This is a genomic window from Tenacibaculum aiptasiae, assembly GCF_008806755.1.
Taxonomy (GTDB): Bacteria; Bacteroidota; Bacteroidia; order Flavobacteriales; family Flavobacteriaceae; genus Polaribacter; species Polaribacter aiptasiae.
The window spans coordinates 530-115,872 of sequence record NZ_WAAU01000008.1; the positions used below are offsets into that span (position 1 = coordinate 530).

Annotated in this window: 102 protein-coding genes and 1 other RNA gene (1 of these 103 cut by a window edge); 44 read left to right on the forward strand and 59 right to left on the reverse strand. The window is 29.6% G+C overall.

Features of this window, described 5'->3' with window-relative positions; genetic code table 11:
* The 3 genes from F7018_RS02830 to F7018_RS02840 form a co-directional block, all read left to right on the forward strand.
* The coding region (locus F7018_RS02830) for a gliding motility-associated C-terminal domain-containing protein (protein WP_175578625.1) at nucleotides 1-1,189 on the forward strand (1,189 nt) is incomplete at its 5' end.
* 13 nt (nucleotides 1,190-1,202) lie between these two features.
* The gene (locus tag F7018_RS02835; protein ID WP_150899273.1) at nucleotides 1,203-2,135 is read left to right on the forward strand and encodes a PorP/SprF family type IX secretion system membrane protein; all 933 of its coding nucleotides are present in this window, start codon (nucleotides 1,203-1,205) and stop codon (nucleotides 2,133-2,135) included.
* A gap of 11 nt (nucleotides 2,136-2,146) precedes the next feature.
* A complete protein-coding gene (locus tag F7018_RS02840) occupies nucleotides 2,147-4,030 on the forward strand; it encodes an OmpA family protein (RefSeq protein WP_150898482.1) in 1,884 nt (627 codons plus the stop codon).
* 103 nt (nucleotides 4,031-4,133) lie between these two features.
* On the opposite strand, the gene F7018_RS02845 is transcribed toward F7018_RS02840, so the two are convergent.
* The 3 genes from F7018_RS02845 to miaE form a co-directional block, all read right to left on the reverse strand.
* Entirely contained in the window at nucleotides 4,134-4,628 is a 495-nt protein-coding gene (locus F7018_RS02845) for a CAP domain-containing protein (protein WP_150898483.1), read from the reverse strand.
* A 92-nt stretch (nucleotides 4,629-4,720) separates the two neighbouring features.
* The gene (locus F7018_RS02850) at nucleotides 4,721-5,158 is read right to left on the reverse strand and encodes a DUF4268 domain-containing protein (RefSeq protein WP_150898484.1); all 438 of its coding nucleotides are present in this window, start codon (nucleotides 5,156-5,158) and stop codon (nucleotides 4,721-4,723) included.
* A gap of 2 nt (nucleotides 5,159-5,160) precedes the next feature.
* Nucleotides 5,161-5,742 (reverse strand): tRNA-(ms[2]io[6]A)-hydroxylase, encoded by a 582-nt coding sequence (gene miaE / locus F7018_RS02855; RefSeq protein ID WP_150898485.1) that lies wholly within the window; start codon nucleotides 5,740-5,742, stop codon nucleotides 5,161-5,163.
* Nucleotides 5,743-5,913: 171 nt separating this feature from the next.
* Here miaE and F7018_RS02860 point away from each other — a divergent pair, with 171 nt between their 5' ends.
* From F7018_RS02860 to F7018_RS02880, 6 genes are all read left to right on the forward strand, one after another.
* On the forward strand, nucleotides 5,914-11,409 hold the full coding sequence (locus tag F7018_RS02860) for an alpha-2-macroglobulin family protein (RefSeq protein WP_150898486.1): 5,496 nt from the start codon (nucleotides 5,914-5,916) through the stop codon (nucleotides 11,407-11,409).
* A gap of 29 nt (nucleotides 11,410-11,438) precedes the next feature.
* Nucleotides 11,439-11,606 (forward strand): hypothetical protein, encoded by a 168-nt coding sequence (locus tag F7018_RS18280; protein ID WP_175578626.1) that lies wholly within the window; start codon nucleotides 11,439-11,441, stop codon nucleotides 11,604-11,606.
* 18 nt (nucleotides 11,607-11,624) lie between these two features.
* The gene (locus F7018_RS02865; protein WP_150898487.1) at nucleotides 11,625-12,236 is read left to right on the forward strand and encodes a hypothetical protein; all 612 of its coding nucleotides are present in this window, start codon (nucleotides 11,625-11,627) and stop codon (nucleotides 12,234-12,236) included.
* A gap of 75 nt (nucleotides 12,237-12,311) precedes the next feature.
* Nucleotides 12,312-13,001: a hypothetical protein gene (locus tag F7018_RS02870; RefSeq protein WP_150898488.1), complete on the forward strand. Its 690-nt coding sequence runs from the start codon at nucleotides 12,312-12,314 to the stop codon at nucleotides 12,999-13,001.
* Nucleotides 13,002-13,115: 114 nt separating this feature from the next.
* Nucleotides 13,116-13,913 carry a hypothetical protein gene (locus F7018_RS02875; protein ID WP_150898489.1) on the forward strand — a complete coding sequence of 266 codons (798 nt, stop codon included), beginning with the start codon at nucleotides 13,116-13,118 and terminating at the stop codon, nucleotides 13,911-13,913.
* Nucleotides 13,914-14,021: 108 nt separating this feature from the next.
* Entirely contained in the window at nucleotides 14,022-15,335 is a 1,314-nt protein-coding gene (locus tag F7018_RS02880; RefSeq protein ID WP_150898490.1) for a DEAD/DEAH box helicase, read from the forward strand.
* 76 nt (nucleotides 15,336-15,411) lie between these two features.
* On the opposite strand, the gene F7018_RS02885 is transcribed toward F7018_RS02880, so the two are convergent.
* Together F7018_RS02885 and F7018_RS02890 are read right to left on the reverse strand one after the other, a co-directional pair.
* A complete protein-coding gene (locus F7018_RS02885) occupies nucleotides 15,412-19,242 on the reverse strand; it encodes a M48 family metallopeptidase (RefSeq protein ID WP_150898491.1) in 3,831 nt (1,276 codons plus the stop codon).
* Nucleotides 19,243-19,371: 129 nt separating this feature from the next.
* Nucleotides 19,372-20,325 (reverse strand): tRNA dihydrouridine synthase, encoded by a 954-nt coding sequence (locus F7018_RS02890; protein ID WP_150898492.1) that lies wholly within the window; start codon nucleotides 20,323-20,325, stop codon nucleotides 19,372-19,374.
* Nucleotides 20,326-20,494: 169 nt separating this feature from the next.
* Here F7018_RS02890 and pbpC point away from each other — a divergent pair, with 169 nt between their 5' ends.
* Nucleotides 20,495-22,759 carry a penicillin-binding protein 1C gene (pbpC, locus tag F7018_RS02895; RefSeq protein WP_317132374.1) on the forward strand — a complete coding sequence of 755 codons (2,265 nt, stop codon included), beginning with the start codon at nucleotides 20,495-20,497 and terminating at the stop codon, nucleotides 22,757-22,759.
* Here pbpC and F7018_RS02900 read toward each other — a convergent pair.
* Nucleotides 22,743-24,971: a SulP family inorganic anion transporter gene (locus F7018_RS02900; protein ID WP_150898494.1), complete on the reverse strand. Its 2,229-nt coding sequence runs from the start codon at nucleotides 24,969-24,971 to the stop codon at nucleotides 22,743-22,745. The two genes, pbpC and F7018_RS02900, sit on opposite strands and share 17 nt — an antisense overlap.
* Entirely contained in the window at nucleotides 24,972-25,799 is an 828-nt protein-coding gene (locus tag F7018_RS02905; RefSeq protein ID WP_246175030.1) for a universal stress protein, read from the reverse strand. It lies immediately after the preceding gene.
* Nucleotides 25,800-25,879: 80 nt separating this feature from the next.
* Between F7018_RS02905 and F7018_RS02910 the strand changes: the two genes are divergently transcribed.
* Complete coding sequence (locus F7018_RS02910; protein ID WP_150898496.1) at nucleotides 25,880-27,697, forward strand: cation:proton antiporter; 1,818 nt, start codon at nucleotides 25,880-25,882, stop codon at nucleotides 27,695-27,697.
* Here the strand turns inward: F7018_RS02910 and dnaX are convergent.
* Nucleotides 27,686-29,386 carry a DNA polymerase III subunit gamma/tau gene (gene dnaX / locus F7018_RS02915; protein ID WP_150898497.1) on the reverse strand — a complete coding sequence of 567 codons (1,701 nt, stop codon included), beginning with the start codon at nucleotides 29,384-29,386 and terminating at the stop codon, nucleotides 27,686-27,688. The genes F7018_RS02910 and dnaX overlap by 12 nt on opposite strands.
* Before the next feature lie 143 nt (nucleotides 29,387-29,529).
* Between dnaX and msrA the strand changes: the two genes are divergently transcribed.
* Nucleotides 29,530-30,186 (forward strand): peptide-methionine (S)-S-oxide reductase MsrA, encoded by a 657-nt coding sequence (msrA, locus tag F7018_RS02920; protein WP_150898498.1) that lies wholly within the window; start codon nucleotides 29,530-29,532, stop codon nucleotides 30,184-30,186.
* Between the two features lie 138 nt (nucleotides 30,187-30,324).
* Here msrA and F7018_RS02925 read toward each other — a convergent pair whose 3' ends face one another.
* The 8 genes from F7018_RS02925 to F7018_RS02960 all read right to left on the reverse strand — a co-directional run bounded on the left by F7018_RS02925 (nucleotide 30,325) and on the right by F7018_RS02960 (nucleotide 37,587).
* Nucleotides 30,325-30,882: a type 1 periplasmic binding fold superfamily protein gene (locus F7018_RS02925; RefSeq protein ID WP_150898499.1), complete on the reverse strand. Its 558-nt coding sequence runs from the start codon at nucleotides 30,880-30,882 to the stop codon at nucleotides 30,325-30,327.
* An 11-nt stretch (nucleotides 30,883-30,893) separates the two neighbouring features.
* Nucleotides 30,894-33,305, reverse strand: coding sequence for a TonB-dependent receptor (locus tag F7018_RS02930; RefSeq protein ID WP_150898500.1), 2,412 nt, complete (start codon nucleotides 33,303-33,305; stop codon nucleotides 30,894-30,896).
* Between the two features lie 33 nt (nucleotides 33,306-33,338).
* Entirely contained in the window at nucleotides 33,339-33,623 is a 285-nt protein-coding gene (locus F7018_RS02935) for a hypothetical protein (protein ID WP_150898501.1), read from the reverse strand.
* Nucleotides 33,624-33,759: 136 nt separating this feature from the next.
* A complete protein-coding gene (locus F7018_RS02940) occupies nucleotides 33,760-34,536 on the reverse strand; it encodes a TerC family protein (RefSeq protein WP_150898502.1) in 777 nt (258 codons plus the stop codon).
* 3 nt (nucleotides 34,537-34,539) lie between these two features.
* Nucleotides 34,540-34,995 (reverse strand): hypothetical protein, encoded by a 456-nt coding sequence (locus tag F7018_RS02945; RefSeq protein ID WP_235275225.1) that lies wholly within the window; start codon nucleotides 34,993-34,995, stop codon nucleotides 34,540-34,542.
* 2 nt (nucleotides 34,996-34,997) lie between these two features.
* Complete coding sequence (locus F7018_RS02950) at nucleotides 34,998-35,570, reverse strand: adenylate kinase (protein ID WP_150898503.1); 573 nt, start codon at nucleotides 35,568-35,570, stop codon at nucleotides 34,998-35,000.
* Between the two features lie 4 nt (nucleotides 35,571-35,574).
* A complete protein-coding gene (gene purB / locus F7018_RS02955; protein ID WP_150898504.1) occupies nucleotides 35,575-36,918 on the reverse strand; it encodes an adenylosuccinate lyase in 1,344 nt (447 codons plus the stop codon).
* A 72-nt stretch (nucleotides 36,919-36,990) separates the two neighbouring features.
* Entirely contained in the window at nucleotides 36,991-37,587 is a 597-nt protein-coding gene (locus F7018_RS02960; RefSeq protein ID WP_150898505.1) for a Crp/Fnr family transcriptional regulator, read from the reverse strand.
* Nucleotides 37,588-37,656: 69 nt separating this feature from the next.
* Between F7018_RS02960 and F7018_RS02965 the strand changes: the two genes are divergently transcribed.
* Nucleotides 37,657-38,067, forward strand: a complete 411-nt coding sequence (locus F7018_RS02965; RefSeq protein ID WP_150898506.1) for a group III truncated hemoglobin — start codon at nucleotides 37,657-37,659, stop codon at nucleotides 38,065-38,067.
* Here F7018_RS02965 and F7018_RS02970 read toward each other — a convergent pair.
* On the reverse strand, nucleotides 38,039-38,383 hold the full coding sequence (locus F7018_RS02970) for a hypothetical protein (RefSeq protein ID WP_150898507.1): 345 nt from the start codon (nucleotides 38,381-38,383) through the stop codon (nucleotides 38,039-38,041). The two genes, F7018_RS02965 and F7018_RS02970, sit on opposite strands and share 29 nt — an antisense overlap.
* A 130-nt stretch (nucleotides 38,384-38,513) precedes the next feature.
* On the opposite strand from F7018_RS02970, the gene F7018_RS02975 reads away from it, so the two are divergent.
* Nucleotides 38,514-40,532 (forward strand): VWA domain-containing protein, encoded by a 2,019-nt coding sequence (locus tag F7018_RS02975; protein WP_246175031.1) that lies wholly within the window; start codon nucleotides 38,514-38,516, stop codon nucleotides 40,530-40,532.
* A 65-nt stretch (nucleotides 40,533-40,597) separates the two neighbouring features.
* Nucleotides 40,598-40,987 (forward strand): acyl-CoA thioesterase, encoded by a 390-nt coding sequence (locus tag F7018_RS02980; protein ID WP_150898508.1) that lies wholly within the window; start codon nucleotides 40,598-40,600, stop codon nucleotides 40,985-40,987.
* A gap of 16 nt (nucleotides 40,988-41,003) precedes the next feature.
* Here F7018_RS02980 and F7018_RS02985 read toward each other — a convergent pair whose 3' ends face one another.
* Nucleotides 41,004-41,702 carry a LytR/AlgR family response regulator transcription factor gene (locus F7018_RS02985; protein WP_150898509.1) on the reverse strand — a complete coding sequence of 233 codons (699 nt, stop codon included), beginning with the start codon at nucleotides 41,700-41,702 and terminating at the stop codon, nucleotides 41,004-41,006.
* A gap of 3 nt (nucleotides 41,703-41,705) precedes the next feature.
* A complete protein-coding gene (locus tag F7018_RS02990) occupies nucleotides 41,706-43,406 on the reverse strand; it encodes a sensor histidine kinase (protein WP_150898510.1) in 1,701 nt (566 codons plus the stop codon).
* A 141-nt stretch (nucleotides 43,407-43,547) separates the two neighbouring features.
* On the opposite strand from F7018_RS02990, the gene F7018_RS02995 reads away from it, so the two are divergent.
* The 5 genes from F7018_RS02995 (at nucleotide 43,548) to F7018_RS03015 (ending at nucleotide 53,050) form a co-directional block, all read left to right on the forward strand.
* The gene (locus F7018_RS02995; RefSeq protein WP_150898511.1) at nucleotides 43,548-45,938 is read left to right on the forward strand and encodes a TonB-dependent receptor domain-containing protein; all 2,391 of its coding nucleotides are present in this window, start codon (nucleotides 43,548-43,550) and stop codon (nucleotides 45,936-45,938) included.
* A gap of 137 nt (nucleotides 45,939-46,075) precedes the next feature.
* Nucleotides 46,076-46,417, forward strand: a complete 342-nt coding sequence (locus F7018_RS03000; protein ID WP_150898512.1) for a hypothetical protein — start codon at nucleotides 46,076-46,078, stop codon at nucleotides 46,415-46,417.
* A 122-nt stretch (nucleotides 46,418-46,539) separates the two neighbouring features.
* Nucleotides 46,540-50,853 (forward strand): CusA/CzcA family heavy metal efflux RND transporter, encoded by a 4,314-nt coding sequence (locus F7018_RS03005; protein ID WP_150898513.1) that lies wholly within the window; start codon nucleotides 46,540-46,542, stop codon nucleotides 50,851-50,853.
* Nucleotides 50,854-50,904: 51 nt separating this feature from the next.
* Nucleotides 50,905-52,092, forward strand: a complete 1,188-nt coding sequence (locus F7018_RS03010) for an efflux RND transporter periplasmic adaptor subunit (RefSeq protein WP_150898514.1) — start codon at nucleotides 50,905-50,907, stop codon at nucleotides 52,090-52,092.
* Nucleotides 52,093-52,216: 124 nt separating this feature from the next.
* Nucleotides 52,217-53,050 (forward strand): prohibitin family protein, encoded by an 834-nt coding sequence (locus F7018_RS03015; RefSeq protein ID WP_150898515.1) that lies wholly within the window; start codon nucleotides 52,217-52,219, stop codon nucleotides 53,048-53,050.
* Between the two features lie 84 nt (nucleotides 53,051-53,134).
* On the opposite strand, the gene F7018_RS03020 is transcribed toward F7018_RS03015, so the two are convergent.
* Together F7018_RS03020 and F7018_RS03025 are read right to left on the reverse strand one after the other, a co-directional pair.
* Complete coding sequence (locus F7018_RS03020) at nucleotides 53,135-54,931, reverse strand: DEAD/DEAH box helicase (RefSeq protein WP_150898516.1); 1,797 nt, start codon at nucleotides 54,929-54,931, stop codon at nucleotides 53,135-53,137.
* A 118-nt stretch (nucleotides 54,932-55,049) separates the two neighbouring features.
* Nucleotides 55,050-56,405, reverse strand: a complete 1,356-nt coding sequence (locus F7018_RS03025) for a TlpA family protein disulfide reductase (RefSeq protein ID WP_150898517.1) — start codon at nucleotides 56,403-56,405, stop codon at nucleotides 55,050-55,052.
* Nucleotides 56,406-56,587: 182 nt separating this feature from the next.
* On the opposite strand from F7018_RS03025, the gene F7018_RS03030 reads away from it, so the two are divergent.
* A complete protein-coding gene (locus tag F7018_RS03030) occupies nucleotides 56,588-58,207 on the forward strand; it encodes an ABC-F family ATP-binding cassette domain-containing protein (protein ID WP_150898518.1) in 1,620 nt (539 codons plus the stop codon).
* A gap of 36 nt (nucleotides 58,208-58,243) precedes the next feature.
* On the opposite strand, the gene F7018_RS03035 is transcribed toward F7018_RS03030, so the two are convergent.
* The 4 genes from F7018_RS03035 to F7018_RS03050 all read right to left on the reverse strand — a co-directional run bounded on the left by F7018_RS03035 (nucleotide 58,244) and on the right by F7018_RS03050 (nucleotide 60,718).
* Nucleotides 58,244-58,522: an STAS domain-containing protein gene (locus F7018_RS03035; RefSeq protein WP_150898519.1), complete on the reverse strand. Its 279-nt coding sequence runs from the start codon at nucleotides 58,520-58,522 to the stop codon at nucleotides 58,244-58,246.
* Nucleotides 58,523-58,642: 120 nt separating this feature from the next.
* On the reverse strand, nucleotides 58,643-59,179 hold the full coding sequence (locus F7018_RS03040; protein ID WP_150898520.1) for an RsmD family RNA methyltransferase: 537 nt from the start codon (nucleotides 59,177-59,179) through the stop codon (nucleotides 58,643-58,645).
* Complete coding sequence (locus F7018_RS03045; protein ID WP_150898521.1) at nucleotides 59,179-60,000, reverse strand: DUF3822 family protein; 822 nt, start codon at nucleotides 59,998-60,000, stop codon at nucleotides 59,179-59,181. Before F7018_RS03045 ends, F7018_RS03040 begins: the two co-directional genes overlap by 1 nt.
* A complete protein-coding gene (locus F7018_RS03050) occupies nucleotides 59,984-60,718 on the reverse strand; it encodes a hypothetical protein (RefSeq protein WP_150898522.1) in 735 nt (244 codons plus the stop codon). The genes F7018_RS03045 and F7018_RS03050 overlap by 17 nt, the downstream gene beginning before the upstream one ends.
* Before the next feature lie 102 nt (nucleotides 60,719-60,820).
* Between F7018_RS03050 and F7018_RS03055 the strand changes: the two genes are divergently transcribed.
* Nucleotides 60,821-62,248 carry an ATP-dependent DNA helicase gene (locus tag F7018_RS03055; protein ID WP_150898523.1) on the forward strand — a complete coding sequence of 476 codons (1,428 nt, stop codon included), beginning with the start codon at nucleotides 60,821-60,823 and terminating at the stop codon, nucleotides 62,246-62,248.
* 78 nt (nucleotides 62,249-62,326) lie between these two features.
* A complete protein-coding gene (locus F7018_RS03060) occupies nucleotides 62,327-64,843 on the forward strand; it encodes a PIG-L family deacetylase (protein ID WP_150898524.1) in 2,517 nt (838 codons plus the stop codon).
* 71 nt (nucleotides 64,844-64,914) lie between these two features.
* Here F7018_RS03060 and F7018_RS03065 read toward each other — a convergent pair whose 3' ends face one another.
* The 9 genes from F7018_RS03065 to ruvX form a co-directional block, all read right to left on the reverse strand.
* A complete protein-coding gene (locus F7018_RS03065) occupies nucleotides 64,915-66,102 on the reverse strand; it encodes an alpha/beta hydrolase-fold protein (RefSeq protein WP_150898525.1) in 1,188 nt (395 codons plus the stop codon).
* Nucleotides 66,103-66,167: 65 nt separating this feature from the next.
* Nucleotides 66,168-67,010 (reverse strand): helix-turn-helix domain-containing protein, encoded by an 843-nt coding sequence (locus F7018_RS03070; RefSeq protein ID WP_150898526.1) that lies wholly within the window; start codon nucleotides 67,008-67,010, stop codon nucleotides 66,168-66,170.
* A gap of 48 nt (nucleotides 67,011-67,058) precedes the next feature.
* Nucleotides 67,059-67,481, reverse strand: a complete 423-nt coding sequence (locus tag F7018_RS03075) for a hypothetical protein (protein WP_150898527.1) — start codon at nucleotides 67,479-67,481, stop codon at nucleotides 67,059-67,061.
* Nucleotides 67,482-67,483: 2 nt separating this feature from the next.
* A complete protein-coding gene (locus tag F7018_RS03080; RefSeq protein ID WP_150898528.1) occupies nucleotides 67,484-68,209 on the reverse strand; it encodes a (S)-benzoin forming benzil reductase in 726 nt (241 codons plus the stop codon).
* Between the two features lie 93 nt (nucleotides 68,210-68,302).
* Entirely contained in the window at nucleotides 68,303-69,133 is an 831-nt protein-coding gene (locus tag F7018_RS03085; protein WP_150898529.1) for a M57 family metalloprotease, read from the reverse strand.
* 135 nt (nucleotides 69,134-69,268) lie between these two features.
* Nucleotides 69,269-70,048, reverse strand: a complete 780-nt coding sequence (gene mazG / locus F7018_RS03090) for a nucleoside triphosphate pyrophosphohydrolase (RefSeq protein ID WP_150898530.1) — start codon at nucleotides 70,046-70,048, stop codon at nucleotides 69,269-69,271.
* A gap of 3 nt (nucleotides 70,049-70,051) precedes the next feature.
* On the reverse strand, nucleotides 70,052-70,474 hold the full coding sequence (locus F7018_RS03095; protein ID WP_150898531.1) for a DUF5606 family protein: 423 nt from the start codon (nucleotides 70,472-70,474) through the stop codon (nucleotides 70,052-70,054).
* Between the two features lie 26 nt (nucleotides 70,475-70,500).
* A complete protein-coding gene (def, locus tag F7018_RS03100) occupies nucleotides 70,501-71,088 on the reverse strand; it encodes a peptide deformylase (protein WP_150898532.1) in 588 nt (195 codons plus the stop codon).
* A gap of 54 nt (nucleotides 71,089-71,142) precedes the next feature.
* Complete coding sequence (ruvX, locus tag F7018_RS03105) at nucleotides 71,143-71,553, reverse strand: Holliday junction resolvase RuvX (RefSeq protein WP_150898533.1); 411 nt, start codon at nucleotides 71,551-71,553, stop codon at nucleotides 71,143-71,145.
* Nucleotides 71,554-71,669: 116 nt separating this feature from the next.
* On the opposite strand from ruvX, the gene F7018_RS03110 reads away from it, so the two are divergent.
* On the forward strand, nucleotides 71,670-72,485 hold the full coding sequence (locus F7018_RS03110; protein ID WP_150898534.1) for a 2,3,4,5-tetrahydropyridine-2,6-dicarboxylate N-succinyltransferase: 816 nt from the start codon (nucleotides 71,670-71,672) through the stop codon (nucleotides 72,483-72,485).
* Nucleotides 72,486-72,557: 72 nt separating this feature from the next.
* Here F7018_RS03110 and F7018_RS03115 read toward each other — a convergent pair whose 3' ends face one another.
* Entirely contained in the window at nucleotides 72,558-73,301 is a 744-nt protein-coding gene (locus F7018_RS03115; protein ID WP_150898535.1) for a glycosyltransferase family 25 protein, read from the reverse strand.
* A complete protein-coding gene (locus tag F7018_RS03120) occupies nucleotides 73,298-74,101 on the reverse strand; it encodes an alpha-1,2-fucosyltransferase (protein ID WP_150898536.1) in 804 nt (267 codons plus the stop codon). The genes F7018_RS03115 and F7018_RS03120 overlap by 4 nt, the downstream gene beginning before the upstream one ends.
* Nucleotides 74,102-74,194: 93 nt before the next feature.
* On the opposite strand from F7018_RS03120, the gene F7018_RS03125 reads away from it, so the two are divergent.
* Together F7018_RS03125 and F7018_RS03130 are read left to right on the forward strand one after the other, a co-directional pair.
* Nucleotides 74,195-74,752: an L-threonylcarbamoyladenylate synthase gene (locus F7018_RS03125; protein WP_150898537.1), complete on the forward strand. Its 558-nt coding sequence runs from the start codon at nucleotides 74,195-74,197 to the stop codon at nucleotides 74,750-74,752.
* Between the two features lie 4 nt (nucleotides 74,753-74,756).
* A complete protein-coding gene (locus tag F7018_RS03130; protein ID WP_150898538.1) occupies nucleotides 74,757-76,181 on the forward strand; it encodes a CCA tRNA nucleotidyltransferase in 1,425 nt (474 codons plus the stop codon).
* Nucleotides 76,182-76,217: 36 nt separating this feature from the next.
* Here the strand turns inward: F7018_RS03130 and F7018_RS03135 are convergent, their stop codons facing one another.
* The 4 genes from F7018_RS03135 to F7018_RS03150 all read right to left on the reverse strand — a co-directional run bounded on the left by F7018_RS03135 (nucleotide 76,218) and on the right by F7018_RS03150 (nucleotide 81,347).
* Entirely contained in the window at nucleotides 76,218-78,047 is a 1,830-nt protein-coding gene (locus F7018_RS03135) for an ABC transporter ATP-binding protein (protein ID WP_150898539.1), read from the reverse strand.
* Nucleotides 78,047-79,756: a phospho-sugar mutase gene (locus F7018_RS03140; protein ID WP_150898540.1), complete on the reverse strand. Its 1,710-nt coding sequence runs from the start codon at nucleotides 79,754-79,756 to the stop codon at nucleotides 78,047-78,049. The genes F7018_RS03135 and F7018_RS03140 overlap by 1 nt, the downstream gene beginning before the upstream one ends.
* Before the next feature lie 31 nt (nucleotides 79,757-79,787).
* Nucleotides 79,788-80,744 (reverse strand): glycosyltransferase family 2 protein, encoded by a 957-nt coding sequence (locus tag F7018_RS03145; RefSeq protein WP_150898541.1) that lies wholly within the window; start codon nucleotides 80,742-80,744, stop codon nucleotides 79,788-79,790.
* A gap of 81 nt (nucleotides 80,745-80,825) precedes the next feature.
* Nucleotides 80,826-81,347: a DUF4199 domain-containing protein gene (locus tag F7018_RS03150; RefSeq protein WP_150898542.1), complete on the reverse strand. Its 522-nt coding sequence runs from the start codon at nucleotides 81,345-81,347 to the stop codon at nucleotides 80,826-80,828.
* 163 nt (nucleotides 81,348-81,510) lie between these two features.
* Between F7018_RS03150 and ffs the strand changes: the two genes are divergently transcribed.
* An RNA gene (gene ffs / locus F7018_RS03155) (signal recognition particle sRNA small type) lies at nucleotides 81,511-81,609 on the forward strand.
* 24 nt (nucleotides 81,610-81,633) lie between these two features.
* Here the strand turns inward: ffs and F7018_RS03160 are convergent.
* Complete coding sequence (locus F7018_RS03160; RefSeq protein ID WP_150898543.1) at nucleotides 81,634-82,545, reverse strand: tyrosine recombinase; 912 nt, start codon at nucleotides 82,543-82,545, stop codon at nucleotides 81,634-81,636.
* A 97-nt stretch (nucleotides 82,546-82,642) separates the two neighbouring features.
* Between F7018_RS03160 and F7018_RS03165 the strand changes: the two genes are divergently transcribed.
* From F7018_RS03165 to aroQ, 3 genes are all read left to right on the forward strand, one after another.
* Nucleotides 82,643-83,119: an outer membrane beta-barrel protein gene (locus F7018_RS03165; protein ID WP_150898544.1), complete on the forward strand. Its 477-nt coding sequence runs from the start codon at nucleotides 82,643-82,645 to the stop codon at nucleotides 83,117-83,119.
* A gap of 128 nt (nucleotides 83,120-83,247) precedes the next feature.
* Nucleotides 83,248-83,829 (forward strand): porin family protein, encoded by a 582-nt coding sequence (locus F7018_RS03170; protein ID WP_150898545.1) that lies wholly within the window; start codon nucleotides 83,248-83,250, stop codon nucleotides 83,827-83,829.
* 100 nt (nucleotides 83,830-83,929) lie between these two features.
* The gene (gene aroQ, locus F7018_RS03175; RefSeq protein ID WP_150898546.1) at nucleotides 83,930-84,346 is read left to right on the forward strand and encodes a type II 3-dehydroquinate dehydratase; all 417 of its coding nucleotides are present in this window, start codon (nucleotides 83,930-83,932) and stop codon (nucleotides 84,344-84,346) included.
* Here the strand turns inward: aroQ and F7018_RS03180 are convergent.
* Entirely contained in the window at nucleotides 84,323-85,507 is a 1,185-nt protein-coding gene (locus F7018_RS03180; RefSeq protein ID WP_150898547.1) for a lipoprotein N-acyltransferase Lnb domain-containing protein, read from the reverse strand. The two genes, aroQ and F7018_RS03180, sit on opposite strands and share 24 nt — an antisense overlap.
* Before the next feature lie 84 nt (nucleotides 85,508-85,591).
* Nucleotides 85,592-86,569: a YheT family hydrolase gene (locus tag F7018_RS03185; RefSeq protein ID WP_150898548.1), complete on the reverse strand. Its 978-nt coding sequence runs from the start codon at nucleotides 86,567-86,569 to the stop codon at nucleotides 85,592-85,594.
* 102 nt (nucleotides 86,570-86,671) lie between these two features.
* On the opposite strand from F7018_RS03185, the gene F7018_RS03190 reads away from it, so the two are divergent.
* Nucleotides 86,672-87,412: a CDP-alcohol phosphatidyltransferase family protein gene (locus tag F7018_RS03190; protein WP_175578627.1), complete on the forward strand. Its 741-nt coding sequence runs from the start codon at nucleotides 86,672-86,674 to the stop codon at nucleotides 87,410-87,412.
* Nucleotides 87,412-87,837, forward strand: a complete 426-nt coding sequence (locus tag F7018_RS03195; protein WP_150898549.1) for a GNAT family N-acetyltransferase — start codon at nucleotides 87,412-87,414, stop codon at nucleotides 87,835-87,837. Before F7018_RS03190 ends, F7018_RS03195 begins: the two co-directional genes overlap by 1 nt.
* A gap of 7 nt (nucleotides 87,838-87,844) precedes the next feature.
* On the opposite strand, the gene F7018_RS03200 is transcribed toward F7018_RS03195, so the two are convergent.
* From F7018_RS03200 to F7018_RS03230, 7 genes are all read right to left on the reverse strand, one after another.
* The gene (locus F7018_RS03200; RefSeq protein ID WP_150898550.1) at nucleotides 87,845-88,714 is read right to left on the reverse strand and encodes a YihY/virulence factor BrkB family protein; all 870 of its coding nucleotides are present in this window, start codon (nucleotides 88,712-88,714) and stop codon (nucleotides 87,845-87,847) included.
* On the reverse strand, nucleotides 88,714-89,601 hold the full coding sequence (locus tag F7018_RS03205) for a mechanosensitive ion channel family protein (protein WP_150898551.1): 888 nt from the start codon (nucleotides 89,599-89,601) through the stop codon (nucleotides 88,714-88,716). Before F7018_RS03205 ends, F7018_RS03200 begins: the two co-directional genes overlap by 1 nt.
* An 8-nt stretch (nucleotides 89,602-89,609) precedes the next feature.
* Entirely contained in the window at nucleotides 89,610-90,890 is a 1,281-nt protein-coding gene (locus F7018_RS03210) for an APC family permease (protein ID WP_150898552.1), read from the reverse strand.
* A 117-nt stretch (nucleotides 90,891-91,007) separates the two neighbouring features.
* Nucleotides 91,008-91,742, reverse strand: a complete 735-nt coding sequence (lptB, locus tag F7018_RS03215; RefSeq protein ID WP_150898553.1) for an LPS export ABC transporter ATP-binding protein — start codon at nucleotides 91,740-91,742, stop codon at nucleotides 91,008-91,010.
* Nucleotides 91,743-91,817: 75 nt separating this feature from the next.
* Entirely contained in the window at nucleotides 91,818-92,168 is a 351-nt protein-coding gene (locus tag F7018_RS03220) for a carboxymuconolactone decarboxylase family protein (RefSeq protein ID WP_150898554.1), read from the reverse strand.
* Entirely contained in the window at nucleotides 92,143-92,949 is an 807-nt protein-coding gene (gene tatC, locus F7018_RS03225; RefSeq protein ID WP_394350027.1) for a twin-arginine translocase subunit TatC, read from the reverse strand. Before tatC ends, F7018_RS03220 begins: the two co-directional genes overlap by 26 nt.
* 12 nt (nucleotides 92,950-92,961) lie before the next feature.
* A complete protein-coding gene (locus tag F7018_RS03230) occupies nucleotides 92,962-93,933 on the reverse strand; it encodes a KpsF/GutQ family sugar-phosphate isomerase (protein ID WP_150898556.1) in 972 nt (323 codons plus the stop codon).
* Nucleotides 93,934-94,077: 144 nt separating this feature from the next.
* Between F7018_RS03230 and F7018_RS03235 the strand changes: the two genes are divergently transcribed.
* The gene (locus F7018_RS03235; protein WP_150898557.1) at nucleotides 94,078-96,276 is read left to right on the forward strand and encodes an ATP-dependent DNA helicase RecQ; all 2,199 of its coding nucleotides are present in this window, start codon (nucleotides 94,078-94,080) and stop codon (nucleotides 96,274-96,276) included.
* A gap of 35 nt (nucleotides 96,277-96,311) precedes the next feature.
* Nucleotides 96,312-96,905, forward strand: a complete 594-nt coding sequence (locus F7018_RS03240) for a YdeI/OmpD-associated family protein (RefSeq protein ID WP_150898558.1) — start codon at nucleotides 96,312-96,314, stop codon at nucleotides 96,903-96,905.
* On the opposite strand, the gene F7018_RS03245 is transcribed toward F7018_RS03240, so the two are convergent.
* The 5 genes from F7018_RS03245 to F7018_RS03265 all read right to left on the reverse strand — a co-directional run bounded on the left by F7018_RS03245 (nucleotide 96,902) and on the right by F7018_RS03265 (nucleotide 101,876).
* Nucleotides 96,902-97,276, reverse strand: a complete 375-nt coding sequence (locus tag F7018_RS03245) for a DUF4258 domain-containing protein (RefSeq protein WP_150898559.1) — start codon at nucleotides 97,274-97,276, stop codon at nucleotides 96,902-96,904. The genes F7018_RS03240 and F7018_RS03245 overlap by 4 nt on opposite strands.
* Nucleotides 97,277-97,407: 131 nt before the next feature.
* Nucleotides 97,408-98,118 carry a DUF6733 family protein gene (locus F7018_RS03250; RefSeq protein WP_150898560.1) on the reverse strand — a complete coding sequence of 237 codons (711 nt, stop codon included), beginning with the start codon at nucleotides 98,116-98,118 and terminating at the stop codon, nucleotides 97,408-97,410.
* A gap of 4 nt (nucleotides 98,119-98,122) precedes the next feature.
* Nucleotides 98,123-98,896 carry an enoyl-CoA hydratase-related protein gene (locus F7018_RS03255; protein WP_150898561.1) on the reverse strand — a complete coding sequence of 258 codons (774 nt, stop codon included), beginning with the start codon at nucleotides 98,894-98,896 and terminating at the stop codon, nucleotides 98,123-98,125.
* A gap of 26 nt (nucleotides 98,897-98,922) precedes the next feature.
* Entirely contained in the window at nucleotides 98,923-100,236 is a 1,314-nt protein-coding gene (locus tag F7018_RS03260) for a ferredoxin reductase domain-containing protein (RefSeq protein WP_150898562.1), read from the reverse strand.
* 5 nt (nucleotides 100,237-100,241) lie between these two features.
* Nucleotides 100,242-101,876, reverse strand: a complete 1,635-nt coding sequence (locus tag F7018_RS03265) for an AMP-binding protein (protein WP_150898563.1) — start codon at nucleotides 101,874-101,876, stop codon at nucleotides 100,242-100,244.
* A gap of 156 nt (nucleotides 101,877-102,032) precedes the next feature.
* On the opposite strand from F7018_RS03265, the gene F7018_RS03270 reads away from it, so the two are divergent.
* Together F7018_RS03270 and F7018_RS03275 are read left to right on the forward strand one after the other, a co-directional pair.
* A complete protein-coding gene (locus F7018_RS03270; protein ID WP_150898564.1) occupies nucleotides 102,033-102,779 on the forward strand; it encodes a response regulator transcription factor in 747 nt (248 codons plus the stop codon).
* Nucleotides 102,742-104,247 (forward strand): sensor histidine kinase, encoded by a 1,506-nt coding sequence (locus F7018_RS03275; RefSeq protein ID WP_150898565.1) that lies wholly within the window; start codon nucleotides 102,742-102,744, stop codon nucleotides 104,245-104,247. Before F7018_RS03270 ends, F7018_RS03275 begins: the two co-directional genes overlap by 38 nt.
* Here the strand turns inward: F7018_RS03275 and F7018_RS03280 are convergent.
* From F7018_RS03280 to porX, 4 genes are read right to left on the reverse strand one after another with little or no spacing between them, the layout of a single operon-like run.
* On the reverse strand, nucleotides 104,242-105,438 hold the full coding sequence (locus F7018_RS03280; protein WP_150898566.1) for an alanine dehydrogenase: 1,197 nt from the start codon (nucleotides 105,436-105,438) through the stop codon (nucleotides 104,242-104,244). The genes F7018_RS03275 and F7018_RS03280 overlap by 6 nt on opposite strands.
* Nucleotides 105,439-105,451: 13 nt before the next feature.
* Nucleotides 105,452-105,856 carry a tRNA (adenosine(37)-N6)-threonylcarbamoyltransferase complex ATPase subunit type 1 TsaE gene (gene tsaE / locus F7018_RS03285; protein WP_150898567.1) on the reverse strand — a complete coding sequence of 135 codons (405 nt, stop codon included), beginning with the start codon at nucleotides 105,854-105,856 and terminating at the stop codon, nucleotides 105,452-105,454.
* 39 nt (nucleotides 105,857-105,895) lie between these two features.
* Complete coding sequence (locus F7018_RS03290) at nucleotides 105,896-106,459, reverse strand: DUF1287 domain-containing protein (protein ID WP_150898568.1); 564 nt, start codon at nucleotides 106,457-106,459, stop codon at nucleotides 105,896-105,898.
* A complete protein-coding gene (gene porX / locus F7018_RS03295) occupies nucleotides 106,459-108,006 on the reverse strand; it encodes a T9SS response regulator signal transducer PorX (RefSeq protein WP_150898569.1) in 1,548 nt (515 codons plus the stop codon). The genes F7018_RS03290 and porX overlap by 1 nt, the downstream gene beginning before the upstream one ends.
* A 149-nt stretch (nucleotides 108,007-108,155) precedes the next feature.
* Here porX and F7018_RS03300 point away from each other — a divergent pair, with 149 nt between their 5' ends.
* The 8 genes from F7018_RS03300 to F7018_RS03335 form a co-directional block, all read left to right on the forward strand.
* Nucleotides 108,156-109,388, forward strand: a complete 1,233-nt coding sequence (locus tag F7018_RS03300; protein ID WP_150898570.1) for an HD domain-containing protein — start codon at nucleotides 108,156-108,158, stop codon at nucleotides 109,386-109,388.
* Between the two features lie 60 nt (nucleotides 109,389-109,448).
* A complete protein-coding gene (gene lpxD / locus F7018_RS03305; protein ID WP_150898571.1) occupies nucleotides 109,449-110,489 on the forward strand; it encodes a UDP-3-O-(3-hydroxymyristoyl)glucosamine N-acyltransferase in 1,041 nt (346 codons plus the stop codon).
* A complete protein-coding gene (locus F7018_RS03310; RefSeq protein ID WP_150898572.1) occupies nucleotides 110,482-111,873 on the forward strand; it encodes a bifunctional UDP-3-O-[3-hydroxymyristoyl] N-acetylglucosamine deacetylase/3-hydroxyacyl-ACP dehydratase in 1,392 nt (463 codons plus the stop codon). Before lpxD ends, F7018_RS03310 begins: the two co-directional genes overlap by 8 nt.
* A 1-nt stretch (nucleotide 111,874) precedes the next feature.
* Nucleotides 111,875-112,660, forward strand: a complete 786-nt coding sequence (gene lpxA / locus F7018_RS03315; RefSeq protein ID WP_150898573.1) for an acyl-ACP--UDP-N-acetylglucosamine O-acyltransferase — start codon at nucleotides 111,875-111,877, stop codon at nucleotides 112,658-112,660.
* 66 nt (nucleotides 112,661-112,726) lie between these two features.
* Entirely contained in the window at nucleotides 112,727-113,293 is a 567-nt protein-coding gene (efp, locus tag F7018_RS03320; RefSeq protein ID WP_150898574.1) for an elongation factor P, read from the forward strand.
* Between the two features lie 33 nt (nucleotides 113,294-113,326).
* Nucleotides 113,327-114,247, forward strand: a complete 921-nt coding sequence (locus F7018_RS03325) for a UDP-3-O-(3-hydroxymyristoyl)glucosamine N-acyltransferase (protein WP_150898575.1) — start codon at nucleotides 113,327-113,329, stop codon at nucleotides 114,245-114,247.
* 73 nt (nucleotides 114,248-114,320) lie between these two features.
* Nucleotides 114,321-115,193 (forward strand): succinate--CoA ligase subunit alpha, encoded by an 873-nt coding sequence (gene sucD / locus F7018_RS03330; protein ID WP_150898576.1) that lies wholly within the window; start codon nucleotides 114,321-114,323, stop codon nucleotides 115,191-115,193.
* Between the two features lie 100 nt (nucleotides 115,194-115,293).
* Nucleotides 115,294-115,343, forward strand: partial view of a M16 family metallopeptidase gene (locus F7018_RS03335; protein WP_150898577.1) — the start only. It continues 2,923 nt past the right edge of the window; 50 of the gene's 2,973 nt are visible here — the first part of the coding sequence; the start codon lies at nucleotides 115,294-115,296; the stop codon falls past the right edge of the window.

The window sequence follows — 115,343 nt, forward strand, 5'->3', positions numbered from 1 at the left end:
GGTAACGGTAAATTACTCAGAAGCAATTACAGGACAGGATGATGAATGTACATCGATATACACAATAACAAGAACATGGACAGTAAGTGAGTGTGCAAATAATACCACAACACATACACAAACAATCGAAGTAGAGGATACCAAAGCACCAGAGTTTGTAGAAAGCTTACCAGCAGATACAACAGTAAGTTGTGATGCAATTCCAGAGGCAGTAATATTAACCGCGACCGATAATTGTGATTCAGAAGTAACAGTAAATTACTCAGAAACAACGACAGGACAAGGAGAAGGATGTCCTTCAGAGTATACAATAATTAGAGTTTGGGAATCTGAAGATTGTGCAGGAAATAAGGTGAGTCATACTCAAGAAATTAAAGTAGAAGATAATGAGGCACCAGAACTGGTTACAAACTTAACAGACATAAATGTGAGTTGTGATGAGATTCCAGAAGTACCAACATTAGAATTTGTAGATAATTGTTCAAGTAACGTCATACAAACAAATTTTGAAGAGGAAAATACTTTTGATGGAACAAACAATGATTATCAAATAATAAGAACTTGGACAGTTGCTGATGATTGTGGAAATACAGCAGAATTTGTTCAAAACATAAATGTAACAATAGAAACAGTAACAACAACAATAGCAGATTCAAAATGTATTGATGATGGTATTGTAGACTTAAACGATTATTTATCAAACATTAGTACAGATGGTGAATGGGAAGTAACAAGTGGAAATGTAACACTTACTACAGATAACACATTTGATCCTTCAAATATAGCTTTAGGAGATTATGTATTTACCTATACAGTTGCTAATGAAGGTTGTTTATCATCAATTAGTTTAACAATAAATATTAATGATGACTGTATTGTATTGCCATGTGGAGAAGAAGATGTTAAAATATCTAAAGCAGTAACACCAAATGGAGATACATGGAATGAATTTTTTACAGTAACAGGAGTTGAAGCCTGTGGGTTTATAACCAATGTTAAAATATTTAACCGTTGGGGAGCAAAAGTTTACGAGTCGAATAATTATGCAAATGATTGGAATGGAGTTTCAGATGGAACAACATTCGGATCAGCAGAAAGATTACCAGCAGGAACATATTACTATATAGTAGTATTAGAAAATAGTGGATTAAAACCATTTACAGGAGCAATTTATTTAGGAACCAAATAATGTATAAGCTATGATGCAAAATTACAGATTACATATAATTTTTATTTTGATACTTACAACAGTATTTAATGTTGAAAGCCAACAATTACCTCAGTTTACTCAGTATATGTACAATACAATATCGGTAAATCCAGCATACGCAGGAAGTAGACAAGTATTAAGTATAGTAGGACTACATAGAAGTCAATGGGCAGGTTTTGATAAGGGGCCAGAAACACAAACTTTGTCAATTCATACACCACTTAGAAATGACAGAATTGGAGTAGGGTTTTCATTTATAAATGATAAGTTGGGATATGAGAAATTTACATACTTATATGGTGATTTCTCATATACGATAAAAGTAAGTGATAAAACACAATTAGCCTTTGGATTAAAAGCAGGTTTTACTCAGTATAATTTAGATGATGAGTTAATAGCTGCAGAAGCAAGTGACCCTGGTATTAGTGGGGTTAGAAATAGATGGGAACCTAATCTCGGAGCAGGAGTGTATTTGCACACGAATAAATGGTATGTTGGATTTTCAGCACCAAGACTATTGAATATAGATCATAACGATTTAACAATTGGTGGAGTAGATTACGGAATTGTAGATAAAGTGAGTTATTATTTAACAGGAGGTTATGTATTTGATTTGAGTGATAGTGTGAAATTTAAACCAGCGACTTTAATCAAAGCAACAAATGGAGCACCATTATCATATGATGTAACTGCAAATTTTTTATTCAATGAAAAGTTTTGGTTGGGAGGATCTTATAGATTTAATGAGTTTACAGGAGCTTTAGGAGCTATTGTAGATTTTCAGGTATCTAAACAGTTTAGAGTAGGATACGCATATGAGTATCCTCTATCGGATATTAATCAATTTTCTAGCGGTACGCATGAAGTATTATTAATGTTCGAATTAATTAAGCCTGGTAGAGTAAAATCTCCAAGATATTTTTAAAAAGTATAGATATGAAGACAAAAATTACATTTTTAATATTGATTTTTTGCTTTTCTTACTCTTTTTCACAAAAAAGAGTAGCAGATAAGTTCTTTAAAAACTATGCATATATAAAGGCAGCAGAATTTTATAAAAAAGCAATTAAAAGAGGGGATAGTAGTTCTTATACATTAACAAAATTAGCAGATTGTTATTATAATAATTCAAATTCAAAAGAAGCAAATAAATGGTATGCCATTGCAGCCCAAAAAGATGAAGGCTTAACAAATGAGAACATTTATAAATATGCGCAATCATTAAGAAGTGTTGGAGAATATAAAAAAGCTGAAGAATGGCTAGAAAAACTACCAAGTAATAATTTTCAAATATTGAATGTAGATCACGAAAAGCTAAAAACACTAAATAATGATTCAATAAAGATTACAAATTTAGATATTAATACAAAAAACTCTGATTTTGCAGCCTATGTTCACAAGCATAAATTCATGTTTGCTTCGACCAAAAATGAGAAAGGAAAAATGTACGAATGGAATAATGAACCTTATTTAGATTTATATGAAGCAACTATTATAGATTATGGAAAATCTAAAACAATAGAAAATGTAATTCCTTTAACATCATCGAAAGTAAACACTGGATTTCATGAATCTAATATTGCTATTACCAATGATGGAAAAACCATGTATTTTACTAGAAATAATCTTAATAAAAGAGAAAAACTAGATTATGATAAAGAAGGAACATCACATCTAAAAATATTTAAAGCAAGTTTAATAAATGGAGAATGGACTAATATAGAAGAATTGCCATTTAATGATGAAGTATATTCCAATGGACATCCAGCCTTAAGTCCAGATAATAAAACTTTATATTTTGTATCAAATATGCCTGGAGGTTATGGTTTAACTGATATTTATAAAGTAGCAATTTTATCCAATAATACGTATGGAAAGCCCGTAAATATGGGAGATAAAATAAATACAAATGGAAGAGATATGTTTCCATTTGTATCATCAGATTACACATTTTATTTTTCATCAGATGGTTATGAAAATTTAGGGTTGTTAGATATTTATAAATCAGACCTATTAAAAAACAATTCGGCAGAAGTAAAAAACTTAGGTGCTCCATTTAATAGTGGGTATGATGATTTTGCTTTTTTTATGAATGAAGATAATAAAACAGGATACTTTTCATCAAATAGGCCTGGAGGAAAAGGAAAAGATGATATTTATAGTTTTGAATCATATAAATGTATGCAATTGGTTAGTGGAAAAGTGTATGATAGTAAAACAAACGAAATTTTAGCAAATGCTTTAGTAGAATTTATTGGAGAAGATGGAAAAGTGATTAAAAAAATAACAACAACAGAAGATGGAGCTTTTGAATTTGAAGCAGAATGTAAAAAGAAATACACACTTAGAGGAACAAAATTAGATTATAAAGACGATTTAAAGAATATAGAAACGACAAATATTCATCATCAAAATATCAAACAAGATTTATATCTAACTCCATTGATAATTGATAAAGAAATTGTGATAGCACCTATCTTTTTCGATTTTGATAAATGGAATATTAGACCAGATGCCGCTTTCGAATTAGAAAATATAGTTGATGTACTTAGAAATCATCCAGATATGATTATTAAAATAGAATCACATACAGATAGTAGAGGAGAAGATTATTATAACGAAATATTGTCTGATAAAAGAGCAAAATCAACAAGAGATTATATCATATCAAGAAACATTGCACCAGAAAGGATAGAGAGTGCCATAGGATATGGAGAAAAACAATTAGTTAATAAATGTAGTAATTATATTCCTTGTACAGAGAAAGAGCACCAAGAAAATAGAAGATCGAAGTTTATAATATTAAACGATTATAAATAGTGAGTGTCTCCCTATATTAGTAGCTATTTCCAAAAAGCCTTCACTTAACAAACGTTAAATGAAGGCTTTTACTTATTGTTAATAATTCAAATAAACAATAAAACTACTTCTTTATAAAAATATTAGTAAAGTACCACTTACCTTCAGAATCTTTCTCTGCAGAAATTTCAAAATGAGTAAAGTTACCTTCTATATTTTTTCTGTGACCTTCACTTTTAATCCATGCATTTACTACAGATTCAGCAGAAGAATAACCATAAGCAACATTTTCACCAACACCAGTAGCATTAGCATTTTGTGTTAAATATTGTTTACGTTGATAGAAAAAATCGTGTGAGATTTTATTCTGATCAATCATGTAGTTGGTATGATTATTTGCTTGATATTTAATTGCTTGGAGTTTGTTTAAAACAGGTAACCCGTTAGCAACTCGATGGTTATTGATGAGTACTAATACTTCAGATTCAATAGATTTCTCAGCGATAACAGTAGTTGACTCAGAAGGATTACCAGCCAATTCTATTTCGCTATTTGACGAACAAGATGTTAAAACCAGTGCAAACAACACTAGCAATAACCGTAGGGGTTGGTTATTCATAGGGGTATAGGGGTTATAAAAATGAGCTACAAATATAAGGTTAAATTAACTTAAAGTATTGGTAGTTAGTTAAAAAGGGGCATTTTCCTATGTTAAATAGCCTGTTTTATAAAGTCCTCATATTCATAAAAAAACAACTCAAATTGTTCCATAGTTTCTATATAAAATTCATAGCAATCACGCCAAGTATTTTTGTTGTGAATACTGAATTTTTTCTCAAAAGGAACATAAATTCTATGGATAATTTTACGATTATCTAACTCAAAGTTATCGTCGTATATAACTTCAGGTAAATATTCTGTTTCTAAGATTTTTCTTAAAGAAAGTAACTGATCATATAGTAATTCATTGGCAATACTTTCAGGATGTTCAAAATCTAAGCAAACAGACGCTTTTTTTCTATCAGCCTGAAATTTAAAAGCAAAACCTTTAATTTTAGTATTATACAAAAGCCATTTTCTAGGAAAAGATTTTCCAAAGCTAGTCCAAAATTCTTTACGTAAACGAGCAGATTCTTCTTTACTAAACATTCTTATCCATGTACTTTAGCAGCAGTTCCACGATTTCTCATCATTTCAGCTTCAAAAGCAATTAAATCGTTCCACTTCTTGTCAACTATTTCTCTATCCTGATATTTTCTAGCAAAGCCTAAAAAAGTAGTGTAGTGATTTGCTTCAGAAATCATTAAATCTCTATAGAATTTAGATAATTCTTCGTCTTCCATATTTTCAGAAAAAACTTTGAATCGTTCACAACTTCTAGCCTCAATAATTGCAGCAATTAATAAACGTTGAATTAAAGCTTCTGTACGATCTTTTGTTTTGGTAAAGAATTTTTGCAGTTGAATAGCATAATCATTCTTTTGCTCTCTCCCTAAAACCATTCCTCTTTTTACCATAAAATCATGTACCATTTTAAAATGCTCCATTTCTTCTATAGCAATAGCACTCATACTTTGTACAAGTTCAGTTTCTTCAGAATAGTTAATAATTATAGATACAGCATTAGACGCGGCTTTTTGCTCTAAAAAAGCGTGATCAGTTAATATCTGTTGTAAATTATCTTTAGCAATATCGGCCCAAGAAGTTTCCGTTTCAAATTTTAATCCTAACATGTTCTTATTTCAATATGGATGGCAAAATTAAGCATTATTAAATTCAAGAAAGAATTGTTCTCAAATTTCTTTTAAAAAAGCTAATTTTTAAGGTAATTTTTTGATCGTGATATTTCTAAAATATGTAACTTTGATATACTTCGAGAAATTAATAAGAAAAGCTATTTTGCTATGAGAAATACTATTAAAATATTAGCGCTAATTATCTTAACGTTAGCTCTTAATGCATGTAAAAAAACAGGAGACCAAGAAAGTGATATCAATGCTTATACAGAATACGTTTCTGTATTTCCAGAAAAGCTAGTTTCCATTACTCCAAAGTTCGATTTTTATTTAAAGAAAAAAATAGATGAAGCAACTGTAAATAACGATGTATTTACAATTAGCCCAAAAGTAAAAGGAGAAACAACTTTTAAAGATAATGTTATTTCATTCATCCCAAGTGAAAAATTACAAAGCAATCAAGAGTACAAATTAACATTACATTTATCAAAATTATATAATGATATTGATTCAGGTTTAAAAGACTTTACAATTAAAGTAAAAACCAAAGAACTACTTTTTAATGTCTCATTAAATTCACCAAAAGTATCCAATAAAGATAAGTATGTTGTTGAAGGAATTTTAACAGCTAGTGATGTAGTAGAAAGTTCAAAATTACCAGAACTAGTCAAAGCAAATTATAATGGAAGCGAAGTAAATGTAAAGTTTGAAACGTTTGAAGAGTTTGCTTCAAAAGTACATTTTAAAATAGACAGCTTACAACGTTTTGATGACGATAAGGTTTTAAAAGTTTTATGGAATGGAACAGCTATAAAATCTACATCAAAAGGAGAGAGAGATTTAATAATTACTGGAAAAAACAACTTTAAAGTTTTAAATGCAGAAGTAGTAAATGCAGATAAACAGCATATAGAAATTAGTTTCTCAGATCCAATTAAAAAAGGACAAGATTTAAGAGGTTTAATTCAATTTCAAAATACACAAAAGAGAAGATTTACTTATAAAATTAGTAATAACATAATAAACGTATATCCAAAAACAACTTTTAAAAATAAAGTAGATTTAACTGTTTTTAAAGGAATAAAGAATACAGAAGGATATGCTCTAAAAGAAAGCTTTAGTAAGACATTACATTTTGAGCAGCTAAAGCCATCAGTTTCATTTATAAAAAGCGGTTCAATTTTACCAAATTCAAGCAATTTAAAAGTCAATTTTAAAGCTGTTAACTTAAAAGCGGTTGATGCAACAGTTTATAAAATTTATAAAAATAATGTACTACAGTTTTTACAGTATAATAATTTAAATAACCAAGGGAATTTACGTTACGTAGGAAGACCAGAAGCAAAGTATACTATAAATTTAACCAATCAAGGAGTAGATTTAACAAAAGAAAATGCTTTTGCTATTGACTTATCAGAAATATTAACTGTTGAAGATGGAGCAATGTATAGAGTAGAATTTACATTTAATCAAGAATACTCAAATTATACATGTGATGGCGTAGTTAATAATAACACGATTGTTTTCGGAAAAAAGAAAATAGATACTAAGCAATACGATAACCAAAACTATTATAGTGATGGATATTATAATTATAACTGGAGAGATAGAGAAAATCCGTGTACCACTTCTTATTACTACGATAAAAAAATTAGTACAAATATTTTAGCAACTAATTTAGGAGTAATAGTAAAAAAAGGAAATAACAATAAAACGTTTGTAGCTGTAACTGATTTATTAACAGCAGAACCAGCTGCAGGATCAAAAGTTACCTTGTATAACTTACAGCAACAGCCAATAAAAACAGTAACTACCAATAAAGAAGGAATAGCAACTTTTGAAGATATTCATAACGCATTTTTTGCAGTAGCAACTAAAAGTAATAATACAACTTACATTAAATTGAATGAAGGAAATGCTTTGTCAATGAGTAAGTTCGATGTTTCAGGAACAAAACTTCAAAAAGGAATCAAAGGATATATTTATGGAGAAAGAGGAGTTTGGCGACCAGGAGATCATTTATACCTAACATTTGTGTTAAATGATAATGCAAATCCATTACCAGAAAAACATCCTATCAAATTTGAATTGATAAATCCACAAGGCAAAATAATAGAGAGAAAAGTTTTATATAAAAACAAGTATAATGTATATCCGTATGCGCCAAAAACAAGTCAAGAAGCAATTACAGGAAATTGGAAACTGAGAGTGACTATTGGTGGAGCAGTGTTTACAAAGACATTAAAGATAGAAACGATAAAACCAAATCGTTTAAAAATAAAATTAAAAACAGCATCGGAAGTAATAAAAGCTAATGAGGCAATTAATGGAGACGTAGAAGTAAAATGGCTACATGGAGCAATTGCAAGAAACTTAAAATTGGATATCAATGGAAAATTCAGACAAACCAAAACAACATTTTCAAAATTCAAGAATTATAATTTTGATGATGTTACAAGAAGGTTTGGAACAGAAGAATTTTCAGTATTAAAAGGGAAATTAAATAATGAAGGAGAAACTACATTTTCTGTAAAACCAAAATTAGACAATAAAGCACCAGGAATGTTAAAAGCAAGCTTTATAACAAAGGTTTACGAAAATGGAGGAGATTTTAGTACGGATGTGTTCACTAAAAAAGTATCACCATATACAAGTTATGTAGGATTATTAAATGCAGAAGAACAGCAATCAAAAAACTATTTGTTTACAGACGAAAAGTATACATTTAATGTAGCAACGGTTAATGAAAAAGGAGTAGGAATAGCAAATCGTTTGGATGTAAAAGTATATAAATTATCATGGAGATGGTGGTGGAGTACTTCGGATAATGGATTATCTAGTTATGATGGAACACGTTATCATGAGCCTTATAAAACAGTACAAGTTAAAACAGGAGCAAACGGAAAAGGATCATTTGACTTAAAAATAAGTGAAAATGATTGGGGACGTTATTTAATAAAAGTTACAGATAAAGAAAGCAGGCACGTAACATCAAATGTAGTGTATTTTGACTGGCCGTCTTGGTATGGAAAGAAAAAAGGAAGTCAAGATAAAACCAATGCAACAATGCTTGTTTTTACAACAGATAAAGAAACTTATAATGTAAAAGAAACAGCAACAGTAACATTTCCGTCATCAGAAGGAGGAAGAGCGTTAATTACAATAGAAAATGGAACAGAGGTATTAGATCATTTTTGGGTACCAACAAAAGCTAAACAAACAAAATTCTCTTTCCCAGTATTAGCAAGCTATACACCTAATGTTTTTGTGAATATATCCTTATTACAAAAACATAGTCAAACAGTAAATGATTTACCAATACGAATGTATGGATCAATACCAATGATGGTCAATGATCCAGCAACAAAATTGACGCCAGAAATACAGTTAGCAGATGAATTAAGACCAGAATCGGTTGCCAATATTAGAGTAAAAGAAAAAGATGGAAAACCAATGACATATACAATAGCATTGGTAGATGATGGATTATTAGACTTAACACGATTTAAAACACCAAATCCATGGAATACATTTTATGCAAGACAATCGTTAGGAGTTAGAACTTGGGATATTTTTGATGATGTAATAGGGGCTTACGGTGGAAAAGTAAATCAGATATTGAGTATTGGAGGAGATGAAGCAGAAGCAGGAAGTAAGAATAAGAAAGCCAATCGATTCAAACCAATGGTTACTTATTTAGGACCATTTAATTTAGAAAAGGGAGATATTCAAAAACATTCTATAAAAATACCAAAGTATGTAGGATCGGTAAGAGCAATGGTAGTAGCTACAAATGCAAAAGAAGAAGCATATGGAAGTGATGAAAAAACAGCATTTGTTCGTAAACCAGTTATGATTTTAGCATCATTGCCTAGAAAAATAACACCGCAAGAAACAGTAACCTTACCAGTAACAGTTTTTGCAATGAAACCAGAAATTAAAAATGTTAAGGTTACGGTTGCTCCTAACGAAGCTTATACTATAGAGGGAAGCAAAACAAAAACAGTTACATTTAGTCAGCCAGATGAAAAAATGGCTTACTTTACATTAAAAGTAAATGATTTTAAAGGAATAGGAAAAGTAAAGATAAATGCAAGTTCAGGAAGTGAAAAAGCATCTTATGAGGTAGAAATAGATGTGTTAAATCCAAATCCAGTAACTACAGAAGTAAAAGATTTAGTGGTAAAATCAAATGAAAATAAAGAAATTGATTTCACTACTTTTGGAACCAAAGGAACAAATTCAGCTACTGTTGAATTGTCTACTTTACCACCAATGAATTTTACAAAACGTTTAGGATATTTAATACGATATCCGCATGGTTGTGTAGAGCAAACAACATCAAGTGCTTTTCCACAATTGTATTTACCAGAGATATTTGAATTATCAAAAGAAAAACAACGAGAGATAGAACGAAATGTAAAAGCGACAATTCAACGATTATCAGACTTCCAAATAGCAAATGGAGGCTTGTCTTACTGGCAAGGAAATTCTAGAGCAGATAATTGGGGAACATCTTATGCAGGGCATTTTATGATAGAAGCAGCCAAAAAAGGATATGTATTACCAATAGGTTTTAAATCAAATTGGATTAGTTATCAAAAGCAGCAAGCACGCAATTGGAGAAATAATTCAAGCTATAGTAATAATGCGCTTTCGCAAGCGTATAGATTGTATACTTTGAGTTTAGCAAATAGTCCAGATTTAGCTTCAATGAATCGTTTAAGAGAAACAAGAAGTATTTCAAATGAAGCAAAAATGCGTTTAGCATCAGCATATGCATTGATTGGAAAAAAATCGATTGCAAAAGTTATTTTAGGAACTTTAACAGCAGAGAATTATTCTAGAAGATATTATTATAATTATGGTTCTGAAACTAGAAACAAAGCAATGGCATTAGAAACTTATACATTGTTAAATGATGAAGTGAAAGCAATAAAATTAGCTAAAGAGATTGCAGAAACCTTGTCTAGTGAGCAATGGATGAGTACGCAAACTACAGCATTTAGTTTATTAGCTATGAGTCAGTATGCGTTGAAAAATGGAGAGAATACGGGAATTCAAGCTAAATTTACTATCAATAGTAATTCAAAAAATATCAATATTCAAAAAGCATTATATGCTGAAGATATAGAAGAAATTAAAAAAGAGAATACATTTAAAATTTCGAATAAAAGTAAAGGAGTATTGTATGTACGATTATTGAACAAAGGAATTTTACCAGTAGGTGTAGAAAAAGTAGTTCAAAAGAATTTAGAAGCAACAATAAATTATAAAACAAAAGGAGGAGAGCGTATAGATCCTACAAGTATATCGCAAGGAACAAACTTTATAGCTGAAATTACGATAAGAAACTCAACTAACGATAAAGTAGAAAATGTAGCATTAACAGAATATATACCGTCAGGATGGGAAATTGTAAATACTAGATTTACCGATTTTGGTAACAATGCATTCTCTTCAAAAGTAGATTATACAGATATTAGAGATGCAAGTATAAGTAACTATTTTACTTTAAATAAGTACGAAACAAAAACGTTTAGAGTATTATTAAATGCATCGTATTTAGGAACCTATTATTTACCAGGAGTACAAGTAGAAGCTATGTATGATAATGATTATATAGCACGTACAAAAGGACAGTGGGTTAATGTAGTGAAATAAATAAATTATAGGAACTAAGTTAAAAATATATGAAGTTTTATAATTTTTCAAGTAAAGTCTTCCAATGGGACGTAATTTTAAATAGTAACCAATTTAGTGAAGTTGTTGGAGCTATTAATAAAGAACAATTTATTCCAACTCAAGAATTACCATTAAAGTTTGAGTTAATAGATTCTTATGAAGACTTGTCAGAATGAGATGGAGAGACTCCTTTTATGGATATAATACGATGGTCTAGTGATTTTACATTGGGAGGAAATTGTCCAGAAAAAGGAGGAGTTGGGGTTATTATTAGTGAAAAAGTAAAAAAGGTATTAGAAAAGTACCAATTACCGCAACATCGTTTTTATAATATTCATATACATTGTGCATATAATAAAGAAACTAGAAAAGACTATTATCTTTTTCACATGCTTTCAGAAAGAGGAGGGTATGATGATGATGAAATGAATTATAGTAAATGCACTTTTAAAGAGTTGACGCAAGATGAAGAAGGAAATAGAATTGTAGTAAAAGAATTTCCTGAAGGAACAATAAATACAAGAGAAGAATATGTAGAAGCTTATGTTGGGCAGAGCAATATAATTACTCTAGGTTCATATCCAGATCTTGAAAGACCTGGAAAAACAATAAGTAATGATTTAAGGTTTATAAATAGAGTGTTTAAGCATAATGTAGATGTTCTTTGGGGGGTATTTAATGTAATAAAAGTTTCAGAAGAAATAAAGGAAGAATTGGTAAATGAAAATATAAAAGGAGCTAGTTTTTTTGAATTACCAGAAAATATGATACGCCCATTTGAATATGAGCAGATGAAAAATAATTAGTTTTTTAGTAAAATATTTTTTCCTCTAGGGCTATAGAAAGAAATTTAGAAATTAAATTGAAAAGAAAAATTAATTATGAAAATAGAAAAAATAAATGAGCTCCCAGAGAATAAAGCTTTTACTAAGAATAAAATTCAATTGAAATTTTTTGATTCCGAAGAATTAAATAGAGGTCAAGAAATTGTTTATTACTCCCTTTATATAAACAATATAGATTATACAGAAGAAATTTTTCAACAGAAGAAAATTCCCTGTTTAATAAATGATAAAACACATTTTGAATCAGAATTGAATAATGAATTTGTTTTTATCCCTTATGATAATGGTATTTTATTGTCAATAAAGAGTTATAAACAGTATAAATTAAAAGTTTTTATAAAAGAGAAAGGTAAAATAACCTACGATTCATATAGAGGCAATTATTTTTACTCAAATAAGCATATTTTAATTAATAAGAGAAGTGTTGTAATAACAGATATAAATACTCTAAAGAGTAATAGAATAAGATTTGAATCGCATTTTAATATTGAATGGGGGATATTAATAAACAATGTTACAATTCGTATTATTCAAGTAAATAATTTAGAGGTTATAGATTATGATATAGAGAAGCAAAAAATAATAACAAAAACATCTTTACCTATTTTAAAAGAAGAATTTAAGCAATTATTTTTTAGAAAGCAGAAAGAAAATCTAACTTATTTAGAAGTTAGCCTTATGAAAAAAAATATATATTATTCAGAGTTAATTAAATTAATAAGTTAAAATTTTTAATGACTTACCTTGTTTAGAAATTAAAATTAATAGAAAATGATTTTTCATAGTTTTAAAGTTAACTTTTCCTATGGATGAATTATTGTAAATGTAGAATAAAAATATATGAAGTTTTATAATTTTTCAAGTGAAGTCTTCCAATGGGACGTAATTTTAAATAGTAACCAATTTAGTGAAGTTGCTGGAGCTATTAAAAAAGAACAATTTATTCCAACCCAAGAACTACCATTAGAGTTTGAGTTAATAGATTCTTATGAAGACTTGTCAGAATGGGACGGAGAAACTCCTTTTATGGATATAATACGATGGTCTAGTGATTTTACATTAGGGGGAAATTGTCCAGAAAAAGGAGGGGCAGGAGTTATTATTAGTGAAAAAGTAAAAAAGGTATTAGAAAAGTACCAATTACCGCCACATCGCTTTTATAATATTCATATGCATTGCGCATATAATAAAGAAACTAGGAAGGATTATTATCTTTTTCATATTGCTGGTGGTAAAGCAGGACGTGAAGATAGTGTTATGGACTATAATAAATGCACTTTTAAAGAGTTGACGGAAGATGAAGAGGGAAATAGAATTGTAATAAAAGAATTTCCTGAAGGAACAATAAATACCAGAGAAGAATATATAGAAGCTTGTTTAGGGCAGGGGAATATAATTACTCTAGGCTCATATCCAGACCTAGAAAGGCCGGGAAAAACAATAAGTAATGATTTAAGGTTTATAAATAGAGTGTTTAAGCATAATGTAGATGTTCTTTGGGGGGTATTTAATGTAATAAATATTTCAGAAGAAATAAAGGAAGAATTAGTAAAAGAAAATATAAAAGGAGCTAGTTTTTTTGAATTACCAGAAAATATGATACGCCCATTTGAATATGAGCAGATGAAAAATAGCTAGAAAAAATTAAAAAAATGATGTTTTTAATTTATAAAATACTTAATCCTTCCTAGTTAAAGACTACCTATCTTTGTCCTGAATAAAAATTTCATAGATATTTTAAGAATTATGGGGATTAGTATAAAAACACAAGAAGATATTTTAGCCAAATTGAATATCTATGAACTAAATGAAATGCAACAAAAAGCCATTTCAACAATTGATACCACTACTAATACAATAATACTATCTCCAACAGGAACGGGAAAAACATTGAGTTTTCTATTACCAACATTAAAATTAATAGATCCGAATAAAAGAGAAGTTCAGGTATTAATATTAGTACCTTCAAGAGAATTAGCTATTCAAATTGAACAGGTAATTAGAGAAATGGGCACAGGATTAAAAGTAAATGCCGTGTATGGAGGACGTTCAATGGCGAAAGATAAAACAGAACTAAAACATATACCTAGTATCTTAATTGGGACACCTGGGAGAATTGCAGATCATTTCACAAATAATCGTTTTTCTAAAGAGCATATAAAGACATTAATTTTAGATGAGTTTGATAAATCGTTAGAAGTAGGTTTTGAATATGAAATGAGAGGAATTATAAATCAATTAGCTAACATTAATAAAAGAATTTTAACTTCAGCAACCAAAGAGACTGAAATTCCAGACTTTGTACGTTTAAACAATCCAACAATATTAAATTACTTAACTGGAAAAGCACCTAAAAAGTTGACGCTAAAAACAGTGATATCTCCTTCAAAGAATAAGAATCAAACATTAGTAGAATTATTACAACATGTAGGAAATCAGCAAGGAATTATATTTTGTAATTTAAAAGATAGTATTCAGCAAGTCAGTGAATTTTTAACCAAGACTAAAATAGCACATAGTTGTTTTTCTGGAGGAATGGAACAAAGAGATCGTGAACGATCATTAATCAAGTTTAGAAACGGAACTAGTCAGGTATTATTGGCTACAGATTTAGCAGCTAGAGGAATTGATATTCCAGAAATGAAATATATAATTCATTATGAGTTACCACAACGAATAGAGGAATTTACACATCGAAATGGTAGAACTGCTAGAGTAAATGCAAAAGGGACAGCTTACATTTTAAAATGGCAAAAAGAAAATTTACCAGAGTTTATTAAAGATGCACCTAACGCAGATATTTCACATAAAGAAAAAATGAAATCTCGTTATTGGGAAACCCTATTTATTTCAGGAGGAAGAAAGGATAAAATTTCAAAAGGAGATATTGCAGGATTATTCTTTAAAAAAGGAGATTTAACTAAAGAACAAGTAGGCGTGATAGAATTAAAGCAAGATTGTGCTTTTATAGCAGTACCTGTAACCGAAGCAAAACGACTAGTTGAAAGCTTAAATAATAGACGTTTAAAGAATAAAAAAGTACGTATTAGTATTGTTTAAAAAGATTAGAGTAATAAAAAAGGAGTAACCTATTATTTAAGTTACTCCTTTTTTGTGAAATACTAATTGTGATGAACTATAATAAATATGGTTTCTCGTTAGCAAATAAAGCACCTTTATAAAATTGCTTCCATTTCTGAGGAATATCACCATCTAAAATAATATTAGCCATAATATAAGTCTGTGCTTTCCATCTAAGATCTAATTTAGAGATGTGCTTATCTACTTGAGTATACTTTTTTGATTTAATTAAAGAAACCAATTTGTTAATATATTTTTGATTTAGTTTAATAGGTTCAAAGAAAGATAAAAATTGTTGATAGTCTTTTTTGTTTTTTATACTAAGAGCTAGTGTAGACCATACATTGTTTAAATTTACTCCTTCTTTATCAGAAATATTCAAAGCTGAAGTTATCATTCGTTTGGTAGCTCCTTTAGAAGCACCAATTAAACGAAGAGCATAAGTTTTAGATTCTTCAAATTTTTGAGCTAATTCATAAGCTTTATTTATTTCACCTTTATGTAAGAGATAATAGACATAATCAGGATTAGTAGATTTTTCTTCTATATTACCTGTTTCTAAACTATTATAGTAATTAATTTCTTCATTGTCTATTATAGTAGTGTACTTTTTTTCTTTTAAAGTATTATTTAATACTCTTTTTATACGTTCAGCATTGTTTGCGATTAATTCTTGTAAACCTTTATTTTTAACAGCGTCAAATGCTTTGTATGCTTTTGTATATGCTCCTATTTCACTGTAACAATTTCCAGCAGCATAAGCTAACCAATTATGGTTTTCCCATTTTTCAAATCCTTTAATAAATTGTGAATTTTTCTCTGATTCATTTTCAATACATCTAGTAGCTAAATAAAAATAATCAGGATTGTTTGGAGAATCTAGTAATAATTGAGTGTTTTTCTCACAAATACTTTTATGAGATAAAGAATCACTTAAATCTTGCATGGCTCTTAAACTAATTAATTCAGTTGGATTTTTAATCAATCTAGATTTAGGAATATCGATACCATTTGGTACTTGATTTAAATAGTACATCCACATAACTAAATACTTACTATCTTCATGATCCCATTTACTATGAGTTTTAATAACATTATTTAGTTGAATGGAATCAGATACCATACTCATAATACTTTCAGGAGCAATGTCACTATAGGCATGTAATGCATGTCTTTTTTCACCGCTACTACTAGAAGATAGACTAATAGATGTAGGAGGTTCTTCTAAAATATAATCTACCTTAGTAGAGAACCACTTTTTAGCACCTAAAAAAGATCTTTCGTTTATTCCAGATGGAGTATAGTTATAACCATAAAAAATAGGATATTCCATAAAAACACCAGCATTTGCAATATTATAAATATGAGCTGAATGATCGTTAAATTCAAAATCGTCTTCTTCAATAATATCACCTTCAAGGGTAGTAGTTATGGTGTGATACTTTTCTCCATAATTTAATTGTAATTTTTTAGAGGTATTAGGAGGAATATAATAGGTATCATTATTTAGAGATACATTTACATTTGTTTGTAATCCATTATAGATATACAATGGTAATTTTTGAGAGTAATTACCATAAAACAATGCAGCAAAAACAATACTAGCAGAAATACCAAACTTTGCTATTGATGGAATTAAACCATCACCAACAATGAAACGATCCCACATACTTAGTTCTTGTTTTACTTTTCGTTCATTACCAGTAACTAAAGTATCATATTTTTCAGGGATAGAAAAAGAACTTGCTTTTATATCTAATTGTTGTTGCTTTAAATAGGCATTTTTAACACTCTCTTCAGTTTCTAATAAAAGTTCTAACGATTCATTTCTTAATTTTTGAAGTGCGTTTATAGCTACATTAGACCATCCGTCAATAACATTTACCCAATTATTTATATTTTCTTTATCAGGAGGAGTTAATTTGAACTCTTCAAATAATGAAGAGTAACTTTCTATATTCATATTTTTAAGAAGTTCAGTAGAAAGTTTAATCTCATTTCCATGTAAGTAAATTCTTCTTAAAACACCGTAGTATTCATTAGCTAATTTTAAAATATCTACTAGTTCAGATGTAGATACATTACCATCAGCCAAAGCTATAATTAAGGTGTGGTTAAAGCTATTTCTTATATCATCAATGCTAGAAATGCTATGCTCACTATAATGTACTAGTTTAGTTAATTCTTTTAAATAAATACCTACCTCTCCATTAATATGATTAGAAGCTTTAAAATGCAAGGTTCTACAACGTTTATCATGGGCTATTAATTCTTGTTGAATTTCATCAGCTTCTTTATTTAATGAATCTAAAAGATCAGGGATTTCATTTCTTTTAACTTCATTTCCTCTATGCCATATTCTTCTTTTTTCAATAGTAATAGCTTCATTTTGACTAATAATCAAAGCAGCAATTTCTTGTTGTATTTCTTGAAGGAGACTAATTTTACTACTAATACTTTTAGGGTAAAGTTTATCAAAATCGTCTTTTGTTGGTTTTGAAGGAACATCAGCTTCAAATAAAAGGTCAGAGGTTTTGAAATTTAAAAAAGGCTGTCTCTGAAAAAATGTAGAATGATATTTTGGATTTAAAAATAACCAATCAAAATAGGTGTCGTTTTGTTTTTTTATAGAATCATCATTACTTATTAATGTAGTCTCAACTTTACTTGTTTTAATAATTCGAGAGGTAAGTTCTTTTCTATAAAAAGAAGGCTTAGAAAATAAATCCCAAGAAACTCTATTATCTATAGGTTCGTATATGTAAGTTTTCTTAGCATTATTTTCTCTATCTATGTCTGCTGGGTGTGTTTCCCACATTTTTGGAGGATTATATTTAGCAGAAGTGAAAATTCGATGTTTTTCACGATTTTCTTGAGGAATTTCAGGAGATTTACCATAACTAGGATTGTCTAATACCTTAGCCATTTGTTGTATGTAATTTGTTTGTAAAACATACATGTCTTCAATAGCTTTTTTGTCTTGTAAATCGTCATTAATACAAGTTATCGTATTTGCATAAGCTTCATCAGCAATTTGTAGTTTATACAAGGCATGGATTAGAGCGTCACTTCCTGTTAATGAAACAGCAACCAAGTCAGCTTGAAATTCCATTTCTCTAGACAAAGCTCTTTCTGCAATAATAACCACACTAAAACAAACTTCAATCAAAGATCTAATAGCCCAAACTAAAATAGAAAGAATCCAACCTACCCAAGAAATTCGAATATCTATACTTGATAAACCAGCTAAAAAACTGTCAAATGCATCTCGTTTTGTTATGATTTTATGAGCTACACGTTGAGCAACATATACATATCTACCCAATAACATTGATTTTTGAGCAAAGTGTCCAAACTCATGAGCTAATACAGCTTTAAACTCTCCTAAACTCAAAACATTAACTAATCCAAGTCCTATTTCTAAATTCTTTTTTGATGGTATTAAAAGATTTAAAAAAGAAATATCATAAGAAACACTTGCGTTAACTCTATCAGTTAAAAATACTTTATGTGGTCTTGGAGCTCCAGCTTCATCAGCTAATTTATATAGGTAATCAAATAATAAAGGTTCATCTTCTTTATTAATGTATAATTGCATTGGATTTTTCTCTTTTTTATCTAAAAAGAAAAGGGATTTAATCATAAATAATGATAAAAAACCAAATCCAGCAGCGAGTAAATAATTCCAAAAATGACCATCAAAATTATTAGCATCAATAAATAAGTTATAAGCTAATTTTGCAAACCATATTGTTAATGAAAAGTACAGAACTATAAAAAGAAATAATCCCAGTATTGAGAACCATACATGCTTTTTAAAAGATTTTGTAGGTTGTGTTAAACCAGTCGGAACCTTAGCCGACATTCTAGTGTAGAAACTACTCATAGCATTTTAAAATTTTCTTATTCAAGTTCCCAAATATAATTAAAAGATTGATTATAAAAAGAATAATCACTCTAACTATAGAGTAAATAAAAAAATGCTAGTAATAGATTAGTAAATTAAATAAAAAAATTAGTTGTCTCTTTCCCCATTTAATATCTCCTTAACAGCAGCTTGGTATTTTTTTGGATTAGTAGCCTTCTTAATTTTTTTATAGGTCTTACGAGGATCGGAAAAAGACTTTGAAAAATATTCCCAAAAACCTAGCATTTTCATCTTAATAGGAGTGGGACCCGACAAAGCAGCATCGTATTGTTCATATATCTCGTTATGAAAAGCTTCAAAACGTTTCCATCTATCCTTAGGATATTCTGTAGTATTATCTTTTATCATTTGTGGTAAAAATGGATCAGCAATTAATCCGCGACCAATCATAAAATGCGTAATACTAGGAAAACGTTCTTTCATAGCGTTAAAACCTTCAACAGAAGTAATATCGCCATTATAATACAATTGATGTTTAGCTATATCTATACATTTTTGAAAAGCATCTAAGTCTACACCACCTTTGTACAATTGTTTTCCAATTCGAGCATGAATAGCTATACTTTTCAAAGGATATTTATCTAAAATAGGAAAAGAGTGCAAAATTTCTTCACTATTTTCATATCCCATTCTCATTTTCATTGAAACAATAATGTCTGTTTCGTTATGAGCTTTGTGTAAGACTTCATCTATTTTGGTAGGATTACATATTAATCCAGATCCCATACCAGATTTAGTAACCATTGGGTAAGGACAACCTAAGTTCCAATTCAATTCTTTATACCCTAAACTCTGAACATATTTAGCAACAAACAAAAATTCATCAGGGTCGTTGGTAATAACTTGAGGAATAACCGTTAAAGTTGTGTTATTTTCAGGTAATAAATCACGTTCGTAACTCGATTTTATTTTAAATTTCCCATTCAAACGAATATAAGGAGCATAATAGGTATCAATACCACCAAAATATTTGTGTTGGGCATTTCTAAAACGAAAATCGGTAAATCCTTGTAAAGGAGACGAAAGTAAGGTGAAACTCATTAGTATGTAATAAGCTGCAAATATAACTTTCTTAACTTTATATTTTAAGCATAAACTTTATACTTTTGAATTGAATAAATTGTAGATGAAAATTAGTTTCAATTTTTTTAAAAGGCATAAAATAAAGACAATCATTTTAAGTGTATTAATGGTTGTTTACTATTTCTGTTTGCCTAAAAAAGTATTCGAAACTCCTACATCAACAGTGGTTACAGCAAGTAATAATGAATTACTAGGTGCTGTAGTAGCAAAAGATGGTCAATGGAGATTTCCTGAATTAGATTCTGTACCCAAAAAGTTTGAACAGTGTGTCTTACAATTTGAAGATGCCTATTTTTATCAGCATTTTGGTTTTAATCCAGTTGCCATAGGAAAAGCTATGATAGACAATATCAAGGCTAAAAAAATTGTTAGAGGCGGAAGTACCATTACGCAGCAAGTAATTCGTTTAGCTCGTAAAAACCAACAACGCTCTTATCTTGAAAAGTTAAAAGAATTACTATTAGCAACTCGATTAGAGTTTAGCTATTCTAAAAAAGAAATTTTAAAACTATATGCATCTCATGCACCTTTTGGAGGTAATGTAGTAGGTTTAGAAATGGCATCATGGCGTTATTTTGGTTTACAACCTCACCAACTTTCATGGGCCGAAAGTGCAACGTTGGCAGTATTACCCAATGCACCTTCGTTAATTTATCCAGGAAAAAATCAACAGAGATTAAAGAAAAAAAGAAATCGTCTATTACAAAAGCTGTATAAGGAAGGTATTATTGATCAAATTACGTATGAGTTAGCAGTTGAAGAAGAGTTACCTCAAAAACCTTATGCTTTACCTACTATAGCTCCACACTTAGTACAGGAAATAGCCAAAAAAGAGGAAGGTAAATACATACAAAGTTCTATTGATATCCATATACAACGACAAGTAAATAATTTAGCAAAGCAACATTACGAACGTCAAAAACAAAATGAAGTATATAATTTAGCTGTATTGGTTTTGGATGTTGAAACAAGAAAAGTGATTAGCTATGTTGGGAATTCACCAACAGATAAAAAACATCAAAAAGATGTAAATAATATAATAGCTCCAAGAAGTACAGGAAGTACATTAAAGCCGTTATTATATGCGCATATGTTACAATCGGGGGATTTGTTGCCAACGCAGTTAGTTGCTGATATTCCTACTGAAATAGCAGGATATAGTCCCAATAATTTTAATTTATCTTTTGATGGAGCAGTACCTGCAAATGAAGCTTTAACAAGATCGTTAAATATTCCAGCAGTACGAATGTTACAGCGATATGGTTTAGAGAAGTTTACAGAGGATTTAAAAGATTACTGCATTGACGATATTAACAAATCTGCTGATTATTACGGATTGTCATTAATATTAGGAGGAGCAGAAGCTAGTTTATGGGATTTATGTAAAACATATGCTGGTTATGCAGGTATTGTAAATAATTACGAAACTTTAAAGCATAAATATTATCAAAATGAATATCCAAACCCAAGTTATACATATGCTACTGATGTTGATTTTGGAGCTGTTAAAGAAAGTTATTTAAGCATAGATGCTGGATCAACTTTTACTACTTTAAATACATTAACAGAAGTTAATAGGCCATTGACAGATCAAGCTTGGAAATATTTTGATTCTTCACAAAAAATAGGGTGGAAGACAGGAACTAGTTTTGGTAATAAAGATGCTTGGGCAATTGGAGTTACTCCAAAATATGTAGTAGGCGTATGGATGGGGAATTCAGATGGAGAGGGACGTCCAGATTTAACAGGAGTAGGAAGCGCGGCACCTTTAATGTTTGATGTTTTTGATATTTTACCAAAATCAGATTGGTTTTTAGAACCTTTTGAAGATTTAATTAAAGAAAAAGTCTGTAAACAAAGTGGCTATTTAGCATTGCCAATATGTAAATCGGTACTAAAACGAATTCCTAAAAGTGGAATAAATGCTAAGTCATGTCCATACCATAAGGAAATAACTGTAGATGCTTCAGAAAAATACAGAGTAAATTCATCATGTGAATCTATTAGTAACATGAAAAATATTGTTTGGTTCGAGCTGCCTCCTCTAATGGCGTATTATTATCAGCAAAAAAATGCTACTTATAGAGTATTACCAAATTTTAGAGGAGATTGTATACAACTTGAAAATAATACAATAGATTTTATTTTTCCTTCTAAAAACTATTCTAAGTTATCTTTAACAAAAGATGAAAAAGGTACTTTAAATCCAATTATTTTAAAACTAATGCATGCAAACGATAACGCTAATGTTTATTGGTATATTAATGATAAATACTTAGGAAAAACACAGCAGTATCATGAACAATCTATAAAGCCTAAAGAAGGAACTTATAAAATCACTGTTATTGATGATTCAGGAAACGAAAAAACTCGTTTTATACAGATTCAATAACAGCCATTTTTTTCTCAGTAATTACATTCTTTAAACGCATACCAAAGTCTGCTAAAGATTTAATTTCCTTAATACCAGCTAAACGCTCTCTACCAATAATTAATAAACCTTTATTGCTCGCCTCAATGTGATAGTATTTATTACTTTCAAAGAATAAAACTAATTCATCAGTAAAGAAAGACTTGATTTCTGACTCGTCTTTTCCAGATAAATAAAACCTTTTTGAAAAGTCAGGGTGGTTTTCAATATTAATATCTTTAAAACCAGCAAAGTGATATATATATTCAAAAATTCCTTCTCTATCTAAAGTAAATTCAGGTACTTCTTGACCCAAATTAATATGTAACATGGTAGCTTTTATAATTTGCTTAGCAAAAAGTTCTCCCTCATGAAATTCTACATCAAATAAGGTACATTTTTTATTAGATAAGATATTAGATACTTTATTTATTTGTCTAGTTTTAAAATAACCAAAATGAGGAATTCGCGTTACTGGTTCTTTAGGTAAAACCGCATAATTCCAACCTAATTCATTACCAATACTTTGTAGAGATTTTTGTCTTTTAGTTAAGCTATTAGGTTTTCTAGTTTCTTCTGTTTGAAGAGGAATATTTTTACGTAAAGCAAAAGGATGCTCACTACCGGTTTTATAACCATCAAGTCCAATTACTTCAAAATGTCCTCCTTTGCGTTTAAAAGATTCAGCATAATTATGAAGATTTTCCATTACAGAATGGTCAACAAAATCACATAATGTAAAGTCGATTATAGCATCTTCATTTTCTGGTATTTGATCTAGTTTAGCTTTTAATTTTGTATAGTTTAAAAAGCTTGAAAAATTTTCAACAGAAACATAGTATTTATCGTCTTCTTTAAACATTAAAACATTAGGTTTTAATAGATTTTTAAGGAAAAACATAAAGTTTTTGTTTATAAAAACGTGGATAACAAAAGTTATAAAAATTCCCGCTAAAATACCTGTAATTAAACTTGTTGTAATTGTAGTAATTAAAGTAGCTAAGAAAATAACTAATTGCTCTTTACCAATTTTAAATACTTTTTGAATGTTTTCAGGTGAAGCTAATTTATATCCAGTATATACTAAAATGGCTGCTAAGGCTGGAAGTGGTATTTTACGTAATTCGATAGCAAATAATAAAATGAAAACAACTAAAAATGCTGCATGAAAAAAGTTAGCAGAACGATTACTTCCTTTATTATTAACATTTACAGAACTTCGTGCAATTACCGTAACCACATTTAAACCTCCTAATAAACCACTAATAACTGTAGCTAAACCTAAGGCTCTAATGTCTTTATTTACATTAGAACGACGTTTTAAAGGATCAAGTTTATCAACAGCTTTAATACTTAATAAACTTTCAATACTAGCAATTAAAGTAATAGCTATTACAGCGTTGATGAAGTCGAACTGATAAATTTTACTAAAATCAGGAAAGGCAAAGTTAGATAATACATCATCAGGTAAATTAATCAATATACTTTTATCAATTGGATATGGAGCTGCAGAAAACATATCATAGTAATAGTATAAACCTACGCTTAAAACAACAATCCACATTGGTGCAGGGATTAATTGAAAGTATTTGTTTCTTATTTTACTATAAAAAACCATAATAAGTAAACTACCTATACCTACTAAACCAGCATAAAAAGTACTTGTATTGTCTGTATTCACGAAATCAATAACACCTTGAGGAACTTGTATTAATAGATCAACAATACTTCCTTTGGCATTTAAATTACCAAACATCACATGAATTTGTTTCGCAAAAATCCCAATACCAATGGCAGCTAACATTCCTTGAATTGCTGATGAAGGAAAAAAATCTCCTAAAGATCCAAGGCGTAAAAAACCTAAGATGATCATAATAATTCCAGAAACAACAATGGCGGCTAAGGTATATAAGAAACCTTGATGCATATCGCCAGCACCTAAAGTAGTAATAGCTGCTAAAATTACAACTACCAATCCGTTACCAGGTCCTGTAATAGTAACATTAGAACCTCCTAAAATGGCAACTACCGAGCCTCCAATAATTGCAGCAATAATTCCTGAAATAGGAGGAGCACCAGACGCTAAAGCTAATCCTAAACCTAAAGGCAGTGCAATTAATGAAACTACAAAACCTGAAAATATATTTTGAGGTAATTCTCCTAAAAATGTTTTAAATTGATTTTTCTTACTCATTTATTTAACGATTAAAACATCGGTTGGTAATTCAGCTAAAATATATTCTAAATCATGTGGGAAAATTCTATCGATAATTCCCATTTTTTTAGGAGCACTCATTACAAGTAAATCAGCTCTTTTTACTTTAGCATAGTGACCTATAGAATATCCTCTACGTCCGAAAATACTTTGCTTTTTTATAATAATATCTGTGGTGTCAATTTCATCAAGTACACATTGTACACGGAAATCTTCACGCTCCTTTAAACGTTCTTTTGCTAAAGTAGCTTTACGTAAAGAAGCATCGTCGTTAACTTTTACATTTAGTTCTGTTTGGCTAATTTCTTCAACAATAGTAACTCTTTTACAGTCTAGCTTTTTAGAAATGGCTAAGGCAGCTTTAATAGTTTCTTTTGTTTTATCATCTTCCAAACCACTTACAACAAGATGATTACAAGGAATTCTTTCAATAGATGGTTTTATTAAAAGTAATACAGAGCATTTAGCCTTACGTGTAAGTTCTCTAGCTATAGAACCTACATAATATTTATATAGTTTCTCTTTTTGTAAAGCACCTAATATTAATAAATCTATTTGCTCTTGTTTTGTCGTTTGAAGTATAACATCGACCGGTTTACCTTCTTGCCAGATCGTTTTGAAAGGTTGTTCTAGTGCTGAAACTTCATCTAAAAGTTGTTGTAATTGTTTTTCTTTTTCTTCAGATTTTTCTCCAACATGTACACCAATTACCTGAGCTCCAAGCATATTTCCCAATCGTAAAGCTTCAAATAAATTTGCTTTTAAATTAGGAGAGAAAGCAATACCAATTAAAATTTTTTTAATCAAAATATTGTTTATTTTTAAGTTTTCGAAGATAGAATTTTATTCTTATTCCGGGAAATAATATTTTTTACATAATAAAGACTATGGTAGAACTAGCAGGAATCATCATTTTAGGAATTTTAGCACAATGGGTAGCATGGAAATTTAAAATTCCAGCAATATTACCTTTAATTTTAATAGGACTATTAGTAGGTCCTGTTGCTGCTGAATTTTTTAGTTCTGATGGAAGTAAATGGATTGAACCTATATGGAATGGAAAAAAAGGATTATTTCCTGGCGATGGTCTATTTTATTTTGTGTCTTTAGCTATTAGTATTATTCTTTTTGAAGGAGGTTTAACATTAAAGCAAAGTGAAATATCTAATGTTGGTCCAGTTATAACAAAGCTGATTACTTTGGGTTCTGCAGTAACATTTATTGTTTCAGGTATTGTAGCACATCATATTTTTGGATTAGGATGGGAAATATCAATGTTGTTTTCAGCATTAATAATAGTTACAGGTCCAACAGTAATATCGCCAATATTAAGAAATGTACCTCTTAAAAAAGATGTAGCAGCTGTGCTAAAATGGGAAGGTATTTTAATTGACCCAATTGGAGCATTAATAGCAGTATTGGTTTTTGAATTTATTAGTGTTGGAGGTGGAAGTGGTTTTACAAAAACAGCTTTACTTGAGTTTGGTAAAATCTTATTATTTGGCTCAACTTTTGGTTTTACGTTTGCACATGCTTTAATATTTATAGTTAATAGGAAGTTGGTTCCACATTATTTATTAAACGTGGTATCATTATCTACCGTATTATTTGTATTTGTATTGTCTGATTTATTTGCTCATGAATCTGGTTTATTATCGGTAGTGGTAATGGGAATGGTAATAGCGAATAGTAAAATTCACAGTTTTGACGAATTATTATATTTCAAAGAATCACTTTCAGTATTATTAATTTCTATCCTATTTATTTTGTTGGCTGCAAACATGGATATGAGTCAGCTTCAACTTATTTTTAACTGGGAAGCACTATTGTTATTTGCCATTGTAGTTTTAGTAATACGTCCTTTAGGTGTATTTCTAAGTACACGAGGTTCAACTTTAAAACTCAATGAAAAATTATTTATAAGTTGGGTAGGTCCCAGAGGTATTGTAGCAGCTGGTATTGCTTCATTATTTGGAACTAAACTAATGAAACAAGGTGTAGTAGGTGCAGAATATATAACTCCTTTGGTATTTATGATTGTATTGGGTACAGTACTATTAAATGCAACTACAGCACGTTTGTTTGCTAAACTAGTAGGAGTATTCTTAAAACAATCTGAAGCGATAGTTATTATTGGAGCTTCTGAAGCAGCAAGAGTGATTGCTAAATATTTAAAAGATAATGATAGAAGGGTAATATTGTTAGATCAGAATAAAGATTATATTGAAAAAGCTCGTAATAATGAAATTGAAGCTTTTGATATTGATATTTATAACGATAGTATTGATGATAAGGTAGAACTAAGTGACGTTGGTTATCTGATTGCAATGACTGGTAGTGATGTGGTTAATAAATATGCAATAACACAATTATCTGAGTTGTATGGTGAGCATGGTGCCTATAGAGTAGCTAGTTCAAAAGAGGTTAAGGATAGTGAAATAGAAGAAGAAATGAATCTATTCACAGAAAATGATGATTACTTTAATCTGAATGAAAGCGCGAGAGATTATCCTACGATACATGAATTGATTGTAAAATCAGAAGAAGATTTTGTAACTAAACTTGAAAAAATTGAGGAAGAGATAAAATCAATACCATTATTTGTAAAAGTAGGAGATACCTTAGAAGTATTACCAACATTTAATACGGCAAATATTAAAGAAAATAACGCTATTGTTTATTTAGGTAAAAAATTAGAGATCTAAACCAAAAGTTTGCTTTAACTTTTCAATTAAAGGATTTTTCTCTTTTAATTTTTCATATTTTTCATGAGGAGTATAGGCAAACTTTTTTTCTATAGTTTCATTTACTACAATATCAACTTCGATACCATAGTTATTTAGAGCTTCACGTAAATAACGCATTAATTTTGGTTTCCCTTTTCTTAATTGGGACTTCATTAATTCGTTAGGAACAGAGAACTTTATTTTATGATTAGCTCCTAATAATGGAGTATCCGATGCTAAAATAGCTGCCATACTTCGTTCACCTAATCCTTGTAATTTAAAATAGTATTTTTTCCAAGCTTCTGCTAATTCTTCATTAGTAAAAGGAGTTCTTGGGTGATTTTCGAAGTTTTCATCATCATCATTAGTAACAACAACCTTTTTCTTATGTACACTTTTTAAAGAAAGTGCAGAAGCCCTACGTTTAATGTTTTTCAACATTGGTTTTGTAGATTGGGCTTGTGGAGTTTCTTTAACTTCAGGTTGTTTTGTTTCCTGAGGAATCTCTGTAGCTTTTACAATTGGTTGAATTGCAATCTTCTTTACCGAAGGAGATAAAGAGGTGAAAAAAGTAGCCGGAATTATGTAGTTGCTAGATTTTTTTTTTGCTCCATCAAAAGTGATAGAGGCTATTTGCATTAAGGTAAGTTCTACCAGTAAACGTTGGTTTTTACTTCCTCGATATTTTAAATCACAATCGTTTGCTTTATCAATAGCTGGAAGCAAAAATTGCATATTAGCTTTTCTAGCTTGATCTAAATATTTCTTCTTTGTATTATCTCCAACTTCTAGTAATTGTATGGTAGCTTCATCTTTAGCAACTAATAAATCTCTAAAGTGAGATGCTAAACCGTTTATAAAATGATGTCCTTCAAAGCCTTTGGCTAAAACATCGTTAAAAGCCATCAATACTTCAGGTATTTTATTTTCAAGTAATAGATCAGTAATGTTAAAATAAACATCATAATCTAATACATTTAAATTCTGAGTAACGGCTTCACGTGTTAAGTTACTACCAGAAAAACTAACAACTCTATCAAAAATAGATAAAGCATCACGCATAGCACCATCAGCCTTTTGAGCTATTACATGTAAAGCATCATCTTCAGCTGTAATATTTTCTTTAGCACAAATCGTTTTTAAATACTCTTTAGCATCTAAAACACCTATACGCTTAAAATCGAAAATTTGACAACGTGATAATATTGTTGGAATAATTTTATGCTTTTCAGTTGTTGCTAAAATAAAAATAGCATGTGCTGGTGGCTCTTCCAATGTCTTTAAAAAAGCATTAAAAGCTGCTTGAGAAAGCATATGAACCTCGTCTATAATATAAACCTTATATTTTCCAGTTTGAGGAGGAATACGAACTTGATCCGTTAGGTTTCTAATATCGTCTACAGAGTTGTTTGAAGCGGCATCTAATTCAAAAATATTAAAAGCGAAATCTTCATCTTCATTAGTAGCATCTTCTTGATTTATTCTTTTAGCTAGAATACGAGCACAAGAAGTTTTACCAACTCCACGAGGTCCTGTAAAAAGTAATGCTTGCGCTAAATGATTGTTTTTTATAGCATTTTCTAAAGTATTGGTGATGGCTTGTTGGCCAACAACATCTTCAAAATTTTGAGGACGATACTTACGCGCTGATACTATAAAATGTTCCATTTAATTGCTACTATTTACGTAAACAAAAGTAAAAAACCCGATGGCAACTCACAAACAATTTTCTTAAGGAAAACCTAAAGTTGTAAACAATTGTAAAAACTTGTTTTTTTACACGACTGAATAGGTATAAAAGATTATAATTTATGAAGATACTAAAATCAATAGCACTTTCAGCAGTGTTTTTATCAGCTATTATTTTTACAAATTTCACAAAAAAAGAAGAAATTAAAGAGAATGATAAAATCATATCTTACTCAAAAGATACCAAAGTAGCTTATTTTGCAAGCGGATGTTTTTGGTGCGTAGAGGCTATTTTTGAAAGTGTAAAAGGAGTAGAGGAAGCAGTTTCAGGTTATGCAGGTGGACACACAAAAAATCCTACTTACAGAAAAATAGGAACAGGAAGAACTGGGCATTCAGAAACAGTAGCTGTTTACTATAATCCTAAAGTAGTGAGCTTTCAAACTTTAGTAGATGTTTATTTTGGTTCTCATAATCCTACAACAAAAAATGGACAGCACCCAGATTATGGAAGTCAATATAGGTCTATTGCATTTTATAGTAATAATAAGGAGAAACAAATAATCGAAAACACAATTAAAAAATTAAATAAAGAAATTTATAAAGGTAAAATAGTAACTGAAGTAACAAAATTTACCAAGTTTTATCCAGCGGAAGAATACCATCAAAACTATGAGAGATTACATCCAGAAAATCCTTATGTGCAAAAGGTTTCTATTCCGAGGCTAAATCGTTTTAAGCAGAAATTTCCGGAATTGCTTAAAAAGGAAAAGCACTAAAACTTTATTAAGTTAAAGTTTGTTTATATAAGAAGAAAACTCCCCAGTTTTGGGGAGTTTTTGATTCTTAATATTATTTAAGAGAGTAAATAAAAAACCTCAGGATTAACCTGAGGTTTTTTACAATATATAAATTTATTATTGTACTGTAATAGGGAAGCTAACTTCAATATCAGTAGAACCACCTGCATTAGTAATATCACCATCTTTAACACCAGCAGCCGATTTGTTAGGCTCATGTCTTAAAGTAACTGTATAAGTTCCAGTTCCTGCAGCTCCAGTAGTAACTGTAAATTGAATTCCAACAGGGTTTCCATTAGAATCATTAGTTCCAGCATAAGCAAAAGTACCAGCAACTCCAGTAGCACTGTAGAAGAATTGGTGCTCATCAGCTTCTTTAGCTACTTCGTCAGTTACATTTCCAGCTGGATTCTCAGTTTCGTTTAATAAAGTAATAACTGCGTTATAAGTTGTACTTGCTTTTAAAGTTCCTCCTGTGATTACTGGAGGATTAGGGCCATCTCCGTCTAAATCTTTACTCTCTAGAGTTACAGTGTTATTACTTGAATCTGTTAAAACGACTTTCATTGTTGTTATTACTTCTTCTTCATTTACAACAGTAGGAGTACTATCTGAACAAGAAGCGAATACTAAAGAAAAAATAGTAAGTATTGAAAATAATTTAATAAGTTTCATAATGTGTTTTTTTAATAATTAATTTTTAATTGAATTTTAAAGTTTCTCCCTAAATCATCAGCAAAGTAGCGTAGTTTGTTTAAATAATTTCGATAACTGGTATTAAGTATATTGTCTACAGAAAATGTTAATCCCATATTGGTTTTAAATAGATTAAACTCTATACCTGACGAAAAATTTAATAAATGGTAAGCATTGGGAGGTGTACTAATATCAACAAGTTCATAACTATTAGTTTGAGGGATAAAAATGTCAAAATTGTTGTTAGGGAAATTGTTTTGTCTAGCATTAAATTCACTTTGAACAGAAGCATTGAAATTATACCATTCAGCTTTGTTAAAAGTAAGTTGCGTTACCGTCTTAAATGGAGGAATATCTATAAGATCACGTTTGTTACTTGTATCCTTTCCTCTAAGAAACGAAGTTTTATTTCCGATACTTAAACTTTTGTTTATTTGATAACTTATATTAGTATCGATACCAAATAAATGAGCGTTTACTTGTTTATAATCCCAAGTAACAAAAGTACCACGTTGTGTTAATTCAGCTCCTGAAGGTTCTATATAAATAAAATCATTTATAAAGTTGTAAAATCCTTCAACAGAAAAATCAAGTTTGTTGTGGTTAAAATTATAAGTAGCAGAAAATCTATTAGACGTTTCTGGTTGTATACGTAAATCTCCTAATTCTATTCTAGCTGCAGAATGATGTAACCCAGCACTGAATAATTCAGAAGCATTAGGTGCTCTATTTGCTAAACCATAGTTCGCAATTAAAGAACTTTTTTCATTAATGTTATAAGAAATGCCTAATGATGTCGAAATATTATGGTAAGTAAATACAGGATTTGCCAATAATTGAGTGCCTTGCACATTTGGATCAACTATAAAGTGGCTAAAATCATTTTGATAACCTAAACTGTTCCATCTAGAAATTTGATAAAACTTTTTAGCATCAATATGTTCAAAATCGTATCTTATACCTGCAGTTAATAAGATGTCTTCAAATCTAAAATTTCCAATTCCATAAGCTCCAAAAGTATATTTGTCATAATCAGGTATGATTCTTCTTACTTTAGTTGCTGGGTCAGGGAAATTATTTTGATAGCTTCCAATAATTCCAAATTTATAAATTCGATCAGGATTTGCATCCATTTTTAAATCAGCTCTAAAAGAATGAGTTTTTAATAATAAATCAGTGGCAGCTAAATTTTTATTGTCACCTCTTCTTAAATCAAACTCTAATCTATTGTTGCTTTGGAAATCATATTGTAAAGATAATTTACCAATTCCTTTAAAACGCTTATAGTAGCTAGCTTTAAGTAATTGGTGAGTAACATCTTGTTTTGGGTTGTCTATTGTATAACTAAAATCACTTATTTTTAATGGAGTAGGGCTGTTAATAGCATTTCTTAAATCAGAAGCACTACCTACATGAGAGGCGCTTAGAATTCCTATTTTATTAACTATATGACTATAAAAAAGTTCAAAACCTTTATCGAACTTTTTAAATCCTGTAGCAATTGTAAACGCTTTAGAATCTATTCCTGTATTTGTCAAATAGTAATCAGGTGCTCTAAAATCACCAGCTCTTTTGTACGAAGCTTGTCCATTTATATACCAGCCTTTTGCATAATTTTTTTGCAAACTACTAGTAATATTAAAAAGTCTTCCATTAGATTGCTGAGAAAGAATTGTTTTTCCATACAAAGTATCTTTATTAATCAGAACTTTTGAGGGATTAACAATAACAACTCCTCCTATAGCATCTCCACCATATTGTAATGCATTAGCTCCTTTTATAACTGAAACAGTTTCTGCAGCGTTTAAATCAATATTAGGAGCGTGTTCTATTCCCCATTCTTGATCTTGTAAACGTACATTATTAAAAGAAATAAGAACTCTACTACTATGTAAACCGTTAATTACAGGTTTAACAATAGAGTTCCCAGTATTAATAGAAGATACACCAGATATATCTTTCAAAGCATCACCTAAACTTGCACTACTGAATTTTTCTAAAGTTTTTGTTTTAATTAAGGTTTCTTGTGAAGTTTTAGTTTTTAACCCCGTTTTACCTTTAACACTTACTTCGTTTAATTCTTCAATATGGTGCTCTAAATCAATAACTTTATAAAGGTTTTTGTCTATTGTAAAAGTTAAAGTTCTAGGGTCACATGCAACGTGAGAAATTTCAACAGTAATAGTACCTTTACATACATTATTAATGGTGAATTTTCCATTGATATCTGTAGTGGTGTATTTGTTTTGATTTTTAATTAAAACCGTAGCTCCAACTATGGGCGATTTATCATGAAAATCATCTACTAAACCTGAGAATGTATATGTACATTCTTCTTGTGCTATTATTATAGAAGAAAAACTCCATAACAAAAGCATCAGAACAATATTTTTTAAGTTCATTAAATTTTAGCTATAAATAATTGAATAAAAAGATTACGTAATTATTATATAACTAGGCGGTGCGCGTGATGATTTAAGTGAAGTGAAATTTGAGTTAAATTGTTTTGGACTTCTAAGAGCTTTTTCTACATGAATATCTTCAGAAAATAATTCGTAATTATTACCTAAATCAAAATAAGTAACTTTTAATTGTAGGTGTAAATCACCACAATCATTCTCTAATTCATGTAAGTGTTGCTCTGTTTTAGAAGTACAAGCAATATGTTCATGATCTTCAAAAAGGTCATGAGAAGCCCTAACTAATGTTGGTGTTAGCAACGAAAAGATAAGTAAAAGGGCAATATGTCTTTTAAAGCTGAACATAACTCAGTTCGCAAATGTATAAAAAAATAAGACCTATTTATAATTATAAACAGGTCTTATTTAAAAATAGTATAATTTTAACTAATTAGCTTTATTTTTTTGAATTTCCACGCATTTTCATGTTTAGCATTTCAACTAATAATGAAAAGGTAATAGCAAAATACAAATAACCCTTAGGAATTGTACCTATTTCTTCACCAAATAATTTAGCATGAGATAGATGGGCACTTTCAGCAATAAGCATAAATCCAATTAATATTAAAAATGATAACCCTAACATTTGAATTGTTGGATGCTTGTTTACGAACTTACCTACTGGATTAGCAAATAACATCATAATAACCATTGATAAAACAACCGAAGCAATCATAATAATCATAGCTCCTTCAACACCGTTTGTCATACCAACTGCCGTTAAAATTGAATCAAAAGAGAATACAATGTTAATTAATGTAATTTGAATAATAGCTTGTGTTAAAGTATATCCTTTTTGAGGTTTTCCGTCTTCGGCATTTTCTTCATGACCTTCTACTTTATGGTGAATTTCCTTGGTACTTTTATATAATAAAAATATACCTCCAGCAAATAGGATTAAAGCTTGTCCTGTAACTCCAGCTTTAAACCAAGAAAAGTCTACATGAAATAATGGAGCATTCATGGCTATAAGTAAAGAAATACCAAATAGTAAAACGATACGCAATACCATTGCTAAAACTAAACCTATATTAGTGGCTTTTTTTTGTAGGTTTTCAGGTAGTTTATTTGCTGCTATTGATATAAAAATAATGTTATCAATACCTAAAACAATTTCTAAAAAAGTTAAGGTTACTAATGCACCCCAGGTGTCGGGTTGTAAGAAAATTTCCATAGTTTATTTTACTTTATATACAGTTCCTTTTTGTTTAAAATTAGAGTAACCAATTCTAGCTGTAAAACTATAAGAGCTATCGGTTACTTTTGTAATTTGAACAAATATAGGGTCTTTATCCAAATCTGTTTTTGGATTTTTCATTTTTAAGTTATAGGCAAAATTATTTTTCCACTTAATGTAAAGTGTATCAATATGTTTTTCTTCCTTAACAGTGGTTAAACTATCTGTTGAAATACTTACTTTTTTAGTGTATTCTTCAATTTGTAAGCTATCTTTCCTTACAATAATAGTTTTTCCATAGCCCTCTCCAGCTGGAATTTCAAAAGTTCCATATTTAAAACGAGTTGGATCTCCTTTCTTTTCTGGAGAACAAGAGATAAATGAAATAGCAAAAAGACAAAAAGCAACTTTAAGGCTATTTTTTAAAGAAAATGAAAAGTTAACAACTTTAATCATGTTTATAAAGACTTTAAATTTTGGTAAATAGTTTGACTAATAATTTCAATAGATTGATTTCCATCAATGTCTAGAGTAGGAATGTTTTTTCCTTTAATATAATCTATTGCAGGTACCGTTTGGGTAATAAACTCGTCAATTCTAGTTAATACCGTATTTTGATCTGCATCATCTTTTCTATTTTCTTCTTTAGCTCTTATTTTGGCTCTTTCTAACAATACTTCTTTAGGTACTTTTAAATAAATAACAAAGTCTATAGTATTATTATCCTTTTCTAAAATATTAATTAAGTGTTCTGCTTGAATAACGTTTCTAGGATATCCATCAAATAAAAAGTTTTTTTTGTTGTCACTTTGAGTGTAAACTTTTTCAAGAATTTTCATTACCAATTCATCAGGAACTAATAAACCTTTATTGCTGTATTCGGAAGCTTTTAAACCTAAGTCGGTTTCTTGAGACTTTTCTGCTCTTAAGACATCTCCAGTTGAAAGATGAGTTAAACCAAAATTAGTGATTATGTTCTTAGATTGCGTCCCTTTTCCAGCAAGAGGAGGTCCAAAAATGATGATATTCATAAAATTAAATTCCTGTATAATTAGATGGTGTAATTGCTTTTAACTCATTTTTTATTTCAGAAGAAACTTCTAAAGTATCAATGAAATTAGCAATAGACTGTTGTGTTATTTTTTCGTTTGTACGTGTCAAACCTTTTAAAGCTTCGTATGGATTTGGATATGCTTCTCGACGTAAAATTGTTTGAATAGCTTCTGCAACTACAGCCCAATTGTTTTCTAAATCTTCTTCAAATTTTTCTTCGTTTAATAATAACTTATTTAAACCTTTTAAAGTTGAAGCAAAACCAATTAAGGTATGTCCAAAAGGAACCCCTATGTTACGTAAAACAGTACTGTCAGTTAAATCACGTTGCAATCTAGATACAGGTAATTTAGCCGATAAGTGCTCAAAAATAGCGTTTGCAATTCCTAAGTTACCTTCAGAATTTTCAAAATCAATAGGATTAACTTTATGTGGCATTGCTGAAGAACCTACTTCACCTTTCTTTATTTTTTGTTTAAAATAATCGTTAGAAACATAGGTCCATACATCACGGTCTAAATCGATTAAAATAGTGTTTATACGTTTTAAGCCATCGTATAAAGCAGCCATATGGTCATAGTGCTCAATTTGAGTAGTTGGAAACGAATGATGTAATCCTAAAATTTCTTCAACAAAATGGGTTCCAAAATTTTTCCAATCAATGTCTGGATATGCTACTTTATGTGCATTGAAATTTCCTGTAGCACCTCCAAATTTTGCTGCATGTGGTGTGTGCTGTATGTGTATTGCTTGATTATTAATACGCTCTACAAATACAAAAAATTCTTTTCCTAAACGAGTAGGAGAGGCTGGCTGTCCATGTGTACGAGCTAGCATTGGAATGTTTTCCCATTCTTCAGATAAATCAGCTAATTTGCATACTAAAGTATCTAAAGTAGGATAATAAACGTCATTCATTGCATCTTTAATAGATAAAGGAATGGCAGTATTATTAATATCTTGAGAAGTTAATCCGAAATGGATAAACTCTTTATAAGCTTGTAAATTTAAAGCATCAAATTTTTCTTTAATAAAGTATTCAACAGCTTTTACATCATGATTGGTAATTGCTTCGATATCTTTAATTTTCTGAGCATCATCAGACGAAAAAGAAGTGTAAATTTCACGAAGGTTTGAATATAAATCTTTGTTGAAATCAACTAACTGAGGTAAAGGAATTTCACATAAAGCAATAAAATACTCTATTTCAACTTTTACTCTGTACTTAATTAAGGCTTCTTCTGAAAAATAATTAGCTAAATCCGCAACTTTATTGCGGTATCTACCATCAATAGGAGAGATGGCATTTAATTGTGTTAAGTTCATTTTTTGTTGTTGTGTTGTAAGCAACAAAAATAGAAAATACTTATATTATGTTAAAGGATATCTGAAAGGAATTTAACGATAAACTTTTCGTTTTAAGATTTTAAGATCACCTTTCTTTTCCAATAATTTTATTACACGTATTACTGTTTCTACACGTAAGCCTAGAATATCGGCAATTTGCTGTCTTGTATATTCAATTTTAAAAGTAAAGTCTCCCTTTATTTTATAAACATCATTTTTTAAATAATCAAAAAACCGAAGAACTCTATGAGCTGGTTCTTGACTAGAAATTTCGGAAGCTATAATTGCTTTATAATACAAACGTTTGGCTAGACTTTGTGTTATTTTTAAATGAATTTCTGGATTTTCTTGGAGTAAATTAAATAGTTGTTCTTTTGAAATTACTATAACTTCTGAATCAGAAATAGCTTCTGCATTGGCAGGATATTTTACATCGATAAATAAAGGAGGTTCACCAAAACTCTGTTCTTTATAAAAAATACCTTGAATAAACTCTTTTCCATCTTCATTATAATTATTCATTTTAATAGCTCCATTACTAATTTGAAAATAGTTATGAGCAGTTTGATTTTCAGAAAAAATAATTTCTCCTTTTTTATAGGTTTTATATTGAGCGTTATAGCTTAGTAAAAGTTCTTTAGGTATCATTATGATTTAAGTCATAAATTGCAACAGTATAAAGATATACTTTTGTTGCTTATTAATAAATAGTTTTTGATGAATAGAAAAGAAATAGAGAATAGAGAAGATGTATATTTATTAGTATCTACTTTTTATGATAAAATTAAAGAAGATGACTTTATTGGTCCGATTTTTATAAAAACCATTCCAGATGAAACTTGGGAAAGTCATTTGCAAAAACTTACCGATTTTTGGGAAACCAATCTTTTCTTTGTTCGTAAGTTTAAAGGAAATCCTATGAAAGCACATAAAGATTTAGATAAAAACTTTGATCATAGTATTTCTCAAGAACATTTTGGAAGATGGCTTCAATTATGGTTTGAAACTATTGATAATCTTTTTATTGGAAAAAAAGCTCATGAAGCTAAAGAAAGAGCACGAAATATAGCTTCCATGCTCTTTTTTAAAATGTTTGATGCTAAGCCAAAAGCGCAAGCTGGTAAATAATTAATAAAATATTTCCCAAAATATTAATTATAAACCCCCAAGCAACAACTTTAAATGGTCGTTGACTTATAGCTAAAGCATTTGCTCCCATAGCTGAAACACAGGTAAATATTAATGGGAACAGATTTACTTCTCCATGCACAGCTAAGGCTGCAGAAAAAGAAGCAATCATAGTACCTATCATTATTAAAATAACAGATATACCAATAGCATTCTTTTTTTCTTCTGCTATCTTTTGATTTATTGTTTTTATTGGGTTGAAATTTAAAGTCTTAAAGTTTAAATTACTTACAGTTAATTGTTTTGTTGTACTCATGCCTAATAATATTTACTACAAAATTATTACCCATAGACTAATTAATTTATGACCGAAATCATAAATGAAAACTTATTAGATTAATTTAATTGAATAGATATTTTTATATTCACAGATTAAAATATCTTTTGTGGAATCATTGACCCTTTTTTATATAGTATTAGCAGTTTTAGTAAGCGTTGCAATTGCTTTCTTTCAATATTTTTATAAAGCCAAAAAAACGCCTAAAATCCATGTTTTTTTATTCTTTTTAAAAGCATTGAGTTTGTTTTTACTGTTATTACTATTAATCAATCCTAAAATTGAAATGGTTGAAACTGAAAATAACAAACCGGTTTTAGCTGTTTTAGTTGATAATTCTTTGTCTGTTAAACATTTTAAGCAGGAAAAAGAGATAGCAGGCATTGTACAAGAAATTGAAAACAATAAAAAAATACAAGATAAGTTTGATGTACAATTGTTTACTTATGGAAAAAATATAAAAGCATTAGATAGTTTATCTTTTTCAGAAACTCAAACAGATATTTCACAAGCAATAACATCAGTTAGTGAATTAAATAAAGAAGCAAATAGCGCTACTATTTTAATTAGTGATGGTAACCAAACAAAAGGAAATGATTATGAATATTTAAATATAAACAAAAGTGTATATCCTATAGTTGTTGGTGATACTACTACATATCAAGATATACAAATTTCACAACTGAATGTAAATAAATACAGTTATATAAAAAATAAGTTTCCCGTAGAAGCTCTTTTGTATTATCAAGGAAAAGAACAAGTAACTTCTACTTTTACAATATCGCATAAGGGAAAAAGAGTTTTTTCAAAAAAACTACAGTTTTCTTCATCAAATCCATCTCAAACAGTTTCGACTAATTTGTTATCAGGAGAAAAAGGTTTACAATACTACTCAGCTTCAATTAGTAAAATTGAGAATGAAAAAAATACAAAGAATAACTATAAAAGCTTTTCGGTAGAAGTACTTGATGAACAAACAAAAGTATTGATAGTAAGCTCTTTTTTACACCCTGATTTAGGAGCACTTAAAAAATCAATAGAAAGTAATAAACAACGTAAGGCAGATATAGCTTTAATTAACGATAGGAATATTAATTTTTCAGAGTATCAGTTTTATGTATTGTATCAACCCAATAGTTATTTTAAAAAGTTTTTTGAAAAAGTTTCTTCAAATTATTTAGTAATCTCAGGAACTAAGACTGATTGGAACTTTTTAAACTCTTTAAAATTAGGTGTTCGAAAGCAAGCGATTAATCAAGTAGAAGAATATGCAGCTATTTATAATGATGGTTTTTTAACTTTTTTACAAAAAGACATTGGTTTTGATGAGTTTCCTCCGCTTATAGACAAGTTTGGGGAAGTTACCTTAGATAGTAAATCGCAAAGTTTATTGTATCAAAAATTTGCTGGAGTAGAAACGCAACAGCCTTTGTTAACTACCATTGAGAATAATGAAAAAAAGTATGCAGTTTTATTTGGAGAAGGAATTTGGAAATGGAGAGCAGCAAGTTTTTTAAAAGAACAATCTTTTGAAACGTTTGATACATTTATAGGTAGCTTAACTCAATATTTAGCGTCTAATAAAAAAAGAAAAAGATTAGAAGTTAGTGCAGAACGTTTATATGCGGCCAATGTACCAATTAGCATTACAGCTTTTTATGTAGATAAAAATTACCAATTTGATAATAGAGCTGAACTACAGCTAACAATTACAAATACAGAGAGTAAAGAGAAAAAAACTTTACCATTTTCACTTGTAAATAATTCATTTCAGGTATCGGTTGAAGGCTTAACTTCTGGTGATTATAGTTATAGAGTGTCGGTAAAAAATCAAAATATAAATAGTTATGGAAAATTTAAAATAACCGATTATCAAATAGAAGAACAGTTTACAAATGCTAATTATAAAAAGCTTAATTCCTTAGCTTTAAAAACAAAAGGAAAGTTGTTTTATGCAAACTCAGTTGATAATTTACTAGAAGATTTATCGCTTAACAAGTCTTATTATACAACCCAAAAATCAATTAGCAATAAAGAAAATTTAATTAATTGGAAATGGACGTTGTTTTTAATTATTGGACTCTTATCTATAGAGTGGTTTATTAGAAAATACTATGGTAAAATATAAAAAACAAATGATGTTTGATAGGTTAACAAGACCTAAATATTGAAATTTGTAGTAAAATAAAATATATGAGATTTCACACTAGAAAATGGGTAAAACCAGAAGATTTAAATCCAAATGGAACTTTATTTGGAGGGCGATTGTTACAATGGATTGACGAGGAAGTAGCTTTATATGCTATTATTCAATTAGAAATTCCTAAAACAGTAACAAAGTTTATGTCTGAAATAGATTTTGTAAGCTCAGCTAAAAAAGGAGATATAATAGAAATTGGTATTGAAGTTGTAAAATTTGGAAGATCATCAATTACTTTAAATTGTGAAGTACGTAATAAGATTACTCATAAAACTATTATTGCTATTGATAAAATAGTTATGGTTAGTTTAGATGAAGATGGAAGTCCAATAGCCCACGGAAAAACAAAAATAGAATACACTAAAGACAGGTTGAAAAAATAAATTTTCAACCTTTTTTTTATAAAAATAGTTTTTTCAATTCTTTATACTTAGTTCTACCAACGGGGAGAATTTCGCCATTATTTAATTCAACAGAATATTTACTACCAGTTTGTACAATAATTTCTTTGATTTCAGTAATTTTTACTAGATATGATTTATGAATACGTTGAAAAGATTCTGGTAATAATTGAGACAGTTTTTCTAAAGATTTATCGTGTAATTCTTTCTGATTGTTTGTTAAAAACACTTCGGTATATACACCTGCACCTTTTATATATCGTACATTTTTAATATCGATTAATTGTACTCCAGTACGTTTTTTAATAGCTAAATATTGAAGATTTTCTGTAGTTACTTCTTCTTTTCGTATAATTCTATTAAAAGCCTGTTCTAACCTTGCTTTATTAAAAGGTTTAGGAACAAAATCTAAAACACCATACTCAAAAGCAGTTAGTGCCTGATGCTTATTGGCTGAAACAATAATGGTATGAAAAGATTCTGAAACACTATTTTTTAGTACGTCAAAACCATTTTCACCGTTTAGGTTTAAATCAAGTAATAATAAATCTAATTGATTGTTTTGAATATGTTCTATACCTTCTGTTAAGGAATGCACACAAGTTAATTCTTGAAGTGTATTTAAAAAAAACTCTTTGGTCATACGTTCCACTCTTTTAGCAATACGAGCTTCATCTTCAATAATTAAAATTTTCATAAGCTATTTTATAATTGTTATTACATTTTTCCATCCATTTTCAGTAGGTTCAGAACTAAAGTTCCAATTATTTTTATAACTCTCGGTTAAACGTGCTTTGATATATTTAAAACCAGTTCCATCTGATCTATCTTTTTGAGAGTTTCTAACTTTTGCATAGGTTAGAAAGGTATATTTTTGTTTGTTATTACTTGTTTCTACAACTAATTTAAAATGCATAGAGTTGTTTTTAAGAGGTAAGCAATGTGTAATACTATTTTCAAGTAAAGTATGAATAATAGCAGGAGGAATGGTTTGAGAATCATCATTTAAAACACCTTCATCTTCCCAAAGGTATTCTATTTCTTTTCTATACCTCATAATATTCAGATGACTTTTACATAGCTTTATTTCTTGAGAAATTGGAATTAAAGTTTCATTTTCTACTTGATTTAATAAATCAAACTCGCCTGCTAAAGCTTCAATAAATTCAACGCCTTTATCAGGAGCTTCTTCAACCCAATCAATTAAAGAAGTTAAGGTATTCATTAAAAAATGGGGCTGTATTTTCTTTTTTAATAATTCATATTTTAATCTAGTAGATTCAGCTATTGTATGTTCAAAAGCGAGTCTTTGCTCTTTTAGTTTTATTGATAATATATAAAACATGCATAAAGAAATAATAGCAAAACTAACAAATAAGCTTACATCGAAAATGGATATTTTATATACAGTAAAACTCAATAGTAAACCAAATAAAACAACAATAGCGGCTTTCTGTTTTTTGTATATAGCGTAACAGATAATTAGAGTAGAAGAGAGCCACATCATCTGAGCCAAAAATAAAGCTGTATAATCAAACGAAGGCGAGTAATACTGATGAATCCATATTAGAAAAATACTATACGCTAAGAAAAACCATTTTCGGAAAGGAAAAGTGAACTGTACAGAAAAATAATAAGGAACTATAAAGGATATGAATAAAGTTAAATAACCAATAGCTTCTAAACGTAAAACGAAATGTGAATAGTGTATTGGAATGTAAAACTTAATATATTCTAGTATAATTAGTAAGAAAAATAAAAAACTAGAAATACTAAATAGTAACATTGTATACTGTTTTCTATCGCTTATGTATAAAAAGAAATAATAAATAGTAGCCAGTAAAAATGCTCCAGCCAAAATATTGATATAAATAGTATCTTTTAACTTATCGGTAACTAGTTCGTTATAATCTTTTATGTATATATAAATTCCACGAGGAGCTCCTTTTTCGTAAAGTTGCGACATACGTAAGGCTAAAGTATGGTTTCCTAATTCAAGTAAGTTATTTGGGATTAGATATTTATCAGTTGTTCTTCCGGTTTTCTCATTGTTTAATTCATTTCCAGGCTCTCCATTTCTACCTATTAAAACACCATCCCAAAACACTTCATATGCTCCAAAAGCATTGATATTTATACCTGTTAATTGTAGAGAATCAGGAACTTCAGTTATATTAATTATTTTTCTAGTCCAAAAAATATCATCTCCTTCAGGAACTTTATTTTCAATATTCCAATTACTATCATCAAAATCTTTTGTAGCCCATTGCGGATTGTCTCCAGTTTTGAATAAAAAATTTCTTTGAATTTTATACATCTTGTCTCTATGCTTATATCTTTTGAATTCATATTTACAAGAGATAGCAGATAACAAAAGGATGAGATAGAATAGTTTTTTCATGAATATTAATTGTATGGTAAAAGTAAACGAAATAAAAGTGTTTTTAGAGCAGTTTGCAAATTGTTAGAGCAGTTCACATAGTTTTAAATGAAAAGGGAGAATTTTCTATTCATTTTTGATGAAAATTAAAACTCATAAAATATGAAACCACTTATGAATCTATTCTTCTGTTTACTTTTTAGTATTTCAGTAGTAGCTCAAAAACAATCTAGCAACGGAAAAATTTTAGGAAAAGTTATAGATGCTTCAAACGAAATATTACCTTACGCAACAGTTGTACTTAAAGATGCTACTAATAATTTAATAGAAGGAGTTGTAACCGATGATAAAGGGGAATTTACCTTCTCTAAAATAAAGGTTGGTGATTATAATTTAGAAATTCAATACATAGGTTTTGTAACTGTTGAGAGAAAAATAAAAATTACAAAAGAGCAAAGTACAGTTAATTTAGGAAGTATTACAGTTAAAGAAGATACTAAAACACTTGATGAAGTAGTAGTTAAAGCAGAAACATCAGAAGTGTCGTTAAAACTAGGTAAAAAAGTATTTAGAGTAGGAAAAGATATTACCTCACAAAGTGGATCTGCCTCTGATGTATTAAGTAATGTACCTTCTGTAAATGTAAGTCCGACAGGAACAGTAAGTTTACGAGGAAATGCAAATGTACAGGTAATGATTAATGGAAGACGTTCAGCTTTATCACAATCGCAAGCACTAGAACAATTATCTGCAGACGTTATAGAAAGTATAGAAGTAATTACCAATCCATCAGCAAAATATGATGCATCAGGTTCGGCAGGAATTATTAATATCATACTAAAAAAGAATAGAAAATCAGGATTAAATGGTCAAGTACGTTTAGTTGCAGGGGTTCCAGATGATTATAGAGCAATAGGGAATTTAAATTATAAAGCGGATAAATTCAATTTTTTTACAAATTTAGGAATTAGATATACTGATTATGAAGGAGAGTATTTTAAGAAACAAACTACTACAGATAATAATGTAACTACTTTTTTAAACCAAAGTGAAGATGAAGATAGGCATGATGATGGACAATTGTTTTATTTTGGTACCGACTATTATATAAATGATAAAAATACAGTTACCATAGCTTATTATAGAAACGAAACTAAAGATACTGATGTAACCAACTTATTCTTTGATTTTTCTAACTCTGGAGTTTTAACACAGTCCTTACAAACTATTGGTAACTCTGTAGAAGAAAGAGATTACAATCAATTAGAAGCAAATTACACAAAAAACTTTGCTAAAAAAGGACAAAAGCTAACAATCGATTTTCAATATGATTTTTGGAATAGTGAAAAAGATTGGCATTTACAAACAGATGAAAAATTTCCTACAACTATTATTGCTCAAACAACAATACAAACTAAAGGAAAGGGAAGTACAGATGATATTGTAATTCAATCAGATTTTACAACACCATTAAGCGAGCAAACAAATTTAGAAATAGGAGCGAAGTTTGAGAATAGAACTATTACAAATGAATTTTTAGCAGAGGAATTAATCAATGGTCAGTTTGAAATAATAGATAACATTAATAATCAATTAGATTATAAAGAAAAGATACTGTCTAGCTACGCGCAAATAAATTCAAAAAAAGGAAAAATAAATTATCAGTTAGGTTTGAGAATAGAAAACACTAAAATTGATATTGACGCCTCAGATGTTACGTTAAATTTAAAAGATACGTATACAAACTTATTTCCATCAGCTACTTTAGGTTATGAGTTTAAAGAAAACTTAAGTGGACAAATCAATTATAGTAAAAGAATTGGACGTCCATCATTATGGCAGTTAAATCCATTTTTTCAATTAAAAGATTTTACTTCTAGGTTTACAGGAAATCCAGCGTTAAGACCATCATTTACAGATGCAATAGAGCTTTCGATAATGTATAGAGGAAATAAATTCCAGTTGAATCCTTCTGTTTATTATTCAGATACCAATAATGCATTTCAATACGAAACAGTACAAAATAATGAAGGCGTTTTTATTCAGTCACCAGTAAATTTAGATAATGAAAAACGTTATGGAGTAGAGCTATCAGCATCTTATAATCCATTAAAATGGTTACGTTTTTCAGGAGATTTTAATGCATATAGATTTCAACAAAAAGGTATATTAAATAATCAAATAGCTGATTTTTCTAGTAATACTTGGTTTACCAATTTAACAATGAATTTAAGACCATTTAAAACATTAAGGTTACAAACACGAGTTTTTCACCAAGGAGAAGAGCGTAATGCACAAACTAAATCAAAACCTATAACAAATTTAAATTTTGGTTTACAAAAAAGTATATTCAATAATAAAGGAAGTTTAATTTTTAATGTTTATAATGCTTTAGATACAAGAAGGTCTAGAGAAGAAATCATAGGTAATAATTTTTCAATCTATCAAAATAGAAGTAGGAATGCTCAACGATTTTCATTGAGTTTTGTATATAAATTCAATCAAAAACCTTCTGATAGAAATAGAAGGGCCAAAAGAAGTAATAGATATTAATATCATTAGTGTAAAAACCTGTATTCTCTCTGAAGAATGCAGGTTTTTCTATTAGTTTAAAATGAACTTAAATAGCTTTTTAGAAAGGAATTATTATAATTTTTTTATAATTTTGTAACTAGCCTAAAAGATTCAGTTTGAAAAATATTAGTATCATAATGTTAATCTTAATATTGTTTGTACCATCAGTACAAGCACATACAGATGCTATTATTTTTGATGAAGATGTTACGGAAAATCATATTGGAGCTATGGATAGTGCGCATCACGATTCTCACCATGAAAACGACACAGAGGAAGAAAGAAATAGAGAGCACCATCATCACTGTATTTTATTAGGAATATCTAATGCTATTATTACAAAAGAATTTAATTATTTATTTGTAAAACCACTTCAAGCAAAAAAGAAAATACTTTTTAGCAAACATTTAAAAGCATCTAATTATTTAGATGAACTTTTCCAACCTCCTAGGGTTTAATTCAACATTTTAAAGTTTAACAGTTTATAATTCTTGTATTTACAAGAGTTAAAATCTGCTATACCGGATTTATAGATAAATCGGGAACATATCGTATTAAAATAGAATTAAACACATGAAAAATGTTAGATAATATCATAAAATTTTCAATTAAAAATAAATTGATTATTGGAGCTTTGGTATTCGTATTAATTGGTTGGGGAATATATTCATTAAAACAATTACCAATAGATGCAGTACCAGACATTACTAATAATCAGGTGCAAATAATTACTTCAGCACCATCACAATCGGCTCAAGATATAGAGCGTTTAGTAACTTTTCCAATAGAGTTAACCATGTCAAGTATTCCAGATATAGAAGAAGTTCGATCTTTTTCTCGATTTGGTCTAAGTGTAGTAACTGTGGTATTTAAAGATAACGTTGATATCTATTGGGCACGTCAACAAATAAGTGAACGACTTGTTGAAGCTAAAAATCAAATACCAGATGGAGTAGGAACTCCAGAAATGGCACCAGTAACCACGGGTTTAGGAGAAATATATCAATATACATTATATGCTAAAAAAGGTTTTGAGAAGCAGTATTCAGCAATGGAATTACGTTCTATTCAGGATTGGATAGTACGACGTCAATTACTAGGAATAGAAGGCGTAGCAGACGTGAGTAGTTTTGGAGGTTTTTTAAAGCAATATGAAGTTGCTATTCAACCAGAGCGATTACAAGCTTTGAATGTAAGTATTAGTGAAGTTTATGAAGCATTAGCGAAAAACAATCAAAATACAGGAGGTGCTTATATAGATAAAAACCCGAAAGCATATTTTATTAGAAGTGAAGGTTTAATTAATAAACCAGAAGACATCAAAAATATAGTTATTAAGAACACTAAAAACGGTGCACCTATTTTGATAAAAGATATAGGGGAAGTTCAATTAGGACATGCAGTACGTTATGGAGCTATGACTAGAAATACAGATGGAGAAGTTGTAGGTGCCATAGTAATGATGTTAAAAGGAGCAAACTCCTCAAAAGTAATTAAAGATGTAAAAGAGCGAATTGTTCAAATAGAAAATAGTTTGCCTGAAGGTGTGGCAATTAAACCATTTTTAGATAGAACAAAACTAGTTGATAAAGCAATTAGTACTGTAGCTACCAACCTTGTAGAAGGAGCACTAATAGTCATATTTATCCTTGTGTTATTATTAGGAAATCTAAGGGCAGGGTTAATAGTAGCATCTGTAATTCCACTAGCAATGCTATTCGCAATTAGTTTAATGAATGTTTTTGGAGTTTCGGGAAATTTAATGAGTTTAGGAGCTATTGATTTTGGAATTATTGTAGATGGTTCTGTAATTATTGTAGAAGCTACTTTGCATTATTTAGGATTAAAAAAGTCAGGAGAAAAGCTTTCACAAGAGCAAATGGATGAAGAAGTATATAATTCGGCTTCAAAAATTAGAACTAGTGCAGCCTTTGGAGAAATTATTATTTTAATAGTGTATTTGCCAATTTTAGCATTAGTTGGTATTGAAGGAAAAATGTTTAAGCCAATGGCTATGACAGTAAGTTTTGCAATACTAGGAGCTTTTATTTTGTCTTTAACCTATGTGCCTATGATGAGTGCATTGATCTTAAAAAAGACAATTAATAACAAGAAAAATATTTCTGATAAAATAATAGAATCGATACAAAGAGCATATTCACCTTTGCTTGAATTAGTGCTAAGTAATCAGAAAAAAGTAATCATTATAGCAGTAGCTATTTTCGGATTGAGTTTGTTTACATTTTCAAGAATGGGGTCAGAATTTATTCCTTCATTAGATGAAGGAGATTTAGCAGTGCAAACAGTAGTATCTACAGGTAGTTCGTTGTCTTATACTATTGATGTATCTAATAAGTCATCAGAGCTATTATTAAAAGAATTTCCAGATGAAATAGAACAAATTGTAAGTAGAATTGGTTCATCAGAAATTCCTACTGATCCTATGCCTATTGAAGCTTCCGATATTATAATTATTTTAAAAGATAAAGGTAAATGGACAAAGGCTAAGACAAAAAATGAATTGACTAATAAAATGCAAAAAGTATTAGAAGATAATATGTTAGGAGTTTCCTATGGATTCCAACAACCTATACAAATGCGTTTTAATGAGTTAATGACTGGAGCAAGACAAGATGTAGTATTAAAGATTTATGGTGAAGACTTAAATAAGTTAGTAAAATATGCCAATAAATTGAATAATATTATTCTTGAAGTAGCTGGAGCAGAAGATTTGTATGTTGAAAAAGTAACTGGTTTAAAACAAATAGTTATAGATTATAATCGTAGTCAATTAGCTTATTATGGTTTGAATATTTCTGATGTAAATACGGCTATTAATGCGGCATTTGCTGGACAAAATGCAGGGTATGTATATGAAGGGGAGAAGCGTTTTGATTTGGTAGTTCGATTGGCAAAAGAGAATAGAGATAATATCGAAGATATTCGAAAATTGTATATAACAACACCTAATGGAGTTCAAATACCATTATCTAATGTAGCAACAATTAATTTTGAAACTGGTCCAAATCAGATACAACGAGATGATGCAAAACGTAGAATAACAGTAGGATTTAATGTTAGGGGACGTGATGTAGCAAGTATAGTAGCAGAGTTAAAGCAGAAAGTAAATAGTAAAATTCAGTTTGATCCAGGTTATTATATTACTTATGGAGGTACTTTTAAAAATTTAGAAGAAGCTCGTGCTCGTTTAGGAATAGCAGTACCAGTAGCTTTATTACTAATATTTCTATTATTATACATAACGTTTAAATCAATTAAACAAAGTATTTTAATTTATACAGCAATTCCAATGTCGGCTATAGGTGGAATCTACGCTTTATGGTTACGAGATATGCCATTTTCAATATCGGCAGGGATAGGGTTTATCGCTTTATTTGGAGTAGCCGTATTGAATGGTATTGTGTTAATAGCGGAGTTTAATCGTTTAAAGAAAGATGGTCTAACCAATTTAAGAGAAATAGTTAAAAAGGGAACCTCTATTCGATTAAGACCTGTAATAATGACGGCAGCTGTAGCCTCTCTTGGTTTTTTACCAATGGCAATTTCTTCATCAGCAGGAGCAGAAGTTCAAAAACCATTAGCTACTGTGGTAATTGGTGGCTTAATATCTGCAACACTATTAACCCTATTAATATTACCTGTTTTATATATGATATTTGAAACAGTAAAAGTTAAAAAGGTAGCATTAAATAAAGCAGTTACAGTTCTTATTTTATTATTTAGTGTATCCATAATAACAGCTCAAGAAATTCCTCAAAAGCTAACAGAGAATGAAGCTATAAACATGGTTTTGAAAAAAGATGTTTTATTGAAGAAGGCAAATTTAAATGTAGATAAAAGTAAAGCAGCAATTTCTGGTGCTATTGCATTAAACCCAACATCAGTACAATATCAGGATGTAGGAATAGCACCAGGTTTAACAGAGCAGGAGTGGGCTATAAATCAAAATTTCGGTTCAATATTATCACATATTCAAAAAAGAAAATTAGCAAAATCAAAACTTGATTTAGCAAAATCTTTAAGAGAAGTATCTAAAAAAGAAACGATAACAAGAGTAAAAAAGCTATACCAAGAATGGCATTATTTATTTGGATTGATTTCTCTAATGGAAGAACAACAAGATAATACTAATCAAATAAAGAGTATAGCTAAAAAGTTACATAAATCTGGAGAAATAGGCGGTTTAGAAAATGATTTAACAACAATTCAATCTTTAGGAGTACAATCTCAAAAGAATAAAGTTTATAAAGATTTTTTATTGGTAGAAAATCAGTTAAAAGAATTATTACAATTGACATCAGTAATAGTTCCAGCGACTAAATTTCCAAAGAAAAAAGAGATTTCAATTCAGAAAGATACACTTTCAGACACGTTTTTACAGGCGTTAGATAAAAGTAATAAAGTAGCAGAAAGAAGTATTTCTACAGCAAAAGCTATTTATTTTCCAGAGTTAAAAGCGGGAGTTATCAATAGAAAAACTGGAAATAATAATGCCTATACAGGTTTTAATGTGGGGGTCAATATTCCATTGTCATTTTGGTCAAATAATGCAAAAATTAAAGAGCAAAAGATTCTTAAAGAAGAGATAGTTTTTCAAAATGAATCGAAAAAAATAGCAATTCAAAACAATTTTAAAAGTTTACAAAAACAAATAAAGTATTTAGAAAGCGAACTTTTAAGTATTGAAGAAACAAAAAAGCAAGCAGAAAAATTTATTGAAAAATTAGAAATAGCATATAAGTCTGGAGAAATTGATGCTTATCAATATAACCAGAGTTTTAATGCCTATTTTCAAGTGATGCAAAATTATTTATTACTTATAAATAATTACAATCAAACCGTAATAGCATACGAGTTTTATACTAAAGAATAAGAATTAATCTATAAAACTCTTAAGAATTATAGAGTTAAAAGACATTATAATATGAAAAAAATCATTTTAATATTAATTACAATAATAACCATTAGTTGTAAAGAAGATCATTCAGGACATGATTATGCTAAAGAAGATAAAAACAAAAGAGCAAAGTCATCTTCAGTAAAGGACAATCATAATGAAAATGAGATACATTTAACAGAAGCGCAATTTGAAACGGCAAAAATTAAGGTTGAAAGTATTGGTAAAAAGAAAATTAGAGATCGAATAGAAGTAACGGGAACAATAGAGGTACCACCTCAAAGTAAAGCAACTGTATATGCACCTATGGAAGCCTTTGTATTTAAAACAGATTTATTGCCAGGGGATAGGGTCCGTAAAGGACAAACTATAGCTGTATTACAGCATCCTAATTTTATCAATTTACAATATGCATACTTAGAAGCGATTAATAAATTAAATGTAGCCAAAGCTGATTATGAGCGTAAAAAAATGTTGCTAGAAAACGATATAACTTCTAAGAAATCATTTCAAATAACAGAAGGGATTTATCGTTCAGCAAAGAGTTTAGCTAGTAGTTATGCCTCTCAATTAAAAATGGCTGGATTATCGCCGCAAACTGTAGCTAAAAATGGAATTCAACAGTATGTATATATAAAAGCACCAATTGAGGGGTATATTGTTGAAAACAATTTAAATAAAGGGATGTTCTTAGCAGCCAACAGTGAAATGATGGAGATTATAGATAACGATCATATGCACGCTGAATTGAATGTTTTTGGAACTGATATTATAAAAGTTAAAAAAGGAGATACTTTTATTTTTAAACCTTCAGGATTAGATGTTTCTTATGAAGGCTATATAAAATTAATAAGCCAAAAAGTAGATGATAAGACTAAAACAGTAAATGTTCATGGGCATTTTGAAGACGAACAAAACCGTTTAAAATCTGGAATGTTTATCAATGCACAAGTTTTATTGGATGGTAATGAGGTATTCGCAGTTCCAGAGGAAGCAATTATAGATAATGAAGGAGAAAATTTTATTTTCATGTCAGAAAATAATAAAGACTTTATCCCTTTAGAAGTTACGTTAGGTAATACAGATAATGGTTTTACAGAGATAAAAACGATTCAGAATAACAATTATAATATAAAGGTAGTTTCGAAAGGAGCTCATTTCTTAAAAGGGAAATTGTTACAACAAGGAGGTGGAATGGATGGACATGCACACTAAATAAGAATTTTAGAGGTGTTTTAGAAATATTAACTAAGACACCTCAATAAAATATTCTTTTAAAGCATACAGTTGTTCAGTTTAGAGAATTAATTCAGTATTTTTGATATAAATAAAAACAGACATGAATAATAGACAACAATTAGATTTACAATTACCTAAAGGGCTTTTTTTACTGGGTATAATTGCCGTTGTAGTAATTATTATATTTTCTAAATCAACAGTAACAATAGGACCTGGAGAGGGAGGAGTTATATTTGAAACTTTAGGAGATGGTATTAATACAGAGAAAACATATGGAGAAGGATTTCATATTGTAGCCCCTTGGAATAAGATGATTATAAGAAAAGTACGTCAACAATCGGTATCAGACGAAATGAATGTACTTTCTGTAAATGGATTAGAAGTAAAAGTTAATGGAACAATATGGTATGAACCAGAGTTTAATAACTTAGGAATGTTAATTAAAACAAAAGGAGAAGATTACGAGCGTGAATTGTTAGACCCAGCAATTAATGCAGCAGCAAGAAGTGTAGTTGGACGTTATACTCCTGAACAATTATATTCAAGTAAAAGAGATGTAATTGAACAAGAAATTTTAGATGAAGTAAAAACAGTTTTAAAAGATCAGTTCTTAATCGTAAAAAGAGTTTTAGTTGAAGATGTAAAATTACCTAATACGATTAGAACAGCAATTGAAACAAAGTTAAAGCAAGAGCAAGAATCTTTAGAATATGAGTTTAGATTAGCAAAGGCAAAGAAAGAAGCTGAAAGACAAAAAATTGATGCAGAAGGTAAAGCCATTGCGAATAAAATTTTAAGTGCTTCGTTAACAGATAAGATTTTACAAGAAAAAGGAATAGAAGCTACTTTAAAATTATCAGAATCACCTAATAGTAAAGTGGTGTTAATTGGAGCTGGTAAAAGCGGAATGCCAATAATATTAGGGAATCAATAGTAGTTTTTGGAACTAAAAACTATAATTATAAATCATAAAAAACAGCTCATTTGAGCTGTTTTTTTATGTATATATGATATGGAATTAATCTCTTCTACGTTTTCTTCCAAATCCAGCAGAAGCTCTATTGTTACTTCTTCTTGATGAATTATTAGCATTGTCATTATTACGTCTTCTACCAAATCCACCTTTGTTATTATCTCTATTGTCGCTACTTCTTCTTTTTCCGCTAAATTTACCACCTCCATTTCTACGAGGTTTTCTACCACCACGGTCAGATTTAGTAATTTCAATATTAACAGTTCTACCGTTAAAATCAGGATTATTAGCACTAAAAGTATCTAAAGTTTCCTTTTCAAAATTCTTATCAATTTCGAAGAAAGAAAAGGTATCTAAAATATCAATGGCTCCAATTTCAATTTTATCAGTAATGTTCTGATCATTGATTAAACCTATTAATTTAGCTGGGTTTAATTTGTCTTTTCTACCTAAATTAATGAAGAAACGAGTCATGTTCTCATTAGTAGATCTACCTCTTGAATTTTCTCTTGATGATAAATTATTTAAATCAGGAGCATTTTCGTAGTAAGATAAGAAGGTGTTAAATTCTAAAGAAACAAATTTCTGAATTAATTCTTCACGAGATAATCCTTCTAGTTTTTCATAAATACTAGGTAAGAAACCATCGATTTGTTCAGTATTTACTTCTGTATTATGAACTTTGTCAATTAAATGAAATAATTGATTGTGGCATATTTCTTTACCAGAAGGTACAGGTGTGTGAATAAATTTCTTTTTAAGAATACGCTCAATAGGACGTAATCTTCCTTGCTCTTTTCTGCTAACTAAAGCAATAGAAACTCCTTTATTACCAGCTCTACCAGTTCTACCACTACGGTGGTTGTAATTTTCTATTTGATCTGGTAACTTATGATTGATAACGTGTGTTAGGTTGTTTACATCTAAACCACGAGCAGCAACATCTGTAGCTACTAATATTTGAATAGTTTTTTTACGAAACTTATCCATAACGCTATCACGTTGCCCTTGTGATAAGTCACCATGCAAAGCATCGGCATTATAACCATCGCGAATCAAGTTGTTTGCAACTTCTTGTGTCTCTCTTCGAGTTCTACAAAATACAATAGCGTAAATATTTGGATTTAAATCAGCTACTCTTTTTAAAGCAGGGTAGCGAGTTTTTTCATTTACTAAATAATATTCGTGACTAACATTGTCTGATCCTTGATTTTTTTGTCCTGAAGTAATTTCAGCAGGATTAGACATATAATTACGAGCTATTGCTTCAACTTCTCTTGGGAAAGTAGCAGAGAATAATAACGTTTGTTTAGTTTCTGGAGTAGTTTCTAAGATTTGATCTAACTCATCTTTGAATCCCATGTTTAACATTTCGTCAGCTTCATCAAGTACTAACCATTGAACATTTCCAAGTTTTAAAGCTCTTCTTTTAATTAAGTCAACAGTTCTTCCTGGAGTACCAACTACAATTTGAACACCTCTTTTAAGTTTCTTAATTTGTTCTTCGATATTAGCACCACCATAAACAGTAGCTACTTTTAAGTTAGGTAAGTATTTTGAAAAATCTTCAATGTTTCTACCTATTTGAACAGCTAATTCACGAGTAGGAGACAGGATAATAGCCTGAGTATTTAAACTTGTTTGATCAGCTAATTCTATAATAGGTAAACTAAAAGCAGCAGTTTTTCCTGTACCTGTTTGCGCAAATGCTTTTAAATCTTCTTTTGAAGAAATAATTTGTGGAATTGCTTTTTCTTGAATTACGGTTGGATTTTCGTAACCTAAATCCATTAAAGCCTTATTGATAGGTTCTTTTAAACCTAAATCTAAAAATTTTGACATACTGTGGTTTTTAGAGAACTCACAGATGCCCCTCCGCGAATTCTAAATTAATATAAAATATCTCTTAGTGAGATTTTGGACGGCGCAAAAGTACACTAAATAAATGAATTATAGTGTGTTATTTTGTTTTTTGTAAGTTGTTGACTTGTAGGTTTATATCTTTTGCTGACAAACTTGTGTATCCATTAACAATGATACCATTCTTGTCAATTAGTAGCATACGAGGGAATTTACTTGAAGAAAAATTACAAACAGCACTCTTAGCAGGTAAAGTATATTGATATTTAATGTCTACGTTTTTGGTATACCTTTTAAAATCACTACATAAGTTTACAACAACAAATTCTATATTAGGATTGTTTTTGATTAAGTAATTGATACGAGAAGACACCCATTCATCAGATGCATACTTATAGTTTTTAAATAACAAAACTGCATTCTTTCCTTTTATTATTTTCGAAATGCTTTTTAGCTCTCCTGTAGCATCAATTAAATTAAACGAAGGGATTTTTTCACCATTATTCAACACTTTAAGGTCGTTTTTTAGTCGTTGAATATTCTTTTTCTGGTCAATGTCTGTATTCAATTTAAAGAAAGTAAAAAAGGCTTCATTTTTATCTTCAGGGTTTTTGAAGAAATGACGAACCATTGTATTATATAATAGTTTGTTTTTTATTTCTTCAGAAGAAATCTCAGAATCAATATTTTTTAATAAATCACTAGTAAAGTTCTTCGGATCAGAATTTAACTTCTTAAGGTGAACATCATTATATAACTTATCTTTTATAAACCTGTAATATGGACCATAAAAAATTAAAGAGTCTTTTTTAACACTTATATTATTACGATGGTCGAAATAAGAATCAACTAATTTTTCTGGTGTTTCTTTTTCATAATTGTGTATAGCATATTTTTCTTTATAATTATAAACAGGATATAATAAAGCAATATTAAGTATCTCGGTAAATTTTTCAGATAAGTTATTGTTTTTACTTATATAATTATCAATAATTTTTTGTCTAATTTGTTTAAGAGAATCGATTTTCTTTAAGAAATCTTCTTGTGGTAATTTATAGAATTTAGAAATATATTTATCTTCTTGTTCTGTCTGTAAAAAAGATTCAATTAGAATATTATTACGTTCAGCATTTTCACCACTAAAAACTAATGATTCGTCAAAGTCCCAAGTATTTAAACGGAAAAGTAAACTATCTTTTGGTTCTAGATAAATATATTGGTGCTCAGGACCATGAGTAAAGAAATATAAACCTTCTTTTAAATTTTTATAGTTACCAATGAAGCTATTATCTTTCTTTAGATAAATAGTGTCATTAAAATTGTAATTATCAGAAAGTATAACGTAACTACACTTTGGATTAATGATTTTACCACCAAAATAGGTTGATTTTGGGGTTTTTGAATCTTTACATCCAATAAATATGATTAAAATTATGTATATAAAATTTCTAGTCATGTTTTTGTTGTTATCTTGATAAAGATATAGTATTCAAAAATAGACATCTCTATATAATCAAGCTGTTAATTCGTTGTTAAAAGAATTAAAAGCGTCAAAAGTAAGATGTTAAATATTTCCTTGCAAATTCTTTTTGCGTTGGTATATTTTTTACTTTTGCACGGAAATTTAAAAAAATATAAATGTTAACAGTTTCTAATTTATCAGTTCAGTTTGGTAAACGTGTTTTATTTGATGAAGTAAATACTAAATTTACTCAGGGAAATTGCTACGGAATTATCGGAGCAAATGGAGCAGGGAAGTCTACTTTTTTAAAGATTTTATCAGGAAAACAAGAAGCAACATCTGGACATGTTCATTTAGAGCCAGGGAAAAGAATGTCAGTTTTAACTCAAGATCATTATGCTTTTGATGAGTTTACTGCTTTAGAAGCTGTTTTGAAAGGAAATAAAGAGTTATATAAAATAAAATCTGAAATAGATGCTTTATATGCTGATTATTCTGATGAAAATGCAGAGAAAATTGGAGAATTACAAGTTCGTTTTGAAGAAATGGATGGATGGAATGCAGATTCTTCAGCAGCAACAATGTTATCTAACTTAGGAATAAAAGAAGAAGATCATTATACATTATTAGCAGATTTAGATTCTAAGAAAAAAGTACGTGTATTATTAGCTCAGGCATTATTTGGAAATCCAGATGTACTAATAATGGATGAGCCTACGAACGATTTAGATTTTGAAACTATTGCTTGGTTAGAAAACTTTTTAGCAAATTATGAAAATACTGTAATCGTAGTATCGCATGACCGTCACTTTTTAGATGCGGTATGTACGCATATTTCTGATATAGATTTTGGAAAAATCAATCATTATTCAGGAAATTATACATTCTGGTATGAATCTTCTCAATTAGCAGCTAAACAAAGAGCTCAACAAAACAAAAAAGCAGAAGATAAAAAGAAAGAATTAGAAGAGTTTATTCGTCGTTTTTCTGCCAATGTGGCTAAATCTAAGCAAGCAACTTCTCGTAAAAAAATGATAGAGAAGCTAAATGTAGATGAAATTAAGCCTTCTTCACGTCGTTATCCTGCAATTATTTTCGAAAGAGATAGAGAAGCTGGAGATCAAATTTTAAATATTGAAGGATTATCAAAGTCTTTTGAAGGAGAAGATTTATTTGCTAATGTAGATATCAACTTAAATAGAGGAGATAAGGTCGCTATTATCTCTAGAAATTCAAAAGCGGTAACAGCTTTTTATCAAATTATTTCTGGAAATGAAGAAGCAGATACAGGAAAATATTCTTGGGGAGTTACTACAACGCAATCATATTTACCAGCAGATAACTCTAGTTTCTTTCAAAATGGAGAGTTGAATTTAGTAGATTGGTTACGTCAATATGCTAAAACAGAAGAGGAGAGAGAAGAAGTCTTTTTAAGAGGTTTCTTAGGGAAAATGATTTTTTCAGGTGAAGAGGCATTAAAAAAGAGTAACGTACTGTCAGGAGGAGAAAAAGTACGTTGTATGCTATCTAGAATGATGATGACTCGTGCTAATATTGTAATGTTAGATGAACCTACAAATCACTTAGATTTAGAGTCGATTCAAGCATTGAACAATTCATTAATAAACTTTAAAGGAACTGTGTTGTTTTCAACACATGACCACGAGTTTGCACAAACAGTAGCAAATAGAATTATAGAAATTACCCCAAAAGGAGTAATTGACAAATATTCTACTTTTGACGATTACTTAGCTGATCCTAAAGTAAAAGAATTAAGAAACAAGATGTATTCATAAAGATAAAAGAGAGCTAAATAGCTCTCTTTTTTATTTCTATTCAATATTTCTATATTGTAATTCGTCAATAATATCTCTAGAACCTTTTCCGTAAAAAAGAAACTTCTTTTCTAAAGCCTTAGCTTTTTGATATAATTTAATAATGTAATCTATACCATGAGGGTCAATTGCTGTTACATTGTCGATGTCTAAAACAATCGATTCATTTTTTTTAAAGTAAGAGTTTACATTTTTTTTTACAAAAGAGAGGTTATTTAGATTTAATTCCCCATTTAAATGCAAATGCCCATCAGAATGTGTAATTTTAAATCCCATATTATAAGTTTTATGTTATGCGAGATTTAAATTAAGGTTATTAATACTTTAATTCTTCTTTTTTCGATAAAAGGGAGTTATCCTAAGATAATTGGTAAGTTTTTACAGTTAAACTAACTTTTATAGCTCAAAAAAGCTAAAAACATTCCCTCCGTAACGTTTGTCATAACTATGTTTAGGATGTTCTGTTAAGTCAGTGTGCTTAGAATGTTCAACAATTAAAATTCCATCTTCATTTAAAAGCTCTTTTTCAAAAACTAAATCAACTATTTTTAAAAATTGAGAAGCTTCAAAGTCGTATGGAGGATCTGCAAAAACAACATCTGACTTTAAAGGTGTTTTTTCTAAGAATTTGTATACGTCACTCTTGTAGGTATTTATATTTAAATCAAGTTCTTTAGAAGTTTGATTTATAAATTTTATACATCCATAATTAGCATCTACTGCATATATTGTTTCAGTCCCTCTAGAAGCAAATTCATAACTAATATTCCCAGTACCAGCAAATAGGTCTATTACAGAAATATTTTCAAAATAATATAAATTATTTAAGATGTTAAATAAAGATTCTTTAGCCATGTCAGTCGTAGGACGAACAGGTAAGTTTTTAGGAGCAGAAATTCGCTTGCTTTTATATTTTCCTGAAATAATTCGCATTAGGATATTAGAATAAAATTAGTGTGTGTTAAAAAATCTGTAGTATTCGTGAAGAAACCTGATTTTGAGCTAATAAAATTAATATTACGAACGTAATTGTAAGTAATATCATATAATTCTGATTCTTTTTCAATATCTCCTATAAAATTCAATTCAAAAACATTAGGATCCATTTCTAATTGTTCAGCAGTGAACAATATATAGTAGATAAAGTCTTCTTTTGTTTGAAAAGAAAATGAATTATAAAGCTTTAAAGAATTTTTTTCAAAAACTACAATATCTAATTGATTAACTGATACGTGTACGTAAAAAGAATCTTCTAAATTATTTCCTACTTGTTTTAAAAGTTTATTGATTAATACAGTAGAGTGATGTTTGAATTCAAACTCTCCAAAGTTTTGGAATAAATAATTATTAATATTTACATAGGGGATATAGACGGTATGAGCATTCATTTTATCTATAGAATCATATGCAATTAAATCTGTAGAAAGTGTTTTTACTGTATATTTTAAATAAGAGTCTAAATTGTTTTTATCAAAATATCTATCTGGTACTAGTGTAGATAAATTATTTTGGTGTATTGCAAAGATAGAAGTGAAATCTTGCTGTAAATCTTTATCTGTAGCAAAAATATTGATGACTTCATTTAATAAAACTTCTGGAGAAGCTAAAGGTTTGTCAAAAATATATTGTGTAAAAACAATAGGGTCTTTAGTATCTGAATTAGAGATACAAAAAGAAAATCCATCCAAACTAAATTGGATGGATAGGTTTTTATGTTGCGCTAAGGCGCTTATTTTTTTACTCTTTTTTTGCAAGTGCTTCAGCTTTATCGTAGTAAGGAGGCCAGTTACCACCAGTAGTTACTTCTTCTAAAGATCCAACAGAAACAAATTCACCTTTAATTTGGTCAGTTTCTATAGCTTCTAATTCTTGCTTTACTAATGAAGGACTCATTCCTTTTAAGATAGAAGCTTTGTCTGCTTTAGCTTCAAATACAGGAACTAATAAACCAGCTACTTTTTCTACTTTACCAATAGCTATCTGAAATTCTTTATCAGTACCAGGAACTTTAAACATTCCTTTGTAATCTTTACCTTCAAAGTATTTTGCTACAGGTTCGTAACCAATAGTATCAATTTGTTTTTTTGAAATAGTAATAAAAATTCCTCCTCCACGGTCTACTTTTTCTTCAACATTTTTAGTTTCAGTTAAAGCTAATTTTCCGTTTTCTATAAAGTTGATTAAAGAATCTTTACTATCCGTATAAACTTTGTGAACTTCTTTATATTTTACCTCTGCATCACGAATTAACTTTAAATTCTCAATAACTTTAGCATATTTCACCTTTTTGTCTTTCGCAAAATTAATAGGTTCCATAATACCTCCATAAATTAAATATACTAAAAAACCAGCAGCGGCTGATAGTAATATAGAAATTAACCATCTCATTTTCAGTGGTACAAACTTAACAACAAGAAAAGCTAAAAGAATTGCAACCACAACAGCTGCCAAAATCATTAATAATAAATTCATTTTTTTTGTTTTTAATATATGATATACGCAAATCTACAATTTTTTTTCAATCATGAAAATAATTATCTATAAATACATTTATCTTTGACGATTATTTGAAATATGATAGAATCAGCACCCAATTTTTATAAAGAAATATTACAAAAATTTCCGTACGAGCCTACTCAAAAACAAACGGAATTATTAGATACGTTAACGCATTTTATTTTTGATAGCAATAATCGCGCCCTTTTTTTACTAAAAGGTTATGCAGGAACAGGAAAAACAACAATTATTAGTACTGTAGTTCATAATTTATGGAAAGCAGGAAAAAAAGCAGTGCTATTGGCTCCAACTGGACGTGCTGCAAAAGTAATTGCAGGTTATTCTAAAAGACAGGCATTTACAATTCATAAAAAAATATATTTTCCAAAGAAGCAAAGTAATGGAGGAGTAAGTTTTGTTATGCAACCCAATAAGCATTCTAATACTATATTTATAGTAGATGAAGCTTCTATGATTTCTGACGATAGACAAAATGCAAAACTATTTGAAAATGGTTCATTGTTAGATGATTTAATATCATATGTATATTCCGGTAAAAACTGTAAAATTGTTTTTATAGGTGATACTGCACAGTTACCTCCTGTAAAATTAACAGTGAGCCCAGCTTTAGAGGCAGATAATCTTTCGTTTCAATATAATAAAGATGTAACGGAAATTGAATTAGATGAAGTAGTTAGGCAACAAGAAGATTCGGGAATATTAGCAAATGCTACCGATTTACGTTTGTTAGTACAAAACGATGCAACTCATTTTAAGTTTGATTTAAACTTCGCAGACATTATTCGTTTAGAAGATAGTTATGATATACAAGATGCTATAACTATGGCATACGATGGTGATTTAGGAGTTGAAGATACCGCAATTATAGTTCGATCTAATAAAAGAGCTAATCAGTATAATGAACAAATTAGAACCAGAATTAGAGGGCAAGAGAATGAAATTTCTACAGGAGATTATGTAATGGTGGTAAAAAATAATTACTACTGGTTAAAAGATTCTTCTTCTGCTGGATTTATAGCCAATGGAGATATTTGTGAAGTAATGCGTATAAATTCTATTAAGGAATTATATGGGTTTAAATTTGCTGAAGTTGAGATTCGTATGATTGATTATCCTGATATGAAACCTTTTGACACAGTTTTACTTTTAGATACACTTTCTAGTGAAAGTCCTTCATTAACATATGAAGAATCTAATAAGTTATATGAAGCGGTAAAAGAGGATTTTGCTCACGAAAAATCAAAATATAAACAGTTTATGGGGGTAAAAAAGAACAAGTATTTTAATGCTCTACAAGTTAAATTTTCATATGCTATGACTTGTCATAAATCGCAAGGAGGGCAATGGAATACTGTTTTTATAGAACAACCTTATTTACCAGATGGACCAAGTGTTGAATACTTAAGATGGTTATATACAGCAGTTACAAGAGCTCAAGAAAAATTATATCTAATAGGTTTTAAGGATGAGTATTTCTTGAGTTAAAAAATGTTAGCGTTTTGTTAATTTGATAGAATCTCAAACTAAAAAAGTTACATTTGTTAGCCAATCAAAACGTTAAAAATGTACAAAAAAACACTTTTTTGTTTTTCTTTTTTATTGATATCCCTATCAATATTAGCACAAAAACCTCAAAAACTATCATCAAATCAGATTTATGAAAAAATACAGAAACTTAATTTTTTAGGTTCTGCATTATATGTAGCAGCACATCCTGATGATGAGAATACTCGTTTAATAGCTTATTTAGCTAATCATGAAAAAGCCAGAACAGCGTATTTATCGTTAACACGAGGAGATGGAGGTCAAAACTTAATAGGTCCTGAAATAAGAGAGTTGTTAGGTGTAATAAGAACTCAGGAATTATTAGCAGCAAGAAGTGTAGATGGAGGAGAGCAGCGCTTTTCAAGAGCTAACGATTTTGGGTACTCTAAACATCCAGATGAGACCTTAGAAATTTGGGATAAAGACAAAGTTTTAGCCGATGTAGTTTGGGCTATTCGTACATTTAAACCAGACGTAATTATCAATCGTTTCAATCATAGAACTCCAGGTACAACACATGGTCATCATACATCTTCAGCAATGCTAAGTGTAGAAGCATTTGATTTAGCCAATGATAAAACGAAATATCCAAACCAATTAAAAAACACAAGTGTTTGGCAGCCTAAGCGATTATTTTTCAATACTTCTTGGTGGTTTTATGGAAGTAGAGAGAAATTTGCAAAAGCTGATAAAAGTAAAATGTTAAGCTTCGATATAGGAACTTATTACCCTTTAAAAGGTTTATCTAATAATGAGTTAGCTTCTATTGCTAGTAGTCAGCATTTATGTCAAGGATTTGGACGTTTAACAACTCGTGGTTCTCAAACTGAATATGTTGAATTTTTAAAAGGAGATTTTCCTAAAGATAAAAAAGATATTTTCTCTGGAATCAATACTACTTGGAATAGAGTAAAAGGAGGAGGAGATATTGGAGATATTTTATATAAAGTTGAAGAAAATTTTGATTTTGTTAATCCTGCTAAACATCTACCAGCTTTATTAAAAGCATATGAGTTAGTTAAAAATTTAAAAGACGAACACTGGAAAAAAATAAAAAGCAAAGAGCTTAAAGCTATAATCAAAGCTTGTGCAGGATTATATTTAGAAGCTTCAGCAAATAGTTCTAGTACAACTCCTAATAGTGTGGTAAACGTAAATTTTGAAGTACTAAATAGAAGTAAAATTTCTATGGAATTAGCATCAATAAAAGTTTTACCAGGTGGCAATGAAATTAAAAAAGGATTAGACTTAGCACCTAATTCAAAGAAAAACTTCAAAGAAAATATTACTATTGGAGCTTTAGATTATTCATCTCCTTATTGGTTAAGTACTCCTTGGGATTTAGGGATGTACAAAGTTGCTGACAAAAAAGTTATAGGGAATCCTGAAACAAAGAGACCAATTCAAGTACAGTACAATTTATTAATTGAGGATAAGGAAGTGTCTTTTACAATTCCAGTTGTACACAGATATTCTCAAAGAGATAAAGGAGAAATTTATGAACCATTTGAGATACTTCCTAAAGTAACTACTAAATTAAAAAACAAAGTAGTGATCTTTTCAGAAGAGCATTCACAAAAAGTATCATTAGAAGTACGTTCTGGAGCAAAGAATGTAAAAGGAACAGTTTCTTTACAAGTGCCTAATGGATGGCAAGTATCACCTAACGAAATTCCTTTTGATATAGAACAAAAAGGAGATGTACAAGTTGTTGATTTTAAGGTTACACCACCAAATGCACAATCAGAAGTAGTTTTAAAAGCTGTTGCGAAAGTAGATGGAGAGTCTTTTGATAAGGAATTGGTTGAAATTAATTATGAACATATACCAAAACAATCAGTTTTATTGCCTTCAGAAGCAAAAATGGTGCGTTTAAATATTAAAAAGCAAGGTAAGAGAATTGCTTATATTCAAGGTTCTGGTGATGCTGTTCCTGAAAGTTTACGTCAAATTGGTTATGATGTTATAGAGATTAACCCAAAGGATATTAACGATAAGAATTTAGAAGAATTTGATGCTGTAGTAGTAGGGATACGTGCTTATAATGTATTACCTGAATTACAATTCAAACAAAAATATTTACTAGATTATGTTAAGAATGGTGGTAACATGATTGTTCAGTATAATACTAGTAGGAGAGTAGATGTAAAAGCTCCTTTTGAACTAAAATTATCGAGAGATAGAGTTACTGATGAGCATGCAAAAGTTACGATGTTAGCTAAAAATCATTCAATATTAAATTATCCAAATAAAGTTTCTGAGTCTGATTTTAATGGTTGGGTACAAGAAAGAGGTTTGTATTTTCCAAACCAATGGGGGAAAGAGTTTACACCTATATTATCCATGAGTGATAAAGGAGAATCAACCAAAACCGGAAGTTTATTAATAGCTAAATATGGTAAAGGAAATTATATGTATACTGGTTTAAGTTTCTTTAGAGAGTTACCAGCAGGAGTTTCCGGAGCATATAAATTATTTGCAAACATGTTGTCGGTTGGTAAAGAAGAAAGTAAAAAAGAAACTATAAAAATGTAGATTACATAATTCGTTCAAATAAAAAAGCTTGCCTTAGGCAAGCTTTTTTATTTGATATAATGAACAAAAGTTTAATTATTAAGTTTATCTAGGTTTTTTACATATAGTGTTTTGAAGTATTTTTTATCGTTCTTATACTCAAAATACTCATTTTCTAAAACTTTAAGAGCTTGCTCTAAGTACTTTCTTGCTGCTGCTTTCTTATTTATTAAAATTAAGTTTTCAGCAATAATATTGTAGTATCTCGATTCAGTTGGATAATTTTCTATAGCTTTTTTAGCTAGTTTTATAATGTCCTTATGCTTTTTGTTTTTTTCTAAAGCGGCAATAAAATTATAATAATCATGTTTTTGTGGAATAACAGCATATCCAGTCCAATTAGAAAGTTTCTCATAAAAAAGCATGAAATTTTGTAACACGTTTTTACTGTTTATAATCTCTTCTCTTTGTTTAGGAGATATTTTCCATCTCTTAGAAAAATCTTGTAAAGCTAAATGAGTACTTTCCAAAGGAGTAGTAGCATGATTGTAATTTTTTAAAATTTTAAAATTCCAATCTAAGTTTTCACTTTTATGGAATTTTAATATAGAATCTAGTTTTTTTACTGGAGGTAAAAATTGACTATCTGTATTTCCTGAAGTTCCCATAGTAACATAAAAATAGCTATTCAGCTTTTTAATTTTAGTAATATTACGTTGAAATTTTAAAACAACTTCTTCATCATCTAATTGAAGGTTAGGACTAATTGCTATATAAGCGTTGAATAACTTAGGATTGTTAATTAAACTACTTAAAACAAAAGTACCTCCAAGCGAGTGACCTATTCCTATTCTAAAATCAGCAATATTGTATTTTGTTTTCAAAAAAGGTATAATCTCGTTAGTAAGATGATTTTCAAGAAATTTAGCTCCTCCTAAGCTAGGAATTTTCCAATCTTCATTAACAGGAGCTGGTGTTAATTCATACTGTCTTTTTTTATTTTTAATCCCAACAACAATACTTCTAGGAAACTCTTTAATTTCAGTTAAATAATCTATAGTAGAAGTAAGTAATTTGTAGTATGGATTCCATTGTGCATCAAAAACAAAAATAACAGGAAGATGTTCGTTGGTTTTTATTTTTTTAGGAAGATGAACTTTGAATTCGCGAATTTCTTTGAATGCTTCAGATTGGATGTTGAAAACAGTATCCTTAGGTGATTGAGAATAAACTAAAAGGTTCATTATTGAGCAGAAAATGAACGATATAATGTACTTCATGTTTTTATTTTTTCGACAAAAAAAAGTAATTATAGAAAAGTAAAATTGGCGAAAATGGACATAAGCTATTTGAAGTTCCAAAAAGTGTCTTCGTATCCTAAGTGTTGTATGTTTTTAAAAAATGTTTTTGGGTTTAATCCGGTTAATTTTTTAAAATGATTAATAAATTGTGCCTGATCATAATATTTATTGTCAATAGCTAGCTCTGTTAGCGAAGATTTTTTATTTAACAATAGATAGTCATTTAAAGCTTTCCTAAATTGAACAATATTAGCATAGTCTTTAGGAGTACAGCATAGATGTTTTTTATAAAGTCTTGAAAGAGTCTTCTCACTCACTCCACACTTTTTAGCATGTTCTTTAATTGTAACTTTTTTTTCTGAATTAGCTATTAAGCTCATAGAATGCTCTAGCTTTTCTTCTGTAAAAGGATGATGTTTTTTTATAAAAAAAGCATCTAATAGATCTATTTTTTGATCTATGCTTTTCTCAGAATATATAGAATTGCATAGTTGAATAAATTCATCACCAAAATAGTTAAATGATTTGTCTATAGGATTATTTGTGATTTCTGAAAGAGGAATATTTATAAAATGATTAATACCTAACTCTTGAAATACAATACCAACTTTATTAAAAGGAGCAACAATTTCTGCTGTTCTAAATTGTTTTTGTATGCCAGAGTATAGAATACTATAAAAATTGTTTTCTGGAGTGCTTATAGAGTTGTTTTTACTATAGGAAACTATTGAGTTTTTATAAATAGTAAGCGCATTTTTGGTATTTGGATAATAAATAAACTTTTTATGAAGAGTATCAACTAATGAGTTGTGGAAATAATAATAAGAAATAGTTGAATGTAAAAGAGAATTATTGGGTTTTTGAGTGATAAAACTTTCTTTTTCCATATTGCAATTTTAATAATTGTAGCCTTTAAAAAATAAAAAGGGAAAGTGTTAGCTCCAACTCATATTAATTCTAACTTTCTCTCCTTGAATTTCTACAGTACCACCTATAGATTTTTGTTCTCCTGGGTAAACTTCATAGATTTTTAGATTACCATTTACCTCAGGAAAATTATCTTTAAATCTTTTAGATTGTTTTGTCCACAAATCTATTTCATTAGGATCATTTACTTCAAACTCAATTATAAATTGACGAGTAAATGGATTTCCTCTTTTTTCTATTGTTAGATTTTTAATTTCATTAGGTAATTTATTTAAGCCACCCGATTCAAGTGTTGTTTCTATGACGTTTTGCTTTTCCCATGGGAATACATAACTATTTGAAATATAAAAATAGCATAGTATCAATGTAAATGAAACGATAAAAACTTTCGTGATTTTGATGACTAGCTTTTTATAAAAAGAAATATTCATTATTAAAAATTTCTAATATCTACAATATCTCCATTTTCAAGCTTGTTTAAGGTGTCTATAGAATAAATAGACTCCGCAACATACTCTGGTGTATAAAGCTCGTTATTTTCTTTTAGATCAATAAAACGTTGCAAATTTTTAAAGTCTTTTTTATCGGTACTTCTAATAGTAGTTTGCATATTTGTATCAACCACACCAGGATATATAGCAACACATTTTACACCATTTTCTAACTCGTTTTGTTCAGCAGCAATTGCTTTTGTCATCATATCAATTGCTGCTTTTGATGTACAGTAAACACTCCAGCCTTCATAAGGTTTCATAGCCGCTCCAGATGAAATGTTAATAATTTGCTTTTTGCAATTTAAGTTTTCAAGATTTTTAATAAATAAACTTGATAAAATGAGTGGAGTAGTGGTGTTTAGTTGAATACTTTTAGAAATATCATCTACAGCAATATTTTCTAAATTTGAAATCATACCTAATCTTCCTGCATTATTAATAAGTGTAATAGATGTAATATCAATATTCTTTAATTCTTCTAATAATGTTGAAAAAGCCTTTTGCGTGTCCTTATTATTTGATAAATCAACAGAGATTTCAGTGCAATTTTTTAAGTTATTTATACTTCTAGAAAGTGTATATACTTTATAGTTTTTAGAAGCGTATTTCTCAACTAAGGCTTTACCAATACCTTTACTTCCTCCCGTAATAATAATTATATCCATAAAGTAAAAATACAGGATTATAATACCAATTCAAAACAATAAAAGCTTTCAAATATTTGAAAGCTTTTATTGTTTTGATGTTATGAAGTTAAACTAATACAAGTAGTTTAGTGCTATTATATCATTGCTATTAAATTCTCCTGTTACACCAGAATTAAAGCAGGCTAACATTAAAGAAGTTGGGTCATAACCTGGAGTTGTTCCTGGTATAGGGATAGCACCTACGCCACCATCACCTTCATTGATGTTTTGTCCACAACTTTGTCTTGTTTGCCAATCAGTATGTCTAAACCCAATAGAATGTCCTATTTCATGAGTAATAACATGCTCTATAATGTCTAAATTTAAATTTGATAACCCATGTATTTCTATCCATTTATTTGGATTACCATTTGACGGGAATCCAGCAGAACCACCAGAACCACCAACAAAAGGATCTACATACACTACCATGTCTTTGTTGCTAAAATTAGTTCCAAAAGTTAAATTAAAAGTAATACTTAAGTTGAGTTCATTATAGTTCTGAACAGCCATAGTTAACGCAGTTTGCTCATTACTGGATAATCCTAAACTGTTATTAGCTGTATATCCCATTATATCTATAGTAGTCCCTGGAGTCACTAAATTGTTTGTACGATAATTTCTACCTAAATGATTGGTTATCTTATCGAATCCCATAATTTGTTCGTAGGTTAAGTAAATATCTCCTTCAACAAGATAGCTATCTATAGTAGTTCCATCTGGTAAATGTCGTTTAACTAGTTGAACATCATGAGTATTGATGTTAAAGTCTTTTAGTTTTTGAAGTATTTCTTCTGAAATGGTCTGTGTTTCTTGCACATTTTGTAACTCGTTTTCGTTACAACTTACCATTAATACCATAGCGGCAATTAATGATAGAAGGCCGGGGGGCATTTTTCTCATAATTATTATATTAAGTTTTTGTAATCGCTTGATAATAAAGATACTAAATATAATAATCGGATTTACAGCCCTTGTTTAAAAAAGGTGATTTTCCTACGAAATTCTTACAATAAAATATTCGAGAGTTTTAAAGTGTTATTTGAAATGTTTTTTTGAAGCATTCCAAAAAACATCCATTTCAGCTAAAGTCATTTCGGAAATTTTCTTTCCTTCTTTTTTTGCTGCTTTTTCTAAATATTGAAAACGATTGATAAACTTCTTATTTGTTTTTTCTAAAGCGTTTTCAGGGTTTACGTTAATAAACCTTGCGTAGTTAATCATAGAAAAGAGTACGTCTCCAAACTCTTTTTCTATATTCTCTTGGTTTCCATTTTTGATTTCATCGTTAAGTTCAGAAATTTCTTCTTGAACTTTTTCCCATACTTGATGTGGCTCTTCCCAATCGAAACCTACTCCAGCAACTTTTTCTTGAATTCTGTTAGCCTTTACAACAGCGGGTAAGCTTTTAGGTACACCTTCTAAAACGGAGTCTTTCCCTTCTTTAAGTTTTAATGCTTCCCAGTTCTTTTTTACATCTTCTTCGTTTTCAACTTTAGTATCACCATATATGTGAGGGTGACGACTAATTAATTTATCAGAGATAGAGTTGGCAACATCAGCGATGTCGAAAGCTTGTTTTTCGCTTCCTATTTTAGCATAAAAGACGATGTGCAGAAGCACATCGCCTAATTCTTTTTTTATTTCGTCTAAATCATTGTTTAAAATGGCATCAGCCAATTCGTAAGTTTCTTCAATTGTTAAGTGACGTAAACTTTCTAAGGTTTGTTTTTTATCCCATGGACACTTCTCTCGAAGATCATCCATAATATCTAACAAACGATTAAATGCGTCTAATTGAGCCTTACGATTATTCATGATTTATTCTTCTTCCTCTGCAGTTACAGCCTCAACAGCTAAAGTATTAAAGTCAAAGTTAGCTTTAGCTAAAGTGTTATACCATTGAATTACTTTTTTGATATTAGAAGCATATACACGTTCTTCATCAAAATCAGGTAAAATTTCAGAAAAGTATTCTGTTAATTTAGCAGCACTTTCTTTATGAGAAATAGCTTCTTTATTATCTTCTTTATCAGCAATGTTTTTGAAAATCTTAGCTAAAGGAACTTCTTCTTCGTATGTATAAATAGCAATGTTCTCTAATAAACTTACATTATGTGTAGCTGTAATAGGGAAACGTTTACCATCAACGATAGATTTTACGATAACTCCTGTTTTAGTTTGTGATAAAATTTCAAATAATCCTGGTTTACCAGTAACGGCAATAATTTTGTTAAATTCCATATTAAAATATTTTAAGTCTTATAAGACTATCTTCTTTTCGCATTAGGAAAACGCATTCTATATCCAGCGTTAATCTTTCCTTTTGATATATTTTCTAATTTCTTTTTAATTAATCGTTTCTTCAATGAAGAAAGTTTATCAGTAAATAAAACTCCCTCAATATGATCGTATTCATGTTGAAAAACACGTGCAGCTAAACCACTGATAGTTTCAGTGTGTTTTTCAAAGTTTTCATCTTGATATTCAATAGTGATGGTTTCTTGACGAAAAACATCTTCTCTAACATCAGGAATACTTAAACAACCTTCATTAAATGCCCATTCGTCACCTTCTTCTTTGATGATTTTAGCATTAATAAAAACACGATTAAAGTCTTTTAATACATTTCTATCTTCTTCTTCTAATTCTTCATCTTCCGCAAAAGGAGATGCATCGATTAAAAAAAGACGAATTGCTTTTCCTATTTGAGGAGCAGCAAGACCTACACCTTGTGCATTATACATAGTTTCTCTCATATCAGAAATCAATTTTTCTAATTGAGGATAATCTTTATCGATTTCCTGTCCTACTTTACGTAATACGGGATCTCCGTAAGCAACAATGGGTAAAATCATGTATTTTTTAATTTTTAAGAGTGCAAAAATACAAAGAATGGTTTGGGTAGAAAACTATTTGTTGTATAAATACGATTGTAAAATGATTGTAGCACTTATTTCGTCTACTAAGGCCTTATTTTGACGTTGTTTCTTTTTTAAACCGCTATCGATCATGGTTTGAAAAGCCATTTTAGAAGTAAAACGCTCATCAACTCTTTTTAAAGGGATAGTTGGGATTGATTTTTTAAGTTTTTCTATGAAAGGAAGAATTAATTCTTCACTTTGACTATCTGTATTATCCATTTGTTTAGGTTTACCAATAATAAACAATTCTACATTTTCTTTTTTAGTATAGTCAATTAAGAAAGTAATTAATTCATTGGTATTAACTGTAGTTAAACCAGAAGCGATAATTTGTAGTTCATCGGTAACAGCAATTCCTGTTCTTTTTTTACCGAAATCTATGGCTAAAATTCGTCCCAAATATATTTGTTTTTGACAAAAATACGCATTTTAAACAATGCGCAAACATCTGTTTAAAAAATGTATATTCGCGTTACATTGAAACGGAGATTTTATATTTGTAGAAAATTTTAAAAATGACAGAATTACAATCTATTATAGAAAAAGCATGGGATAATCGTGATTTATTAAAAGAAGAAAACACGATTAACGCAATTAGAAAAGTGGTTGATTTATTAGATGCTGGTGAATTACGTGTTGCTGAGCCTACTGAAAATGGTTGGCAAGTTAATGAATGGGTAAAAAAGGCAGTAGTATTATATTTCCCAATTCAAAAAATGGAAACTTTAGAAGCTGGTATTTTTGAATATCACGATAAAATTCCATTAAAAAGAAATTACGAAGCAAAAGGAATTAGAGTTGTGCCAAATGCTGTAGCACGTCATGGAGCTTATATTTCGGCAGGAACTATTTTAATGCCTAGTTATGTAAATATTGGTGCTTATGTAGATGAAGGAACTATGGTTGATACTTGGGCTACTGTTGGTTCATGTGCTCAAATAGGTAAAAATGTTCATTTATCAGGTGGTGTTGGTATTGGAGGTGTTTTAGAGCCTTTACAAGCTGCTCCAGTAATTATTGAAGATGGTGCTTTTATTGGTTCTCGTTGTATTGTTGTTGAAGGTGTTAGAGTAGAGAAGGAAGCTGTTTTAGGTGCTAATGTAGTATTAACTATGAGTACTAAAATTATAGATGTAACAGGTGATGAACCAGTAGAAATGAAAGGCGTAGTACCTGCTCGTTCAGTTGTAATCCCTGGTAGCTATACTAAGAAATTTGCTGCTGGAGAATACCAAGTTCCTTGCGCTTTAATTATTGGAAAGCGTAAAGAGAGTACTAATAAAAAGACCTCTTTAAATGATGCTTTAAGAGAGTATGATGTAGCTGTATAGAACGAACAATATATTTAGTATAAAAAAACACCAAATGAAATTTGGTGTTTTTTTATTTTATGAGCTTTAGATTTATTTTTTATAAAAACTATAATTTCTAATAAATCTATATGTTTTATAGGTAAGTAATGCTATAAGTTGCCATAAAGGTCTAATAACTTCTCTAATTATTTTTTTATATAAAGGCATCTTTTTTTGCTGTATTGTTGTACCTCCAATATTAAAATCATTACTTTTTACATATTCTTTTCGAGTTACTAAAACAGGTGTCTTATGTTTGAAAACATCTTGTTTAATAACATCAATAGGAGAATAATAGACTCCTAAATTACTGGATAGTTTTTTAGCGGCCTCTTTACCTATTATTTGCCCTGTAGTTTGCAATGGTGGAACTAAGAACTTTGTAGTATAATCTGTTTGGCTTAAGGTGTAAAAACCTTTTCTTCCTGAAATATCAACAAAATCTTCAGTAGTGACATCGTTTAATATATTAGGTAGATCGGTAAAAAAATCATCCGTAAGTAATGCGTCATCTTCCAAAACAATCGCATAATCCTCTTCTTGATTTTGAATAATTTCCCAAAGTTTGAAATAGGTCATTGTTAAACCAATTTCTCCATCGTTTAAATATGGGTAATGTGTAAGTATGTTATGCTGTTTTTTAGACTTACTTAAAAAATCACTTGGTAATTCTTTTCCGTATACAGCTGGCATTCTTTCTAATGGAATATTCAGTTTTTTAAACTGATCTTCCATAAAGTCCCTTCTCTGAACGCTCTTATCTAAATTTATATAGTATACTTTATATGATTTCATATTCTAACCCAGTTTTGAGGTACTATTTCATTTTCTTTATCTATATACCACTGTTTAGGAGCTATAACTGTTTTATTTTCGTTTTTGTTAAGCCAAGCTCCCCACCAAGAAAAAGTACTATTAGCAGTAATATTATGATTACATAAACTCATTAAATAAATATCTTCATGAGGTATTGTTTTATGATCTACATATACAGCATTTTCAACAGGTAAATTGCTTTTTACCCATTCAATATCGTCAGAGAAAATAAAGAATTTCACCTCACCATATTTTTTATTTAATAGTTCAATAGCTTCTTTGTAATACTCTAAACTACAGGTGCCATGAACACTATTAGCTTTTTGATCAGAAATATAATCGCCTCTTCTTATGTGTAAAGAACAGCTAACTTTAGCCTCTTTTATTTGCTTACTATAATCTTTAGTAGAGGTAGCTAAATCAATATTAATAGTGAATTGTTCTAGTAGAGTATCTCTAATTTCTGAAAAATATTTTTCAGTTTGAAAATACCCTTTAACATACTCATTTCCCTTTATCGACTTAAAATCTTGATTAAAAAGAAGACTTTTTTCTTTTAAAGATTTTTTTAAGCCTAATTTTCCTAAGTTGATAGCAAATGAACTAGCAGAGTCTAAATCAATTTTATATTTATCTAATTGATACCCTCCATGGAGTTTATACTTTTTGAATTTTGTAATATCAATTTTTACATCATAGCCTGAGAGTTGAAGGGCCTTTGCATATGCATATTGAAACATTTGGTTTCCAAGACCACCAACTATTCTTATAATTACCATATTTAGTTTTTATGTAAAGAGAATTGTAATTTTGTATTCTCGAACAAATGTACTTAAATTGTTATAAAAACAGAGTCAAAAGATAACAGAAAGATGTTGGAAGAAATAAACAGAACAGAAAGTTTTTTAAAAAAAGGTGAAATCATTTTATATCCTACAGATACTGTTTGGGGAATAGGGTGTGATGCAACAGATGAAAAATCAGTAAAGCGAATTTTTGAAATAAAAAATAGAGAAGAATCAAAAAGTTTAATCATTTTAGTAGACTCTATTGAAATGTTGCAACAATATATTGATGAAATTCCTGAAGATGCTTTAAAGATTTTAAAGGAAAATAAAAAACCAACTACAATCATATATAACAATCCTAAAGGGTTGGCAAAGAATACAATCGCTTCTGATAATACTGTTGCAATTCGTATACCGGATGATGAATTTTGTAAGCAGTTAATTAAAAAGTTTGGGAAACCAATTGTATCAACTTCTGCTAATATTAGTGGTGAACCAACAGCTAAATCATTTTCAGAAATAAGTAATGCTATTTTAAATAGTGTAGATTATGTGGTAGATTTGCACAGAGAAAAAATAACCCAAAAATCATCAACAATCTTAAGAATTGATAATGGTTCTGTGATTGTGATAAGAGAGTAAATACATGCAACAGCAATATTATAAAGAGGCAATTACTGCTGAAATATTTCAATATATATCAAAAGCAACTGAAGAACTACAATTAGAAAGTTATGTAATTGGAGGTTTTGTTCGCGATTTTATTTTAAAAAGAGGAGATGCTAAAGATATAGATGTTGTTACTGTAGGAAGCGGAATTGAGTTAGCAAAAAAAGTAGCTTCTTTATTACCTAATACGCCTAAAGTACAAGTTTTTAAAACGTATGGAACAGCAATGTTACGTTATAAAGACACTGAAATAGAATTTGTTGGAGCTAGGAAAGAGTCTTACAAAGAAGATAGTAGAAATCCTGAAGTTGAAGAAGGAACGCTTCAAGATGATCAGAATAGAAGAGACTTTACCATAAATGCATTAGCTTTAAGTTTAAATAAAGATTCTTTTGGTTTGTTATTAGATCCTTTTGGAGGTATTACCGATTTAGAATCAAAAATCATAAGAACTCCTTTAGATCCAGATATAACATATTCTGACGATCCTTTACGTATGATGCGAGCAATTCGTTTTGCAACACAATTAAATTTCACAATTGAAAAAGGATCATTGGATGCCATAACAAAAAATGCATCTCGAATTGATATTATTACAAGGGAAAGAATAGTTGTAGAGTTAAACAAAATATTAGAATCACCTAAACCTTCTATTGGTTTCTTGCTTTTAGAAAAAACAAATTTATTGCAGAAAATAATGCCTGAATTGGTTGCTTTAAAAGGAGTAGAGGAAATTGAAGGTCAAAAGCATAAAGATAATTTTTACCATTCATTAGAAGTAGTTGATAATATTTCTGAAAATACAGATGATGTTTGGTTACGTTGGGCAGCTTTGTTGCACGATATAGGAAAAGCTCCAACAAAACGTTACCATAAAAAGCAAGGATGGACATTTCATGCACATGAATTTGTAGGTTCTAAAATGGTTTATAAACTTTTTAAACGTTTAAAAATGCCATTGAATAACAAAATGAAGTTTGTTCAAAAGATGGTATTATTAAGTTCTCGACCTATTGTTTTAGCAAGTGAAGTAACAGATTCTGCGGTACGTCGTTTAGTTTTTGATGCAGGTGACGATGTAGATTCGTTAATGACTTTATGTGAGGCAGATATTACTACTAAAAATCCTAAGAAGTTTAAACGTTATCATAAGAACTTTGAATTAGTTCGTATCAAAATAAAAGAAGTTGAAGAGCGTGATAGAATTCGTAATTTCCAACCACCTATTACTGGAGAAGAAATAATGAAAGCTTTTGATTTAACTCCATGTAGAGAAATAGGACAAATAAAAGAAGCTATTAAAGAAGCTATTTTAGATGGTAAAATCCCTAATGAACATGAAGCTTCATACGAATTTATGATTGAGAAAGGAAAGAAGTTAGGATTAGAATTAAAGATATAAAAAAAAGAGAAGTTTTAAAACTTCTCTTTTTTTTATTTATGATAATGATTGCATTGAAACAAGTTTAAAGTATTCACCTTTTTTGTTTAGTAATTCTTCATGTTTTCCTTGTTCAACAATTTGTCCTTTTCTTAAAACGACAATGTTATCTGCTTTTTGTATAGTTGATAATCTATGGGCAATAACTAAGGAAGTTCTATTTTCCATCATCTTTTCTAAAGCAGCTTGCACTAATTGTTCAGACTCTGTATCTAAAGCAGATGTAGCTTCATCTAATACCATGATAGGAGGGTTCTTTAAAACTGCTCTAGCTATAGATAAACGTTGTTTTTGACCACCTGAAAGCATATTACCGCTGTCACCAATATTGGTTTCAAATTGTTCAGGTAAATCTTTTATAAACTCATAAGCATTCGCAATATCAGAAGCTTCTCTAATCTCTTTTTCAGAGGCGTTTTCGTTTCCTAATTTTAAATTATTAGCAATAGTATCGTTAAAAAGAATAGAATCTTGTGTTACAATACCCATTAAATCTCTTAAAGACTTTTTAGAAATATCCTTGATGTTTTCTCCATCAATAGTAATATCTCCTTTATTTACATCATAGAAACGAGTAATTAAGTTTGCTAATGTAGATTTTCCACTTCCAGATTGTCCAACTAAAGCAACTGTTTCTCCTTTAGGAATTGTTAGTGAAAAGTCTTTTAAAACATATTCATCTTTATACTTAAAAGAAATATTATTAAACGATATCTTACTGTTGAAATTTTCTTTTACAATAGCATTATCTTTATCTTTTATACTGTTTTCTGTATTCAAAATAAGCATAATTCTCTCCGCTGAAGCTTCTCCCTTTTGTATGTTATAATATGCCGTTGTAATCAGTTTTATAGGGTTTAAAACTGTATAAAATAATACGATGTATCCAAAAAATTCGTCAGGACGAAGAGAGCTTGTTTTAGAAAGAACTTCAGAACCACCATACCATAAAATAGCTATAATAGTTGCTGAACCTAAGAACTCACTCATTGGTGATGCTAATGTTTGTCTGTGTATAACACTAGTCATTAATTTCCTAAACCTTTCTGTAGACTTGAGGAATTTATTTTGAATTACGCTTTCAGCATTAAAGCCTTTAATAACTCTTAATCCTGTTAATGTTTCTTCAATAAAAGATAAGAAGTTACCTACTTCTTGTTGAGCTTTTACAGAACTTGCTTTTAATTTTTTACTTATAGATGAAATTATAAAACCAGAAACTGGAAGTAAAATAAAAACAAATAATGTAAGCTTTACACTCATAAAGAACATTATTGAAATGGCGATGATAACTGTAAGAGGTTCTCTTACAATAGATTCTATAGAAGTTAATATTGAAATTTCAACTTCTTGAACATCATTAGTCATTCGAGCAATAATATCTCCTTTTCTTTTTTCTGTAAAATAAGAAACTGGAAGCTCTACAATTTTATTATACAATTTATTCCTTAAGTCTTTAACAATTCCTGTTCTTAAAAATGTAATAGAATAGGATGCTAAATACCTAAAAAAGTTCTTTAAAAAGAATAGAAGTAGGGCAAGTATACATATAAAGAATAATGCACTTATTTCGCCTTCGTTATCTATTTTTTGAGAAATAAAATAATAGAAATTCTCTTTTAAAAAGTTACCTATGTTGGTTATTCCTTCATATACAGGTTTACTAGTAACTTTTTGTTCTTTGCCAAAAAGAATACCTAAAACAGGAATAAATGCTAATACAGAAAGTACATTAAAAAGTGCATAAAAAATATTGAATACAATATTTAAAACTGTAAACTTTCTGTATTTTCTTTCATATTTTAAAATATCTTTAAAATATCCCATTATAAATTTAATTCTTTAATAATTCGTTGAATTTTAGCGTCTAATTTCTTTTCAGTTTCTTGAGCATTTTCTACTGAGTCTAATGCTGTTTTTACACTGAAATAAAACTTAATTTTTGGTTCTGTTCCACTAGGACGAGCCGCTATTTTAGTACCATCTTCTGTATGATAAATTAATACATTAGATTTAGGAACATCAATGGCTGTTTCTTCACCAGTAATTAAGTTTCTTTTAATAGAAGATTGATAATCGTATACGTATGATACTTTAGAGTTATCTATCTCCTTAATAGGATTGTTACGTAAATCAATCATCATTTGTTTGATTTGTTCCGCACCATCCATACCTTTTTTAACAATAGAAATTAAATGTTCCTTGTAAAAGTTATGACGTGTATAAAGGCTTAATAACTCTTCATAAAATGAACTATTGTTAGCTTTGGCATCGGCAGCAATTTCACAAGCTAATAAAGCTGAAGTAACAGCATCTTTATCGCGAACAAAGTCACCAACCATATACCCAAAACTTTCTTCTCCACCACCTATAAAATCTAGAGTAGGGAAGTCTTTAATCATTTTAGCAATCCATTTAAAACCAGTCAGTCCAACTTTAGTTTCTACACCGTAAGAATCGGCAATTTCATTAACTAAATTAGTAGATACAATGGTTGATCCTATAAATTGGTTTCCGTTTAATTTACCTTGTTTTTTCCAGTCGTTAATTAAGAAATCGGTCATCATACTCATAGTCTGATTTCCGTTTAATAATTTCATTTTTCCTTTTGTATCACGAACTGCAATACCAATTCTATCAGAATCAGGATCAGTTCCTAAAACAATATCAGCTCCAATTTTATTTGCTAAATCAACAGCCATTTGTAATGCTTCAGGCTCTTCTGGATTAGGCGATTTTACTGTAGGGAAACTACCATTAGGTTCAGCTTGTTCTTCAACAATATGAACTTGTGTATATCCAGCACGTTTTAATACTTCTGGAATTAATTTAATAGAAGTTCCATGTAATGAAGTAAATACAATTTTTAAATCTTCACGACCTTTGATATTAAAAGTACCATTTTTGATAGAGGCATCCCAAAAAGCTTCGTCTACTTCGCTTCCTATAGTTGAAATAAGCGCTTCTTTAGCGTTAAAATTAATGTCAGTAAATTCTAAAGAGTTCACTTCATCAATAATTCCTTTATCTTCTGGAGGTACTATTTGACCACCATCTGTCCAGTATACTTTATATCCATTATATTCAGGTGGATTGTGAGAGGCAGTTAATACAATTCCAACATCACAACCTAAATGGTTTACTGCAAAAGATAATTCAGGAGTAGGGCGTAGGTCTTCAAAAAGAACTACATTAATATTATTGGCAGATAATACATCAGCAACAACTTTAGCTAACCATTTGCTGTCATGACGACAATCGTAGCCAATAGCTACTTTTAATTCTTTATTAGGGAATACTTTATGTAAGTAATTACTTAAGCCTTGGGTAGCTTTACCTAAGGTATATTTATTAATTCTATTGGTTCCTGCTCCAACAACACCGCGCATTCCACCAGTACCAAATTCTAAATTTTTATAAAATCGATCAGCCAAATCATCAGAGTTAGTATCGATTAATTGTTGAATTTCTTCATTAGTTTCTGAATCAAAAGAATCAGACAACCATAATTTTGCTTTGTTTAAGATCTCTTCCATGTGTAAAAATAAAACGTACAAAGGTACGGGTTTAAAAATTCAATTTCTCTTTAATAGAGTAGTGTTTTTGTTGAGGACTACTTTTTATAATTAATTCACCTAAGAATCCTGCTAGAAACAACAAGGTACCTAAAATCATTGAAGTAAGCGCTATATAAAACCAAGGATTATTAGTAACTAGAATAGTTTTTGCTCCAACAGATAGTCTATATAGTTTCATCATACCAATATAAAAGGCAGAGAAAAAACCAAAAATGAACATAAAACTACCCCAAAGACCAAAGAAGTGCATAGGTCTTTTTCCAAATTTTGATAAAAACGAAATGGTAATTAAATCTAAAAAACCATTGATAAAGCGATCCATTCCAAATTTGGTTACACCATATTTACGAGCTTGGTGTTGTACAACTTTCTCGTCAATACGATTAAAACCTTCATTTTTAGCTAAAACAGGTATATAACGATGCATTTCACCACTTACCTTAACAGCTTTTACTACTTCTTTTTTATAGGCTTTTAAGCCGCAGTTAAAATCGTGTAATTTTAAACCAGAGGTTTTACGAGCTGCCCAATTGAATAATTTAGAAGGAATATTTTTGGTTACAACATTATCGTAACGTTTCTTTTTCCAACCTGAAATTAGATCGAAATTTTCTTTAACAATAAGATTGTATAATTCAGGAATTTCATCAGGACTGTCTTGTAAATCAGCATCCATGGTAATAACAACATCGCCTTCTGCTAAGCCGAAACCAGCATCTAATGCTTGTGATTTACCATAGTTTCGTTGAAAACGTATTCCTTTAACTGATTTGTTTTTGGATGATAAGTTTTGAATTACTTGCCATGAAGTATCAGTACTTCCATCATCAATAAATATAAGTTCGTATAAAAATTGATTGGATTGCATAACTCTTGCAATCCAATCGTGTAATTCTTGTAAAGATTCTTCTTCGTTTAGAAGTGGTATTACTACCGATATATCCATATTAATATGTTACAAAATTTAAAAGGGTAAAGTTACAAAGTCTTTCTTAAAAGAGCTAAACTATTACCTCTTAAACTCTTCTTAATAATCGCTTTCTTCTGTTTTTTTCATAATAGCACCACAAATAGCTGAGAAAACAAAACCTAAAAATGCTGAGAAAATTATAGCGAATGGAACAGCTATTATAGGGCTTTGCATCTTTTTAGTCATAGCTTCAGAAGCTTCTATTTGATCTTCGTTTAAACCACTATCTATCCATGCTTGTCTTTGTAATTCAAGGGCTTGTTCTTGAATACTAGGGTCAATCATATTAGTAAAGACTAAAGTATATATAGAAGATATAATTCCACTTATAACAGCAATTCCAACTCCTACTTTTAATGCCTGTCCAAAAGTTAAGAAACCTCCGTTATCTGCTTTGAATTTTTTAATACCCAAAGCTATTAAAACAATCATAGCTACAATACCTATTATACCAGATAACCATCCTAGAGATATTAAGTTTCCTGTTGCATAAAAAATTAGATGAATAAAAACTCCTGCAATACCTAAATATAATCCGTAATTTAAAATAATGCCTTTACTGTTTGCTTGTTTTTCCATTTTTGTATTTAGTTAGTTTAACAAATATATTATTTTGTTTTAGATGATTTTAAATTAAAAAAAATCTATCGAACAATTCATTAGTATTCAAAGAGTTAAAAATGTTACAAAAAATACTGGATTTTTTTTGTTGTTTTTCTCAAAAAAGGCTGTAAATTTGCAGCGGCAAGTTCTACACAACTAGCTCCCTTTGAATCCCCCAGGGCGGGAACGCAGCAAGGGTATTAGGTTGTAGCAGTGTGATGTAGGTAGCTTGCCATTTTTTGTATCCGATATTTTCCTTTTCTTATTTTAAATTCAGATTACTTCTAGGATGATGTAATTCAACAACTTCTTTAAGATAACTAGTATCTAAATGAACATATATTTCTGTAGTAGTAATGCTTTCATGTCCAAGTAATTGTTGTATTACTCGTAAATCTGCACCGTGTTTTAATAAATAAGTAGCAAATGAATGACGTAAGGTATGAGGCCCGATACTTTTTTTAAGATTGATTTTTGTAGCAAGATTTTTTAAGATAATAAATATCATTTGTCTTGTTAACCGTTTACCTCTTCTGTTTAAAAATACTGTATCTTGATCTTCAACTTTTGGAGTTATTTCACTACGTATATTATTTATGTAAAAATCCAAACGTTGGATAGTAGTAATATGAATAGGAACAAAGCGATATTTATTTCCTTTTCCTAATATACGTATATATTCTTCACCAAAGAATAAATCAGAAAGCTGTAAGTTTATCAATTCACTAACACGAAGTCCACAACTGTATATAGTTTCTATGATTGTTTTATTTCGTTCTCCTTGTGGATGACTTAAATCAATAGCCGCTATTAAATCATCTATTTCTTCTTTTTCTAAGGTATCTGGAAGTTTTCTCGCTATGTTAGGGCTTTCTATTAAATCGGTAGGGTTATCTTCTCTATAATTTTCAAAAACTAAATAATCGAAAAAACTACGCAAACTTGATATCAATCTTGCCTGACTTCTAGGATTGATAGTTTTGCTAACTTCATAAATGAATTGTTGAATAATATCCGAAGATATATTTATAGGTCTTTGGTGTTTTTCTAGTGATTCTAGGAATAAAATTAGCTTTTTTAGGTCTCTAAAGTAGCTCTCAATAGTGTTTTTTGAGAGCCCTTTTTCTATTTTTAAGTAATTTTTATAGTCAGAAGTTGCTTGTTCCCAGTTCATTATAAAATTGTATTTTTTTTATGTTAAAAAAGCATAATCAGGATTAAAAATAGAGCTAAATTTGCAGACGAAATTATAATTAATTAAATTAAAAATTATGAAAAAATTATTATTAGTTGCTATGATGGCTTTTGGTATGGCTGTTAACGCACAAGAGACTGAATTAAACGTTGGTGGTACTATTGGTTTACCTGTAGGTGATGCAAAAGATGCTAATTTAGATGTAACTGGAGCTATCGAAGTAAACTACTTATTTAAAGTTGCTGAAGACTTTAAAGTTGGACCATCTGTTTCTTACTTACACTTTAATGGAGATGGAGCTGATTTAGGATACTTACCATTAGCTGCTGCTGCTCGTTACTCTGTATCTGAAAAGTTCACTTTAGGTGCTGATTTAGGTTATGGAATTGGAGTATACCAAGACGGTCAAAAAGGTGGTTTTTACTACAGACCAGTTGTAGGTTATAAAGTAACTGATAAAATCACTATTCAAGCTGATTATTCAGGAATTAGTCTTGATGGAGCAACTGTTTCTAAAATTGGTTTAGGAGGAGTTTACTCTTTTTCTTTATAAGAAAAGAAATTAAGTTAATAAAAGGCCTAGTTATTTAAATAACTAGGCCTTTTTTATTTTTTAAATAATTAATTTGTAATTTATAGAAAAAAGTATAGTTTTGCTGAAAATTTAATAAAAAAATTATTATGAAGAAACTATTACTAGTTGCTATGATGGCATTTGGTTTAACTGCAAATGCACAACAAAGAGAATCAGGAGATATCGAATTAATTCCTTACATCGGTTATTCTTCATCAACATTTAATGGAGATCAAGTACAAAGTCTAGATAGAAGAAATACAGCTAGATTTGGTGTTAATGCTGATTACTTTTTTAATGACAGATGGAGTTTACGTTCTGGTTTAAATTACGATAAAATGGGAACTCAATTTGGTAGTCAAGAATCAAATTTAGATTATATAAACATTCCTTTAAACGCAAATTGGCACTTTGGAAGTACTAGGAAGTGGAATTTGAATTTTGGTGTTACTCCAGGGTTTTTAATTTCAGCTGAAGATGCAGCAGGAACTTCGTTTAAAAACCAAGTAGAATCTTTTCAATTAGGAATATCTTATGGTATCGGATATAAATTAGAAATATCGGATAATTTCAGTTTAATGTTTGATGCTCAGGGATTAGTAGGGATTACTGATATTGCTAAGTCTGATCTTTTTGATAGAATGAATGTTGGCTCTAGCTTTAATATTGGAGGAGTATTCAAATTATAAAAAAAGATAATAAAATAATAAGGAAGGGAAGCTATTTTAGCTTCCCTTTTTTTATGCTTAAAAGATAAAAGATTACTTTTACTTACTAGAAAACTTAACAATGAAAAAACTTATTATTATCAATGGACCTAACTTGAATTTGTTAGGGAAACGAGAACCTGAGATTTATGGATCTAATTCTTTTGAAGATATATTTAAAGGGTTGCAGAAAAAATATAACGAAGTAGAGTTGTATTATTTTCAGTCTAACATAGAAGGAGAACTTATAAATAAATTACATGAAGTAGGTTTTTCATACGATGGAATTATTTTAAATGCAGCTGCTTATACACATACTTCTGTTGGTATAGGAGATGCTGTTAAAGGTATTGAAACTCCTGTAATAGAAGTACATATATCTAACGTACATTCAAGAGAAGATTTTAGACATGTTAGCTATATTGCAGGAGGAGCAAAAGGTGTAATTACTGGGTTCGGAATACAAAGTTATGAATTAGCTATTCAAAGTTTTTTGTAAAAACCAATACCTAATTCCCAACAAAATAAATAAAGGAATTAAAGCTATTGAGAATAATTGAATATGAGTAACCCATATTATTGGAATTATGAATAATAATAAAAGCAATAACTTAATATATTTTAAAATCCAATTAGGTATTTTATCCTTAGAAAGATAAAAACTCAAAAGAATATTTGGCGCAAAAGCCCATAAAAAATTAAAATTATTAGGAGCTGTGCTGTGGTTTGTGAAAAACCACAAATAAATAATTAAAAAGCCTGTAACTCCAGTAAAAAAGAATAAAGTAATATCCAACCACTTTGTTCTTTTGTCATTTTTAAGGTCTTTATAAGTAATAAATATCCCTAAAAGAGAAATTAAAAGAAGGATTAGGAAAGGGCTAATTAAATCACTAGTTGATTTTTTTTCTTTAAAATCTAGTAAAATATTACTTTTCAATACTAAATTTTCCTCTTTTCCGTCTTTTATAACTTTAGATAAATTTAAAGCATTAAATACATAGTCTGGTAAATATAAATATTCATTTGGAGTAGCAATTTTATCTAATTTACTACCTAACGCGATATTGATTCCTAAACTTCCCCAAGTATTCGGATGAATTTCTTTGTTCATTAATTGTCTTAAAGATAGATCTTCAGAAACAAAACTTTCATTAAAAATTAATTTATTTCCTAATATTTTTTGAATAATATCTCTTGGTTTTGTAGCGCAATTATCAAAGAAAGGATCGTAAAAATAACCTGCATTTTCAGGCAGTGCATTTGTTTCTAAAAATTGGAAAAACTGATTTCGCTGTTGTTGAGTTAAGTTTAATACTTGTTCTTTAACCCATCTTTGGTCTTGTTGTGAACTTTTTAGCGCTAAATAAAAAGGATATCTGGCTAATTTATATTTCATATAACCCTTAGTGAAATCTGTATAAAAGCTAGGGTTGTCAAAATCAAAAATACCATAGTTATATATCAAATCTAAATTTGAAACGGGGTCTTTTACACGAATAGCTGTATGTCCGAATTTTTCATATAAAACATCTCCAGGGCCTGAAGTAATGATACTAATTTTTGAAGAATTGGATAAGTTTGAAGTAGAAGAAACTTGCGAGAAACTATAGTTTAAACAACATAATACAACTAAGAAAGAAAAGTATTTTTTAAACATGATATAAAAATCTAAAAAGAGCTAATTAAGCTATACAAATATGACAATTTATGATTAGAAAGTTTGCTTTTTTTGAACATTCTTTTAAATGTTAATTCCTATGTTTTTTGATATAAACTCTGTAATTCTTTGTTCTAACCATCTATTCTCTGCATTAGAAAAAGAAGACATAAAACCTACATGTCCTCCATAAGTTGGTGTTAATAAGTAAAAGTTAGACATGCTTTTGGCTTCTTCAAAAGGATAACATTCTTTAGATAAAAAACTATCATCCATAGCATTTATGAGTAATGTGGGAACTTTTATTTGAGGTATATAAGGTTTAGCACTAGCTTTTATCCAATAATCTTCAGAACTTTCAAAACCAAATACAGGTACGGTGTATTGCTTTTCTAAATGACGAAACTTTGTGGCTTTAAATAATAAGTCTTTATTAAGTTTAAAATCAGGAAATTTTTCAGATTTTTCTAATAATTTAATTTTCATAGTTTTTAAAAACTCATTCATGTAAATTTTGTTCTTTAATTTACCTAATTCAGCTTGAGAAGTTGTTAAATCGACAGGGACAGATACCGCTACGGCTCCTTTAATTTGATATGGAACATCATCATATTCACCTAAGTATTTTAAAGTTAAATTACCTCCTAAGCTAAAGCCAACTAATACGATGTTTTCATAATTATAGTTAGCTATGATGTGTTTAATTACAAAGTCTACATCATCTGTTTTACCACTATGATATGTAGCTAATAGTAAATTATCTTCTCCGCTACAACCTCTTAAATTCATACAAACAGTATCGAAACCAATAGAGTTTAAATGATTTGAATTGGTTATCATATAATTTGACTCTGAACTACCTTCTAATCCATGAATTAATACAGCTAATGTTTTAGAACCGATAATAGAAAAGTCTAAATCAATAAAATCAGCATCCCAAGTTGTAATTCTTTTTCGAGAGTATTTAATCGTATCCTTCATAAATAACGGACGATACACCGTATTGAAGTGTGCACTTTTAAAAGGAAAACTTGGGTTGAAATTTGAAGGAAGGATAGGCATGTTTTTCTGTTTATAGCTACTATTAACAAATATGACAAAAAAAAAGTAAAATGTAAAACTTGATAAAATGATTTCTTATTTTCGCTATAAATATTAAAAACTATGAGCATCAAAAAACATATCCCAAATTTATTAACCTTAGGAAACTTATTATGTGGTACCATTGCAACTATTTTTGCAATTAAAGGAGATTTTGTAGGTACAGCTATTTTGGTGATAGCAGGTATAGTTTTTGATTTTTTTGATGGTTTTGTAGCAAGGATGTTAAATGTCCAAGGAGAATTAGGAAAACAATTGGATAGTTTAGCAGATATGGTTACCAGTGGGGTAGTACCAGGTATTGTAATGCTGCAATTATTAATTATAGCTTTAAATGTAGATGCAGCAGCATATTTTGGTATTGACATTTATGGAGCAACAGGAAGTAATTTACCATATTTAGGATTATTATTGACTTTAGGTGCTGGGTATAGACTAGCAAATTTTAATATTGATACTCGTCAGTCAGATTCTTTTATAGGTATTCCAACACCGGCTATGACATTATTCGTAATAGCTTTACCTTTAATTGTTGAATTTTCTGGACAATCGTTTTTTGTAAATTTAATTCAGAATCAATATTTTTTAATCGTAGTTACTTTATTATTAACGTATTTAATGAATGCAGAGATTCCTTTATTTGCTTTGAAATTTAAAACTTTCGGATTTAAAGAAAATCGTTTAAAGTATATATTTTTATTAGTTGCTGTTTTATTATTAATCGTATTGAAATTTGTAGCAATTCCTTTAATTATTCTTTTGTATGTAGCTTTTTCTGTGGTTAATAACTTAATCAAAGGTTAATGAAAATAGTTGAATGTACTAGTAAAGAAGAAGGTGAAATTGTTTTAAAAGGAATAAACGCTTATAACGATTCGCAAACCGATAGGATTCTTGAAAAAGTTCATGAAAGTATAAGATTAGTAGCTAAAAATGAAGCAAATGAGATTATTGGTGGAATTTTTGGATATATAGGTTATTATGCTGGATTTAAAATCGATATTCTTTGGATGCGTGAAGATACTCGCGGGCTAGGATTAGGTACAAAATTACTTAAAGCAGCAGAGAATAAAGCTAAAGAATTAGGTGCTACAATAGCTATTTTAGATACTTTTTCTTTTCAAGCAGAAGATTTCTATTTAAAGAATGGTTATGAAGAATTTGGACGTATTTCTGGATATCCAAAAGAAAATCAAGAATTCATTTTTTTAAAGAAAGACCTTAAATAGGCCTTAATTATTTATGTTCTATTTCTTGTTGAATTATTTTTACTGAATTTTCATTTGGTAAAATAGGAAGGTTCAATTTATCACTTAAAACCTTAAGAAAAGAAGCACCAAGAAAAATAATTTGTGATGTATAATATACCCACAACATTATTAAAACTAAGATACTGGTTGCTCCAAAAGTGGTTGAAATATGACTTTTACTTAAATAAAAACTAATTAGATACTTACCAATCAAAAATAAAAAAGAGGTAAACAGTCCGCTTATAATTACAGGTTTTAACTTGATTTTTGCATCTCCTAAATACATAAACATAATAGAGAACATAACAGAAGTAACTAGAAACGATATAACATGTTCGAAAGCATAAGAAAGTAAATAGTTATCTTGTAAATGATTAGAATGTTTTAGTAGGAAGCTGTTTACTGAAGTACTTATAATTAGTATTAAGAAAAGTGAAATAAGAATTAAAAAAGATAATAAGTGTTTTGTAAAATATTTTATAAGACTGTTTTTAGGTTTTTCTTTAATATTCCATATACTATTAAAAGCATTGTGTATTTGACTAAACATTCCAGAAGCACTTAATATTAGTGTAGCAAAACCTAAAAGTGCTGTAAATACAGAATTATGATTGGTATGTTGGTTTTTTATAATTTCTTGAATTTGTAATGAAGCTTCATTACCTAGCACATCTTTTAATTGGTTGAAAATTTCACCAGAAACTGCTTGTTTTCCAAAAACTAAACCAAGTATAGAAGTAATAACTATTATAATGGGAAACAAAGAGAAAACTGTATAATATGCCAAAGCAGCACCTTTTTGAAAAGTATTACTATTGAAAAAGTAACTGAAAACATTTTTAAAAAAAGCAATCATTATTGTGTTTTAGTATGAATAGGTTTGTCAAAAATATTAACCCCTCCTTTAACATCAAAGTCTAATGTAGTAACATTATATGCAATTGAGATATTTTCATCTTCAAAACGTTTTTTTATGCGAATAATAATATCACTTTTAGCTTCTAAAAAATCTTTTTGATGCTTAAAATTTATCCAAAAACGAACTTCAAAGTTATAAGTTGAAGCACCAATATCTGTATAGTAAAAATCGATAGTTTCATTTTTAAGTAAGCTATCAATTTTATTAACTTCATCAAGAGCTACAGATTTTACCTTTGTTAAATCATCACCATAAGAAACACCACTTTTTAAAACAATTCGTCTTTTACCGTATGTAGAGTAGTTGGTAAATGTATTGTTGTAAATTAATTGATTAGGAATAAATACTTCTTGTCCAGTTACTGTTTTTACAGAAGTAGTAATTAAACTAATGTTTTCTATAACTCCAAAAGTATTATCAATTTCAACCCAATCGCCAATTTTAAAGGGGTGTTGAACATTTAATAAAAAACCAGCAAATGCATTGGAAGCAATATCCTTAAAAGCAAAACCAGCAACAATACCAACAATACCTGCACCGGCTAATAATTTAGTTAATAAGCTTTCTAAACCTAATACTTCAAGGGCTAAAAATGCTCCTGAAAATAAGAAGAAGAAGTATATGAATGAAGCAATAATTTTTACTGCTTCAGGCTTGGATTTAAAAATTTTTGGATAAAATTTTTGTCCAAAATTTCTAAAAAACTTAGCAACAAAATAAAAACTAATGAGAACTATTAAAGCCAATAAGACCTTAGGTAAAAATTCTACAATTGATTGTTGCCATTTATTTAATAAATGATTTATGTTTCTAATATCGTTCATTAATTAATCTATCTTTTTCGTTCAGTTTTCTTGTAAATAAATTCGGCAAGGAAACAAAACAGAATAATCCCTAAAGCTATAAATACATCCAATTTACTTACTGAATAATGTTGAACCAATAAAGCTATCATGGCTACTGTACAAAGAATAAAACCTAATAAAGGAATTATTTTTTTACCATTTACCTCTTTGTATAATTTAAATCCAACATAGTTTACCACAGCAAAAATTAGTAAAAATCCAACGCTCCCTGCTGTAGAAATACTTTCTAATTTTAAAGTATTTACTAAAATAATGGTAGCGACTGCTGTTATTAACAAACCAATAGGTTGGTTCCATAGTTTGCGAGTAAATTCACAAGGTAATTCGTCATCTTCAGCAATTTCATAATTAACTCTAGTACCACCATATAAAGAAGCATTAATAGCAGAAAATGTTGATATTAATGCAGCAACAGTAATAATTGTAAATCCAATTTTACCAAGCATAGGTTTAGCAGCTTCAGCTAATACGTAATCTTGAGCAGTAGCAATATCAGAAAAAGCTAAAGACCCAACAGTCACAGCCGCAATTATAATATATAATAAAATTACAAAAAGAACAGACCAATAATAAGCTCTTGGAATATTTTTTTCAGGATTTTCAATGTCAGGAGCAGCGTTGGCTATAAGTTCAAAACCTTCGTAGGCAACAAAAATAACCATACCAGCTGTTAATAATTTAAAAGGAGACTCCCAGTGTTCTGGAGATAATTGCTCTAAATGTGGATTACCAAATAATCCATACAAACCAACAACCACAAAACTTAATAAAATTATGAGTTTAATAATTACTGCATAAGATTCAATTTTACCTACTACTGCAATACTGTAATAATTTATAGCGGTAGCTAAAATTACAATTCCGGTAGCATAAATATGAGAGTCAACTATTTTGTCGCTAGTCAATTGAAGTAGGTTAGGGGCATAAGAACCAAATGCTGATGCGTATAAAGCTAACATGATAATATAGCTTACCCACAATAAATTATTAATTCCTCCACTAAAAATACTAATACCAAATCCTTGATTAATAAATTTTACAGTTCCACCACGATCTGGATATTTTAGAGAAAGTTTTACATAGCTATAAGAAGTAATTAAGGCAATTAGTCCAGCAATTAAAAAAGAAATTGGAGTTCCACCTTTAGCCATGGCTGCTGCTAAACCTAGAACAGCAAAAATTCCACCACCTACCATTCCACCTATACCAATAGACATGGCTTCTTTTAAACCAATTTTTTTTGACATAATTATGTGTGTTAGTTTGAAAAACTTAAATATATAAAAAATAGTAATTTACTATTTTCTTTATTGTAAGCTTTCGTTTATTAAAAAAAGGAGCATTATGCTCCTTTATATTATGTTTTAAAATTTTTTCTTCTTTAATTCGAAGTCTTTACCTAGGTATACTTTACGTACCATTTCATCAGCAGCAAGTTCTTCAGGTGTTCCTTCTTTTAAAATACCTCCATTATACATTAAGTAAGTTCTATCAGTAATAGCTAAGGTTGCTTGTACATCATGATCGGTAATTAAGATACCAATGTTTTTGTTTTTAAGCTGAGCTACAATACCTTGAATATCTTCAACGGCAATTGGATCAACTCCAGCAAAAGGTTCATCTAACAAGATAAATTTTGGGTCAGAAGCTAAACAACGTGCTATTTCAGTTCTACGACGCTCACCTCCAGAAAGTAAATCACCTCTATTTTTACGAACGTGACCAAGGCTAAATTCATCAATTAACTCTTCTAAACGTTCTTTTCTTTCGGCTTTTGTTCTATCTGTAAATTCTAAAACAGATAAGATGTTGTCTTCAACAGACAACTTTCTAAAAACAGATGCTTCTTGAGCTAGATAACCAATTCCTTTTTGAGCACGTTTATACATAGCATCAGTAGTAATTTCTTCATCATCTAAGAAAATATGACCTTCATTAGGTTTTATCATACCTACAATCATGTAAAAAGAAGTGGTTTTACCAGCTCCATTTGGACCAAGTAAACCTATAATTTCTCCTTGTTCAACCTCTAAAGATATTCCTTTTACAACTTTTCTACTACCGTAAACTTTTTGTATGTTATCTGCTCTTAACTTCATTAATTATAACTAATTTATTTCTGAATAGTTTTACGAAAGTACTGTAAAACTACTAATAGAAGACTTAATAATCTGTTAACTGTTTTCTTCTTCTAGTGCTTCCCAAAATTCAACAGCTCTTCTCAAATGAGGAATTACTATGGTACCACCAACTAATGTAGCAATACTCATTGTTTCCATCATTTCTTCTTTAGAAACACCGTTTTTATATGAACTTTCTAGGTGATAAGCTATACAGTCATCACAACGTAAAACTGCAGAAGCGACTAAACCTAATAATTCTTTAGTTTTTACAGATAAATGGCCTTCTTTGTACGCGTTTGTATCTAAGTTAAAAATACGCTTGATTACTTTATTATCAGAAGCTAAAATCTTATCGTTCATTTTAGCTCTATAGTCGTTAAACTCTTGGACTTTTTGTGACATTTTTTTGTTGTTTTTTTATAACAAATTGAGATACATAAATACTTAATTCATATAAAATCATAATTGGTACTGATACAATTACCTGACTAGCAACATCTGGTGGTGTTATGATAGCCGATAAAATTAATACAAGAACCAATGCATGTTTTCTATATTTTCTTAAAAACTGTGGGGTTACTAACCCTATTTTAGTTAAGAAAAAGATGATTACAGGTAGTTCGAAAAATACAGCAACACCTAACAAGGTATTTGTAATTAAACTAATGTAGGCACCTAATTTAAAGTTTTTCACAATAGCATCTCCAATAGAAAAATTATAAAAGAAGTATACCGACATTGGTAAAATTACATAGTAACTGAATAATACTCCTAAAAAGAATAAAAAAGAAGAAGTAAAAATAAAACCTCTAGACTTTTTTCTTTCTGAACTATGTAAGCCAGGAGCAACAAATCTCCAAAATTCCCATAAGATGTATGGAAAAGCAATAACAAAACCTAAAATTAATGACGACCAAATACCTGTCATTAATTCTTCAGTAGGATTTAAAACTTGTAATTCTTGTGCAAATTCTATTTTACAAAAACTACTATCAATTCCAATAGCTGAAAAAACTCTACAAAAGAATTGGTAGGTAGCAAAGTCTGGCTTTAAATGAGCTAATAAAATTTCATTAAAAACAAAATTAATATTAACAAATATGATTATAGCAACTATAAAAATAGAAGCAAAACTTCTTACCAAATGCCATCTTAATTCTTCAAGATGGTCTAAAAAAGACATTTCTTTAGCCATTTAAAATATACCTTCTTTAATTAAATCATGTAAATGAACCACACCTACATAATTATCATCATTATCTGTAACTAAAATTTGTGTAATACTATTGTTTTCTAGTGTTTCTAGGGCTTTTACAGCCATAGCATCAACATTAATAGTTTTTGGGTTCTTACTCATAATGTCTTCTGCAGTTAATTCATCTATCTTAGTCGTTTTACTAAGCATTCTACGAATGTCACCATCAGTAATGATTCCTAATAATTTATTATCATTATTAACAACAGCAGTTACCCCTAATCTTTTTTCTGAAATTTCAACAATAACATTGGTTATTTTATCAGTAATAGTAACTTTAGGTAAAAGATTGTTTTTAATTAAATCTGATACACGTAAATATAAACGTTTACCTAAAGCTCCTCCTGGATGATATTTAGCAAAATCACTACTTGTAAAACCACGTAAATCTAACAAACAAACAGCCAAAGCATCACCTAATACTAACTGAGCAGTAGTACTGGTGGTTGGTGCTAAATTGTTAGGGCAAGCTTCTTTTTCAACAAAAGAATTCAATAAGAAATCTGCGTTTTTTCCTAAAAAAGAATCAGGATTCCCAGTAATGGCTACAATTTTGTTATTTGAATTTTTAATAAGAGGAACTAACACCTTTATTTCAGGAGTATTTCCACTTTTAGAAATACAAATTACTACATCATCTCTTTGAACATTTCCTAAATCTCCATGTATGGCATCAGCGGCATGCATAAAAACAGCAGGAGTACCAGTAGAATTAAAAGTAGCAACCATTTTATTGGCAATATTTGCACTTTTACCAATTCCAGTAACAATTACTCGTCCTTTAGAATTAAAGATAAAATTAACAGCGTCAACAAATGAACTGTCTAATAAATTTGCTAAATTAGCAATAGCATTACTTTCTAAAAGTATAGTTTCTTTTGCTGTTGAGAGAATAGCGTTTGCGTCTTTCAAGTTAAAAAAGTTTTAAGTAAAATTTAAAGTGTAAAAGTAGGAATATTTAAGAAGAAAAACTTTTTAATAAAAAGAAAATTTCTTTCTTATTTGTAATAGTTTTTTTGTAGTTTAGTTCTCATTTTTAATTTTTGATATTAGAAGATGAATATAGAGCAGTCGGAGTTATATGGATCATTAAAAAAAATATTTGGTTTTAACCAATTTAAAGGTCTACAAGAGGATGTAGTAAATAGCATCCTAAGGAATGAAAACACTTTTGTAATAATGCCAACGGGGGGCGGAAAATCATTATGTTATCAGTTACCAGCGTTAATGAAGGATGGAACAGCCATAGTTGTTTCACCATTAATTGCATTAATGAAAAATCAAGTCGATGCCATTAGAGGTATTTCGGAACATCATGGGATAGCCCATGTATTAAACTCGTCTTTAAACAAGTCTGAAGTTGCGCAAGTAAAATCAGATATTGAGACTGGAATAACTAAGTTACTATATGTAGCCCCAGAATCATTGATTAAAGAAGAGTATGTTGATTTTTTAAGAAAGCAAAAGATTTCTTTTGTAGCAATTGATGAGGCACATTGTATCTCTGAATGGGGACACGATTTTAGGCCTGAGTATAGAAATTTGCGTACTATTATTAAGCAGATAGATAATGTGCCTATTATAGGTTTAACAGCTACTGCAACTGAAAAAGTACAAGAAGATATACTTAAAACCCTTGGTATGAGTGATGCTAATGTTTTTAAAGCATCATTTAACAGATCCAATTTGTTTTATGAGGTGCGTCCTAAAACAAAGGAGATTGAAAAGGATATTATTCGCTTTATTAAACAGCGATCAGGAAAAACAGGAATTATTTACTGTTTAAGTCGTAAAAAAGTGGAGGAAATAGCCCAGGTATTACAAGTAAATGGAATCAATGCACTTCCTTATCACGCAGGTTTAGACGCCAAAACAAGAGCAAAACATCAAGATATGTTTTTGATGGAAGATTGCGATGTTATTGTGGCAACTATTGCTTTTGGTATGGGAATAGATAAACCAGATGTTCGTTATGTAATTCATCATGATATTCCTAAAAGTTTAGAAAGTTATTATCAAGAAACAGGTAGAGCTGGACGAGATGGAGGAGAAGGTTACTGTTTAACTTTTTATTCATACAAAGACATAGAAAAGCTTGAAAAATTCATGGCTAATAAACCAGTTGCAGAACAGGAGGTTGGTCATGCATTATTGCAAGAAGTTGTAGGGTATGCAGAAACATCAATGAATAGGCGTAAGTACTTGCTTCATTATTTTGGAGAAGAATTTGATGAAGTTAACGGTGAAGGAGCAGATATGGATGACAATATGCGTAACCCTAAAAAGAAGCACGAAGCCAAGGATGAAGTAGTTACTTTACTATCTATAATAAAAGATACTAATGAAATGTATAAGCCTAAAGAAGTGGTAAATACAATTATTGGTAAAGAAAATGCCCTATTAAAATCTCACAAAACTACAGGACAACCTTTCTTTGGAGTAGGTAAAGATAAAAGCAATCATTATTGGATGGCTCTTATACGTCAGGTGTTGGTTGCAGATTTAATTAGAAAAGAGATCGAGCAATACGGTGTTTTAAAACTAACCGAAGAAGGTAAAAAGTTTATAGCTAATCCAGAATCATTTATGATGACAGAGAATCATGTATATGATACAGATGATGATGGAACTATTATAACAAATACCAAATCAGCTGGTGGAGGCGTAGATAACAAGTTAGTAGAAATGCTAAAAGATTTGCGTAAGAGTGTAGGTAAGCGTTTAGGAGTGCCTCCTTTTGCAGTATTTCAAGATCCTTCTATAGATGATATGGCTTTAAAATATCCTATTACTTTAGAAGAATTATCAAAAGTTCATGGAGTAGGAGAAGGTAAGGCTAAAAAGTACGGAAAAGACTTTATAAAGCTTATTACAAATTATGTTGAAGAGAACGATATTATGCGTCCTGACGATTTAATTGTAAAAAGTACAGGTGTTAATTCTGGATTAAAGCTATTTATTATTCAAAATACAGATAGAAAATTACCTTTAGAAGATATAGCCAAATCAAAAGGATTGGAAATGGCTGAACTTATAAAAGAAATGGAAGCTATTGTATTTTCTGGAACAAAATTGAATATTGATTATGCTGTGGATGACTTGTTAGATGAAGATCAGCAAGAAGAGATTCATGATTATTTTATGGAGTCAGAGACTGATAAAATACAAGAGGCATTAGATGAGTTTGATGGAGATTATGATGATGAAGAATTACGTTTAATGCGTATAAAGTTTACAAGTGATATTGCTAACTAATAGCCATATCAGTTAATTAAAAGTAAAGTTAAAGAATGAACGAAAAAGTAGTACAATATATTACTGATAAAAATAATTGGACGCAAGAGTTAAATCTCTTGCGTTCGGTTTTAATAGAGTTACCTTTAGAGGAAACTATAAAATGGGGATCGCCAGTTTATGTTTATAAAGGTAAAAACATTGTTGGAATGTCTGCCTTTAAAAACTATTGTGGTTTGTGGTTTTTTCAAGGGAGTTTTTTAAAAGACGATCAAAAAATTTTAGAAAATGCTCAAGAGGGAAAGACTAAAGCAATGCGTCAATGGCGCTTTTATAAGATAGAAGAAATAGATGTTGACTTGTTAAAATCTTATGTTCTTGAAGCTATTAAAAATTCTGAAGAAGGAAAGGAATTAAAGCCTAAGAGAAATACAAAACCATTAATAATACCAGACGAACTACAATCTGAATTAGATAAAGACGAAAAGCTAAAAGAAAGCTTTGAAAAATTTACCTTAAGTAAAAAAAGAGAGTTCTCTGATCATATTTCAGAAGCTAAAAGAGAAGCAACTAAATTAAAACGATTAGAAAAAATAATACCAATGATTTTAAATGGAGTTGGGTTATATGATAAATATAAAAACTGCTAGTTATTTATAGTTATTGATTTAACAGTCGCTGTAGAATCACATCTAACAACGTAAAGATCAATGTGATCTAAGCTATCTTTACCAGTAATAAAATACTCAGCGCAAGGTTTTAAACGTGGTTTACTTTTTCCAAAGTTAACATCACCATATTTTAAAATATTGGAGATAGTAGCGGTGTCTATAGGAGAATTTGTTAACGTTTGTTGAGCACTGTTTGAAAATAAGCGCTTTTTAATACGGATAGTTTTTAAAGTACGTGCATCCATACCATAATCAAAAGTAACATCTTTTCCTTTCCAAATAAAAAGTACAACTATTGATCCAAGAGCTAAACCTATAAGGTAGTAGCCAAAACGTTTTAATAAATTCATAATTTAATTTTGAGCTGCAAAAGTATTGATAAAAAAAATATTCCCAATGAAACAGCGCAATCTTTTTACAGATTACGCTGTTTTGTTGCTATTAACTTTCTACTAATAGCATTCTCCCCAAACAATACCTATTAAATAGGTATAAAAGCTTGTATTTTATAAAATTCGTTAGCATTTACATTATCGTTGGAAATATTAGGACCGAAGGCAAAACGGAACCAAACACCATTATCTAAAGTAGTTTTGATATAACCGCCTAAGAATTGATACAAGGTTACTTTATTTCCATTATCAACTCTTGTTTGACCTAAATGTTCATAAAAACCACCAAGTGATAAGTGTTTATTTACTTTAAACCCTGGAATAACCCAGTTTAACATCAAGTCTTGTGAATTTCCTTCACCCCTTAAACTTTTATAGTAAGCTGTATAAGCTTCAAGTTCAAATCTTCCTGAGTTATGTACCAAAAATAGACTAGGTATAATACTTTCAGCTATTTTAGTTCCAGCTGTTTGTGATAATAATTTACCATGTCCAAAACCTAAACTAGGATTGATAAACCATTTTTTATTTTTGGATACAAATCCCAAACCCACTCCAGTTTCTAAGAATAAATCTTTTCCTTGGTTTCCAAAAGAAGGGTTTACCCAAAAAACACTATAAAAGGTTAATTTCTTTCGAGGTTTTAATTCATAAGAACCTAAAAAGACATTGTTAAAACCTGCACCGCTATTATGTATAGGCATGATTGCAAAAGTGGTTTTACTAGCTTTTTTTTCTTGCGAATAAAGAGTAAAGGTTAATAATAAATTTATGACTGTAATTAAATATATTTTTTTCATGTTATTAGTTTTTATGAGGCGTATTAAATTGTGGAATTCGCTTTTCTATAAAAGCATTCATTCCTTCTTGTTGATCATTGGTATTGAATAGTGAATGGAATAATTTTCGTTCAAAAACAATTCCTGAAGTAAGTCCAGTTTCTAATGATTGATTGATTGCTTCTTTAGCTATTTTTAAAGCTGTTTTTGAATAATTTGAAATGTTATGAGCTTTATTCATCACAGATTCCATAAAATTATCTTCAGAAAATAGCTGTGAAACCAAACCAATTGAATTAGCTTCTGTTGCCGTTATATCTCTACCTGTGAGAATAATTTCCATGGCTTTAGCTTTACCTATAAGCTTAGTAAGTCGCTGTGTACCGCCAATTCCAGGAATTACTCCAAGTTTTATTTCTGGTTGTCCAAATACAGCATTGCTTGAAGCATATAAGATGTCTGACATCATAGCGAGTTCACAACCACCTCCAAAAGCATGACCAGAAACAGCCGCGATTACTGGAGTTTTTAGTTTAGTAAATCGCTCCCAATGGTTAAAATAATCTTCTTCAATCATTTGAGAAGCATTCATTTTATTCATTTCTTTAATATCTGCACCAGCACAAAAAAAGTCTTTGTTACCTGTAAGTACAATACAGCCTATTTTGGGGTCTAAATCATATTTTTCTAATCCAATTAAAAGCTCATGCATAATCTCAGAATTCAAAGCATTTAAAGCTTTAGGACGATTTAATTGGGTAATAAGAACCCTGTCTATTTGTTTAAATAGTACATTCATGTTTTTAAAAATTTTAGATTAATTGTTTAAGAATCCCAAATAGCGCCATATGCTGGAATTCCTAAATATTCCATATTGTGCACCACTTTTTGAGTTAACTTTTGATTAGATATGCAGATTACTGCTTCTGCTTTAAAACTTTTGTAAGCTTTGTAGGCTAGTTTAACTAAATCGGGTTTGCCATTGGCATCAGTATCCCAGATAATAGCATTTGGTTGAACCGCTTTAATTTCATTTACAAGTTCTTCACCATATGTTTTCTCAGGATTTCTAGTAGCCCATATTAACAAAGATGGAGTTTCGTTTAATAGAAGATGAGGAATGCATGGGCCAATTCCACTACCAGTAGCAACCCAAATAACTTTATTAAATATCTTGTCAACATTTCCTACGCCAGCAGTTGGTATACCTTTTACCCATATTTTTTCAGGTTTATCATTAATAAAATTACCTGTCCAATCTCCAGCTCTTGAAATTGTTAAACGAAAACCTTCTTTTTGTGGCGAAGGAACATTAGCAAAAGAATGCCATTCTAATAAAGGGTTTCTACTTAAAGCGGTAGATGATCCAGCAAATGGGGTTACACCATAATTAAAAGAAGCTAGAGCAACATGATTTGATGGTTTTACAATGTCAATCTCTACTTTTTTCAAACGCAACCATGGAAGTATAACACTTATTGTTAGTGTTACTAGTATCCAAAAGTTTGAGCTTTGTGCAATAGTTTCTAATGAATGTTGCATGTTTAAAAACAAAATCATTTGAACCCAGAAAAGAAATAAAACTGTCCAACCACCTAATCTATGCGCTATTTCAAATTGATTATGATATTTAGCTCTCATTTTAGGTAAAGCAGTTATTACAATAACGATTAACAATATCAATATTAATGAAGTAACTAAAATAATAGGAAGACTAACGTTATGAAATTTATGTATGAAATTATAGTATAAACTAATAACAAAAATAACATACCATAAGGTTCCCATAGTGGCACTAGAGCTATGTAATCCACCAAAATGATAAACTTTAGCACATACTCTTCTAATAAACAAAGGCCAGCTTTTAGGTACACCTGTAGCTATTTTAAAGAGTATATTAATAATATATTGTTGCCTTATTAATATAGCTAGAGAAAAATTATATAAAATCACTTCAGCTATTTTATCAAGTTGAATGTTGTTTAAAGAAAACCAATCCCATGTTGTAAATGCTTTTATCATTACAAAAGCGTTTATCAAAGTAATTAAGATAAATAGCCTATGATAAGGTATGAGCCATGGATGTTTTCCTAAACGATATAAAAATCCTTTTTTAGGAGGTAATACTATTGTTTCCATCTTAATTAGTTTAAAAAATCTTTTAATTCAGCCTTATTTATTTTACCTCGGGATGTTTTTGGAAGTTCTTCCATAAAAATGAATTCACTAGGTAAATAATAATAGGGGAGTTCTTTAGAAATATTCTCTTTCAATAATTCTAAAACTTCTGTTCTATTTTTAAAAGATCCACTAATAAAAGAAACAAGAAAGTTTTGATGCTTTAGAGTTACAGCTCTTTTTACATTTGGATTTCGTTCAATTATTTTTGAAATAGCATCTAGCTCAACCCTAAATCCCTTGATTTTTACTTGATCATCAACTCTTCCATAATGGATAAGTTCTCCTTCTGAATTCCATTTACCAAGATCACCAGTATTAAACATTTGATCTCCGTTGTTTAAAAAAGGATCATAGGCATAGCGTTTCTTGTTTAACTCGTCATTGTTTATATAGCCTTTGGTAACGCAATTGCCACCAGCCCACATAATTCCTACTTCACCAATTTTACATGGTTCTTTCTTTTCGTTTAAAACATATACAGTGTTGTTTGGGGTAGGTTTACCAATGGATAGCTCTTTATTTTTTAGATCACATCTTTTCATGGTGTTTACAATAGTGGTTTCAGTAGGGCCACATGAATTGTAAAAATCACAAACTTTGGCCCACTTATTGGCTAGAATCTCAGGACAAGGTTCTCCTGCTACAGCAACAGTTTCTACCAACTTACATTTATTTACATCTATAGTAGTAAGTATGGTTGGTGTAGCAATAATTACATTAGCTTTTTCGGCAGTTTCTTGTATGCTTTTGTCTCTAATCAATAAGGTTCCTCCATTTCCTAAACAACCAAGAATTTCCCAAGCGGCCATATCAAAAGAAATATTGAGTATTTGAGCTACTTTAGTTCCTGATTTTATATTGAGATTCCCTGGTGAAGTATATAAAATGTTACACAAGTTTTTATGAGTAACTTGAACACCGTTTGGTACACCTGTTGTTCCAGAAGTGAATAAAATAAAGCATGTGGAATTAGGTGTGTTTCCTTTTTGATTAATCAGTTTTACATTTCCATATAAGTGTTTGTATATGTCTTTAGATAATTCATTATCTATGAACACAACTTTGTTATCATTTTCAAATAAATCTTGATTTTGATAATTTGAATGCGAAACTATTATTGAAGCATTACTTAATTTGTAAATAGAATTAAGCATGTTTTTAGGAACTATTCTAGGGTCTTGCGGAACATAGATTGCTCCTAATTTTAAGCAAGCAATAATACCTATTAGCATGTCTAAAGAACGATGCATGTACAAGCCAATGCTGTCTCCAGAAGAAATTCCTTTTTGTTTTAATAAAAGAGCTAAAATAGTAGCCTGATTATCTAACTCTTTGTAAGTAATTACTTTGTTTAAATGAATTGCGGCATTAGCTTTTGGTGTTTTTGAAACCCAGTATTCAAAGGCTTCTAAAATGTTTTTATGTTTCGGAGGAACTAATGGTGCAATACCGTATTCAATAAACTTTTCTTGATCTTTAAGAGATAAATTACCAATTGTACTTTTTTGTATTGATGGTTTTAGGTAATGTATTTTCTTTTTACCAATTTCTATCTTTCTTTCGTATAGAATATCATCATTTGAGGCTGTTTTTTTCATGGTGATTTAATTAAATTAATATTGATTTTACGCTGCAGCTTTGTTTTAATGATGTAAATAACTTTGAATGTTATCACAGAAGTATCACGTAAAAATCATTTTTAAATCACAGTATATTTCTTTATGTTAGCTAACGAACCCCCGAAATTCTGTAAGATGAAAAAAATACTTATTATTGAAGATGATGTTGCTATAGCCAAATTGATAGAGTATAATTTACTAGATAGTCATTATAATGTAACTACTTGTTTAGATGGTATAGAAGGTCTAAATAAGGCGTTAGAAGAAGATTTTTCCTTAATTATTTTAGACTTAACACTTCCTAATCTAAATGGTATAGAAATTTGTAAAGTTATTCGAAAAAACAAGCAAACACCTATAATTATGTTAACGGCTAGGAGTAATGAAATAGATAAAGTTTTAGGACTTGAACTTGGTGCTGACGATTATATAACAAAACCTTTTAGTGTTAGAGAATTGCTTGCTAGAGTAGCAGCTGTTATTAGAAGAAATACAACAGTTTTAAATTCTACAAAACATGATATTCATGATAAATTACAATTTGAAGAGTTGTATATAGACATTGAAAAACGGAAAGTAATAATTAACTCTGAACAAGTTAATCTTTCACCTAAAGAGTTTGAATTGTTAGTTTTAATGGCTTCTACACCAGGTAAAGTTTTTAGTAGAGATACTTTATTAGATTTAATATGGGGCTATGATTTTGATGGTTATAGACATACTGTAAATTCACATATAAATAGATTAAGAAGTAAAATTGAAACAAATACTGAGGCACCTAAATTTATACTAACTTCTTGGGGAGTTGGTTATAAGTTTAATGAAGAACTAAAATCTTTGGAAGGTGAATTTATACAGAACAGTTTCAAACAAGTTAATTAAGAAAATTAAGTGTGCTTTTTTTGTAATTATATTAATTATTGGAGGAGTTTACATTTACACTACTTTTTTTCTTTTAAAACAATTTTATAGTCAAACAACTCAACAGTTAAATGCTAATGTAGCTACTCATTTAGTTGAAGAAAAATTTAAAAATGATTCTCCATTTTTAGAAAATGGAGCAATAAATAAAAGTCTATTTAACGATTTGATGCACGATATGATGGCAGTGAATAGAGCTATTGAAGTGTATTTATTAAATGAAGAGGGAGGAATAGTTTATTCTGTTGTTTTAGAGCATAATGAGAATGATAAGAATATTAAATCTGTAGATTTAAAACCTATTAAGGAGTTTATTAAGAATAATCAATCCTATGTTTTAGGGGATGACCCGAGAGATGAAACAAATAAAAAGATTTTTTCAGCGGCTTATTTTGAAAAAGATGGTCAAGCTGGTTATATCTACATAATATTAGCAAGTCAAAAGTATCAACAAATTTGTGAGCAACTACTTACTAAGTTTTTTTTTGATTTAAGTATAGGATCTACTTTAATAACTATGTTGTTTGCTATAGTAGTAGGGTGGATAAGTATTTGGTTTTTAACAGGGAATTTACGTACAATTATATATTATGTAAATAAGTTTAAAGAAGGAGATTTGTCTAGTAGAATTCCAAATGCAGCAAGTTCTGATTTATCTACGCTAGCTTTAACTTATAATAGTATGGCCGAGACAATAGCAAACAATATTCAGCATATAACAGAAGTAAATCAATTTAGAAAAGAGTTTATAGCAGATGTAGCTCATGATTTACGAACCCCTTTAACCGCTATAAAAGGTTATATAGAAACTTTGAAAATAAAAGAGAATATAACTATAAAAGATCGATTTCTTTTTATGTCTATTATAGAGAATAGTGCTAGTCATTTAGGAAATATGATAAATGAACTTTTTGAGTATACTAAATTTGAAGCAAAAAAGGTAACGGTTAAAAAAAGCTTTTTTAGTATTACAGATTTGGTTTTTGAGTTGCAGAAAAGATACGAGCTTATTTCAACTACTAAAAAAATAACACTTTCAGTAGTTATAAAAAATAATATAGTAGATGTATACGCAGATAAATTATTAATAGAAAGAGCTATTCAAAATATTATTGAAAATGCGATTAAGTTTACACCTAATCATGGAGAAATTAGCATAGAACTTTTAGGTAAAAATGAAGAATATGTAGTGTTAAAAATTATAGATACAGGCGAAGGAATATGTAAAATTGAACAAGAATATATATTGAAAAGTTATACGCAGCTTAATACTACTGATAAAAATAAAGGAATAGGTTTAGGCTTATCAATTGTAAAAAAGATACTAGAATTGCATCAAACAGAGCTGAGAATTACTAATAATAAGGATAAAGGTACTTGTTTTGAATTTACATTACCCTATAAATGCACAAATAATAAACTATTATAGAATTAATAGATTAATATCGCTAAAAGGTAAATCAAACCAATCAGCTACTGTTTTATTGGTTAAAATTCCGTGATAGAAATACATGCCGTTTCTTAAACTATTATCAAAACGAGCAGCATTTTCAAAACCACCTTCTTCCGCAATATCTAATAGGTAAGGAGTAAAGATATTACTAATAGAAACAGAAGCAGTTCTGGCATATCTTGATGGAATGTTGGGAACACAATAATGAATAACACCGTGTTGTGTAAAAGCAGGTTTACTATGTGTAGTAACTTTTGATGTTTCAAAACATCCACCGCGATCGATACTTACGTCAACAATAACAGCTCCTTCTTTCATTTGTTCAATCATTCCTTCAGTAACTATCACAGGAGATCTATCTTTCCCTCTAATGGCTCCAATAGCAACATCGCAACGCATTAAAGCCTTAGCTAATGTTTTTGGTTGTACAGTAGACGTATAAATAGGTGATTGTATGCAGTGTTGTAACTTGCGGAGTTTGGTTATTGAATTGTCAAAAACCTTTACTCGTGCACCTAATCCAATAGCAGAACGTGCGGCAAATTCACCTACAGTTCCAGCCCCTAATATAACGACTTCACTAGGAGGAACTCCACCAATATTTCCTAATAATAAACCATTACCACCGTTTGAAGTAGTCATCAATTCTGCTGCAATATGCATTGAGGCAATACCTGCTATTTCACTTAACGATTTTACAATAGGGTAAACCCCATGTTCATCTTTTATATAATCAAAAGCAATAGCTGTAATACGCTTTTTTGCTAAAGCTTGAAAATACTTTTTATTTTGAGTTTTAAGCTGTAATGCTGAAATTAAAACAGCTTGAGGGTTTAACATTTTTATTTCATCTAAAGATGGTGGTTCAACCTTTAGAACAATATTGCAACCAAAAACTTCTTTAATATCGTATGATATTTTAGCTCCTGCATCAGAATATTCTTTATCGCTATAATTAGCTCCTTCACCAGCACCAGTTTCAACAACAATTCTATGGCCATGAGCAACCAAAGCAGATACAGCATCGGGAGTTAAACTAATACGTTTTTCTTCAAAATGTGTTTCTTTAGGTAGCCCTATGAATAATTCACCCTTCTGCTTTTTAATTTCAAGCATTTCAGGTTGTGGCATTAATTGTTCTTTTGTAAAAGGTGAGATGTACCCCATTGAATTAGTTGGTTTATAGTTGAATATTACGTTGACCGTTTTCTAAAAGTGTAATTTTTATGGCAACGGCATCTAAAGGTAATAAATTTTTAACGTTTTCTGGCCATTCGATTAAACACCAGTTATTACTATATAAATAGTCTTCAATTCCCATATCATAAGCTTCTTCTTCGTCTTCTATACGATAGAAATCAAAATGATAAACAATGTCGCTGTTTTCAGTTTGGTATTCATTAACAAGAGAAAAAGTAGGTGAGTGGGCTATATCGTCAACACCTAAAACTTTACATATTTCTTTAATTAAAGTTGTTTTACCAACTCCCATATCGCCGTAAAATAAAAGCACTTTGTTTTTAGTGTTTTGTACAACTTCTTCGGCTATTTTAGTTAATTCGTCTAAAGAATAGTTTTTATTCATAATGCGCAAAAATAAAGAACTAAAAAATGTTAAGAAAATTTAGTTTTTATATCTGTAGTGTCCAATGATTTTAAAATCAAAAAGACAATCTTCAAGTACTTGACCATTACCTATATTATGAACAATCATATATCGTTTTTTATCTTTTGATTTTTTATCAACAACAATTCCTATGTGTGTAATTCCACCGTGAAGATTCCAGCAAACTATATCACCAGGGACATAATCCTCAGCTTTTTTTGATATAGCTTTTACAGTTCCTTTTCTTTTAAAAAAAGTCATCAAGTTTGGAACTCTTCTGTGGTCTATATTCTTATCGGTAGATTTTAAACCCCAAATTTTAGGATACAAAGAAAAGTTACTTTTCATATCATTATGTACTTCTTTTTGTAAGTCTATTCCTAGTTTTCTATATGCTCTAATCACAACATCAGTGCAAACACCTTTATCTGTAGGTACATCTCCATTAGGATACTTTATTGAAAAATAGCTAGGGTCATAAACAACCTTTTGTTTTGTTAATTCTAAACCAGCAGAGCTTAATTTATCTTCTTGAGCGAATATAATCTGAGAGAAAAGAACAAAAAGGAATAATAACCTCATTATTTCGGATTATAAATTGAACAAGGTATGATTACTTCCTCTAAAGAAATTCCTCCGTGTTGGTATGTGTTCTTGTAATATTTAACAAAGTGATTGTAATTGTTAGGATAAGCAAAAAACAAATCTTCTTTAGCAAAAATAAAAGGACTATTTATAGCTACACTTGGTAGAAAAATATCTTTTGGATTTTTAATTGCAAACACATCTTTATCTTCATAACTCAAACTCTTACCAGTTTTATAACGTAGGTTAGAGCTGATATTTTTATCACCAATTACCTTCGATGGATTTTTAGAGTTAATTGTACCGTGATCAGTAGTAATAATAAGCTTTTGACCAAGCTTTTGAGCTTTTTGAATAATGTCATATAGTGGTGAGTTTTTAAACCAACTAACCGTTAAAGATCTATAAGCTTTATCGTCGCCAGCTAACTCTTTAATAACCTCCATTTCAGTTTTAGCATGTGAAAGCATGTCAACAAAGTTATATACAACTACAGTTAAATCATTTTGTTTGGTACTATTGTAATTATCTGCTAAATCTTTACCACTTTTTAAGGAAACAATTTTATAATATTCATGCTTAATATTTAAACTTAGACGTTTTATTTGAGCATCTAAAAAATTAGCTTCAAATAGGTTTTTACCACCTTCGTCTGTATCGTTTTTCCAATATTCAGGATGCCTTTTTTCCATTTCAGAAGGCATCAGTCCAGAAAATATAGCATTACGAGCATATTGAGTAGCAGTAGGTAAAATACTATAATAAGAATGTTCTTCTTCTTTCTTAAAATAATTATTAATGAAAGGCTCAAGAACTCTGTATTGATCGTAACGTAAATTATCAATTACAACTAACAAAACACCTTGATCTTTTGATAGGTTAGGGACTATATAATCTTTAAATAAAGTATGAGAAAAAGTAGGTTTATCATCACTGGTTAACCAACTTTGATAATTTTTCTTAATGAATTTAAAAAATTGTGAATTCGCTTCAGATTTTTGGGATTCTAAAATCTCCAACATTCCAGTATCATTAATATTTTCTAGTTCTAGCTCCCAATGAACAAGTTTTTTATATAATTCACTCCATTCTTCATAAGAATTTACCATAGCTAAATCCATAGAGATTTTTCTAAACTCTTGCTGGTAATTAGAAGTTGTTTTTTCAGAAACTAAACGCGAATGATCTAGATTTTTCTTTAAACTTAATAGTATTTGATTTGGATTAACTGGTTTAATCAAATAATCAGCAATTTTAGAACCAATAGCTTCTTCCATAATGTATTCTTCCTCACTCTTTGTAATCATAACCACTGGAAGATTAGCATTTTTTTGCTTGATAGCCGATAAAGTTTCAAGTCCGGTAATACCAGGCATGTTTTCGTCTAAAAAAACAATATCAAAATTCTGCTCATCAACTAAATCTATAGCATCAGCACCATTGGTAGATGTAGTAACAGAGTAATTCTTCTTTTCTAAAAATAATATATGTGGTTTTAATAAATCGATTTCATCATCAACCCAAAGTATGTCTATGTTTCTCATAAATTTTTTGTGTGTTACACTAAAAATAACGTTTAAATGATCTTTTGTTGTATTTCAAAAAGCTAAAAATACGTTAATAAAGCTTTTGTTAATTTGCTTTTGTTAATAAATTATGATTCTTTTGTTTTAAATAGAAGTATTTACATATTTTGAATAACCAAAAAACGAACAAGTTAAAGATTATAAATGACCCGATTTATGGATTTATATCCATACCCAATTCATTAATCTTTGACATTATAGAACATCCGTATTTCCAGCGTTTAAGAAGAGTTACCCAAATGGGATTATCTAATTTAGTGTATCCTGGAGCAAATCACACTCGTTTTCATCATGCTATTGGTTGTATGCATTTAATGCAAAAAGCTGTACGTATTCTTAGGACAAAAGGAGTAAAAATATCTGATGAAGAAGCAAATGCATTGTACATAGCTATTTTACTACACGATATAGGACATGGAGCTTTTTCTCACGCTTTAGAGCATAGTATTGTTAATGGAATAACGCATGAAGAAATTTCTTTAAAATTTATGAAAGCGTTAAATAAAGAGTTTGATGGACAATTAAGTTTAGCAATTCAAATTTTTGAAGGAAAATATGATCGGGAGTTTTTATATCAATTAATATCGAGTCAATTAGATATAGACCGTTTAGATTATTTAAAAAGAGATAGTTTTTATACAGGAGTAGCTGAAGGGAATATTTCATCAGATCGTTTGATAACAATGATGAACGTTGTGAATGATGAATTGGTGATAGAGCAAAAAGGAATATATTCTGTAGAAAAATTTATCATAGCTAGACGTTTAATGTACTGGCAAGTTTATTTGCATAAAACAGGTTTGGTTGCAGAAAATACGTTGGTAAATGTTTTAAAAAGAGCTAAAGAATTAGCAATGAAAGGTGTTGAATTACCAGCTAGCAAAGCTTTTAAATATTTTCTATATACAAAAATAACAGAAGAGAATTTTACAAACGATACATTGAATATATTTTCAGAATTAGATGATTATGATGTAATGGCAGCTATTAAAGAATGGGTGAACCATGAAGATTACGTATTATCTTTTTTAGCAAAAATGATTATTCATCGAAATCTTTTAAAAATTGAAATTCAAGGAAAACCTTTTAAAGAAGAATATGAAAAGGAAATTTTTAACAAGGTTTTGAAAAATGATCATGTGAATAAAGAAAATATAAACTATTTTGTAATTTCTAGTAAAGTTAAGCATCAAGCATATAATACTGATAAGCCTATTAAAATTTATGCAAAAACAGGTGAGTTAATAGATATAGCTAAGGCATCAGATCAATTGAACTTGAAAGCATTAACAAAACCAGTAATAAAACATTACTTGTGTTATCCTAAAAAAATGATTTAAAAAAAATCATAAAAGGACAAAGGATATGTATTTGAACAAAAATAATTACTTTTGCAGATAATGAAATTTAAAGCAAAACAAATAGCTGATATATTAGAAGGTGAGATTGTAGGGGATCCTAATATAGAAGTAGATAAACTTTCTAAAATAGAAGAGGGCTCAGAGGGGTCTTTAACTTTTTTGTCAAACCCTAAGTATAATTCATATATATATACAACTAATGCTTCTGTAGCAATAGTTAATAAGAGTTTTGAACCAGAAAAAGAGATTGAGACAACATTAATTAAAGTTGATGATGCATATCAGTCTTTTTCGAAGTTATTAGAATTTTATAACGAGGCAAAAAATAATAAACAAGGAAGAGAAAATCCTCATTTTATAGCTGATTCAGCAAAAATAGGGGAGAATGAATATATAGGAGCTTATTCTTACATAGGGAATAATGTAGTATTAGGAGAAAATGTAAAGATTTTTCCAAACTCATATATAGGTGATAACTCTACAATAGGAGATAACACTGTTATTTTTGCAGGAGTTAAGATTTACTCTGAAACACAAATAGGAAAGAATTGTAAAATACATTCAGGCAGTGTTATTGGAGCTGATGGATTTGGTTTTGCTCCAGATGAGAATGGAGAATATAAAGCGATTCCTCAAATAGGAAATGTTATTATTGAAGATAATGTAGATATAGGATCAAACTCTACAATAGATAGAGCTACATTAGGATCAACAGTAATAAGAAAAGGAGTAAAACTTGATAACCAAATACAAGTAGCTCATAATGTAGAAATAGGGAAAAATACGGTAATAGCATCTCAATCAGGTATTGCAGGATCAACTAAAATAGGAGAGAACTGTATGATTGGTGGACAAGTAGGTATTGTAGGTCATATTTCTATAGGTAATAATGTGAAAATTCAAGCACAGTCAGGAATAGGTAGGAACTTAAAGGATGGAGATGTAGTGCAAGGTACACCAGCCTTTGGATATTCAGATTATAACAAATCCTATGTGTATTTTAAAAAGTTACCAAAACTAGCATCGACAATAGATAAAATTGAAAAAGAGTTCAATGCTCAAAAAATAAAAAATGAGTAAACAACAAAAAACAATACAGAATGAAGTTACATTATCTGGTGTAGGACTACATACAGGTAATGAAGTTACAATGGTATTTAAACCAGCACCAGTAAATAATGGATTTGCTTTTAAGCGTGTTGATTTAGAAGGACAACCAATCATAGAAGCAAAAGCTGATTATGTAACAAATACTCAGAGAGGTACAAACCTTGAGAAAAATGGAGTACAGATTCAAACATCTGAACATGTTTTAGCGGCAGCAGTAGGTTTAGATATTGATAATTTAATTATCGAAATCAATGCGTCAGAGCCACCAATTATGGATGGTTCTTCTAAGTTTTTTGTTAAAGCTTTAGAAGAAGCTGGTATTGTAGAACAAGATGCTGAAATTGAAGAATATGTTGTAAAAGAAATTATATCATATAAAGATGAATCTACTGGAAGCGAAATTATTTTAATGCCTTCAGATGAGTATCAAGTAACTACTATGGTAGATTTTGGAACTAAGATTTTAGGAACTCAAAATGCTACTTTAGATAGAATTTCTGATTTCAAAGAAAATATTTCAGCAGCAAGAACTTTTAGTTTCTTACATGAAATTGAAATGTTGTTAGAAAATGATCTGATTAAAGGTGGAGATTTAAATAATGCTATTGTATATGTTGATAAAGAATTATCAGAGAGTACAACGGAAAAATTAAAAAAGGCTTTTAAAAAGGACGATATAAAAATAAAATCAAATGGGATTCTAGATAATTTAGAATTGCATTGGGCTAATGAAGCTGCTCGTCATAAATTATTAGATGTAATTGGTGATTTAGCTTTAGTAGGTACTCGTATTAGAGGTAAAGTAATAGCAAATAAACCAGGACATTTAGTAAACACCTTATTTGCTAAGAAATTAGCGAAAATTATTAAGAAGGAGAAACGTAATAATGTGCCAACATTTAATTTAAATGAAGAACCATTAATGGATATCCATAAAATTATGGATATTTTACCACATCGTCCACCATTCTTATTAATTGATAGAATTTTAGAGTTATCAGATAGGCATGTTGTTGGAATGAAAAATGTAACAATGAATGAAGATTTCTTTGTTGGACATTTTCCAGGAGCACCAGTAATGCCAGGGGTTTTACAAGTAGAAGCAATGGCTCAATGTGGAGGAGTATTAGTATTAAATACTGTACCAGATCCAGAAAACTATTTAACTTATTTCATGAAAATGGATAATGTTAAATTCAAACAAAAAGTATTACCAGGAGATACCTTAATTTTTAAAGCAGAATTAATTACTCCAATAAGAAGAGGTATTTGTCATATGCAAGCATATACATATGCGAATGGAAAGATAGTAGCAGAAGCTGAATTAATGGCGCAAATATCAAAAGTAAAATAGTATGAATCAACCACTAGCATACGTACATCCCCAAGCAAAAATTGCTAGAAATGTAGTTATAGAACCTTTTACAACAATTCATGCTAATGTAGAAATTGGCTCAGGAACATGGATTGGTTCCAATGTAACAATTATGGAAGGAGCTCGTATAGGGAAAAATTGTAGAATTTTTCCTGGAGCAGTTATATCAGCTATACCTCAAGACTTAAAGTATAACGATGAGGAAACTACAGTAGAAATAGGTGATAACGTAACTATTCGTGAATGTGTTACAATAAATAGAGGTACTACAGATAGAATGAAAACAGTAGTAGGAGATAATTGTTTAATTATGGCTTATTGCCATATTGCACATGATTGTTTCGTAGGAAATAATTGTATTTTTTCTAACAATACTACTTTAGCAGGTCACGTAAATATCGGAGATAATGTTGTTTTGGCAGGTATGGTAGCGGTACATCAGTTTGCATCGGTTGGAAATCATGCTTTTGTAACAGGAGGGTCATTAGTACGTAAAGATGTACCTCCATATGTAAAAGCAGCAAGAGAGCCTTTATCATATGTAGGAATTAATTCAGTAGGATTAAGAAGGAGAGGATTTACGACTGAAAAAATTAGAGAAATTCAAGATATATTCAGAATATTGTTCCAGAAAAATTTCAATAACACTCAAGCAATAGCTATTATTGAGGCAGAAATGGAAGCTACATCTGAAAGAGATGAAATAGTTCAATTCATAAAAGATTCTCATAGAGGAATTATGAAAGGATATTTTAAAACAAGTTAGAAAAAATAAAATTGTTTTAAGACTTACTATGTCTTTAGAACGAATTATAAAATAAGCATAAATAGAATGGCTACAACATCAGATATTAAAAACGGACTATGTATGAGATACAACAGCGATATATATAAAGTTGTTGAATTTTTACATGTAAAACCAGGGAAAGGCCCAGCGTTTGTAAGAACTAAGTTAAAAAGTGTAACTAACGGAAAAGTAATTGAAAATACATTTCCTTCAGGAAGAAAGATAGATGCTGTTAGAGTTGAAACACATAAGTTTCAATATTTATACAATGAAGGAGAAACATTTCACTTCATGAATCAAGTTGATTATTCTCAAATTTCATTAGAAAAAAGTGCTTTAGATGCGCCAGAATTAATGAAAGAAGGAGAAATTGTAACTATTATTATCAATTCAGAAGATGAAATGCCTTTAGCTGTTGAAATGCCAGCAAGTGTAATATTAGAGGTTACTCATACTGAACCAGGAGTTAAAGGTAATACAGCAACAAACGCTACAAAGCCAGCAACTGTTGAAACTGGAGCACGAGTAAATGTACCTTTATTTATTAATGAAGGAGATAAAATTAAAATAGAAACAACAAAAGGTACGTATCAAGAGCGTATCAAAGAATAAAACAATTCCCGCATCTGCGGGAATTTCTTTTCTATGAAATTTAAGCAAACACAAACTTTAGAACAAATAGCTACATTATTAAATGTAGAATTTGTTGGTGATAAAGATTTTCCTGTAAAAGGAATAAATGAAATTCATGTAGTTGAAAAAGGAGACATAGTTTTTGTAGATCATCCTAAATACTACAACAAAGCATTAAATTCTGCTGCTACTACTATTTTAATTAATAAGAAAGTAGATTGTCCAGAGGGTAAATCATTATTAATTTCAGACGATCCATTTCGAGATTTTAATAAAATTACAAAACATTATAATCCATTTATTGCTTCTCATAAAAGTATTGCAGATTCAGCTATAATAGGTGCAGAAACAATAATTCAACCTAATGTATTTGTAGGAGAGAATGTTACTATTGGTAAAAATTGTTTAATTCATGCCAATGTAGTAATTAACAATGATTGTGTAATTGGAGATAATGTAACAATTCATGCCAATACAGTATTAGGAGGAGATGCTTTTTATTATAAAAATAGACCAGAAGGATTTGATAAATTAATTTCTGGAGGTAGAGTTGTAATAAAAGATAATGTAGATTTAGGAGCTTCCTGTACAATAGATAGAGGAGTAACTGGAGATACAACTATAGGTAAAGGAACTAAGATTGATAATCAAGTACATGTTGGACATGACACAGTTATAGGTGAAAAATGTTTAATCGCTGCTCAGACAGGTATTGCAGGTTGTACAGTAATAGAAGATGAAGTAACTATCTGGGGACAAGTAGGAATAATTAGTGGTTTAACTATAGAAAAAGGAACAGTATTAATGGCGCAAACAGGAGTTTCAAAGTCTTTAAAGAAAGGAACTTATTATGGAACACCACAAAGAGAATACCGTCAAACTATGCGTGAAGTTATCTATTTAAAAAACGCAACAAAACCAAATAAAAAGTAACGTAAATTTAATTGTGAAAAAACAATTAAAAAGCTATTTTTGTCTGACTTAAAAATAAATAAAAAACAAACCAATGAGTGTTTTAGTAAATAAAGATTCGAAAATTATTGTACAAGGATTTACTGGTAGTGAAGGAACTTTTCACGCAGGTCAAATGATTGACTATGGAACTAACATCGTAGGAGGTGTTACACCAGGTAAAGGAGGTCAAGAACATTTAGGTAAGCCAGTTTTTAACACAGTTGCAGAAGCTGTTGAAAAAGCAGGAGCTGATACTTCTATTATTTTTGTACCACCAGCATTTGCTGCTGATGCAATTATGGAATCTGCTGAAGCAGGAATCAAAGTAATCATTTGTATTACTGAAGGAATTCCTACAGCTGATATGGTTAAGGTAAAAGCTTATATTGATAACTTAGATTGTACTTTAGTAGGACCTAACTGTCCAGGTGTAATTACACCAGATGAAGCTAAAGTTGGTATTATGCCAGGATTTATCTTTAAAAAAGGAAAAGTAGGAATTGTTTCCAAATCAGGTACATTAACATATGAAGCTGCAGATCAAGTTGTAAAACAAGGATTTGGAATTACTACAGCAATTGGTATTGGTGGAGATCCAATAATTGGAACAACTACAAAAGAAGCTGTTGAGTTGTTAATGAATGACGATGAAACTGAAGCAATCGTAATGATTGGTGAAATTGGAGGGAACCTAGAAGCAGAAGCTGCTCGTTGGATTAAAGCTGATGGTAACCGTAAGCCAGTTATTGGTTTTATCGCAGGTCAAACTGCACCAGCAGGAAGAACTATGGGACACGCTGGAGCAATTGTAGGTGGAGCTGATGATACTGCACAAGCAAAGATGAAAATTTTAGCAGAAAATGGAGTACATGTAGTAGAATCTCCTGCTAAAATTGGTGAAATGGTAGCAAAAGCATTGGCATAGTTTTTTATAAAAACTGTTAAAAAGCTAAAATATATTTCTTTAAAATCCGTTGAATTTGTAAATTCAACGGATTTTTTAATTTAATCAAACACAAATACAAATGAAAACATTTAAATTGCTATTATTTAGCATGTTACTTGTTTCTGTAGT

Coding starts and splice junctions, on each gene's coding strand:
- F7018_RS03290 (WP_150898568.1), bottom strand. CDS start 106,459: ATGAGGTTATTATTCCTTTTTGTTCTTTTCTCTCAGATTATATTCGCT.
- porX (WP_150898569.1), bottom strand. CDS start 108,006: ATGAGAAACATAGACATACTTTGGGTTGATGATGAAATCGATTTATTA.
- F7018_RS03255 (WP_150898561.1), bottom strand. CDS start 98,896: ATGAATGTACTATTTAAACAAATAGACAGGGTTCTTATTACCCAATTA.
- F7018_RS03080 (WP_150898528.1), bottom strand. CDS start 68,209: ATGGATATAATTATTATTACGGGAGGAAGTAAAGGTATTGGTAAAGCC.
- F7018_RS03085 (WP_150898529.1), bottom strand. CDS start 69,133: ATGAGAAAAATGCCCCCCGGCCTTCTATCATTAATTGCCGCTATGGTA.
- F7018_RS03055 (WP_150898523.1), top strand. CDS start 60,821: ATGATAGAATCAGCACCCAATTTTTATAAAGAAATATTACAAAAATTT.
- F7018_RS03165 (WP_150898544.1), top strand. CDS start 82,643: ATGAAAAAATTATTATTAGTTGCTATGATGGCTTTTGGTATGGCTGTT.
- def (WP_150898532.1), bottom strand. CDS start 71,088: ATGATTTTACCCATTGTTGCTTACGGAGATCCCGTATTACGTAAAGTA.
- F7018_RS02845 (WP_150898483.1), bottom strand. CDS start 4,628: ATGAATAACCAACCCCTACGGTTATTGCTAGTGTTGTTTGCACTGGTT.
- F7018_RS02880 (WP_150898490.1), top strand. CDS start 14,022: ATGGGGATTAGTATAAAAACACAAGAAGATATTTTAGCCAAATTGAAT.
- F7018_RS03250 (WP_150898560.1), bottom strand. CDS start 98,118: ATGAAAAAAATATATTTAATTACAGTCATAAATTTATTATTAACCTTT.
- F7018_RS03060 (WP_150898524.1), top strand. CDS start 62,327: ATGTACAAAAAAACACTTTTTTGTTTTTCTTTTTTATTGATATCCCTA.
- F7018_RS03140 (WP_150898540.1), bottom strand. CDS start 79,756: ATGGAAGAGATCTTAAACAAAGCAAAATTATGGTTGTCTGATTCTTTT.
- F7018_RS03195 (WP_150898549.1), top strand. CDS start 87,412: ATGAAAATAGTTGAATGTACTAGTAAAGAAGAAGGTGAAATTGTTTTA.
- F7018_RS02870 (WP_150898488.1), top strand. CDS start 12,312: ATGAAAATAGAAAAAATAAATGAGCTCCCAGAGAATAAAGCTTTTACT.
- F7018_RS03325 (WP_150898575.1), top strand. CDS start 113,327: ATGAAATTTAAGCAAACACAAACTTTAGAACAAATAGCTACATTATTA.
- F7018_RS03030 (WP_150898518.1), top strand. CDS start 56,588: ATGTTAACAGTTTCTAATTTATCAGTTCAGTTTGGTAAACGTGTTTTA.
- dnaX (WP_150898497.1), bottom strand. CDS start 29,386: ATGGAACATTTTATAGTATCAGCGCGTAAGTATCGTCCTCAAAATTTT.
- F7018_RS03035 (WP_150898519.1), bottom strand. CDS start 58,522: ATGGGATTTAAAATTACACATTCTGATGGGCATTTGCATTTAAATGGG.
- F7018_RS03220 (WP_150898554.1), bottom strand. CDS start 92,168: ATGTCACAAAAAGTCCAAGAGTTTAACGACTATAGAGCTAAAATGAAC.
- F7018_RS02970 (WP_150898507.1), bottom strand. CDS start 38,383: ATGAGTACAACAAAACAATTAACTGTAAGTAATTTAAACTTTAAGACT.
- mazG (WP_150898530.1), bottom strand. CDS start 70,048: ATGAATAATCGTAAGGCTCAATTAGACGCATTTAATCGTTTGTTAGAT.
- F7018_RS02925 (WP_150898499.1), bottom strand. CDS start 30,882: ATGAAACTTATTAAATTATTTTCAATACTTACTATTTTTTCTTTAGTA.
- F7018_RS02900 (WP_150898494.1), bottom strand. CDS start 24,971: ATGAGTAAGAAAAATCAATTTAAAACATTTTTAGGAGAATTACCTCAA.
- F7018_RS03050 (WP_150898522.1), bottom strand. CDS start 60,718: ATGAATTTATTATTAATGATTTTGGCAGCTGTTGTGGTTGCAATTCTT.
- F7018_RS03130 (WP_150898538.1), top strand. CDS start 74,757: ATGCAACAGCAATATTATAAAGAGGCAATTACTGCTGAAATATTTCAA.
- F7018_RS03070 (WP_150898526.1), bottom strand. CDS start 67,010: ATGGAAAAAGAAAGTTTTATCACTCAAAAACCCAATAATTCTCTTTTA.
- tsaE (WP_150898567.1), bottom strand. CDS start 105,856: ATGAATAAAAACTATTCTTTAGACGAATTAACTAAAATAGCCGAAGAA.
- F7018_RS03145 (WP_150898541.1), bottom strand. CDS start 80,744: ATGGATATATCGGTAGTAATACCACTTCTAAACGAAGAAGAATCTTTA.
- F7018_RS03170 (WP_150898545.1), top strand. CDS start 83,248: ATGAAGAAACTATTACTAGTTGCTATGATGGCATTTGGTTTAACTGCA.
- F7018_RS18280 (WP_175578626.1), top strand. CDS start 11,439: ATGAAGTTTTATAATTTTTCAAGTAAAGTCTTCCAATGGGACGTAATT.
- F7018_RS03135 (WP_150898539.1), bottom strand. CDS start 78,047: ATGGGATATTTTAAAGATATTTTAAAATATGAAAGAAAATACAGAAAG.
- F7018_RS02930 (WP_150898500.1), bottom strand. CDS start 33,305: ATGAACTTAAAAAATATTGTTCTGATGCTTTTGTTATGGAGTTTTTCT.
- efp (WP_150898574.1), top strand. CDS start 112,727: ATGGCTACAACATCAGATATTAAAAACGGACTATGTATGAGATACAAC.
- F7018_RS03125 (WP_150898537.1), top strand. CDS start 74,195: ATGTTGGAAGAAATAAACAGAACAGAAAGTTTTTTAAAAAAAGGTGAA.
- F7018_RS03065 (WP_150898525.1), bottom strand. CDS start 66,102: ATGAAGTACATTATATCGTTCATTTTCTGCTCAATAATGAACCTTTTA.
- F7018_RS03205 (WP_150898551.1), bottom strand. CDS start 89,601: ATGAACGATATTAGAAACATAAATCATTTATTAAATAAATGGCAACAA.
- F7018_RS03115 (WP_150898535.1), bottom strand. CDS start 73,301: ATGAAATCATATAAAGTATACTATATAAATTTAGATAAGAGCGTTCAG.
- purB (WP_150898504.1), bottom strand. CDS start 36,918: ATGAACTTAACACAATTAAATGCCATCTCTCCTATTGATGGTAGATAC.
- F7018_RS03235 (WP_150898557.1), top strand. CDS start 94,078: ATGAATATAGAGCAGTCGGAGTTATATGGATCATTAAAAAAAATATTT.
- F7018_RS03310 (WP_150898572.1), top strand. CDS start 110,482: ATGAGTAAACAACAAAAAACAATACAGAATGAAGTTACATTATCTGGT.
- F7018_RS02860 (WP_150898486.1), top strand. CDS start 5,914: ATGAGAAATACTATTAAAATATTAGCGCTAATTATCTTAACGTTAGCT.
- F7018_RS02995 (WP_150898511.1), top strand. CDS start 43,548: ATGAAACCACTTATGAATCTATTCTTCTGTTTACTTTTTAGTATTTCA.
- F7018_RS03245 (WP_150898559.1), bottom strand. CDS start 97,276: ATGAATTTATTAAAACGTTTTGGCTACTACCTTATAGGTTTAGCTCTT.
- F7018_RS03200 (WP_150898550.1), bottom strand. CDS start 88,714: ATGATTGCTTTTTTTAAAAATGTTTTCAGTTACTTTTTCAATAGTAAT.
- tatC (WP_394350027.1), bottom strand. CDS start 92,949: ATGTCTTTTTTAGACCATCTTGAAGAATTAAGATGGCATTTGGTAAGA.
- aroQ (WP_150898546.1), top strand. CDS start 83,930: ATGAAAAAACTTATTATTATCAATGGACCTAACTTGAATTTGTTAGGG.
- F7018_RS03240 (WP_150898558.1), top strand. CDS start 96,312: ATGAACGAAAAAGTAGTACAATATATTACTGATAAAAATAATTGGACG.
- F7018_RS02940 (WP_150898502.1), bottom strand. CDS start 34,536: ATGGAAATTTTCTTACAACCCGACACCTGGGGTGCATTAGTAACCTTA.
- F7018_RS03005 (WP_150898513.1), top strand. CDS start 46,540: ATGTTAGATAATATCATAAAATTTTCAATTAAAAATAAATTGATTATT.
- miaE (WP_150898485.1), bottom strand. CDS start 5,742: ATGTTAGGATTAAAATTTGAAACGGAAACTTCTTGGGCCGATATTGCT.
- F7018_RS03180 (WP_150898547.1), bottom strand. CDS start 85,507: ATGTTTAAAAAATACTTTTCTTTCTTAGTTGTATTATGTTGTTTAAAC.
- F7018_RS02850 (WP_150898484.1), bottom strand. CDS start 5,158: ATGTTTAGTAAAGAAGAATCTGCTCGTTTACGTAAAGAATTTTGGACT.
- lpxD (WP_150898571.1), top strand. CDS start 109,449: ATGAAATTTAAAGCAAAACAAATAGCTGATATATTAGAAGGTGAGATT.
- F7018_RS02910 (WP_150898496.1), top strand. CDS start 25,880: ATGGTAGAACTAGCAGGAATCATCATTTTAGGAATTTTAGCACAATGG.
- F7018_RS02945 (WP_235275225.1), bottom strand. CDS start 34,995: ATGATTAAAGTTGTTAACTTTTCATTTTCTTTAAAAAATAGCCTTAAA.
- F7018_RS02985 (WP_150898509.1), bottom strand. CDS start 41,702: ATGAAAATTTTAATTATTGAAGATGAAGCTCGTATTGCTAAAAGAGTG.
- F7018_RS02875 (WP_150898489.1), top strand. CDS start 13,116: ATGAAGTTTTATAATTTTTCAAGTGAAGTCTTCCAATGGGACGTAATT.
- F7018_RS02980 (WP_150898508.1), top strand. CDS start 40,598: ATGAGATTTCACACTAGAAAATGGGTAAAACCAGAAGATTTAAATCCA.
- F7018_RS03020 (WP_150898516.1), bottom strand. CDS start 54,931: ATGTCAAAATTTTTAGATTTAGGTTTAAAAGAACCTATCAATAAGGCT.
- F7018_RS03025 (WP_150898517.1), bottom strand. CDS start 56,405: ATGACTAGAAATTTTATATACATAATTTTAATCATATTTATTGGATGT.
- F7018_RS02840 (WP_150898482.1), top strand. CDS start 2,147: ATGAAGACAAAAATTACATTTTTAATATTGATTTTTTGCTTTTCTTAC.
- F7018_RS03120 (WP_150898536.1), bottom strand. CDS start 74,101: ATGGTAATTATAAGAATAGTTGGTGGTCTTGGAAACCAAATGTTTCAA.
- sucD (WP_150898576.1), top strand. CDS start 114,321: ATGAGTGTTTTAGTAAATAAAGATTCGAAAATTATTGTACAAGGATTT.
- F7018_RS03015 (WP_150898515.1), top strand. CDS start 52,217: ATGAATAATAGACAACAATTAGATTTACAATTACCTAAAGGGCTTTTT.
- F7018_RS03260 (WP_150898562.1), bottom strand. CDS start 100,236: ATGGAAACAATAGTATTACCTCCTAAAAAAGGATTTTTATATCGTTTA.
- F7018_RS03210 (WP_150898552.1), bottom strand. CDS start 90,890: ATGTCAAAAAAAATTGGTTTAAAAGAAGCCATGTCTATTGGTATAGGT.
- F7018_RS03150 (WP_150898542.1), bottom strand. CDS start 81,347: ATGGAAAAACAAGCAAACAGTAAAGGCATTATTTTAAATTACGGATTA.
- F7018_RS03190 (WP_175578627.1), top strand. CDS start 86,672: ATGAGCATCAAAAAACATATCCCAAATTTATTAACCTTAGGAAACTTA.
- lpxA (WP_150898573.1), top strand. CDS start 111,875: ATGAATCAACCACTAGCATACGTACATCCCCAAGCAAAAATTGCTAGA.
- F7018_RS02865 (WP_150898487.1), top strand. CDS start 11,625: ATGGATATAATACGATGGTCTAGTGATTTTACATTGGGAGGAAATTGT.
- F7018_RS02835 (WP_150899273.1), top strand. CDS start 1,203: ATGCAAAATTACAGATTACATATAATTTTTATTTTGATACTTACAACA.
- F7018_RS03075 (WP_150898527.1), bottom strand. CDS start 67,481: ATGAATATTTCTTTTTATAAAAAGCTAGTCATCAAAATCACGAAAGTT.
- F7018_RS02950 (WP_150898503.1), bottom strand. CDS start 35,570: ATGAATATCATCATTTTTGGACCTCCTCTTGCTGGAAAAGGGACGCAA.
- F7018_RS02885 (WP_150898491.1), bottom strand. CDS start 19,242: ATGAGTAGTTTCTACACTAGAATGTCGGCTAAGGTTCCGACTGGTTTA.
- F7018_RS03185 (WP_150898548.1), bottom strand. CDS start 86,569: ATGCCTATCCTTCCTTCAAATTTCAACCCAAGTTTTCCTTTTAAAAGT.
- F7018_RS03265 (WP_150898563.1), bottom strand. CDS start 101,876: ATGAAAAAAACAGCCTCAAATGATGATATTCTATACGAAAGAAAGATA.
- F7018_RS02890 (WP_150898492.1), bottom strand. CDS start 20,325: ATGAGTTTCACCTTACTTTCGTCTCCTTTACAAGGATTTACCGATTTT.
- F7018_RS03040 (WP_150898520.1), bottom strand. CDS start 59,179: ATGCGAATTATTTCAGGAAAATATAAAAGCAAGCGAATTTCTGCTCCT.
- msrA (WP_150898498.1), top strand. CDS start 29,530: ATGAAGATACTAAAATCAATAGCACTTTCAGCAGTGTTTTTATCAGCT.
- F7018_RS02965 (WP_150898506.1), top strand. CDS start 37,657: ATGAATAGAAAAGAAATAGAGAATAGAGAAGATGTATATTTATTAGTA.
- lptB (WP_150898553.1), bottom strand. CDS start 91,742: ATGAAGTTAAGAGCAGATAACATACAAAAAGTTTACGGTAGTAGAAAA.
- F7018_RS02960 (WP_150898505.1), bottom strand. CDS start 37,587: ATGATACCTAAAGAACTTTTACTAAGCTATAACGCTCAATATAAAACC.
- F7018_RS03010 (WP_150898514.1), top strand. CDS start 50,905: ATGAAAAAAATCATTTTAATATTAATTACAATAATAACCATTAGTTGT.
- F7018_RS02990 (WP_150898510.1), bottom strand. CDS start 43,406: ATGAAAAAACTATTCTATCTCATCCTTTTGTTATCTGCTATCTCTTGT.
- F7018_RS03280 (WP_150898566.1), bottom strand. CDS start 105,438: ATGGGGTACATCTCACCTTTTACAAAAGAACAATTAATGCCACAACCT.
- F7018_RS03160 (WP_150898543.1), bottom strand. CDS start 82,545: ATGAACTGGGAACAAGCAACTTCTGACTATAAAAATTACTTAAAAATA.
- F7018_RS03110 (WP_150898534.1), top strand. CDS start 71,670: ATGACAGAATTACAATCTATTATAGAAAAAGCATGGGATAATCGTGAT.
- F7018_RS03270 (WP_150898564.1), top strand. CDS start 102,033: ATGAAAAAAATACTTATTATTGAAGATGATGTTGCTATAGCCAAATTG.
- F7018_RS03095 (WP_150898531.1), bottom strand. CDS start 70,474: ATGGAATTTAACAAAATTATTGCCGTTACTGGTAAACCAGGATTATTT.